Annotated in this window: 114 protein-coding genes, 1 tRNA gene, 1 pseudogene and 1 riboswitch (2 of these 117 cut by a window edge); of the genes and pseudogenes, 56 read left to right on the top strand and 60 right to left on the bottom strand. The window is 60.1% G+C overall.

The window, feature by feature from the left end; all coding sequences use genetic code 11:
- On the top strand, positions 1-226 hold the 3' portion of the coding sequence (rutR, locus tag GA0061103_RS13805; protein WP_092712032.1) for an HTH-type transcriptional regulator RutR. 419 nt of this gene lie to the left of the window's left edge; 226 of the gene's 645 nt are visible here — the last part of the coding sequence; its start codon lies beyond the left edge, outside the window; the stop codon is at positions 224-226.
- Between the two features lie 42 nt (positions 227-268).
- Here rutR and GA0061103_RS13800 read toward each other — a convergent pair whose 3' ends face one another.
- From GA0061103_RS13800 to GA0061103_RS13780, 5 genes are all read right to left on the bottom strand, one after another.
- Positions 269-1,705 (bottom strand): hypothetical protein, encoded by a 1,437-nt coding sequence (locus tag GA0061103_RS13800; RefSeq protein WP_092712030.1) that lies wholly within the window; start codon positions 1,703-1,705, stop codon positions 269-271.
- Between the two features lie 76 nt (positions 1,706-1,781).
- Complete coding sequence (preA, locus tag GA0061103_RS13795; RefSeq protein ID WP_092712028.1) at positions 1,782-3,095, bottom strand: NAD-dependent dihydropyrimidine dehydrogenase subunit PreA; 1,314 nt, start codon at positions 3,093-3,095, stop codon at positions 1,782-1,784.
- 13 nt (positions 3,096-3,108) lie between these two features.
- Entirely contained in the window at positions 3,109-4,467 is a 1,359-nt protein-coding gene (locus tag GA0061103_RS13790) for an NAD(P)-dependent oxidoreductase (RefSeq protein WP_092712026.1), read from the bottom strand.
- Between the two features lie 480 nt (positions 4,468-4,947).
- Positions 4,948-5,979, bottom strand: coding sequence for a sensor histidine kinase (locus tag GA0061103_RS13785; protein WP_092712024.1), 1,032 nt, complete (start codon positions 5,977-5,979; stop codon positions 4,948-4,950).
- 147 nt (positions 5,980-6,126) lie between these two features.
- Positions 6,127-6,921 carry a response regulator gene (locus GA0061103_RS13780; RefSeq protein WP_092712022.1) on the bottom strand — a complete coding sequence of 265 codons (795 nt, stop codon included), beginning with the start codon at positions 6,919-6,921 and terminating at the stop codon, positions 6,127-6,129.
- A gap of 262 nt (positions 6,922-7,183) precedes the next feature.
- On the opposite strand from GA0061103_RS13780, the gene GA0061103_RS13775 reads away from it, so the two are divergent.
- On the top strand, positions 7,184-7,390 hold the full coding sequence (locus GA0061103_RS13775) for a NepR family anti-sigma factor (protein ID WP_092712020.1): 207 nt from the start codon (positions 7,184-7,186) through the stop codon (positions 7,388-7,390).
- A gap of 12 nt (positions 7,391-7,402) precedes the next feature.
- Positions 7,403-7,954: an RNA polymerase sigma factor gene (locus GA0061103_RS13770; protein WP_092712018.1), complete on the top strand. Its 552-nt coding sequence runs from the start codon at positions 7,403-7,405 to the stop codon at positions 7,952-7,954.
- 89 nt (positions 7,955-8,043) lie between these two features.
- Here GA0061103_RS13770 and GA0061103_RS13765 read toward each other — a convergent pair whose 3' ends face one another.
- The 7 genes from GA0061103_RS13765 to hemP all read right to left on the bottom strand — a co-directional run bounded on the left by GA0061103_RS13765 (position 8,044) and on the right by hemP (position 13,070).
- Entirely contained in the window at positions 8,044-8,448 is a 405-nt protein-coding gene (locus tag GA0061103_RS13765) for a hypothetical protein (protein WP_092712016.1), read from the bottom strand.
- A gap of 9 nt (positions 8,449-8,457) precedes the next feature.
- Positions 8,458-8,808 (bottom strand): glycine zipper domain-containing protein, encoded by a 351-nt coding sequence (locus GA0061103_RS13760; protein WP_092712800.1) that lies wholly within the window; start codon positions 8,806-8,808, stop codon positions 8,458-8,460.
- 167 nt (positions 8,809-8,975) lie between these two features.
- On the bottom strand, positions 8,976-9,767 hold the full coding sequence (locus tag GA0061103_RS13755; RefSeq protein ID WP_092712014.1) for a heme ABC transporter ATP-binding protein: 792 nt from the start codon (positions 9,765-9,767) through the stop codon (positions 8,976-8,978).
- A gap of 7 nt (positions 9,768-9,774) precedes the next feature.
- On the bottom strand, positions 9,775-10,866 hold the full coding sequence (locus tag GA0061103_RS13750; protein WP_425349504.1) for a FecCD family ABC transporter permease: 1,092 nt from the start codon (positions 10,864-10,866) through the stop codon (positions 9,775-9,777).
- A gap of 19 nt (positions 10,867-10,885) precedes the next feature.
- A complete protein-coding gene (locus tag GA0061103_RS13745) occupies positions 10,886-11,821 on the bottom strand; it encodes a heme/hemin ABC transporter substrate-binding protein (protein WP_092712010.1) in 936 nt (311 codons plus the stop codon).
- Positions 11,822-11,831: 10 nt separating this feature from the next.
- Positions 11,832-12,887, bottom strand: coding sequence for a hemin-degrading factor (locus GA0061103_RS13740; protein ID WP_092712008.1), 1,056 nt, complete (start codon positions 12,885-12,887; stop codon positions 11,832-11,834).
- Between the two features lie 9 nt (positions 12,888-12,896).
- Entirely contained in the window at positions 12,897-13,070 is a 174-nt protein-coding gene (gene hemP, locus GA0061103_RS13735; RefSeq protein ID WP_047629363.1) for a hemin uptake protein HemP, read from the bottom strand.
- Positions 13,071-13,263: 193 nt separating this feature from the next.
- On the opposite strand from hemP, the gene GA0061103_RS13730 reads away from it, so the two are divergent.
- From GA0061103_RS13730 to hmuQ, 5 genes are all read left to right on the top strand, one after another.
- Positions 13,264-13,731: a hypothetical protein gene (locus GA0061103_RS13730; RefSeq protein ID WP_092712798.1), complete on the top strand. Its 468-nt coding sequence runs from the start codon at positions 13,264-13,266 to the stop codon at positions 13,729-13,731.
- 4 nt (positions 13,732-13,735) lie between these two features.
- Positions 13,736-14,986 (top strand): energy transducer TonB, encoded by a 1,251-nt coding sequence (locus tag GA0061103_RS13725; RefSeq protein WP_167376580.1) that lies wholly within the window; start codon positions 13,736-13,738, stop codon positions 14,984-14,986.
- Positions 14,987-15,207: 221 nt separating this feature from the next.
- Complete coding sequence (locus GA0061103_RS13720; protein WP_092712005.1) at positions 15,208-15,606, top strand: DUF2325 domain-containing protein; 399 nt, start codon at positions 15,208-15,210, stop codon at positions 15,604-15,606.
- On the top strand, positions 15,603-15,881 hold the full coding sequence (locus GA0061103_RS13715) for a hypothetical protein (RefSeq protein WP_092712003.1): 279 nt from the start codon (positions 15,603-15,605) through the stop codon (positions 15,879-15,881). Before GA0061103_RS13720 ends, GA0061103_RS13715 begins: the two co-directional genes overlap by 4 nt.
- An 18-nt stretch (positions 15,882-15,899) precedes the next feature.
- Entirely contained in the window at positions 15,900-16,214 is a 315-nt protein-coding gene (gene hmuQ, locus GA0061103_RS13710; protein ID WP_092712001.1) for a heme-degrading protein HmuQ, read from the top strand.
- Between the two features lie 39 nt (positions 16,215-16,253).
- On the opposite strand, the gene GA0061103_RS13705 is transcribed toward hmuQ, so the two are convergent.
- From GA0061103_RS13705 to GA0061103_RS13695, 3 genes are all read right to left on the bottom strand, one after another.
- Complete coding sequence (locus tag GA0061103_RS13705) at positions 16,254-16,631, bottom strand: DUF423 domain-containing protein (protein WP_092711999.1); 378 nt, start codon at positions 16,629-16,631, stop codon at positions 16,254-16,256.
- Between the two features lie 7 nt (positions 16,632-16,638).
- Positions 16,639-17,028 carry a group II truncated hemoglobin gene (locus tag GA0061103_RS13700; RefSeq protein WP_092711997.1) on the bottom strand — a complete coding sequence of 130 codons (390 nt, stop codon included), beginning with the start codon at positions 17,026-17,028 and terminating at the stop codon, positions 16,639-16,641.
- Between the two features lie 89 nt (positions 17,029-17,117).
- A complete protein-coding gene (locus GA0061103_RS13695) occupies positions 17,118-18,161 on the bottom strand; it encodes a substrate-binding domain-containing protein (protein WP_092711995.1) in 1,044 nt (347 codons plus the stop codon).
- 135 nt (positions 18,162-18,296) lie between these two features.
- On the opposite strand from GA0061103_RS13695, the gene GA0061103_RS13690 reads away from it, so the two are divergent.
- From GA0061103_RS13690 to olsC, 14 genes are all read left to right on the top strand, one after another.
- The gene (locus GA0061103_RS13690) at positions 18,297-19,340 is read left to right on the top strand and encodes a Gfo/Idh/MocA family protein (RefSeq protein ID WP_092711993.1); all 1,044 of its coding nucleotides are present in this window, start codon (positions 18,297-18,299) and stop codon (positions 19,338-19,340) included.
- A gap of 4 nt (positions 19,341-19,344) precedes the next feature.
- Entirely contained in the window at positions 19,345-20,238 is an 894-nt protein-coding gene (locus tag GA0061103_RS13685) for a sugar phosphate isomerase/epimerase family protein (protein ID WP_092711991.1), read from the top strand.
- 235 nt (positions 20,239-20,473) lie between these two features.
- The gene (locus GA0061103_RS13680; protein WP_092711989.1) at positions 20,474-21,742 is read left to right on the top strand and encodes an ABC transporter substrate-binding protein; all 1,269 of its coding nucleotides are present in this window, start codon (positions 20,474-20,476) and stop codon (positions 21,740-21,742) included.
- 71 nt (positions 21,743-21,813) lie between these two features.
- Entirely contained in the window at positions 21,814-22,719 is a 906-nt protein-coding gene (locus tag GA0061103_RS13675; RefSeq protein ID WP_092711987.1) for a carbohydrate ABC transporter permease, read from the top strand.
- A 1-nt stretch (position 22,720) separates the two neighbouring features.
- A complete protein-coding gene (locus GA0061103_RS13670; RefSeq protein ID WP_092711985.1) occupies positions 22,721-23,596 on the top strand; it encodes a carbohydrate ABC transporter permease in 876 nt (291 codons plus the stop codon).
- 92 nt (positions 23,597-23,688) lie between these two features.
- Positions 23,689-24,777: an ABC transporter ATP-binding protein gene (locus tag GA0061103_RS13665; protein WP_092711983.1), complete on the top strand. Its 1,089-nt coding sequence runs from the start codon at positions 23,689-23,691 to the stop codon at positions 24,775-24,777.
- A 95-nt stretch (positions 24,778-24,872) separates the two neighbouring features.
- A complete protein-coding gene (locus GA0061103_RS13660; RefSeq protein WP_092711981.1) occupies positions 24,873-25,436 on the top strand; it encodes a TetR/AcrR family transcriptional regulator in 564 nt (187 codons plus the stop codon).
- A gap of 19 nt (positions 25,437-25,455) precedes the next feature.
- Positions 25,456-25,797: an SMR family transporter gene (locus tag GA0061103_RS13655; protein ID WP_092711980.1), complete on the top strand. Its 342-nt coding sequence runs from the start codon at positions 25,456-25,458 to the stop codon at positions 25,795-25,797.
- A gap of 165 nt (positions 25,798-25,962) precedes the next feature.
- Entirely contained in the window at positions 25,963-26,748 is a 786-nt protein-coding gene (locus tag GA0061103_RS13650) for a ThuA domain-containing protein (RefSeq protein ID WP_069612821.1), read from the top strand.
- 8 nt (positions 26,749-26,756) lie between these two features.
- Positions 26,757-27,800, top strand: coding sequence for a Gfo/Idh/MocA family protein (locus GA0061103_RS13645; protein ID WP_092711978.1), 1,044 nt, complete (start codon positions 26,757-26,759; stop codon positions 27,798-27,800).
- Between the two features lie 144 nt (positions 27,801-27,944).
- Complete coding sequence (locus tag GA0061103_RS13640; protein WP_092711976.1) at positions 27,945-28,772, top strand: class I SAM-dependent methyltransferase; 828 nt, start codon at positions 27,945-27,947, stop codon at positions 28,770-28,772.
- A 63-nt stretch (positions 28,773-28,835) separates the two neighbouring features.
- A riboswitch (Fluoride riboswitch) is annotated at positions 28,836-28,924 on the top strand.
- 115 nt (positions 28,925-29,039) lie between these two features.
- On the top strand, positions 29,040-30,410 hold the full coding sequence (locus GA0061103_RS13635) for a voltage-gated chloride channel family protein (protein ID WP_092711974.1): 1,371 nt from the start codon (positions 29,040-29,042) through the stop codon (positions 30,408-30,410).
- Positions 30,410-30,823, top strand: coding sequence for a fluoride efflux transporter CrcB (gene crcB, locus GA0061103_RS13630; RefSeq protein WP_425349497.1), 414 nt, complete (start codon positions 30,410-30,412; stop codon positions 30,821-30,823). Before GA0061103_RS13635 ends, crcB begins: the two co-directional genes overlap by 1 nt.
- A gap of 298 nt (positions 30,824-31,121) precedes the next feature.
- Entirely contained in the window at positions 31,122-31,967 is an 846-nt protein-coding gene (gene olsC, locus GA0061103_RS13625) for an ornithine lipid ester-linked acyl 2-hydroxylase OlsC (protein WP_092711972.1), read from the top strand.
- 80 nt (positions 31,968-32,047) lie between these two features.
- Here the strand turns inward: olsC and GA0061103_RS13620 are convergent, their stop codons facing one another.
- The 5 genes from GA0061103_RS13620 to olsE all read right to left on the bottom strand — a co-directional run bounded on the left by GA0061103_RS13620 (position 32,048) and on the right by olsE (position 40,353).
- The gene (locus tag GA0061103_RS13620; protein ID WP_092711970.1) at positions 32,048-33,766 is read right to left on the bottom strand and encodes a flotillin family protein; all 1,719 of its coding nucleotides are present in this window, start codon (positions 33,764-33,766) and stop codon (positions 32,048-32,050) included.
- Positions 33,763-34,416, bottom strand: coding sequence for an OB-fold-containig protein (locus GA0061103_RS13615; protein ID WP_092711968.1), 654 nt, complete (start codon positions 34,414-34,416; stop codon positions 33,763-33,765). Before GA0061103_RS13615 ends, GA0061103_RS13620 begins: the two co-directional genes overlap by 4 nt.
- Before the next feature lie 3 nt (positions 34,417-34,419).
- A complete protein-coding gene (locus GA0061103_RS13610; protein WP_092711966.1) occupies positions 34,420-35,565 on the bottom strand; it encodes a PspA/IM30 family protein in 1,146 nt (381 codons plus the stop codon).
- 247 nt (positions 35,566-35,812) lie between these two features.
- Complete coding sequence (locus GA0061103_RS13605; RefSeq protein WP_092711964.1) at positions 35,813-39,136, bottom strand: thiamine pyrophosphate-dependent enzyme; 3,324 nt, start codon at positions 39,134-39,136, stop codon at positions 35,813-35,815.
- Between the two features lie 221 nt (positions 39,137-39,357).
- Complete coding sequence (gene olsE / locus GA0061103_RS13600; RefSeq protein WP_092711962.1) at positions 39,358-40,353, bottom strand: ornithine lipid hydroxylase OlsE; 996 nt, start codon at positions 40,351-40,353, stop codon at positions 39,358-39,360.
- 133 nt (positions 40,354-40,486) lie between these two features.
- Between olsE and aac(6') the strand changes: the two genes are divergently transcribed.
- Positions 40,487-40,927 (top strand): aminoglycoside 6'-N-acetyltransferase, encoded by a 441-nt coding sequence (gene aac(6') / locus GA0061103_RS13595; RefSeq protein WP_092711960.1) that lies wholly within the window; start codon positions 40,487-40,489, stop codon positions 40,925-40,927.
- A gap of 26 nt (positions 40,928-40,953) precedes the next feature.
- Here aac(6') and GA0061103_RS13590 read toward each other — a convergent pair whose 3' ends face one another.
- Both GA0061103_RS13590 and GA0061103_RS13585 read right to left on the bottom strand, forming a co-directional pair.
- Complete coding sequence (locus GA0061103_RS13590) at positions 40,954-41,616, bottom strand: GNAT family N-acetyltransferase (protein WP_092711958.1); 663 nt, start codon at positions 41,614-41,616, stop codon at positions 40,954-40,956.
- 91 nt (positions 41,617-41,707) lie between these two features.
- The gene (locus GA0061103_RS13585; RefSeq protein WP_092711956.1) at positions 41,708-42,391 is read right to left on the bottom strand and encodes a pyridoxamine 5'-phosphate oxidase family protein; all 684 of its coding nucleotides are present in this window, start codon (positions 42,389-42,391) and stop codon (positions 41,708-41,710) included.
- Positions 42,392-42,485: 94 nt separating this feature from the next.
- Here GA0061103_RS13585 and pdxR point away from each other — a divergent pair, with 94 nt between their 5' ends.
- Positions 42,486-43,910, top strand: coding sequence for a MocR-like pyridoxine biosynthesis transcription factor PdxR (gene pdxR / locus GA0061103_RS13580; protein ID WP_092711954.1), 1,425 nt, complete (start codon positions 42,486-42,488; stop codon positions 43,908-43,910).
- Here the strand turns inward: pdxR and GA0061103_RS13575 are convergent.
- Positions 43,900-44,763, bottom strand: coding sequence for a helix-turn-helix domain-containing protein (locus tag GA0061103_RS13575; protein WP_092711952.1), 864 nt, complete (start codon positions 44,761-44,763; stop codon positions 43,900-43,902). The genes pdxR and GA0061103_RS13575 overlap by 11 nt on opposite strands.
- Before the next feature lie 133 nt (positions 44,764-44,896).
- Here GA0061103_RS13575 and GA0061103_RS13570 point away from each other — a divergent pair, with 133 nt between their 5' ends.
- A complete protein-coding gene (locus tag GA0061103_RS13570) occupies positions 44,897-45,832 on the top strand; it encodes a phytanoyl-CoA dioxygenase family protein (protein ID WP_092711950.1) in 936 nt (311 codons plus the stop codon).
- 88 nt (positions 45,833-45,920) lie between these two features.
- Here GA0061103_RS13570 and GA0061103_RS13565 read toward each other — a convergent pair whose 3' ends face one another.
- The 5 genes from GA0061103_RS13565 to GA0061103_RS13545 all read right to left on the bottom strand — a co-directional run bounded on the left by GA0061103_RS13565 (position 45,921) and on the right by GA0061103_RS13545 (position 49,791).
- On the bottom strand, positions 45,921-46,502 hold the full coding sequence (locus GA0061103_RS13565; protein ID WP_092711948.1) for a histidine phosphatase family protein: 582 nt from the start codon (positions 46,500-46,502) through the stop codon (positions 45,921-45,923).
- A 131-nt stretch (positions 46,503-46,633) separates the two neighbouring features.
- Entirely contained in the window at positions 46,634-46,840 is a 207-nt protein-coding gene (locus GA0061103_RS13560; RefSeq protein WP_092711946.1) for a hypothetical protein, read from the bottom strand.
- Positions 46,837-47,583, bottom strand: a complete 747-nt coding sequence (locus GA0061103_RS13555) for a COG4280 domain-containing protein (RefSeq protein ID WP_092711944.1) — start codon at positions 47,581-47,583, stop codon at positions 46,837-46,839. Before GA0061103_RS13555 ends, GA0061103_RS13560 begins: the two co-directional genes overlap by 4 nt.
- Before the next feature lie 121 nt (positions 47,584-47,704).
- Positions 47,705-48,604 carry a MurR/RpiR family transcriptional regulator gene (locus GA0061103_RS13550; RefSeq protein ID WP_092711942.1) on the bottom strand — a complete coding sequence of 300 codons (900 nt, stop codon included), beginning with the start codon at positions 48,602-48,604 and terminating at the stop codon, positions 47,705-47,707.
- A gap of 149 nt (positions 48,605-48,753) precedes the next feature.
- Complete coding sequence (locus GA0061103_RS13545) at positions 48,754-49,791, bottom strand: LLM class flavin-dependent oxidoreductase (protein ID WP_092711940.1); 1,038 nt, start codon at positions 49,789-49,791, stop codon at positions 48,754-48,756.
- A gap of 214 nt (positions 49,792-50,005) precedes the next feature.
- Here GA0061103_RS13545 and GA0061103_RS13540 point away from each other — a divergent pair, with 214 nt between their 5' ends.
- A complete protein-coding gene (locus GA0061103_RS13540; protein ID WP_092711938.1) occupies positions 50,006-50,383 on the top strand; it encodes a cupin domain-containing protein in 378 nt (125 codons plus the stop codon).
- Between the two features lie 57 nt (positions 50,384-50,440).
- Here the strand turns inward: GA0061103_RS13540 and GA0061103_RS13535 are convergent, their stop codons facing one another.
- Complete coding sequence (locus tag GA0061103_RS13535) at positions 50,441-52,120, bottom strand: phosphoethanolamine transferase (protein ID WP_092711936.1); 1,680 nt, start codon at positions 52,118-52,120, stop codon at positions 50,441-50,443.
- Positions 52,121-52,348: 228 nt separating this feature from the next.
- On the opposite strand from GA0061103_RS13535, the gene GA0061103_RS13530 reads away from it, so the two are divergent.
- Positions 52,349-52,735, top strand: a complete 387-nt coding sequence (locus tag GA0061103_RS13530; RefSeq protein ID WP_092712795.1) for a response regulator — start codon at positions 52,349-52,351, stop codon at positions 52,733-52,735.
- Positions 52,736-52,746: 11 nt separating this feature from the next.
- Here GA0061103_RS13530 and GA0061103_RS13525 read toward each other — a convergent pair whose 3' ends face one another.
- Both GA0061103_RS13525 and GA0061103_RS13520 read right to left on the bottom strand, forming a co-directional pair.
- Entirely contained in the window at positions 52,747-53,454 is a 708-nt protein-coding gene (locus tag GA0061103_RS13525; protein ID WP_245304748.1) for a phosphatase PAP2 family protein, read from the bottom strand.
- Between the two features lie 279 nt (positions 53,455-53,733).
- Positions 53,734-54,111: a VOC family protein gene (locus tag GA0061103_RS13520; RefSeq protein ID WP_092711932.1), complete on the bottom strand. Its 378-nt coding sequence runs from the start codon at positions 54,109-54,111 to the stop codon at positions 53,734-53,736.
- Positions 54,112-54,468: 357 nt separating this feature from the next.
- Here GA0061103_RS13520 and GA0061103_RS13515 point away from each other — a divergent pair, with 357 nt between their 5' ends.
- Both GA0061103_RS13515 and GA0061103_RS13510 read left to right on the top strand, forming a co-directional pair.
- Positions 54,469-54,861: a YciI family protein gene (locus GA0061103_RS13515; RefSeq protein ID WP_069612795.1), complete on the top strand. Its 393-nt coding sequence runs from the start codon at positions 54,469-54,471 to the stop codon at positions 54,859-54,861.
- A 31-nt stretch (positions 54,862-54,892) separates the two neighbouring features.
- Positions 54,893-56,164, top strand: a complete 1,272-nt coding sequence (locus GA0061103_RS13510) for an RNA polymerase sigma factor (protein WP_092711930.1) — start codon at positions 54,893-54,895, stop codon at positions 56,162-56,164.
- A 32-nt stretch (positions 56,165-56,196) separates the two neighbouring features.
- On the opposite strand, the gene GA0061103_RS13505 is transcribed toward GA0061103_RS13510, so the two are convergent.
- Positions 56,197-57,597: an MFS transporter gene (locus GA0061103_RS13505; RefSeq protein WP_092711928.1), complete on the bottom strand. Its 1,401-nt coding sequence runs from the start codon at positions 57,595-57,597 to the stop codon at positions 56,197-56,199.
- Between the two features lie 120 nt (positions 57,598-57,717).
- Here GA0061103_RS13505 and GA0061103_RS13500 point away from each other — a divergent pair, with 120 nt between their 5' ends.
- Together GA0061103_RS13500 and GA0061103_RS13495 are read left to right on the top strand one after the other, a co-directional pair.
- Entirely contained in the window at positions 57,718-58,713 is a 996-nt protein-coding gene (locus GA0061103_RS13500) for a LysR family transcriptional regulator (protein ID WP_092711926.1), read from the top strand.
- A 19-nt stretch (positions 58,714-58,732) separates the two neighbouring features.
- Positions 58,733-59,251, top strand: a complete 519-nt coding sequence (locus GA0061103_RS13495; RefSeq protein ID WP_092711924.1) for a GNAT family N-acetyltransferase — start codon at positions 58,733-58,735, stop codon at positions 59,249-59,251.
- On the opposite strand, the gene GA0061103_RS13490 is transcribed toward GA0061103_RS13495, so the two are convergent.
- The gene (locus tag GA0061103_RS13490; protein ID WP_092711922.1) at positions 59,248-59,709 is read right to left on the bottom strand and encodes a cupin domain-containing protein; all 462 of its coding nucleotides are present in this window, start codon (positions 59,707-59,709) and stop codon (positions 59,248-59,250) included. The genes GA0061103_RS13495 and GA0061103_RS13490 overlap by 4 nt on opposite strands.
- 380 nt (positions 59,710-60,089) lie before the next feature.
- On the opposite strand from GA0061103_RS13490, the gene GA0061103_RS13485 reads away from it, so the two are divergent.
- Together GA0061103_RS13485 and GA0061103_RS13480 are read left to right on the top strand one after the other, a co-directional pair.
- On the top strand, positions 60,090-61,190 hold the full coding sequence (locus GA0061103_RS13485; RefSeq protein ID WP_092711920.1) for a porin: 1,101 nt from the start codon (positions 60,090-60,092) through the stop codon (positions 61,188-61,190).
- 300 nt (positions 61,191-61,490) lie between these two features.
- Entirely contained in the window at positions 61,491-61,802 is a 312-nt protein-coding gene (locus tag GA0061103_RS13480) for a hypothetical protein (RefSeq protein WP_092711918.1), read from the top strand.
- A gap of 92 nt (positions 61,803-61,894) precedes the next feature.
- On the opposite strand, the gene GA0061103_RS34750 is transcribed toward GA0061103_RS13480, so the two are convergent.
- Positions 61,895-62,521, bottom strand: coding sequence for a hypothetical protein (locus tag GA0061103_RS34750; protein ID WP_141694431.1), 627 nt, complete (start codon positions 62,519-62,521; stop codon positions 61,895-61,897).
- A gap of 102 nt (positions 62,522-62,623) precedes the next feature.
- Between GA0061103_RS34750 and GA0061103_RS13475 the strand changes: the two genes are divergently transcribed.
- The gene (locus GA0061103_RS13475; protein ID WP_092711916.1) at positions 62,624-63,010 is read left to right on the top strand and encodes a hypothetical protein; all 387 of its coding nucleotides are present in this window, start codon (positions 62,624-62,626) and stop codon (positions 63,008-63,010) included.
- A 16-nt stretch (positions 63,011-63,026) separates the two neighbouring features.
- Here the strand turns inward: GA0061103_RS13475 and GA0061103_RS13470 are convergent, their stop codons facing one another.
- The 5 genes from GA0061103_RS13470 to xylF all read right to left on the bottom strand — a co-directional run bounded on the left by GA0061103_RS13470 (position 63,027) and on the right by xylF (position 67,269).
- Positions 63,027-63,485: a DUF6538 domain-containing protein gene (locus GA0061103_RS13470; protein ID WP_092711914.1), complete on the bottom strand. Its 459-nt coding sequence runs from the start codon at positions 63,483-63,485 to the stop codon at positions 63,027-63,029.
- A 106-nt stretch (positions 63,486-63,591) separates the two neighbouring features.
- Positions 63,592-63,665, bottom strand: a tRNA-Arg gene (locus tag GA0061103_RS13465).
- Between the two features lie 160 nt (positions 63,666-63,825).
- Positions 63,826-64,608 carry an ATP-binding cassette domain-containing protein gene (locus tag GA0061103_RS13460; RefSeq protein WP_069612788.1) on the bottom strand — a complete coding sequence of 261 codons (783 nt, stop codon included), beginning with the start codon at positions 64,606-64,608 and terminating at the stop codon, positions 63,826-63,828.
- A gap of 15 nt (positions 64,609-64,623) precedes the next feature.
- Positions 64,624-65,937, bottom strand: coding sequence for a sugar ABC transporter permease (locus tag GA0061103_RS13455; protein WP_092711912.1), 1,314 nt, complete (start codon positions 65,935-65,937; stop codon positions 64,624-64,626).
- A 291-nt stretch (positions 65,938-66,228) separates the two neighbouring features.
- Positions 66,229-67,269, bottom strand: a complete 1,041-nt coding sequence (gene xylF / locus GA0061103_RS13450) for a D-xylose ABC transporter substrate-binding protein (protein WP_092711910.1) — start codon at positions 67,267-67,269, stop codon at positions 66,229-66,231.
- A 221-nt stretch (positions 67,270-67,490) separates the two neighbouring features.
- Here xylF and GA0061103_RS13445 point away from each other — a divergent pair, with 221 nt between their 5' ends.
- Positions 67,491-68,732 carry an ROK family transcriptional regulator gene (locus tag GA0061103_RS13445; RefSeq protein ID WP_092711908.1) on the top strand — a complete coding sequence of 414 codons (1,242 nt, stop codon included), beginning with the start codon at positions 67,491-67,493 and terminating at the stop codon, positions 68,730-68,732.
- Between the two features lie 55 nt (positions 68,733-68,787).
- Here GA0061103_RS13445 and GA0061103_RS13440 read toward each other — a convergent pair whose 3' ends face one another.
- The 4 genes and pseudogenes from GA0061103_RS13440 to iolG all read right to left on the bottom strand — a co-directional run bounded on the left by GA0061103_RS13440 (position 68,788) and on the right by iolG (position 71,270).
- Positions 68,788-69,411: an ATP-dependent Clp protease proteolytic subunit gene (locus tag GA0061103_RS13440; protein WP_092711906.1), complete on the bottom strand. Its 624-nt coding sequence runs from the start codon at positions 69,409-69,411 to the stop codon at positions 68,788-68,790.
- 44 nt (positions 69,412-69,455) lie between these two features.
- A pseudogene (locus GA0061103_RS13435) lies at positions 69,456-69,814 on the bottom strand (SRPBCC family protein).
- On the bottom strand, positions 69,811-70,125 hold the full coding sequence (locus tag GA0061103_RS13430) for an ArsR/SmtB family transcription factor (protein ID WP_092711904.1): 315 nt from the start codon (positions 70,123-70,125) through the stop codon (positions 69,811-69,813). Before GA0061103_RS13430 ends, GA0061103_RS13435 begins: the two are co-directional and overlap by 4 nt.
- Before the next feature lie 152 nt (positions 70,126-70,277).
- Entirely contained in the window at positions 70,278-71,270 is a 993-nt protein-coding gene (gene iolG, locus GA0061103_RS13425; protein ID WP_092711902.1) for an inositol 2-dehydrogenase, read from the bottom strand.
- Between the two features lie 231 nt (positions 71,271-71,501).
- Here iolG and GA0061103_RS13420 point away from each other — a divergent pair, with 231 nt between their 5' ends.
- Positions 71,502-71,762 (top strand): hypothetical protein, encoded by a 261-nt coding sequence (locus GA0061103_RS13420; RefSeq protein ID WP_092711900.1) that lies wholly within the window; start codon positions 71,502-71,504, stop codon positions 71,760-71,762.
- Here the strand turns inward: GA0061103_RS13420 and GA0061103_RS13415 are convergent, their stop codons facing one another.
- On the bottom strand, positions 71,763-72,236 hold the full coding sequence (locus tag GA0061103_RS13415) for a hypothetical protein (RefSeq protein WP_092711898.1): 474 nt from the start codon (positions 72,234-72,236) through the stop codon (positions 71,763-71,765). It abuts the gene before it with no gap.
- Positions 72,237-72,297: 61 nt separating this feature from the next.
- Positions 72,298-73,305 carry a LysR family transcriptional regulator gene (locus GA0061103_RS13410; RefSeq protein WP_092711896.1) on the bottom strand — a complete coding sequence of 336 codons (1,008 nt, stop codon included), beginning with the start codon at positions 73,303-73,305 and terminating at the stop codon, positions 72,298-72,300.
- A gap of 273 nt (positions 73,306-73,578) precedes the next feature.
- Here GA0061103_RS13410 and chvE point away from each other — a divergent pair, with 273 nt between their 5' ends.
- The 6 genes from chvE (at position 73,579) to araD (ending at position 81,918) form a co-directional block, all read left to right on the top strand.
- Entirely contained in the window at positions 73,579-74,643 is a 1,065-nt protein-coding gene (gene chvE / locus GA0061103_RS13405) for a multiple monosaccharide ABC transporter substrate-binding protein (RefSeq protein ID WP_092711894.1), read from the top strand.
- A 105-nt stretch (positions 74,644-74,748) separates the two neighbouring features.
- A complete protein-coding gene (mmsA, locus tag GA0061103_RS13400; RefSeq protein ID WP_092711892.1) occupies positions 74,749-76,287 on the top strand; it encodes a multiple monosaccharide ABC transporter ATP-binding protein in 1,539 nt (512 codons plus the stop codon).
- Positions 76,284-77,492, top strand: a complete 1,209-nt coding sequence (mmsB, locus tag GA0061103_RS13395) for a multiple monosaccharide ABC transporter permease (RefSeq protein ID WP_092711890.1) — start codon at positions 76,284-76,286, stop codon at positions 77,490-77,492. The genes mmsA and mmsB overlap by 4 nt, the downstream gene beginning before the upstream one ends.
- A 118-nt stretch (positions 77,493-77,610) precedes the next feature.
- On the top strand, positions 77,611-78,609 hold the full coding sequence (gene araD1 / locus GA0061103_RS13390; RefSeq protein ID WP_092712793.1) for an AraD1 family protein: 999 nt from the start codon (positions 77,611-77,613) through the stop codon (positions 78,607-78,609).
- A 66-nt stretch (positions 78,610-78,675) separates the two neighbouring features.
- Positions 78,676-80,109: an aldehyde dehydrogenase family protein gene (locus GA0061103_RS13385; RefSeq protein ID WP_092711889.1), complete on the top strand. Its 1,434-nt coding sequence runs from the start codon at positions 78,676-78,678 to the stop codon at positions 80,107-80,109.
- 63 nt (positions 80,110-80,172) lie between these two features.
- Positions 80,173-81,918, top strand: a complete 1,746-nt coding sequence (gene araD / locus GA0061103_RS13380) for an L-arabinonate dehydratase (protein ID WP_092711887.1) — start codon at positions 80,173-80,175, stop codon at positions 81,916-81,918.
- Between the two features lie 58 nt (positions 81,919-81,976).
- Here araD and GA0061103_RS13375 read toward each other — a convergent pair whose 3' ends face one another.
- From GA0061103_RS13375 to GA0061103_RS13365, 3 genes are read right to left on the bottom strand one after another with little or no spacing between them, the layout of a single operon-like run.
- On the bottom strand, positions 81,977-82,801 hold the full coding sequence (locus GA0061103_RS13375) for a transglutaminase family protein (protein WP_092711885.1): 825 nt from the start codon (positions 82,799-82,801) through the stop codon (positions 81,977-81,979).
- A 12-nt stretch (positions 82,802-82,813) separates the two neighbouring features.
- Positions 82,814-83,755: an alpha-E domain-containing protein gene (locus tag GA0061103_RS13370; protein WP_092711883.1), complete on the bottom strand. Its 942-nt coding sequence runs from the start codon at positions 83,753-83,755 to the stop codon at positions 82,814-82,816.
- Positions 83,756-83,761: 6 nt separating this feature from the next.
- On the bottom strand, positions 83,762-85,171 hold the full coding sequence (locus GA0061103_RS13365; RefSeq protein WP_092711881.1) for a circularly permuted type 2 ATP-grasp protein: 1,410 nt from the start codon (positions 85,169-85,171) through the stop codon (positions 83,762-83,764).
- 397 nt (positions 85,172-85,568) lie between these two features.
- On the opposite strand from GA0061103_RS13365, the gene GA0061103_RS13360 reads away from it, so the two are divergent.
- A complete protein-coding gene (locus GA0061103_RS13360; protein ID WP_092711879.1) occupies positions 85,569-86,462 on the top strand; it encodes a DMT family transporter in 894 nt (297 codons plus the stop codon).
- A 3-nt stretch (positions 86,463-86,465) separates the two neighbouring features.
- On the opposite strand, the gene GA0061103_RS13355 is transcribed toward GA0061103_RS13360, so the two are convergent.
- Complete coding sequence (locus tag GA0061103_RS13355; RefSeq protein ID WP_092711877.1) at positions 86,466-87,374, bottom strand: DMT family transporter; 909 nt, start codon at positions 87,372-87,374, stop codon at positions 86,466-86,468.
- A 207-nt stretch (positions 87,375-87,581) separates the two neighbouring features.
- Between GA0061103_RS13355 and GA0061103_RS13350 the strand changes: the two genes are divergently transcribed.
- Complete coding sequence (locus tag GA0061103_RS13350; RefSeq protein ID WP_092711875.1) at positions 87,582-88,124, top strand: GNAT family N-acetyltransferase; 543 nt, start codon at positions 87,582-87,584, stop codon at positions 88,122-88,124.
- A 43-nt stretch (positions 88,125-88,167) separates the two neighbouring features.
- On the opposite strand, the gene GA0061103_RS13345 is transcribed toward GA0061103_RS13350, so the two are convergent.
- From GA0061103_RS13345 to GA0061103_RS13335, 3 genes are all read right to left on the bottom strand, one after another.
- The gene (locus GA0061103_RS13345; protein ID WP_092711873.1) at positions 88,168-89,886 is read right to left on the bottom strand and encodes a DEAD/DEAH box helicase; all 1,719 of its coding nucleotides are present in this window, start codon (positions 89,884-89,886) and stop codon (positions 88,168-88,170) included.
- Positions 89,887-90,209: 323 nt separating this feature from the next.
- The gene (locus GA0061103_RS13340; protein ID WP_092711871.1) at positions 90,210-90,524 is read right to left on the bottom strand and encodes a hypothetical protein; all 315 of its coding nucleotides are present in this window, start codon (positions 90,522-90,524) and stop codon (positions 90,210-90,212) included.
- 147 nt (positions 90,525-90,671) lie between these two features.
- Positions 90,672-92,258: a trimethylamine methyltransferase family protein gene (locus GA0061103_RS13335; protein ID WP_092711869.1), complete on the bottom strand. Its 1,587-nt coding sequence runs from the start codon at positions 92,256-92,258 to the stop codon at positions 90,672-90,674.
- Positions 92,259-92,473: 215 nt separating this feature from the next.
- Here GA0061103_RS13335 and GA0061103_RS13330 point away from each other — a divergent pair, with 215 nt between their 5' ends.
- Entirely contained in the window at positions 92,474-95,287 is a 2,814-nt protein-coding gene (locus tag GA0061103_RS13330; protein WP_092711867.1) for a response regulator, read from the top strand.
- Between the two features lie 66 nt (positions 95,288-95,353).
- On the opposite strand, the gene GA0061103_RS13325 is transcribed toward GA0061103_RS13330, so the two are convergent.
- Positions 95,354-96,181 carry an oxidoreductase gene (locus GA0061103_RS13325; protein WP_092711865.1) on the bottom strand — a complete coding sequence of 276 codons (828 nt, stop codon included), beginning with the start codon at positions 96,179-96,181 and terminating at the stop codon, positions 95,354-95,356.
- A gap of 83 nt (positions 96,182-96,264) precedes the next feature.
- Here GA0061103_RS13325 and GA0061103_RS13320 point away from each other — a divergent pair, with 83 nt between their 5' ends.
- Positions 96,265-97,194 carry an AraC family transcriptional regulator gene (locus tag GA0061103_RS13320; RefSeq protein WP_092712791.1) on the top strand — a complete coding sequence of 310 codons (930 nt, stop codon included), beginning with the start codon at positions 96,265-96,267 and terminating at the stop codon, positions 97,192-97,194.
- Between the two features lie 44 nt (positions 97,195-97,238).
- On the opposite strand, the gene mnmC2 is transcribed toward GA0061103_RS13320, so the two are convergent.
- A complete protein-coding gene (gene mnmC2 / locus GA0061103_RS13315; protein WP_092711863.1) occupies positions 97,239-97,973 on the bottom strand; it encodes a tRNA (5-methylaminomethyl-2-thiouridine)(34)-methyltransferase MnmC2 in 735 nt (244 codons plus the stop codon).
- Between mnmC2 and GA0061103_RS13310 the strand changes: the two genes are divergently transcribed.
- From GA0061103_RS13310 to GA0061103_RS13275, 8 genes are all read left to right on the top strand, one after another.
- Positions 97,972-99,156 carry an NAD(P)/FAD-dependent oxidoreductase gene (locus GA0061103_RS13310; protein ID WP_092711861.1) on the top strand — a complete coding sequence of 395 codons (1,185 nt, stop codon included), beginning with the start codon at positions 97,972-97,974 and terminating at the stop codon, positions 99,154-99,156. The two genes, mnmC2 and GA0061103_RS13310, sit on opposite strands and share 2 nt — an antisense overlap.
- 103 nt (positions 99,157-99,259) lie before the next feature.
- Entirely contained in the window at positions 99,260-99,967 is a 708-nt protein-coding gene (locus GA0061103_RS13305; RefSeq protein ID WP_092711859.1) for a DUF1045 domain-containing protein, read from the top strand.
- Positions 99,968-100,083: 116 nt separating this feature from the next.
- Positions 100,084-101,007 (top strand): allantoinase PuuE, encoded by a 924-nt coding sequence (gene puuE, locus GA0061103_RS13300; protein WP_092711857.1) that lies wholly within the window; start codon positions 100,084-100,086, stop codon positions 101,005-101,007.
- 1 nt (position 101,008) lies between these two features.
- Positions 101,009-101,506: a 2-oxo-4-hydroxy-4-carboxy-5-ureidoimidazoline decarboxylase gene (uraD, locus tag GA0061103_RS13295; RefSeq protein WP_092711855.1), complete on the top strand. Its 498-nt coding sequence runs from the start codon at positions 101,009-101,011 to the stop codon at positions 101,504-101,506.
- Between the two features lie 228 nt (positions 101,507-101,734).
- Positions 101,735-102,097, top strand: a complete 363-nt coding sequence (locus GA0061103_RS13290; protein WP_092711853.1) for a HepT-like ribonuclease domain-containing protein — start codon at positions 101,735-101,737, stop codon at positions 102,095-102,097.
- Between the two features lie 7 nt (positions 102,098-102,104).
- Positions 102,105-102,605: an ureidoglycolate lyase gene (locus tag GA0061103_RS13285; protein ID WP_092711851.1), complete on the top strand. Its 501-nt coding sequence runs from the start codon at positions 102,105-102,107 to the stop codon at positions 102,603-102,605.
- A complete protein-coding gene (gene uraH, locus GA0061103_RS13280) occupies positions 102,602-102,958 on the top strand; it encodes a hydroxyisourate hydrolase (RefSeq protein WP_092711849.1) in 357 nt (118 codons plus the stop codon). The genes GA0061103_RS13285 and uraH overlap by 4 nt, the downstream gene beginning before the upstream one ends.
- 3 nt (positions 102,959-102,961) lie before the next feature.
- Entirely contained in the window at positions 102,962-103,702 is a 741-nt protein-coding gene (locus tag GA0061103_RS13275) for a metallophosphoesterase family protein (protein ID WP_092711847.1), read from the top strand.
- A gap of 49 nt (positions 103,703-103,751) precedes the next feature.
- On the opposite strand, the gene GA0061103_RS13270 is transcribed toward GA0061103_RS13275, so the two are convergent.
- The 3 genes from GA0061103_RS13270 to GA0061103_RS13260 are packed head-to-tail and all read right to left on the bottom strand — an operon-like array spanning position 103,752 to position 107,481.
- Positions 103,752-104,891, bottom strand: coding sequence for an alpha-hydroxy acid oxidase (locus tag GA0061103_RS13270; RefSeq protein WP_092711846.1), 1,140 nt, complete (start codon positions 104,889-104,891; stop codon positions 103,752-103,754).
- A gap of 47 nt (positions 104,892-104,938) precedes the next feature.
- On the bottom strand, positions 104,939-106,246 hold the full coding sequence (gene guaD / locus GA0061103_RS13265) for a guanine deaminase (protein WP_092711844.1): 1,308 nt from the start codon (positions 106,244-106,246) through the stop codon (positions 104,939-104,941).
- Positions 106,243-107,481 (bottom strand): urate hydroxylase PuuD, encoded by a 1,239-nt coding sequence (locus GA0061103_RS13260; protein ID WP_092711842.1) that lies wholly within the window; start codon positions 107,479-107,481, stop codon positions 106,243-106,245. Before GA0061103_RS13260 ends, guaD begins: the two co-directional genes overlap by 4 nt.
- 215 nt (positions 107,482-107,696) lie before the next feature.
- Here GA0061103_RS13260 and GA0061103_RS13255 point away from each other — a divergent pair, with 215 nt between their 5' ends.
- A complete protein-coding gene (locus GA0061103_RS13255; protein WP_092711840.1) occupies positions 107,697-108,032 on the top strand; it encodes a hypothetical protein in 336 nt (111 codons plus the stop codon).
- 3 nt (positions 108,033-108,035) lie between these two features.
- Here the strand turns inward: GA0061103_RS13255 and GA0061103_RS13250 are convergent, their stop codons facing one another.
- Complete coding sequence (locus GA0061103_RS13250) at positions 108,036-108,932, bottom strand: LysR substrate-binding domain-containing protein (RefSeq protein ID WP_092711838.1); 897 nt, start codon at positions 108,930-108,932, stop codon at positions 108,036-108,038.
- 102 nt (positions 108,933-109,034) lie between these two features.
- Between GA0061103_RS13250 and GA0061103_RS13245 the strand changes: the two genes are divergently transcribed.
- Positions 109,035-109,238 (top strand): hypothetical protein, encoded by a 204-nt coding sequence (locus GA0061103_RS13245; RefSeq protein WP_092711836.1) that lies wholly within the window; start codon positions 109,035-109,037, stop codon positions 109,236-109,238.
- Between the two features lie 342 nt (positions 109,239-109,580).
- Here GA0061103_RS13245 and xdhB read toward each other — a convergent pair whose 3' ends face one another.
- Positions 109,581-111,920 (bottom strand): xanthine dehydrogenase molybdopterin binding subunit, encoded by a 2,340-nt coding sequence (gene xdhB, locus GA0061103_RS13240; RefSeq protein WP_092711834.1) that lies wholly within the window; start codon positions 111,918-111,920, stop codon positions 109,581-109,583.
- 3 nt (positions 111,921-111,923) lie between these two features.
- Positions 111,924-112,003: the final stretch of a xanthine dehydrogenase small subunit gene (gene xdhA / locus GA0061103_RS13235; RefSeq protein ID WP_092711832.1), read on the bottom strand. It continues 1,390 nt past the right edge of the window; the window shows 80 of its 1,470 coding nt (coding positions 1,391-1,470); its start codon lies beyond the right edge, outside the window; it ends in the stop codon at positions 111,924-111,926.

Here is a 112,003-nt window from a genome sequence, read left to right as displayed (position 1 = left end):
AAAGGTAGAGGTCATCCGCGCCTGGGCTCAGGCCGGCAAGATCGCCAAATGCGATCCTTATCACCTGATCTTCTCGATCTGGTCGACCACGCAGCATTATGCGGATTTCGACGTTCAGGTGCGTGCCGTGCTTGGCGACGAGCATTCGGGCGAGGGGCGTTTCGAAGATGCTGCCCGCTATCTGGAACAGCTTTTCGTCGACGGGCTTCGGATTCGGCGCGTTTAACTTGAGTGCCCGTTTCGCGATAGCCGGGACGGCAAGCCGGAGCTATTTTTCTTTTTTTTCAGCATCTTGCTGCAGCACAGCTAGATCCTGCTGCGCGCCAGCCAAAACATTGCGAATGATATTGAGATAGACTTTCGTACCGGCCGTTTGCATGAACGGGATGATCTCGTTGGCGGTGGCAATGGTTTCTTTCGCCATTGCGATCCGCTCCTCGCGTGTCAGGGAGACGCCTTCTGCCTGTTCATAGTGAAGCAACGTGCGAGCGAGTTTCATTTTCGCATAGTTCACATCCTGCTGCTCGCCCGTCTCATTCGCAATTGCGAGCGCCTCGCGATGATGCCGCAGCGCTTGCTTAAATCCTTGTTCGTCCCGATCGATCTCCGCCTTGAGAAGGGTGGAATCTCCGAGATTGCAAAGCGCTGTCCATTGCGCGGATCTCGTGTATTTCTGCCTGATACGGTACGCCCAGCTATCGTATTCCACGGCCTTGTTCGCATCATCCTTGTTCCGCGTTCGGTCGGCGAGGCGTCCATATTGAGCACCAAGATCGGTGACCGCATTTGATAAGGTGTAGTCATCCGTGGTCTGCCCATATGTGTCGAGCCACCGTGAAAGCGGTCCGATGGCGCGACGGAGAAGCACAATGGACTGATCGCCGGAGGCGATTTCGGCGGCGTATCCCAGTGTTCCGGCGAAGTCTTGCGCATAACGCAACTCCTGTTGCTTCGCTGGTTTGGGAAGGGTGCTGTATCTTTTTTCCAGCAGATCGGCCGCCTCGACCAGATCGACATACTGCGATCGCCAACGCCCGACCTCGGTCAGAGCGTCGATCATTCCGGATGGGATGAAACTATCGCAGTCACTTCGCCCAGAGATGGGGCAGAGCTCGATCTGTGCCTTGCCTGTCTCGACGTTGAGAGCTGAAGCAAACAGAAAGGGCGGATCGTGTCGCGGGAAATTCTGGCTGGCGAAACTGGCGACCCATGTATGTTCCAGCACCGTCATCGCCATGGCAGGCCTGTCCGGAGGAAGGATATCGAGTGCTTCCCTCAGCAGGGACAAGGCAAGGGCGACATCCTGATCCTGTTCGTCCGCCGATAGTTCGGAATTGGCTCGGCTGAGACTTGGTATTTTCTCGGCAAGGTCCGCCAGCCGCGCACTTCTGTCGAAAGTAGCGAGATTGGAGAGGTTGCCGCAATCGCCGACATCGAGCAGATCGTCCGTGTCGTATACTTTTTTCAGAACAACTATGCGATCGCACACAGCCGTGTCGCCGGGATAGGAGAAGCTGTCGAGCAATGGCGTGCTAACGCCGGCGCTATGTCCCTGCGGATTGATGAATGTCCTGAGTTTCGGGAGGTTTGCTGGAGGTGGCGCGCTGGGGGCGCCAACCGGCGAACTCCATTGGCTGTTGATCCAGAAAAACAAAAAACCGACGGCTGAGATCAGTAGGATCAGAACCGTCGGCCTGTTTCTCATTGATGCACCTGAAAAGCTCCCGCGACGGGTCTTCCTATCACGTGTGCGGGAGCCAATCTATCGGCAAAGCCCTGCTTTATTCCGCCGCCTGACGCGCCATCGGGTTGTTCGGATGGGTCGTCCAGTTGGCGTAGTTCGGGTCGACGACCTTGCCGGTGCGCTTGTCGAGGCTGCCTGCCGGCAGTTCTTCCATGGTGATGCAGTTCTCGACGGGACAGACGCTGACGCAGAGATTGCAGCCGACGCATTCCTCGTCCATCACCTCGAAGCGCCTGACGCCATCGACCATGTTGGTGATCGCCTGGTGCGAGGTGTCCTCGCAGGCGATGTAGCAACGGCCGCACTTGATGCAGGCGTCCTGGTCGATCTTCGCTTTGGCGATGTAGTTGAGGTTGAGATACTGCCAGTCGGAGACGTTCGGCACGGCGCGGCCGGTGATGTCGTCCAGGCTGCGATGGCCTTTTTCATCCATCCAGTCGGAGAGGCCCGTGATCATCTCCTCGACGATCTTGAAGCCGTACGTCATCGCAGCCGTGCAGACCTGCACGTTGCCGGCGCCGAGCGCCAGGAATTCCGCCGCATCGCGCCAGGTCGTCACGCCGCCGATGCCTGATATCGGCAGACCATAGGTTTCTGGATCGCGGGCGATTTCGGCCACCATGTTGAGCGCGATCGGCTTGACGGCCGGGCCGCAATAGCCGCCATGGCTGCCCTTGCCGCCGACGGTCGGGTTCGGGGCAAAATTATCGAGGTCGACCGAGACGATCGAGTTGATCGTGTTGATCAGCGACACCGCGTCGGTGCCGCCGGCTTTGGCGGCGCGGGCCGGCTTGCGGATATCGGTGATGTTGGGCGTCAGCTTGGTGATGACCGGCATGCGCGTGTACTGCTTGCACCAGCGCACCACCATCTCGATATACTCAGGCACCTGTCCGACCGCGGAGCCCATGCCGCGTTCGGACATGCCGTGGGGACAGCCGAAGTTGAGCTCGATGCCGTCGGCTTCCGTTTCCTCGACCAGCGGCAGGATCGCCTTCCAGGCATCCTCGACGCAGGGGACCATGATCGAGGCAATGAGCGCGCGATCCGGCCAGTTCTTCTTCACCTGCTTCATTTCGCGCAGGTTAGTGTAGAGGTCGCGGTCGGTGATCAGCTCTATGTTGTTGAGGCCGAGCAGGCGACGATCGGCGCCCCAGATCGCGCCGTAGCGCGGGCCGTTGACGTTGACGACCGGTGGGCCTTCCTCGCCGAGCGTCTTCCAGACCACGCCGCCCCAGCCCGCCTTGAAGGCGCGCTCGACGTTATAGGCCTTGTCGGTCGGTGGCGCGGAGGCCAGCCAGAACGGGTTCGGGGATTTGATGCCAACGAAATTATTGCGGAGATCAGCCATATCGATTCTCCTTTCAAGCGACTGCAGCGGCCGACTTGGCGGCAGCGAGCGCACGGTTGATGGATTCGGCCGCGTCGCGACCCTGTGCCACGGCGGAGACCGTCAGGTCATCGCCGCCAAGCACGCAGTCGCCGCCGGCCCATACGCCTTCGATCGAGGTCCGGCCTTCGCCGTCGATGGCGATGCGGCCGGATTCCATGCGCAGTGCGCCGAGGCCCGAGGCTTCGAACGTCTGGCCGATCGCCTTGAAGATCTGGTCGGCAGCAATGACGCCGACATCGCCGGTGGCGGTGAGTTTGCCGTCGCGCAGTTCGGTATATTCGACCTCGATGCCGGCAACCTTGCCGTCCTTGTCTAGGATGCGCTTCGGGGCCAGCCAGTGGCGGATGATGACGCCCTTGGAGGTGGCCAGATCCTGCTCGAATTCCGAGGCGTTCATGTGTTCCTTGCCGCGGCGATAGCAGATCGTCACCTCTTCGGCGCCAAGCAGCTTGGCCTGCACAGCTGCGTCGATCGCGGTCATGCCGCCGCCGAGAACGACGACGCGCCGGCCGATGGCGATATCGGCCTTGCTGCCGGCCTGGCGAAGCTCGGCGATATAGGCGACGGCATCGGCGACGCCATCGAGGTCTTCGCCTTCGGCGCGCAGCGCATTGACGCCGGCAAGACCGAGGCCGAGGAAGACGGCATCATATTGCTGCGAGAGGTCCGAGAGGCTGAAATCCCGGCCGAGCGCCTGGCCGTTCTTCACCTCGATGCCGCCGATGGCAAGCACGTAATCGACTTCCTTCTGGGCGAAATCGTCGACCGCCTTGTAGGTGGCGATACCGTATTCGTTCAGGCCGCCGGCCTTTTCGCGGGCGTCGAAGATGGTGACGTCATGGCCGTTGACCGCGAGGCGGTGGGCGCATGCAAGACCGGCCGGGCCGGCGCCGATGACGGCGATCTTCTTGCCGGTGGATTCAGCTCGCGAGTAGAACTGCTTGTTCTCCGCCATCGCCACGTCGGTGGCGTAGCGCTGCAGCCGGCCGATCTCGACCGGGCGCTCTTCGGCAGTGTTGCGCACGCAAGCCTGCTCGCAGAGCTGTTCGGTGGGACAGACGCGGGCGCACATGCCGCCGAGGATGTTCTGATCGAAGATCGTCTTGGCCGAGCCGATGGGATTACCCGTCGAGATCTGGCGGATAAACATCGGAATGTCGATGGAGGTGGGACAGGCCGTCATGCACGGCGCGTCGTAACAGAAATAACAGCGGTCGGATGCGACCAGCGCCTCATGCTTGTTCAGGCGCGGGTGAAGATCGGAAAAGTTTGCATCATATTCGGCGGGCGTGAGCCTGCCTTTATGAATCCCAGTTTCCAGTCGTCCCATTGAAGTTCCCTCTTATAGTAAACGGCTAGTACAGGAACGGTAACTCAGCTTAAAAAATTTATCAAACGGTAAAATTTTTATCGCAAAGCGTGCCTCGATACGCCCTCCTGCTAGGGAATAAGAACATTTTCGATCACTGGCGTTTGTATTTTAAACCTATGATTTAAATGGATTTTCTTCTTTTCTGGGGAAGGCTCGCAGGAGCTTTAGGTCTCGCAGAGACTGCGAGCGCCGGTCTGCGATCGGAGAACCGACATGTCTGCGGTTGTGTTGAAATGTGAAAAGCTGATGAATTTTTTTGGGTCTAGGTGGAACCAAGGCTTTGCAGCATCGTTATGTCGATGTCCTGATGATGATCGCATCTCCTGATGCACGCCCAATACGTCTCAGGACTTTACTCACGGTCCCCTCCCGATGAGTGCAAAGCAGCCAGTGCGCCGCCCTCGCACTGGCTGTTTTATTTTGTTCCCGCCGCCCGCTTCAGCGGCGTCTCAGGATTTCATATTCAGTTTCGGGAATGGTGAGCCGATAGCCGATGCTGCCGTCGTCAATGGCGAAGTCGGCGCGGCCGTTCATGGAAGTCGGCACGACGCGCTCGAGCACCGTGCGGCTGAAGCTATTGTCCTCGAATTCATGATCAGTGGGCGCGTAGAAACGCTCAGACCAGGCGACCTCAATCGCCTTCTTGCCGTCGAGCTCGGCTTCCTTGCAATTCAGCGTGATGCTGGTGGCACCTGTCGAGATGGCGCCATGCGAGGCGGAGTTGACGATGAGCTCATGCAGAGCAAGCCCCAGATGCACGGCAGCATTGGGCGTCAGATGCGCGTTAATGCCATAGATCGGCATGGGCACGCCTGCATCGGGCCAATAGGGGGCGAACTGCTTTTCCGCCAGTTCGAACAAATATGCACCGCGCCAGCTGGAATCGGTGATGAGATCCTGCGAATTCGACAGGGATTGCAGGCGGCCGCGGAATTTGATGAGGAAATTGTCGACGGAAAGCGTATGCCGTGCGGTCTGCGTGGCGATGCCCTGAATGATGGCGAGCAGGTTCTTGGAGCGATGCGACAGTTCGCGCAGCAGCGACTTCAGAACCTTTTCGCGATGGCGGCTCTCGGTGATCTCGGAGATGACGGACAGCACGCCCTGCGGCTTGCGCCCACCGATGCGTTCCATTTTCAGCTCGTAGACGCGAGCGCCGTCGCCACTGGCGATCTCAACCTCGGCGGTCGCTGGCTTGCCGCTTTCGAGCACGCCCCGCTTCAAACGCAAAAGGTGCTCGCCATCCTTTTCTCCAAAGAGATGCGAGTCATTACCGCCTATGACGACAGACGACTGCAGATGGTCCGGCAGATTGTCGGCATAACGGATCGAAAGATTTACATCCTGGAACAGGATGGACACACTGGCGCTCGCAAGCGCCCGCTCCATCAGAGCGGCTTTGCCTTCCAAACTCAAAGGCGCGCCGGGTAATGGTTCAGACGTATTCACCGGCTTGCCTTTCACACGCATTTCGAGAACCCCGCCGATAGGGCATTCTCACTCGTAACAACTTGAACCGACCTATAGAATCGCCCCGGATAACAGTCGGTAAACCGGCCGTTTCGAACACAAACGCCCGGTTATGGTCTTTGTTCCGCCATAGGGTTTTCACTTGGATCAGGCGGCCACCTTTGTGGTTTCGTTAAAGAAGAGCGCCTGGCTGATGAGGGCCTTCACCATGTCTGGATTGAAAGGCTTGGTCACGAGGAAGGTCGGTTCCGGCCGCTCGCCGGTCAACAGCCGCTCCGGGAAGGCGGTGATGAAGATCACCGGGATGCTGGCGGTCTTGAGGATGTCGTTGACGGCATCGATGCCCGAGCTGCCGTCGGCAAGCTGAATGTCGGCAAGCACCATGCTCGGCTTGGTCGCATTATAGAGCGCGACCGCTTCGGCGTGAGTGCGGGCAATGCCGGTGACGCGATGGCCGAGGCTTTCCACCATCTGTTCGATATCCATCGCGATCAGCGGCTCATCCTCGATGATCATGATATCGGTTGCCACCTGGCGCGAGATTTCCTGGGAGGCGGTATCGAGCAGGTGCATGGCTTCGCTTTCAGAGATATCGAGGATATCGGCGATCTCGCCGAGGCGGAAACTTTCGACGGATGCGAGGAGGAAAGCCTGGCGCGCAAGTGGCGAGACCTTGGAAAGGTTTACGGATGCACGCTGTTCCCAGGCGAAGGGAGAGGCCGGCTCGGGAATCTGAAGTGTCACGGAACCGAACAGCTTGGTGAACAGTTTATAGAGGGCGACACGGTCGCTGTCCGTGTCCGGAAAGATGGAGATGTCAGCGATGATGGCTTCCAAAACCGCAGCAACATAGGCGTCCCCCGACGTCTGCGTTCCGGTCAAAGCACGTGAATAACGCCGCAAATACGGAAGATGCGGCGCAATGCGTGTGGAAAGTGTCATCAATGGCTCCCGCCTTTATCAAATTCTAATTAAATACAGCCCAGGGGCCGCAATGACTAACAAACGTCAGTTGAGTAAAAAAGTTCCTCTTTATCGGAACTTTTTTTAGGCAGTCGCATTACAATGCTTACAATCGGTGGACCTCAACCTTTACGATTCGTTAGGCAACTGTTTTGAGTGAGGTCAACCGCTCTCCCGGACGGGGGAGGCAAGGGCGCGCCTTATCCATGAATGCGAGACAATTGAGAAGCGAGCAGGCCAAATGACTATCCAGAATCACGAGGATGCAGACAAGAAGACTTCTGATCTGCGCGCGATGGATATCCTCGACCCCAACAATCAGATCGGCAACCGATTGCGCTCGTTCTATGCCGCCGTGCAGGACGAGGCCATTCCCGATCGCTTTCTCGATCTTTTAGAGAAGCTCGATCAGGCTGAGAGTCTGGCCTCGGCAAAGGTCTCCGAATAGGAGGTGCGCGCCATGGAAACGCAAACGAGCTTCAAGCGCGAACTTCTCGCCGCACTGCCGAGCCTCCGTGCTTTCGCCATTTCGCTGACCGGCCGTCACGATCGAGCCGACGATCTCGTCCAGGACACGATCATGAAGGCCTGGGCCAAGCAGGACCATTTCGAGATGGGCACCAATATGAAAGCCTGGCTCTTCACCATCCTGCGCAACGAACTTTACAGCCAGATGCGCAAGAGCGGCCGCGAGGTGCAGGATAGCGACGGCGTGTTCACCGAATCGATGGCAACGCACCCTTCGCAATATGGTGCGGTCGACCTGCAGGATTTCCGCAAGGCACTGGACCAGCTACCGCCGGATCAACGCGAAGCGATCATCCTGGTGGGCGCTTCCGGCTTTTCCTATGAGGAAGCTGCCGAGATTTGCGGCTGCGCGGTCGGCACTATCAAGAGCCGTGTCAATCGTGCGCGCCAGCGGCTGCAGGAAATCCTGGATATTTCCGGCGAGGCCGATTTCGGCCCTGATGCCACTTCGGCACCACTGACATCAAAGGCATTCGCCTTCTGACAAAAAGCCCGGTCTTTCGACCGGGCTTTTTCGTTTAACAATCCTTGCGGCTTCTCTTCTTTCATTTGCGGCTTCACCAGCGAGCCTGCTCAATCCTCGTCGTCGCTCGATCCGAACAAGTTGCCGAAGAGAAGGGCGGCGGCAACGGCGGCGGTCATCAGCGGCTGCTTGCGCACGAGGCCCAGGACAGCGGCGGCCATCGATTCCATTGCCAGCCGACGCTCGCGGGCTCGGCGCTGTTCCTGCTTGTCGATGATTGCCATGATGACGAGCACGATCAGGCCGAGCAGCAAGGCGCCAGCCGCTATCAGCAACGTCGCGACCGCAGCGCCGTAGATCGTGGCAAGCCAGATGGCGGCGGCGACCAGTGCGAAGGCATAGGCCGTCAACAGCAGGAGAACGGCAATGGCAATGAAAATACCGTTGCGCTTGGTTCGCGCAACGGTACGGTTGAATGTGCCCGACAGAAGCAGGCCGAGGATCGGAGCGATCATCCCGCCACCCTAGCGGCGAGACAGAAGCAGGGCGACCGCAAGGCCGAAGGCGGCAGCCGCGCCGATGGTGGCAACGGGGTGCTGGCGTACGGTTCTGCGCACTTCACGCGAACCCCTTGCATAACCGCGTTGCAGATCGTGCAGCAATTCTTCGCCGCGGACCGCGAGATCGTCAAATCCCGACTCGGCACTTGAGCGCCATTTCTTGCTTTGCTTTGCGCCATTCTCGCCGATCAGCTTGGCGAAGGCTGCAACTTCTTCGCGCAGCGACTCGATCTGTTCTTCGATGGTTGCTTCGACATCGTGCAGGCTGCCGCCATTGCGCTTGCCGCGCGTCGAATGGAGGAAGGATGTGGCCATGTTCAGCTCCCTTTCGCTTTGCTTGGGCGCCCTTGAGGCACCTGCTTTCGTGATGATCGGAAATTCTCCGACCCACCAAAACACTTACCGCCCGGAACATCGATTCCGACCGCGTCATCTCAACGCGCGGATGCAACAAAAAGTTCCGGATGTGCGCAGGTGCGGCGTCAGTCGATCAGTGCGCTATGCGCGAGAACGAAGGGGGCGCCATCGGCGGGAACGCGGTTGACGCGCAGGTTGCAGCCGAAGACATGTTGCAGATGCTGGTCCGTCAGCACGTCCTTGACCGAACCTGCAGCCTGTAGCTTACCGTTCTTGAGCAGGACCATCCGGTCGGCGAAAAGCGCGGTCAGGTTGAGATCGTGCATGACGGCGATGACGCCGCCGCCACGCCGGCAGAATTGCCGGGCAAGCGTCATGATGGTCAGCTGGTGGCTGATATCGAGGCTCGAGACGGGTTCGTCGAGCAGCAGCCAGCAAGGCTTGCCGTCAATGACGGGTTCGGAGATCTGGCAGAGCACGCGCGCGAGCTGGACGCGCTGCTGTTCGCCGCCGGAAAGCTCCTGATAGAAGCGGCCTTCGAAGCCGCCAAGATCGACGGCGGCAAGCGCCTCTGTCGCGATACGATCGGCTTGTTCGGGATGACGGTTACGTCCGCTTATCAGGCCCATGCGCACGATCTCGCGCACGGTGAAGGGGAAGGATATCGAGCTTGCCTGCGGTAGGACACCGCGCATTTCGGCAAGCTGCCATGGTTCCAGGGCCTTGATGTCAACGCCGTTCATATGGACGCTGCCGCTATGGGCGAGCTCGCCTGAGATGGCTTTCATCGTGGTGGTCTTGCCGGAGCCGTTCGGCCCGCAGATCGCCGTCAGCGTTCCGGCCTCGGCCGTAAAGGAGACCTCGTGCACGACGGGCTTGCCGGCGAGCCGGACGCTCAGATTGGAGACATCGATCATTCCATGCTCACAGGCTGAGGCGCGAGCGCTGCCTGAGCAGCATCCACAGGAAGAAGGGACCGCCAACACCGGCCGTCAGAATGCCGATCGGCAGCTCCGCCGGGGAAACGATGGTGCGGGCGACCACATCGGCGACGACCAGCAAGGAGCCGCCGAACAGTGCCGAAGCTGGCAGCAGGAAGCGATGGTCGGGGCCGATCACCATGCGCAGGATATGTGGCACGACGATGCCGACGAAGCCTATACCGCCGCTGACGGCGACCGAAGCACCGACCGCGGCGGCCACGCTGACGACGGCGATATTCTTCAGGCGTTGCACCCCTATCCCCATGTGGAAAGCGGTCGCCTCGCCGAGCGTCAAGGCGTTCAGTCCGCGCGCCATGAAGGGCAGGGGCAGGAGCGAAAGGATGATGATCGGGCCGGCGCCGGCAACCTTGCTCCAGGTCGAGCCTGCCAGCGAGCCCATGCTCCAGAAGGTGAGATCGCGCAATTGCCGGTCATCGGCCATATAGATGAGGATGCCCGTCATCGCCAGCGCCAGCGCACCGAGCGCGATGCCGGCGAGCAGCATGGTGGCGATGGATGTCTGTCCGTAGCGGGTGGCGACCTTGTAAAGCAGTATCGTCGTTGCCAGGCCACCGATGAAGGCTGCGATCGGCAGGGAAAAGATGCCGAAGAAGTGCGCCACAGGCGCGAGAACGCCTCCGCCGAGGACGATCATGGCGACCGCGCCGAGGCTGGAACCGGCAGACACACCGATCAGGCCGGGATCGGCGAGCGGATTGCGGAACAGACCCTGCATGACAGCGCCCGAAACCGCCAGCCCGCCGCCAATCAGGAAACCAAGGACGGCGCGGGGGAGGCGGATGTCGAAAATCACAATGTGGTCGCGGATGCTAAGCGTGCTTTCGGCGCCTCCGCTCACCATGCCGGTGATGACATCGATGATGGACGCATTGGAAGCGCCGGTGGTGATGGAGAAGAGAAAGGCAGTGGCGGAAATCACGAGGAGGCCGGCGATGACGAGGATCGCAAGTGCGGTACGATCCCCTTGACGACGGCGTGCCGTGGTTTGCGACATCTGCTTCAGCCCAGCCATGGCATCATTGAATGCCACGTCAGCCTCCGTAGATCGCCGCGTTCAGCTCGCGAATGGCGCTGGCCGTGCGCGGTCCGAAGCCGAGCAGATGCAGGCCGTCCATGCGCACGATCGCCTTGTGGCTCGCGGCCGGGGTCAGCGAAATGGCCGGCTGCTTCAAGAGGTCCTCGTTCGACATCGACAGCGGACCCTCGCGATCCATGATCAGGATGACATCGGGCTTGGCCTCGATGATGGCCTCGTCTGTCACCGACTTGTAGCCGGAGAAGCCGCTGATGGCGTTGATAGCGCCGGTGAGCTTGATGATGCCGTCGGCGGCTGTATCGCTGCCCGAAGCCATGATCTTGCCGTTCTGGTTGCTCAGTACGAAGAGCACGCGCTTGCGCTCGGCTTCCGGGCGCCTGGCGGAATCATTGATGGCCGCGTCGAGATCGGCGGCGACCTTGTCTTCCAGGGCCTTTGCCTTGTCCGGCACGCCGAGCAACGCACCGACGACTTCGATCTTCTTCAGAATGCCGTCGCGATCGTAATGCTGCGGCACGGTCTCGAAGGGTAGGCTGGCATTGTGCAGCACGGCAAGCGCTTCCGGCGGGCCAGACCCTTCGACCGCGATGATGGCGGTCGGATTGACGGCCAGGATGCCTTCCGGCGAGAGCGCGCGCATATAGCCGACATCGGGAAGCTTGGTTGCTTCCTTGGGGTAAAGACTGGTGGAGTCGCGGGCGATGAGCCGCTTCTCCTCGCCGAGCGCATAGACGATCTCGGTGACATCGCCGCCGATGGAGACAAGGCGTGAGGTATCCGGCGTCTTGGCCGTCTCAGCGGCGTGCGCGTGACGCACGAAGCTGCCAAGGCCTGCGATCGGATTGGCCGGCACGAGCGGCAGAGCCATCACCGCCATGGTCAGGGCGATTTCCCAGGGCCTGATGCGCTTCAAGTTCTTAAACATCGTCATGGACCATCTCTCACGCGGCAACGCTGGCGCCTGATCTCGTCAGGCTTTCCATGATGGCGCGCCAATCGGGACGCTCATCGAAGCCTTCCTTCCGCTTGCCGAAGAACTGGATGATCATCTCGCCCCTGGCGTTGTAGGCTTCGAGCGAGGTGACGTGGCCATCCTTGGTCGGCTTGCGCACGGCCCATGTCTCGGCAATCTGGTCCTGGCGCAGATGCAGGTGGAAGGTCGGATCCATGACGTTGATCCAGGGACCCATGGTCTGCACGTTGTGGATCGGACCGGAATGGATCTGCACGGTGCCTTCGTTGGCAACGAAGCACATGATCGGCAGGCCCTCGCGCACGGAGGCGTACATCATCTCTGCCACGGCGCCGGAATCCAGCTTCCACGCATAATCGTCGCCGACAGTGCGGATCGCTTCCTGGCGGCCGATCTTCAGCTTCTTCAGCATGCCGAAGAATTCGTGCGTGTCGGTCATGCGGCTCCAGTGGTCGCGCAGCTCGTCGCGGCTGACATCGCCGTCCGTGGCGCCGTTGTCATATCCGGAGCGATCCTCGGCGAATTCCTGCGCCTGGTCTTCGATGCGCAGCTCGGCGACCATGGCGTGATAGGCCTCGACATTCGAATCGGGGCGCAGATGCACCTTGTGGACGGCATCGCCGGCCTTATCGAAGAATTGCAGGCTGAGCCTCTTCTGATCGCCATCGGTCTTGGTGACGGCGAAACCGTGCACCCAGCGCTTCGGGAAGATGCGCAGGTCGATATTCTCGCCAAGCACGATCGCTGCCTGCGCGCCGAACTTCATGTTCTCATAGACGCCGATCTTTTCGTGCACGGCGCTTTCGTTGCGCGACAGGGCCATGATCTCGCCGAGCGAGGCGATCCGCTCCAGAAAGCGATCGACGCTGGCATCGATGCGGATGGCCGAAATGCCGACTTCGGCCGCGACGAGGGCAGCTTCGGAAATCTCGAGGCGGGCAGCGATGTCGCGTTCGCGCATTTTCGGGTTCTCGGCGCGAAAAGCGCGGATTTCGGCGGGGGTCGGGCGAGTGGTCTTATTCATCTGTCATGCCTATTTGTTGAGTATCAGCTTGCCTTGGCGCGTAATCTTCATGCGGTAGATGACGCCCTCATGCTTGATCATGATTTCGGTCTGGCCCCGGAAAATATCCGTGCTCTCGACAATTCTTACCTGCGGTGCGGCCGTGCACTGCACCGGCGGCGTAGGGGTCTTCTCAGCAATCATCCTGTTTAGTTTTGCCTGAAAATTCATCGGGGACCGAACCGTCGTGCGGCCAAATTTATCTTGACTCTCATACTCATGGTTTCATAAAGACGCAATAGGAGACTGATAAAGTCAAGTTTAAAAATTTCGACGGTACACGCCATGGCCGTTGGCTGGGCAAGCTCACGTCAAAACATATTCAGGAGAGATGTCGATGCTGACGAAAACCATCTTGGCGCTCGCTGCTGCGGGTGTATTCGCCGCGGCATCTTCCGTCCCCACCTTCGCTCAGGATGCGAATGCTGCGGCCGCCCCTGCAGTGGCAGTGCCTGCGGCATCCCATAAGCTGAATGTCGAGCTCAATGCGCTTGCGCCGTCCCAGAAGGGATGCATGATGACCTTCGTTGCCGAAAACGACATGGCAACGCCGATCAACAAGATCTCCTTCGAACTCGCTTTCTTCAACGACAAGAATGCCGTCGATCGTGTCACCGTGCTTGATTTCCGCGACCTGCCGCTCGGCAAGAAGCGGGTGCGGCAATTCGACATGCCGGGCGTGAAATGCGAAACGGTCTCCCGCATCATCATCAACGACACGCCGGTCTGCGATGGACCGGCGGCCGGCGAGTGCAAGGCCGCATTGACGACCCGCTCGCAGACCTCAGTTCCCTTCGAGGGCTGAAGCGATGGCAATACGCTCGGCGAAAGTTTCCATGGAGCGCCGCGCAGATGGCGGCTTGAATGACAACTATCCGAGCGTACTGCCCGGCCACGAACTGACCGGACTTGAGGGCGTGCCGCGACCGCCGGCTGCCGAAGCCGTGGCGCATTACAGCCGTTTCACACAGATCAGCTCCTATCCGGATCATCCGAGCGAGGCTGCGCCGGCTGAGACGGCGGAACATCAGCCGATGGACGCGCTACCCGAAAGGTCGCGCGAGGCTGTTGCCGGACGCAAAACGTCACTGCTTTTCTCCGGCGTCGGATCCTGCCTGTTTCATGCCGCTATCGTTGCCGTGTTGCTGTTTACCTTCGTTGCGACGCCTGAGGAAGCGCAGGAAGAGGCGGGCGATACGGTCAGCGTCATCATGATCGGCAATTCCGATACTGACCAGATGGCTGCCGGCGAGGAGAACCCGCAGACCGAACCGGAACAGGTAACGGCGGAGGCCGTGCAGCCGCAAACTGTTCAGCCGACCGTGGTGACGGCTGAAGAGGCTCAGCCGCCGCAGCCCGATGTCGTCCAGCCGCAGCAAGTCGAGACACAGCAGGCGCAGACCGCAGAACCAGTTGAACCTGTCGAGCAGACGCAACCCACGGCGGTCGTACCCGAGCAGCCCCAGATCTTGGCGACGCAGGCGCCGGCTGAGACGACGGTTATCCAGCCGACCGAACCGGTGCAGCCTGCGGAGACCCAGGTTGTCGAGGCGCAGCCGGTCGAACCGCCCGCGGCGGTCGTAACGCCGGTCGAAAAGCCGAAGCTTGTGGAGAAGCCGAAGGAAGTCAAGAGGCCGGTCGCAAAGGTCGCGAAGGTGAAGTCGGGATCACGAGGCGAGAACGAGCAGGATTCCAAACGGGGATCGGTCGATGGCACCGAGGCAGCTCAATCCGATAACAATTCCGTGGCAAATGCCCGCCGTACCGGAGCGGGTAGCGCTGCTGTTGCCAACTATCCAGGCAAGGTGCAGTCGCGCATTCGTCGTGCTGTGAGGCTCTCGTCGAAATACGAACCTGGCATAACCGTGCGTGTCCGACTTACGATTGGTTCGAGCGGCGATCTGACATCTCTTTCGATCGCACGGAGCTCAGGCTTTCCAGAATTGGACGACGCGGTTACCAGCGGTATTCGTCGAGCCGCACCTTTCCCACCGCTTCCGCCGGAATGGGGTAAGCCAAGTTGGTCCTTTACGCAGGAGGTTCAGGTGACAGGGCGCTAAGCTCCGTCCCTGTCTCGCAGGCGTGTCTCAAGCGTGGAATACGGCTTGTCGGGCTCAAACATGATCCCGAATGAGACTATGCCATGCATTCGGCAAACTGCAGCTTTAAAATATGATAAAAATTCTCAACTTTATACTTTACTATAAAACTCATGTTTACTAAGGTCGCCTCGCGCTCGGTGGAATCGAGCGTGCAAGAGCAACCAGCAAACGGGTGATGTATGGCGCGTAAGGGGAAGAAGGATTTTGGCCGCGAGAGCCGTGAAGCGCAGGCGACGGCTGAGGTTTCCGGAAAATCCACTCTCGATGGGCGCAGCTTCCTCTATGTGGGCGGCCGTGATTGCCAGGTGGCGCATCTGCGCCAGATCGCCAGCAATTTCGGCGCCGAGCTGATCCACCATGATGGCGGTCTTCGCGAGGCGGTCTCGCGCATCGACACCGTGCTGCCGTCGGTCGACTGTGTGTTCTGCCCGATCGACTGCATCAGCCACGATGCCTGCCTGCGGGTGAAGACGGGCTGTAAGAAGTTTGGCAAGGCCTTCATTCCCTTGCGCAATGGCAGCAAGTCCAGTCTTGAGCGGGCGCTGCAGACCATGAACGAACGAGACGCTTCCCGATGATCGATAATGGCCCTGACGGGTTTATGCTGATCGGCCTGCACAAGCTGGCCGCACAGAACGGCGATGGGCTGGTGCCTGAACTCTATGAATTGCTGATGCGCCGTGCCGAGGAACAACGGCGGGCCGCGAATGTCGCGACATTTCCCGCCTGGAAGACGCGGCAGCCGGGCGAGGCGCCGGAGCAGCCGCTTGATGAAGCGAGCCGCAATGGCGCAAATGTCGTTGCCTTTGCGCCTGACGTGGATAAGACTGTCGCCCGTCGCAAGAAGGTCTGATCGTCGAACGAGGTTGCCATGTACATCGCCATGAACCGCTTCAAGGTCGTCATCGGTTTGGAGGGCGAATTCGAGGAGGTCTGGAGAGGGCGCGATTCGCGGCTAGCGGAGGTACCTGGTTTTCTCGAGTTCCGCCTGTTGCGCGGCAAGGCGAGCGTGGAGGAGGGCTATACGCTGTTTTCCTCGCATACGACCTGGCACAGCGAAGAAGCTTTCATTAACTGGACGAAATCCGAGCATTTTCGCATGGCGCACCGCAATGCGGCCGACAATAAGCGGCTCTATTGGGGGCCGCCGCAGTTTGAAGGTTTTGCGGTCGTTCCCGGCATTTGAGCCGGGATTATCAATGATATAAGTGCCCTGAGGCCGGCATCACGCCTTTGTGGGGCCCGCCCTAAAGAAGGCGCCGATTGCTATCGCCGCCCAGCCCGCGATCATGCCCATTCCGCCCGCCGGAGCGGCCATCGGAAATAGCGAGCCGCCGCCGTAATGCCTGTTGATCAGGTCGCCGGCGAAAATCAGCGTTCCCAATCCCAGCAGGACAGCCGCGATCGGCGCGGTGCGGATTCGGTCATAGCCGGCATAGAGCGCCAGGAGGGCAGGGGCGTGGGCGAGGCTCATGGTGGAGGCTGCGCCGAGGAAATGCGTGTCGCCGCCATGGGTTGCGGCCGCGGCAAGCGCCACGCCGCCGCCGCCGAGAATGCCGGCGATAAACAGGGTAGCCGGACGGATTGCGGCGCCGATAGTCATGTTTTCCTCATTCCCTGTTCTGCATATGGAAGGCCAGGCGCTCGACCGGCTCCCAGATGATGGCCCGCAGTTTTTCGTTCTCGATGGTTTCGTCCATGGCGCGGCGGAAGCACAGTAGCCATTCGTCGCGCTCCTTCGGGCCGATGGCGGCGACGAAATGTCGGCTGCGCAGACGCGGATGGCCGCGCTTCTCGATATAGAGCTGCGGTCCGCCGAGATAGCCGGTCAGATACTCGTAGAATTTCTCTTGCGAGCCTTCGAGGCTTGGCGGGTGCACCGCACGGCAGTTGGCAGCCTCCGGCAGCGTGTCCATCAGCTCGTAGAAACGCGCAGTCAGCGCCCGCACCGTTCGGTCGCCGCCGATCGCTTCGTAAAGTGTGATAGTTTCTTCGCTCAAGCCTCGGCCCCTGTCTGCGATGTCCTACATGGCAACTCATGGGCGATGCTGCAACCGTCGAAACGGCCGGTGCGGCGTTTCGGCGCTGGTTATTTCGTGGTCGTCAGCCGGAAGGCATCGCTTTCCCCGGGGATGAGATCGAGCGGCCACACCGTCTGGCGTGATTTCCTGGGATATTCCTGGCTGTAGGCGGGCATGCTGGAGAGCAGGATTTCGGCCAGTTCGACGCCGAGATCGTGCAGCGAGGTACGGAAGCAGGTCAGCGCCGGCTGCAGGAATTTGGCGCGCGGCGCCTCGCGAAAGCTGACGACGGCAATGTCTCGCCCCGGAATGATGCCGGATTCCATGACGCGCCGGTAAAGGCCGATCGCCATCAACTCGTAGATCAGGATTACAGCGGTTGGCCTGTCTTGGAGACGCAGCAATTCGTCGCCGACCTGATAACCACCCTGTTCGCTCGATTTTGCCCGGATGACCAAGGCTGGGTCGTAGGCTATTCCATGCCGCTCCAGCGCGCGGCGATAGCCATCCACGAAGACGAAGCCGAGATTGATCTCGCTCGCGGGCGCGCTGATGGCGATGCGGCGATGCCCCTGCGCCACGAGCCGGTCGACCGCGCAATTGACGACGCCATCGAAATCGAGGTCGGCCCAGGGATGCTGTGCGCCCGAGAGGCTGCGGCCGAGCGCTGCAAACGGGATCTTCGCCTTGGCGAGCAGATCGAAGCGTTTGTCGACCCGCTGCGTCTCCGAAATGATCATCGCATCCGCAATACGCCGCGCCACCATGCGCTTCAGATATTCATAAGGGTCTTCGTCATGCGGGCAGGGGAGCATGATCAAATCGAGATTGTGGCGTGAGAACACACTCTGCAGCCCGCCCGTCACGGTCAGGAAGAAATTGTCGCTGTTCTCGACCGTTTCCTTGCTGGACTGGATCATCAGGCCGATAACATTCGTTGTGCCTTGCCGCAGGCTACGCCCGGATTGGTTGGCCACATAACCCAGTTGCTCAGCGGCGGCGAGCACGCGCTTGCGGGTCTCCTCGTTGACGTCAGGCTTGCCGTTCAACGCGCGTGATACTGTGCCGATCGAGATATCGAGATGCTCGGCAAGCTGACGAATACCCTTCATCGGCCGTGGTTTTCCTCCATGCGCCATTTTCCGTAGTCCTCCTCTATTGACACAGGAAAATCTTTTCGCATAGTATCGTAAACGTTTACGGAGCGCGTGTCATGAGGGGTTAGACACCGCCCGCTGGAGGACATCGTGAAATTTAATGCCATTTTGTGCGGGTGCGGAGCTATGTCCAAAGGCTGGCTCAGGGCCATCGCCTCGACGCCGGCGCTTGCCGAATCCATTCAGATTGTCGGCCTGGTCGATCTCAATCGGGCGACCGCCGAAAGCCTTGCGAAAGAATTCTCTCTCGATGGTGCCGTCATCGGCTCCGATCTCGCCGAGGTCATTGCTGCGACCAAGGCGGATCTGGTCTTCGATATCGTCATTCCGGCCGCGCGCTTCGGCGTGGTGTCGACGGCGTTGAAGGCCGGCTGCCATGTCTTAAGCGAAAAGCCGATGGCGACGTCGCTCGCAGAGGGCGCAGCCCTGATCGACCTGGCAGCCAAGGCTGGCAAGGTCCATGCCATCATCCAGAACCGCCGCTTCATCTCCGGCATCCGTCGCCTGCGGCGCTTCGTGGAGGAGGGGGCGATCGGCGAGCTCACAGGCGTCCACTGCGATTTCTTCCTCGGTCCGCATTTCGGCGGTTTCCGCGAGGAAATGGACAATGTGCTGCTGCTCGACATGGCGATCCATACGTTCGATGCCGCCCGTTTCGTCTCCGGCAAGGTGCCGCTTTCGGTCTATTGCGTCGAAAAGAACCCCGCGGGGTCCTGGTACAAACATGGCGCCTCGGCGCATGCGCTCTTCGATTTTTCCGATGACGTCGTCTTCAGCTATCGCGGCTCCTGGTGTGCTGAGGGCCGGCGCACGAGCTGGGAAAGCCAATGGCGGCTGACCGGCAGCAAGGGCATGCTGACCTGGGACGGAGAAGAAGGTTTTGAAGCCAGCGTCGCCGGCAACGAGGCTGGCCTGTTGCATGGTTTCACGCCGATCGAAGTTCCCGGGCCGAAGCATGAGGAAGAGACGCACGGCCATGCCAGCGTCATCGCCTCCTTCATCGAAGCGATCAAGACCGGCAAGCCGCCTGAGACCGCAAGCCAAGACAACATACGCAGCCTCGCCATGGTTTTGGGCGCCATCGAGAGCGCCAAGACCGGCCGGCGCGTCGACATTTCAGCACAAGGACAATGACATCATGACAAATCCGGCAAAAGCCATCCGTATCGGCACGATGATCAGGGCGACGAACGAGGATGCCGCCCAGAACATCGCCAAGATCGCCGATCTTGGCTTCGAAAGCTTCGAGCCCTTCTTCTGGCAGACCACCAACGGCCAGAACCTTGCGGATCTCGGCAAGCGCTGCCGCGATGCCATCGGCGATCGCGACATCACCATCTCGACCATCGGCATGTTCGGCAATCCGCTCGAGGAGCGCGAGATGGACCTGCAGACGCTGCAGGGCTGGAAGGATTGCATCGACAACGCCCATCATTTCGGCGCCACCTGCATTGCCGGCTTCACCGGACGTATCCGCAATAAGCCGCTCACCGACAGCCTGCCTCGCTATAAGCAGATCTGGAGCGAGCTTGCCAAGCGCGCCGCCGACAAGGGCATCAAGATCGCCTTCGAAAATTGCGCCATGGATGGCAACTGGGCAACCGGCGACTGGAACATCGCGCATAATCCGGATGCCTGGGAGCTGATGTTCAACGAAACCCCGGACGACAATCTCGGCCTTGAGTGGGAGCCGTGCCATCAGATGGTCTATCTGATCGAGCCGCTGCCGCAGATCCGCAAATGGGCAAGCAAGATTTTCCACGTCCACGGCAAGGACGCGACGATCCGCTGGGACGTCATCAAGGAGCATGGCATCTTCGGCAAGGAGAAGTTCGTCTTCATGCGCACGCCGGGCTTTGGCGACAGCAACTGGACCGACATTATCTCCGAGCTGCGCCTCGCCGGCTGGTCCGGTTCGATCGATATCGAAGGCTGGCATGATCCGGTTTATCGCGATGCGCTCGAAATGACTGGCCAGGTTCACGGCCTGAACTATCTCAAGAGAAGCCGGGGTGGTGAATTCGTCGAGTAAAGCGCGCATTTGCGAATCTGCATCGATTTAGGAGGCGAGTTGTGCGTTAATGAAGTGCCCGGAGCGTCTGATGTTTCGGGCAGGACGGGTACCCAAACGGAGGAACTGCCGAGCGTCCGCTCCTTGTCCCATGTGACAGGCGGGCGCTTGGTGCAGATAAGAGGAAACGCCGATGGCAGCGCGGGCCATGTCATCGGATAGATACCGTCACGGTTCGCATGGTGGAGGAGAATATATGAATATTTTTTCGAAGCTGGCGATCACAGCCGGCATGTCGCTTCTGTTGGCTGCCGGTGTGGCGCAAGCCCAGAGCAAGACATTTAATGTCTGGTGGTTCGAACTCCCGGACACTTCGCAGGCCAAGGCTTGGACCAAGGCGCTCGAAGAGCTGAAAGCCAAGCATCCCGACGTCACGATCAATTTCGAACAGAAGACATTCGAGCAATTGCAGAAGGCTGGCAGCCTCATCCTCAATTCGGATCAGGCGCCGGATGTGCTTGAATACAACAAGGGCAATGCCACTGCAGGTCTCGTCGCCTCGCAGGGCTTGCTGACGCCGCTCGACGATCAATTCAAATCGCGCGGCTGGGACAAGATCCTCAACGAAACCAATAGCCAGCTCAGCAAATACGATGGGAACGGCATCTACGGTTCCGGTCCGATTATCGGCATTCCCGTCTATGGCGAATTCGTTTCGGTTTTCTACAATATCGACATGTTCCAGGCGAACGGCGTGAAAGTGCCGACCACGCTGGACGAGTTCGAAGCTGCGCTGGACACTTTCAAGAAGAAGGGCATTACGCCGCTTGCCTACGGTACGGTGGATTCCAACGCACAGCACCTGGTCTATACACTGGCCCTGACGCAGGCTGACGACACCTGGGTCAAGAACTATCAGGGCCTCAAGGCGCCGCTTGATACCAAACCCTTCCTGTTCGCCGCGCAGAAGATCGCCGACTGGGTGAGCAAGGGCTACATTTCGAAGGACTCGACCGGGCTGAAGGGCACTGGCGGCGCTGACAACCTCTTTTCGTCGGGCAAGGCTCCGATGTTCGTCAGCGGCACCTGGAACAACGGCAACTTCGCGAGTTCAATCAAGAACTTCAAGTGGAGCCAGTTCATCTTCCCGACCTCGAAGTACAGCGTGGGTTCAACCGGCAACCTGTTCATGGTGCCCAAGAGCGCCAAGAACAAGGATCTCTCCTACGAGTTCATCGATCTTGTCTTGAGCAAGGAAAACCAGAACCTGCAGGCCAATCTCGGTGGCGTTGCCATTGCCGCCGATCCGGCCACGGTTACCGACGAAGTCGGCAAGCGCAATGTCGAACTCTTCAACCAGATCTCCAGCAAGGGCGGTCTCGGCTTCTACCCGGATTGGCCGGTGCCTGGCTACTACGAACTGCTGATCCAGGCCACCACCGGCCTGGTCAACGGTTCGACCACGCCTGATCAGTTCGTGGCGCGCCTGAAGAAGGCCTATGACGACGTGCAGGCAGCGCAATAACACCATCGGCGACAATCACAACGGCAAGACGGCTTTCATGCCGCCTTGCCGTATCGGACTGGAGGATTTCGATGGATAAGTCGAAGAGCGCCGGCAGGGCGGGGTACTATCTCTACATGATTCCCGGCGTGCTGGGGTTTGTTCTTATCGTGCTTGTTCCGCTGATTGCCAATTTCGCGATCAGCTTCACCACGTGGAAGGGCGGCGTCATCCCGCCGCGTTACGTCGGTCTGGAAAACTATGCCAGGCTGCTTCAGGATACCGCTTTCTGGGGCTCCATTCAGCATACGCTTCTGTTCATCATCTCGATGACGATCGTGCCCATCCTTTTGGGGCTGGTGCTGGCGGCAGTGCTGTTCGACTATATCAGTGCGCAATTCGGCGAGACATGGTCGAGCTTCTTTCGCGCAGGCTTTTACCTGCCGCAGATTCTGCCGCTGACCGCCGCCGGCGTGTTGTGGGCATGGATTCTCAATCCCATCGGCATCATCAATGCCGTGCTGAAGGCGATCGGCCTCGATTTCATGGCGAAGAACTGGCTGGGGGATGCAAGCTATGCGCTCTGGGCGGTTTCGGCCGTCATCGTCTGGGTCCAGGTCGGCTATTGCCTTGTTGTCTTCATGTCCGGATTGGCGCGCGTCGATCCTTCGCTCTACGAAGCTGCCGAACTCGACAATGCGAGCTGGTTCGGCCGTTTTCGCTCCATTACTATCCCGATGCTGATGCCCGAAATCTTTGTCGTTGCACTCACGACGCTGATCGCGGCACTCAAGGTCTTTGCGCCGATCTACGTCTTGACCTCGGGTGGGCCGGACAACGCGACGACGGTGCCGTCCTATCTGTCCTACTATCACTTCTTTACGACGAACCGCGTCGGCTATGCCGCGGCGATCGCAACCCTGCAGACGGTCATGACGATCATACTCGGTGTCGTTTTCCTGCGCATGCAATCGAAGCAAACCGAGGGAGGGCACTGACATGACGGTTACGTCTTCGATCTCTGCCTCGGTCGCTTCGACCGATCATCGTCGGAAGACGGGTTTCGGCCGCTGGATCGTTCTGGCCATCCTGCTGGTTTTCCTCGCAGGCACGCTCTTTCCGTTCTTCCTGGCGGCCTTCAATGCCATCAAGACGCCTTCCGACTATGCCGCCAACGGTCCGCTCGCGTTTCCACAGAGCTTTGATCTGACGGCGCTCAAGAACTTCTGGGCGACTGTCGATTTCCCGCGCAAGCTGTTCAACAGCATTCTCATCAGCGGATGCACGGCGATTCTGGCCGTTGTTCTCAGCCTGCTCAATGCCTATGCCATCGGCATCGGCCGGGTGCGCGGCGGCCAGGCATTGCTGGTAATCCTGCTGATTGCGATCATGGCGCCGCAGGAAGCGCTGGTCTATCCGCTCTATTACATGGCCAAGCAGGTCGGCCTGTTCGATTCGATGCTGTCGGTGATCCTGATCATCGGCGTCCTGCACACGGCTTTCGGCACCTACCTGCTCTCGTCCGTCATGTCGACATTTCCGCGCGAGATCATCGAGGCGGCGCAGATCGACAATGCCAGCCGCTGGCAGATCCTCTGGATGGTGATCGTGCCGGTGCTCAGGCCGACGCTTGCAGTGCTTGCGACCTTCTTCTTCATCTGGACCTGGAACGAGTTTCTGATCCCGCTGGTATTCCTCGTTTCCAACAACAACCAGACGGTCTCCGTCGCCATGGGCGTGCTGTCGGGCGCCAATACCCAGGACCCGACGGCAATTGCCGCGGCCTCGCTGCTCGGCATAACACCTACGATCATCTTCTTCCTGATTTTCCAGCGGACCCTGACGCGCGGTGTCGCGGTAGGTGCCGTCAAATAACCAATGCGGAAGCTCCGTTCGGCGACAGCTGCCGGGCGGGGCGCGATGAATGGCAAGTTCGATGAATTCGATTTTTCCGCAGGAGGCGTAAAGTGGCAGGTATCAATATCAAATCTCTCACCAAGCATTTTGGTGCCGTGCAGGTTCTGAACGACATCGATCTGACGATCGAGCGCGGCGAATTCGTCGTCTTCCTCGGCGGCTCTGGCTGTGGCAAGTCGACATTGCTGCGCATGATCGCTGGCCTGGAGTCGATCACCAGCGGCGAGATCTGGATCGGCGGAAAGCGCGTCGACCAGCTGCCGCCTGGCGAGCGCGGCGTGTCGATGGTCTTCCAATCCTACGCGCTCTATCCGCACATGACCGTTCGAGACAACATGTCTTTCGGTCTGCGCAACATCAAGACGCCGAAGGCCGAGATCGACAGACGCATCGAAGAGGCTGCGAAGATCCTCGAAATGCCGCATCTGCTGGATCGCAAGCCCTCGGCACTCTCGGGCGGCCAGCGCCAGCGCGTCGCGATCGGCCGCGCCATCGTGCGCGAGCCCGATGTCTTCCTCTTCGACGAGCCGCTTTCCAACCTAGATGCCGGCCTGCGCACGCGCACACGCGTCGAGCTTGCGCAACTGCATGAGCGGCTGGGCGCGACGATGGTGTTCGTGACGCACGACCAGGTGGAAGCGATGACGCTCGCCGACCGTATCGTGCTGCTCAACAACAAGAAGATCGAGCAGGTGGCGACCCCCGTCGAGATCTACACGCGTCCGGCGACGCGCTATGTCGCCCAGTTCGTCGGCTCACCCGGCATGAACTTTATCAACATAGCGGGCCTGAATGAAGCGGGCGGACTGGCGACGGCGACCTTGCCGGATGGCTCGATCATCAAAACGGCTGTCGCGCTCAACGGCCTTGCGAATTCCGGGCTGACGCTCGGTATCCGCCCGGAGCATCTGGTCGTGACGACAGCCGAGAAAGGCGATATTGGCGGCCAGGTCGAGACGGTTGAGCGCCTCGGTGACCGCTCGCTCGTTCACGTCCGGCTCAAGGATGGTTCGAAGATCATCGGCACCGATCCCGGCATGACGACGATTACGACCGGCTCGCCGATCGCCTTCGCCGTCGAGGCAACCAAGGTCAGCATCTTCGACGAGAAGGATGCGGCTCATCATTCCGTAAACTGAGGAGGAAACGACACGAGATCATCCACAAACAATTAGACCTAGACATCACCGATTAGAGCGTTGACGAAACCGTCCAACTGGTATGTTATGTCACCATGTCCACTGCGCACCATAGGAAGAAGCAGCCCTTGTTCGTCCGCCAGCAATTGCTGGAGGTCGCGGCGCGTCTTGCTTCCGAAAAGGGAATGACGGCGGTGACGCTGGATGCCGTTTCCGGCGCATCCGGTGTCAGCAAGGGTGGTTTGCTGCATCATTTCCCCAGCAAGAACATGCTTCTGGAAGCACTGTTCGATAGCCTGCTGGAGCGGCTGGACGCTGCAATCGAGGAAGCGATGCGCGCCGATCCGCTGCCGCATGGCCGCTTTACCCGCGCTTACCTGCATGCCTGCCTGGCCCTGCGCGATCAGCCGCAGGGTACGAAGGATTGGGCACAGGTGACGATGGTGCTGCTCACCGAGCCACAATTGCGGCAGCGGTGGCACGAGTGGGTACGCGAACGCAGCGAAGAATATGTCGGCACGGATTCCTCGGTGGATGCGGCAATCGTCAGACTGGCGGCCGATGGGATCTGGCTTGCCGACCTGCTCGGCAGCCAGGACATGGACGAGAGCGCCCGTCAAAGGCTGATCGACCGGCTGATCGAGCTCACACAGCTCTAACCCTATCGGAGATAATGGAATGGCGAACGCATCGGTCTATGCAATGCTGCTGGTCGCGATCGTGCTCGAAGTGATCGGCACGACGGCATTGCAGATGTCACAGCAGTTCACCCGCCTCGGCCCGACGGTCGTTCTGGTGGTCTGCTATGCGGCGGCGTTCTATTGCCTTTCGGTAACGTTGCGGGTCATTCCGGTAGGCATCGCCTATGCCATCTGGAGCGCGCTCGGCATCGTGCTGATTTCGATGGTGGGCGTGGTGCTTTTCCGCCAGAAACTCGATCTCGCCGCCATCATCGGCCTTGGGCTGATTATTGCCGGCGTGCTCGTCGTCAACCTCTTTTCAAAGTCCGTGTCGCACTGAAAACAGAGGTGTTGTTCATGGTTGTTTTTGGCTTTGTCAAATCGCTTTGAACGCATTATGTCTTGCGCTGGATAGGCTTGATGGAGGCTTGAAATACGGCGCTTTTCCAAAGCGCTTTGGATCGCATAACCTATTCAATCCCAATGGTATCAGAGGAGTGCCGTAATGACTATTCGTGCCGTCGTTTGGGGCGAGAACATTCATGAGCAGACAAACAAGGTCGTCGCCGAGATCTATCCGGAGGGCATGCACAACACCATCGCCAAGGCGCTGAATGCCGATGCAGGCATCGAGGCAACCACTGCAACGTTGCAGGAGCCGGAGCACGGCCTCAGCGAAGCCCGTCTGAAAGATACCGACGTGCTTCTGTGGTGGGGTCACAAGGATCACGGCGCCGTCAAGGACGAGATCGTCGAGCGTGTCGCCAAGCGCGTGTGGGAAGGCATGGGCCTCATCGTCCTGCATTCCGGCCATTTCTCCAAGGTGTTCAAGCGACTGATGGGCACGCCCTGCGCGCTGAAGTGGCGCGAAGCCGGCGAGCGTGAGCGTCTCTGGGTCATCAATCCCCGTCACCCGATCGCAGCCGGTCTCGGCGAGCATTTCGAGCTCGAGAATGAGGAAATGTACGGCGAGCAGTTCTCCGTTCCGGAACCGCTGGAAACCGTATTCATCTCCTGGTTCCAGGGCGGCGAGGTCTTCCGCTCGGGCATGACCTGGCGCCGCGGTGCCGGCAATATCTTCTATTTCCGCCCCGGTCACGAGACCTATCCGACCTATCACAACGGTACGGTTCAGAAGGTTCTGATCAATTCCGTGAAGTGGGCCTATAACCCGCTCGGCACCCAGGCCAGCATCCATGATGCACCGAATGTGCCGGTCGAAAAGGCACTGGAGCCGATCGTCGAACGCGGCCCGAAACTGCACCAAGCCGGCGAAGCCGGTTATCGCTGAGGTATCAGATGCGTCTCATAGTAGTTGGCACGGGCGGCATGGCGAAGAACCATGTGGAGCATTTCGCCCGCATTCCTGGCGTCGAAATCGTCGGCGCCGTCGATACGGATGCGACGAGGCTCACCGCCTTCTGCGATACGTTCGATATCAAGAAGCGTTTCTCGTCGCTCGACGAGGCATTGGCCTGGGGTGAGTTCGATGCGGCGACTAACGTCACGCCGGACAAGGCACACCATCCAACGACCCTACCGCTGCTTGCCGCCGGCAAGCATGTTCTCTGCGAGAAGCCTCTCGCGGAGAACTATGAAAAGGCACTGGAGATGACGGAAGCTGCCGAAAGGGCAGGGGTCGTCAACATGGTCAACCTGACCTATCGCAATGTCGCGCAGCTGCAGAAGGCGCGCGAGATGGTGATTTCGGGCGAGATTGGCACGGTCAAGCATGTGGAGGCGTCCTACCTGCAGAGCTGGCTCGTCTCCAAGGCCTGGGGCGATTGGCGCAGCGAGTCCAAGTGGCTTTGGCGTCTGTCGACCGGGCACGGCTCGAACGGCGTTCTCGGCGATATCGGCATCCATATCCTCGACTTCGCCGCTTATGGCGCAGCGACCGATATCGATCACGTCTTCGCCCGCTTGAAGACTTTCGCCAAGGCGCCGGGCGAGCGCATCGGCGAATATACGCTCGATGCGAATGACAGTTTCTCGATGTCGGTCGACTTCGCCAACGGCGCGCTTGGCGTCGTGCATGCGAGCCGCTGGGCGACTGGGCATCTCAACGAGCTGAAGCTTCGCATCTATGGCGAGCGCGGCGGCCTGGAAGTCTCCCACAGCCCGAACGGCTCGGAACTGCGGGGTTGCCTTGGCGATGACACGGAAACGGCGACGTGGAGGGTGCTGGAAGTACCGCCGGTCCCGACCAACTATCAGCGCTTTGCCGAGGCTGTCATGACCGGCAGCAGCCAGGACCCGAGCTTCAGACACGCTGCCAACTTGCAGCGCGTGCTGGATCTTGCCATGGTGACTGAAGTTGAACGGCGCGAACTGAAGGTCTGATGGCTGCAGCGCCACGCGTCACATGTGACGCGCAAAGGTCGCTGCAGCATTTTAAATCTCCTGCATAATTTAATCCTCAAATCGATTTCGATTTAAGGAGTTATGCAGGAGATCATCTTCAGGCAAAGCCTTGGGAGTGTACGCATGTCTACCGAGGAAAAAGTTGCCAGCCACTACACGCATGGATCGCTGGAAACGGCGATCCTGCAAAACCTTGTTGCTGATGGCACGGATATCGACAACCTGCGTATCCGCGACCTGGCAGGCGTGGATGAATTTCACCTGGGGCGGCATGCAGCCACGGTGGATTTCGCGAGGGATCTCGATCTTTCCGCCGGCCTGCGTCTTGCCGATATCGGCTCCGGGCTCGGTGGGCCTGCCCGCCATTTTGCCGACTCCTACGGATGCATCGTATCGGGCATCGATCTCACCGAGGAATTCGTTCAGGTCGCCAATTCGCTGACGGTTCGCTGTGGGCTGGCGGAGCAGGTCTCCTTCCGACAGGGGAGTGCTTTAGCACTGCCCTTCGAGAGCGGCGGCTTCGATCGCGCGACGCTCATTCATGTCGGCATGAACATCGAGGACAAGGCGAGACTGTTTTCCGAGGTCCGGCGCATTCTCAAGCCGGGCGGCCGTTTCGGCCTCTATGAAATCATGCAGATGCGTGACGGCACGCTTCCCTTTCCCATGCCCTGGGCGATGGAGCTGGAAACCAGCTTCGTCCGTAGCCCGGACATCTATCGTCAGCTGCTGGAGGAAGCCGGCTTTGCGGTGGAGCTGGAGCAGGATCGCAGCGCTCTCGCGATCCGGCTGGCGCATGAGGCGCGCGCAAAGGCAGCCGCGGGCGAACCGCGAGATCAAGGGTTCCGTACGCTGATGGGACCGCGGGCAGGGGAGCGAAGCGCCAACGTCAACATGTCGGTCGAAGCTGGCCTGCTTGCGCCGATCGAGATGATTGCGCGGGCGGTGTGACAGAAAGCACCCGGTGTGTCCTGTGGTGGCGCATTGACAGTGGGGTGGCTGTTTCTATATTGAAAATCCAACGGTAATGGATTTCTGCCGGGCTATTGTGGCCGAACCGCTGCTCTGAGTTTCCCAGGGAAGCTGATGACTCCTACTCAACACGCCTGAAGGGCGAAGGAGTAGAGTCGTGTCTTTTTTCTTGCCGTTATTCCACTCGCATTTCCTATCCACTGTCCCCGCAGGAGCGTTTGTCAGCGTTGCGGGAGGGGCAAACTGATGTTCGCATCCGCATATTTTCATCATCGCTTTCAACAATTTCGCAGCCTGTCCAAATGGATTCTCCTGGTGGTGCCGATGGCAATGGTTGTCGGCTCGCTGTGCGCGCTGTTCCTTTGGAGCCTCGACAGGGCGACGGCCGCGCGCTTCGATCATCCCTGGTTGATCTTCCTGATGCCCGTTGCCGGTTTCCTCATGGTGCTGGTCTATCAGCGCTTTGGCCGCGGCTCGGAAGGCGGCAACAATCTGATCGTCGACCAGATCCATGAGCCCGGCGGCGGCGTGCCGCTGCGCATGGCTCCCTTTATCCTGGTCTCGACGGTTCTGACGCATCTCGTCGGTGGTTCGGCGGGGCGCGAGGGGACAGCGGTGCAGCTTGGCGGCAGCATTGCCAGCGCCTTTGCCAGGATTTTCCGGCTCAGCCATGCCGAGATCCGCATTCTCCTCATGGCGGGCATCGCCGCAGGCTTCGGTGCAGTGTTCGGCACGCCGATCGCCGGGGCGGTCTTCGCGCTTGAAGTGCTGACGATCGGGCGGATGCAATATGAGGCGCTGATCCCGAGCCTCGCGGCAGCGATTGCCGCCGACTGGACGTGCCATGCCTGGGGCATCGAGCATATCCAGTATCACATCGGCTATCTCTCAGGCACTGCGGCCAGCACGTTCCATCTCGACGCCTTGCTGCTCATCAAGGTCGGCATTGCCGGCGTGATCTTCGGCTTGGCCGCGCGTTGCTTCAGCGAGGTCTCGCACAAGGCATCCGCGGTCTTCAAGCGCTTCTGCGCCTATGCGCCGCTCAGGCCTGTCATCGCCAGTGCGATCCTGATCGGCCTCGTCTACCTGCTCGGCACCCGGCAATATCTCGGGCTTGGCGTCTGGTCTCCCAACCCAGGCGATGCGACGATCCTCGGCTTCTTCGATCCAGCTCGTGTCGATTACTGGAGCTGGTTCTGGAAAGCACTCTTCACGATCGTGACGCTCAGCTCCGGCTTCAAGGGCGGTGAAGTGACGCCTCTGTTCTTCATCGGAGCTGCACTCGGCAATGCGCTTGCTGCTGTTCTCGGAGCGCCGGTCGACCTCTTTGCTGCGTTGGGCTTCGTCGCCGTCTTTGCGGGCGCAACCAACACGCCGCTTGCCTGCATGATCATGGGTATCGAGCTTTTCGGCGCGACACATACCGTCTACCTCGCTGTCGCCTGCTTCCTTGCCTATATCTGCAGCGGCCATACGAGCATCTATCTGTCGCAGCGGCTGGGCATCGCCAAGAGCGCGGCTTCAGGGCAGATCCCTGCCGATACGCCACTTCGCCATATTCGCGAGCGCGGCGTGGAGACGCGGCGGGGAAATATCCATAAGATCGAAAAGGTTTGATGCAAGGACGGCTGGAGGTTGTCGTGCTCTATCTTGTCGTGTTTCTCGGTGCCGGATTGGGCGGCGCATTCCGTCTCGGTATCAACGAGCTCGCCGCCCGCCTGCTCGGGATCGAGTTTCCGTTCGGCACACTCATCATCAATGTGCTTGGGGCGTTCATCATGGGGTTGCTGACGGAGTATTTCGCCTTTCGCGGCGGTATGTCGCAGGAGATGCGATTGTTTCTGACGACCGGCCTTCTCGGCGGGTTCACGACATTCTCGACCTTTGCGCTGGAAAGCGTCGCGCTCTGGGAGCGCGGCCAATGGATGCCGGCTATTGCCTATGTCGCCCTATCCGTTTTCCTGTCGATAGGGGCTTTGATAGCAGGACTTGCAATTGTCCGGCTAATAATTCAGGCTCAAACGGCATAGTGATAAAGGGTCGGCAAATTTCGCCGCATTTTTGCCGATTCTGAGGTGAATGCCTCTCGAGAATCGTCGGAGTTTCTGTCCACGACAAACCACCGCTCGTTGCGAACGGACTCTCTTGCGAAATTCGACTAATCAACTCATATAATCGCCTATTACGATCACCGTATAACAGAGGAGTCGGGCGTCAATCAGGAAGTGCCGGGCGAATATCCCAAGTTTTCAGCCTGTTGCCACTTCGGGATTTGCATGCAGCTTCCCAAGCAAAAGACTTCCCCCTGAACGGCCCTTAAAGATAGACATGACGGAGAGTCCCTTGAGCGCACCTGCTCCCACTTCCAACCAATCTCCTAGTCCGGAACAGACTTTCGGCACGGCTGGCATCGCGCCGATGGATCGCCCGAGCGCCATGACGCGCTTCTTCATGGGCATCGTCGCCTGGGCGGAAGGCCTCAATCTGAAATACGCCAAGCTCGGCAATCCGCCAGTCTATGACACCAAGACTTTCCCTTGGGCCGCGGAGATCGAGAAGGATTATCCGGCGATCCGCGCCGAGCTTGAAAAGGTGCTGCTGCGCCAGAGCGAGCTGCCGACCTTCCAGGACATCTCCACCGACGTGAAGACCATTTCGACCGACACGCGCTGGAAGACCTTCTTCCTTCTCGGCTTCGGTGTGAAGTCGGAGCAGAACATCAAAGCGTGCCCGAATACCTGGAAGGCTGTGCAGAAGATCCCCGGCCTGACGACGGCGATGTTCTCGATCTTCGAACCGGGCAAACATCTCCCCGCCCACCGCGGCCCCTATAACGGCGTGCTGCGTCTGCATCTCGGCCTTATCGTTCCCGAGCCGAACGAGAAGCTCGCCATCCGCGTCGACCAGCAGGTTTGCCATTGGCAGGAAGGCAAGGCGCTGATCTTCGACGATGCCTATGAGCATGAAGCCTGGAACCATTCCGACAAGACCCGCGTCGTGCTCTTCGTCGATTTCGTCAAGCCGCTGAAATTCCCGGCCCGTTTCGTCAACTGGGCCTTGATGAACCTGGCGATCTTCACGCCCTTCATCAAGGAAGGCCTCGACAACCACAAGGAATGGGAAAAGAAGTTCTACGCGGAAGCCGAGGCGTTCAGAAATCGCCCGAAGGCCTGATCCCATCAGCCGGTAAATTGAACAAAACCCCGGAATTCGTGAGAATTCCGGGGTTTTCTTTTTAGCGGTCAGGCTAGCCCTCAGGCAGGCTTATCCGTCTCTTCCGTATCGTCGTAGTATTCTTCTTCCGCAGGCTGTGCGGCATTGGTCTTGCTATCCAGATTGCCAAGCAGTGCGGAGATGGCATTGTCGCCGTCGAAGCCGGCTTCCTTCAGCAGGCGGTCGAGGATCGGCTTGTTGGCCTGGTAGGAGAGTAGCTGGCCGGCAAGACCTTCGCCAAGGCCGACGCCACTGCCGCCTGCCGTGCCATTTCCGTTACGGCCGAGCATGCCGCCGGTGTCGAAGATGCGGATATCGGAGATCTTCTCGATCGGCTTGACCGCTTCGGCAAGGGCGGCGGGCACGATGCGGATGCGTTCGCGGGTGATCTCGAATTCGATGATCGCGGGGCTGAGCTTGTTGCGCGCTTCGTTGAGCAGCGCTTCGCTTTCGGCCGTTGCCTTACCGGTTTCAAGAATACCTTTGGCCTTGATGATCGCAGCGTCGGCTTCTGCCGTTGCCAGCGTCTTGATGGCGTCGGCCTGGTCGGTCGCGGCCTGCTTTTCAGCTTCTGCCGCGATGGTGACGGCCGTTGCCTGGGTTTGGGCACGCTTCTGCGCGTCGATCACCGCAATTTGCTTTTCACGTTCGGCGATCTCGACCGCCTTGGCGGTGCCGACTTTTTCCTCGGCCGCGATAGCAAGGGCGCGGGCGGCCTCTGCCTTTGCCTTGGCTTCAGACTCCTCGCGGCTCTTGTTGGCCACCGCGATGGCGCTTTCCTGCGCGACGATCTGGTTGTCTCGGCGAGCTTCCGTTTCACGCTGTTGCACGGCACGGGTCGAATCGATGTTGGCGGTTTCTCGTGCCTGCTTTGCGGCTGCTTCACGTTCGGCGATTGCCTGCTCCGAAGCGATACGCGCCTCTTCCTCGGCACGCTTGGCGGCCTGTTCCTGCTGTGCGGTCTCGGCGCGGGTCGCGGCAGACTTGTTGGCGATATCGCGCTGCTGGTTCAATTCCGCCTCGCGCTTCGTCCGCTCGATGGTGAGGGACTGCTGGCGAGCTTCGAGGTCCTTTTGAGCGATCGCGACTTCGGTGTCACGAACGACTTCGTTGCGCTCCTTCTTGCGCGCCTCGGTGACGCGGGTCAGCGCGGCAAGACCATGCGCATCGAAGAAGTTGTTGGCGTTGAAGTGCTTGATATCGGTCTGGTCGAGGCGCGTCAGCGACACGGATTCCAGTTCGAGACCGTTCGACTGCAGGTCGGAACCGACCGCATCCTGCACCGCCTTGACGAAATCCATGCGCTGCTCCTGCAGGGCATCGAGGCTCATCGTGGCTGCAACCGAGCGCAAGCTGTCCACGAACTTTGCCTCGATCAGTTGGCGCAGCTGCTCGCTGTCGTTGGTGCGGTTGCCGAGCGTTTGGGCGGCAAGCGCGATCGAGGAACTGTCCGGCTTGACGCGGACATAGAACTCGGCACCGATATCGACGCGCATACGGTCCTTGGTGATCAGCGCATCATTCTCGCCGCGCTGAACTTCCAGGCGCAACGTCTTGAGGTTGACGCGGGCGATCGAGTGGAAGATCGGCAGCACGACGGAACCGCCGTCGAGCACGACTTTCTGGCCGCCGAGACCGGTGCGCACATAGGCCTCATCGCGGCTCGAGCGGACATAGAGCGAGGCAAGGACGAAGCCGATCCCGAGGATCAGGACGAGACCTATGCCTGCGGGAAGAATAAGGTCGTAAAGGCCGTTCATGAAGGTTGCTCCGTAGAGGATTTGTCATCGGACCTCACCAGATCCGAGGGGGCGGAAACTGCGATGAAGATGTCGGCCTTGCGGTCGACAAGCAGAACTTGGGCGCCGATCGGCAAGGGGCTTTCACCCTTGGCGGCGCTGGCACGCAGCTGATGCCAGTTGCCATGCGCATCTTTGACGCTGACGCGGCCGGGCAAGCCTTGATCCAGAGGACCGATGGAAACCGTGCCGGTGCGGCCGACAAAGTCATCGGCCTCGACGGCGTAGGTCTCGTCGCGCGGCACGATCCTGGCGATCGTTCGCGTCGAGCCCCGGACGAGAGGGATCGTGATGGCGAGGGCCGGCACTGAGGCAACGATCGCCGGCAGCGGCGCCCAGGTCATGTCGGCCACGCTCTGGATGGCAAAACCCGTCACGGCGAAGATGCCGAGAGCCAGCATGATCAGGATCGGCAGCGGTACGCCGCCGATATTGATCCAGGACAACAGGCCGGCGAGCACTCCGTCATGACCTTCGAAATGCGGCTTGCCGATGAGTTCGCTCAGCGAAAAGCCGAGCAGCATCGAAAGGATTTCGATTGCCGTCAGTCCAATCAGGATCATTGCCGCGATGGCAAAGGGCGCACATTCGGGTGCGAGAAACAGGTGCATCGGTTACTGGCCGTTGGCCTTGAAGCGGGCAAGGCGTGCTTCGATGGCCTGCTCCCGGTGCAGGCGGTCCAGCTCATCGAGCTCGGCGCTGGTTGCGGGTTCGCCCGATGGGACGCCGGTCAGACGGGAAACGGCGGCTGCCGCGCGGGCTGCACCGGCGGCCGGTGTTGGTTTTGGATTTCCGCCCGTTGCTTCCTCGGGAGCGTGGCGGGCGATGCTGCGCTTGAAATCGACAAGCCGTGCTTCCGCCTCGCGGCGCGTAGCAAGAACAGCCTGAAGCGCCTTCTGGCCCTCGTCGATCTGTGCGTTCGCATCCGCAAGCGCCTTGTCGAGCGCCGCAGTCTGAGCTTCGAGATCGATCTGGCGCGCGACGCCGGCCTTGGCGAGATCTTCGCGGTCAGCAGAGATCGCAAGCCGGATCTTGGCGTCGAGCGCGTCGAGATCGGCGACGATCTCGCTACGGCGGCTCTGGATGCGGTATTCCTCGGCGCGCGCCTTGCCGAGATCGGCGCGCGCTTCATCGGCGGCGGCATCGATCTCGCGTAGCGCCTGCTCGATGACGGCGACCTTGTTGGCGCCTTCTACGGTGTCGACTGCGGCATTGGCGAGGCCTGCGATCAGTCGTCCCATTCGGGAAAGAATGCCTTCATGCATCGTCATGTTATCCTCCGTTCGGGGAGCGTTTGGCGTTACCCCGATGTGAATCGCGTAGTGGCCGCCATCGGCGATCAGATAGGCGGGGATATTGCTGTCCCAGCCTTTGAAATAGCCGGCCACGTCGAAGGGCACGGCAACACGGCCGCGCACCGTCGAGATTGTCAGGTCTGACGGACCCTTGATGGCAAAGAGCTTTTCGTCGAGCGGCAGCCGGTTCCAATCGGCAAGTCCGCCTCGATTGGCCGCAAAATCACGCAAGCCGAGCGTCACGAGGCGCGCGGGCAAAGCGGTGCGTTCGCGGATGGTCTCATAGGCAAGATCATGGAGCGTGACGAGATTTGCCCCGGCTTTGTCCGGAACGATTTCGCCCAAGAGTTTCATCATCTGCCCGTATGCGGCAAAGGTCTCGTCCAGAGCCTGCCGCGCTTCGTCATCGGGAGCGAGGTCATATCGCAGACGAGAGCGGTGCGTTTGTGCGTGCGTCTTTGCCATGGCCTTCAAGTAAAGCACCGCTACGGTGCTTTTCAAGGGAGCGTGGCGTCAAATTCGAATGAATTGTAATGAATGATGGGCCGCATAGGTTGCAGAAATTTGATGCTTCTCTCTGCCTATGGGCGATCAAGCATTTTGCGAGCTCGCGTATATGTAGTGACTGGGCGCGAAAAAACCATATGCAAAGCGCGGCCAATCGGCCGCGCTGCATAGAATTTTGAGTGGAGCGTTAGGGGAGGAACCGTGATTACTTCACGGTCCGCACGATTGCAGCACCTGCCGTCATGCCACCGCCGAAGGCCACGAGACCGAGGTTGAGCGGTTCGGAACGCTCATTGGCGACATGCAGCATGGCGAGCGGAATGCTCGACGAGCTGGTGTTGCCATAGGTCTCGATGACGCTGAGGGCCGGGCGGCCGCTGCGCTTGGCAATCGTGTCGATGATGCGCTGATTTGCCTGGTGCGGCACGAGCAGATCGAGATTGGCAAGCTCGATGCCGGCATCGACGCAGGCATTCTCGATCGATCGGGTCATAGAATGCACGGCTTCGGTGAAGACCGAGCGGCCGTTCATCGCGATCACGCCATCATCCGGCAGCGGCACGTAGAGCAGGTCGCCCGGCTCCGGCCGGCCGCTGACGATCGGACGGCTTGCCGTAAAGAGCGGGTTGCGCGCCATGTCGCGACTGGTGACGAGGCTGGCCGTTGCGGCATCGCCGAAGAGTATCGCGGTCGAGAAATCATTCATGTCGAGCAGCGGCGACAGGACTTCCGAGGTGATGATGAGTACCTTGGCGTCGTTCTGCTGCGCAATGAAATCATAGGCTTGCTGCAGGGCGTAGAGATAGCCGGAGCAGGCCGCACCCATGTCATATGCGGCTAGTGACGGCCGCACGCCATCTTCGGCGACGGCAACCGCGACGCGGCTTGCGAGCGACGGCGTGGCGATATCGGGCGTGCCGGTGGCGGCAATCACCAGATCGACATCGTGGATCGACATCTGGTTCTGCTTGAGGAGATCGCGGGCAGCCTTCGTCGCGAGGCTCAGCGTGCCTTCATCAGGGCCGACCCAGAAGCGGCTCTTGATGCCCGTCAACGCCAGGATCTCGTCGGCACGGCGGTTCGGCCAATTGTGGATGATCTCTTCGTTGGTGACGCGGCGGGCGCCGGTGGCGAAGCCGATGCCGTTGATGGCAATCTCGGAGAAGCTGCCGGTATGACGGCGCAGCGTCGGGATCACATGCGATTTCAGCCGCCGCAGCACGAACTTGTTCTGGATTTCGGAGGCGAGCGCGAAGTTCTGCTCGCTCAGATCGCGATTGGCATCGACGGTCAGAAGCGGACTGTCCGTGGCGATCTGATCGCCGATCTTGGCGAAGACCTCCTGCACGACACCGCCGATATTGGCGCAGATTTCGACGGAGGCCTTCGTCGCTTCGACGACGGCAACGAGCTGGCCGACTTCGATCGTGTCGCCGGGCTTGACGAGCATGTCGGTCACCAGCACGTTTTCGTCGGCAGGGCCGGAGCCGATCGCCTTGATCGCTGCCGTCGGGCCGCTGTCATCCTCTTCGTGCCAGGTCACCTCGCATTCGAGGACTTCGGCCATCAGGTCGACCAGCTTGCGATAGGAGGGCAGGGTCTCTAGCTGATTGCGGAAATTGAAGGGAATGTGAGCGTCCGAGCGGGCGAGCCTGCGCACCACAACGGGTACATCAGTCTTCTCGGTGACGGTGGCGATGATTTCCGCACCCATGCCGACGGTGCGGTTATCTTCATGGACGACGATCAGGCGGCGCGTGCGCCGTGCACTCGCCAAAACTTCCTTCTCATCCCATGGCGAGATCGAACGGAGATCGATCACCTCGACGGAGAAGCCCTGGGCCTCGAAGGCGCTTGCGGCATTGGCGCAGAGCGAAACGGTGTTGCCGTAGCTGACGAGCGTGATGTCGCGGCCGCGGGCGACATGGCGCGACAGGCCGGGATGGACGAAATGCTTGTCCAAATCCTCGGAGGTACGGCCGTCGGAATTGTTGAGCACGGCCTTCGGATAAAGGAAGACGGTCGGACGCCGGGATTCGAAGGCGGCATTCAGCAGGCCGGCAGCGTCGCCAGCGCTGGAGGGCATGACGACGTCGATGCCCGGCGTGTGCGCCAGCATCCCCTCGAAACTCTGGGCATGGAACGGGCCGAGGCCGGGCTTGTAGCCGCCGCAGCTCACCATGAGGATAACAGGTGCTTCCCAGGCGCCGTTGCTGCGCCAGAACATGCTGCCCATTTCCGAGACGATCTGATTATAGGCGAGCGGCAGGAAATCGGCGAATTGCAGGAAAGCGACGGGACGCTGTCCCGCCAGCGCGCGGCCGACGGCGGTGCCGACGATCGTCGACTCGGTGAGAGCGGCGTTGTGAACGCGGTCGGGATATTTCGTGCTGAGGCCGCGGGTGACGCCGAAAACATCGCCTTTCGGATCTTCGATATCTTGACCGAACAGAACGACTTCCGGATTGGCGGCAAGCTGCTTGTCGAGAACCACATTAAGAGCCTCGCGCATCGTCAGCGTCGATGCCGCGTCGTTGCCGCGATATTCCGTCTTGCCGTCGAATGACGCCGGATAGGGAGCCTTTGCATCCGGCTCGACCTTGGGGGCGTCCTCCTTGCGCGCAAGGCCGGCTTCGGCCTGCACTTCCGCAACCAGTTCCCGTTCGATCTTTTGCAGGGCGTCGGCATCGACACCGGCCTTCTGCAGCATCGCCCGCAGATTTGGCAGCGGATCGCGCGAGGAGCCTGCCTCGATTTCGAGCAGGGTGCGATAGGTCTTCTGATCGTCGGCGTTGGTGTGGTCGGAAAGGCGCTCGACATTCAAAAGCACGATGCTCGGCGTGCGGTTGTTGCGGCTGTGACGGACGGCCTTGCGGAAGGCGTCGCGCGATGCGGTGAGATCGTCGCCATCCGTGCGGATGATATCGATGCCGTAGAAAGAGGAGGCCGGGCCGGCGGGCAGATCGAAGAAGGTCTGCTTGCTTGTGCGCGTCGAGATGGAGAAGCTGTTGTCCTCAATGACGAAGACGACGGGATACTGGCTGCGTACAGCTTCGGCGACCGCTTCGAGGAATTCGCCCTGCTGCGTGGTGCCATCGCCGACGCAACAGATGGCGATCGGCATGCCGGGCTTGTGCTTCAACGATGCCGCGACGCCGACGGCGTGCAGGGCATTGTTGCCGACGGGGCCGACGATCGATGTGATGTTGAGAGCGCGGGAGGACAGATGCGCGCTCATCTGCCGGCCGGCGGAATGAGAATTGGCTGTTGCAAGCAGGCTGGAAAAGAACTCACGAATGGGCATGCCGCGCGCCAGCATCAGGGCCTTGTCGCGATAATGCAGATGCAGCCAGTCGTCGTCCTGAAGGAATTCGTTGAGAAGCGCCGTGGACTCATGACCGGCGCCGGAAACATGGAAATGTGCTATGCCCTGCTTGATGAATTCTCGCTCAAGGCGATCTATTTCTCTGGAAATGAAAAATATTCTGTGAAGTTGCTTAAGGTATTCTGTTGCAAATCTCCCTTCCATCTCAATGATTTTCCTGATCTTTCGTCTGAATTAAATGCTGGGAGTTAGGTAAACCCCCAGCCTGCCTTTTTCAATACACGTTAAATGACAAGATCTTCTCGGTTTGAAACCGAAATACGCATATTGCGGGGCTGCAATTTTTCACGATGTTTCTGTCCACAAGGCATACGCGACAATGCACCCGCTCAAACGCGAAACGGGTGCGCCTTTCGCGCATTTCCTCAGCCCGATTTTCGCATAGAGGCAGCGGCGCGTTGCCTTTCGGCGGCGGCCTTTGCGGCTTGTTCCTCTTTGAGAATCAGTTCCTTGGGCTTCTTGCCGATAATCTCCTTGCGGCCTTTCCGGGAGAAGGGTTGGGCGAGCTGGGCGAGGAAACCCTTGGCCACCTTGCCCGTGATGCCGATATCGGTCGAGGATGGACGCGGCGGGTTGTAGAAAGTGCCGAGAAGCTGATCCCAGATCACGAGGTTTTCCCCATAATTCGTATTTCCCTCGGCAAGAATCTTGGAATGATGCCAGCGATGGAGGCGCGGCGTCGAAAAAATGAGGTCGAGCGGGCCGGTGCGTATGTCGACGTTACAATGCGTGAGCAGGCCGATGAAAGCCGTGACCGCACCGATCCAGAGGAAGACCGGCAACGGCGCGCCGAGCAGATAGAGCGGGATCTGGCCGAGCGCGATCTTGAACAGCGTATCGATGACGTGGAAGCGGCCTGTGTTTATGACCCATAGCCGTTCGACGCTGTGATGCAGCGCGTGGAAGCGCCAAAGCGACAGATGCTCGTGCGCGAGACGATGGGCCATATAGAGGCCGAACTCGGCGATGACGAGGCCGAGTACCACTTGGAGCGCCATAGGCCATTGATCCGGCCAGAAATGCGAATGGTAGCTCAGCGCCGGCTGCGCGACGGTCGCGACGGCCATCGGGAAGGAGGTGCCGATCGCGGCGGCAATCTGCACGCCGCCCTTGTTCAGCAGTGTGTGGGCAATATCGTTGAACGTTTCGCCATCACGCTTCTGCCAGGTCTTTTCGTAGGGCATCAACCGCTCGAAAAGGGCAATCATCGCCACCGTCGACAGATAGACGACGTTGAACCAGAGCAGATGCATATTCGACTCGAAGGCAAAATATGCACCGGTCAATCCGGCACAGAAGATGGCGGGCCACAGCAGGGAGGAAACAGCAGCGTAAAGACGCGAACTGCTTTGAAATATCATTCCATCATCCTCAGATTCTGATCAGCGAAAAATTTACGCGTGAGTATGTGGGATATGTAGCGCGATGATTGTGGAGTCGAAAGCGAAATTTTTCCGTTCGCCGGCGATCGGCAGTTGGATAGGAGATCGAAACATGCGGATAGAGCAGGCAGCAGACGAATATTTGGAGGGCTGGGCGCGCTTGCGCGTGGAGCTTTGGCCCCATGGTTCGTTCGAACATCATCGCGCGGAACTGGCGCAATTTCGCGCCAATGAAAATGCTGTTGCGTTTCTTGCGATCGATTCTGCCGGTCATGTCGTCGGTTTTGCTGAAGCGACATTGCGGCACGATTACGTCAATGGCTGCAAGACGTCGCCAGTTCTCTTTCTCGAAGGCATCTATGTGCGCCCTGAACATCGGCGCGGAGGGATGGCGCGGGGGTTATGCCAGGCGGTCGCCACCTGGGATCGGGCCGCCGGCTGCACGGAGTTTGCCTCGGATGCGCTGATCGACAATCTTGCGAGCCATGCCTTCCATGCCGCGATCGGCTTTATCGAAACCAGGCGCGTGGTTTATTTTCGCAAGCTCCTATAGGCCGGGGTCGGTATGGAAGGGGCACCCTATCCGAAGGTCAGCTTGGTCTTCTGGTGTCCGGTCTCATCGAAATTCTCCGGGGCCAGCCAGCGTTCGTAGCCAGCCTTCAGCCGCGGCCAGTCGGCATCGATCACGGCAAACCAGGCGGTGTCGCGGTTCTGGCCCTTCGCAACCATATGCTGGCGGAAGATCCCTTCGAAAACGAAGCCAAAGCGTTCGGCTGCCCGCTTCGATGGTTCGTTGAGGTTGTTGCATTTCCATTCGAAGCGGCGATAGCCGAGCGTGTCGAAGACGTAGGATGCGAACAGATAGAGCGTTTCGGTCGTCACGCGGCTGCGGGCGATCGCTGGTCCCCAGAGGATGCTGCCGATCTCGATAACGCCATGTGTGCTGTCGATGCGCATCAGCGCCTGCCGGCCTTCGGCGCGGCCCGTGCGCTTGTCGATCGTCGCGAAGAAGAGCGGATCGGCGCTGGATGCGGCTTTCTCAAGCCAGGGCGAGAAAGCAGCCTGGTCGGCGGGTGCGTCTTCAAAGAGATAGCGGAAGCGATCGTCCGCTCCAGGCGCTTGCGCCGAGGCCAGCAGGTCCCGGCCATGGCGTGCCACGTCAAGCGGCTCGATCTTTGTATAGCGACCTTCAAGGGTAATGCGCTCGGGGCGGGACACGCCCTTCCAGTTCGTGAGATCCATGTCAAAGTCCTTTGGTCATCAAATGCAGCCTAGAGCAAGTCCAGCAAAAGTGCGAAGCGGTTTGTGCCTGGAATTGCGTAAAAACAATGCTCTAACGGAGCCGTCCGGATTGTATCAGCTCCGCCAGGGATTGTGGCAGTTCCATCTCGTCGGGCAAGCCGGGCGCCGGCTGCGGCGGTACCAGACGGCTTTCGATCGGCAGGACGCCGGCCCAGACCGGATGATTTGCCTCGTCGATATCGCCGGGCGGCCCATTGCGGACCTTGGCCGAAGCCTCGTCGATTTTCATCCACATCACGGAGGTTGCCTTGACCTCCTGCTTGGTCATCGGCCGCAAGCTGTCCCAGCGGCCGGGAAACAGGTCTTCGACGAAACGGCGTAGCGCATCCGTCTTCTCCTCGACATCATCGATCAGGCGAGCCGTGCCGAAGACCATGGCAGAGCGATAATTGACGGAGTGATTGAAGGCGGAACGGGCCATCACATAGCCGTCCATGATGCTGCAGGTCAGGCAGACAGGCATGTCTTCCGCGGCACGCAGAAAGCGACTGGCGGACGAGCCGTGCCAATAGACATAGTCACCCTCGCGCCAATGCAGGGTTGGCGTCACATAGGGCGCGCCATTGATAACGTAGCCGACGTGACAGAGCGGGGCGGCGTCCAGAATGGCGTGAACGTCGGCATGGGCGTGGCTGCCACGCTTCGGGCTGCGCCGCACACGGGTGCGTTCGGTGGCCGGATAGATATTGCTGTCGGGCGGATAGTGATCGGCCATGTCATCCTCGTCGATTGAGCGTTGATCTCTGCCAGCAAAGAGGTAGGCTATAAACGGCCAGTTTTTTGATTTTTAGCAGACCAGTCGAGGTTTCATGGTAGCGGTGGCGCAATGGCCGGCACTCGATCGGAGTTCGGGTGATCTGGAGGGGCAAGTCTATCGCCTGATGCGCGAGCGTATCCTGCAGGGGCAGCTACCGGCGGGGCAGCGCGTGCCGTCGACGCGGTCGATGGCTGTTTCGTTCGGCGTTGCGCGCTCGACCGTGGTCAACGCTTATGATCGCCTGAAGGCGGAGGGCTATCTGCACTCGACATCAGGTGCGGCGACCCGTGTTGCCGCCTTCCAGACGCCGCCATTATCGGGTCAGGCCGCTCCGCCGCCGCCAAAGCTTCCTCGCGTTACGGAATTCAAAAAGGGAGGTTTGTTCGAGCCGGGGGTGCCCGATGTCTCGACCTTTCCCCATGCCGCCTGGGCACGTTGTCTCGGCGCTCGCGGCCGGTCGTTGCGAGTGCATGATCTCGGCTACAGCGATCTTGGCGGCGTTCGCGAACTGCGCGAGGCTATCCTCGACCATATTTCGTCAACGCGCGGTGTGGTCGCTCGTCCCGAGCAGATCGTGATCGTGCCGTCGACGGGTGCTGCAATCGGGCTGCTTGCGAGCGTGTTGCTTCAGCCCGATCATCCCGGCGACATCGTCTGGATGGAAGACCCGGGCTATGCTAGCGCGCAGGCCATCCTGCGGATGGCGGGAGCCAGCTTGGTGCCGGTGCCCTGCGATGCCGAGGGCATCGACATTGCGCGAGGAACCGGGCCATCGCCGCGGCTGATCTATGTTACGCCCTCGCATCAATATCCGACCGGCGTCACGATGAGCCTGCCGCGCCGTCTCGCCTTGCTGGAATTTGCCCGCGCCAACGGCGCGATCGTGCTGGAAGACGATTACGACAGCGAGTTCCAGTATGCCTCGCGCCCGATCGCCGCCCTGCAGGGCATCGATCACGGCGAGGTAGTCGCCTATATCGGCACCTTCTCGAAGACGCTCGCGCCCGGCCTGCGGGTCGCCTATGCCGTCATTCCCTCGCGGCTTCTGCTGGCGACCGAGGCGGCGCAGCGGCTCAGGGGCGCCGTCGTGTCCGTTCATATCCAGGCCGCACTTGCCGATTTCATGCGTGAGGGGCGGTTTCGTGCGCATCTGAGGCACATGAACGCTATCTATGCGGAGCGCATGGCGGCCACCGTCTCGGCGCTCGATCGCCATTGCGGCAATCGCCTGAAAATCGGAGTGGGTGGTGGCGGGCTGCAGCTGGCAAGCTGGTTCTGGAACATCGCGACCGATGATCTTGCCGCGGCGCGTGTGATCAATTCAAATGGCTTCGCGGTGCGGCCGATCTCGGCGCTGTATCTGGGGCCTGCGCGGCCGGGATTGCTGCTCGGCATTGCCCGCATGGAGGTGCAGGCGGCCGATGCGGCGGCCGCGAGGATTGCCAGACTGCTAGAGGCAACGCTCGTCAGCGCCTGAGGAACATCGCCCGATAGTCTCGCGGTGTCATGCCTTTCAGCGCCCTGAACTGCCTGTTGAAATTGGCAAGGGAGGCATAGCCGACGGCGTCGCTGATGTGATGGACGGCCTGATCTGTGGAGGAGAGGCGGGCGCAGGCATCTCCGATGCGCATGCGCATGAGGTAGTCCGATATCGTCCCGCCGGTATGGCGGCGAAACATGCGGTGTAGGCCGGAGACGCTGAGGGCCGCGATATCGGCCAGCTCATCGAGGCTGATCGCGCGAGCATAGTGAAGATGCATATGCGTCAGCACGCGGTCGATGCGCTCGCGGCTTTCCTTGAGATCCGGTGCCTGCGCCGGTGCGCTGGCGAGCGGTGTTGTCTGCCGATCTTCCGCGACCCTCACCAGAATGCCGAGCAAAGCCAGGAGGCGCTCGACGGGCGGCTTTTCGAAAATGGTTTCGAAGGCGGAGCGAACCTCAGCGGAGGTCGCCTGCGAGAAGCGCAGGCCATTGTCTCCACGCTGCAGCATCGCCTCGATCGAACGGAATTCGACGGCACCGCCCGTTATCTGCAGCAGCCAGTCGCGATTGAACCAGAGCACCAGGGCGATATGCGGCTTTTCTTCCTCGATCTTGGCTCGAGAAACCCAGCTATGCGGCAGATTGGGGCCAACCAGCACGAGGTCACCGTCTTCATAGTCGCCACTGTGATCGCCGATGAAGCGCTGGCCGATGGAGTTCAGTGTCAGCGTCAGTTCGAATTCCGGATGGTGATGCCACTGGAAGGGAATGCAGTCGTCGAGCCTACGGTTCAGCATGCTCCAGGATGCTTCCGGCGAACGGGGCAAAACTTCGAGATAAGGCCTCATGGGGCGTCCATAGTACTAGGGAGGCCAGAATAATATCAGAACTGGCCAGAGCCGGGCAACATCGTTGCGCCGATTAGAGCTACATTTTTCCTGTCACCCGAAACCAAAGGGGTAGCCAAGATGGAGGAAACCGATGCAGCCTGCCTTGAAACGAGACGCGCACCCGACCGCATCCTCGGTCACCACGCAATTGAAGGATATCCAGAAGACATTGCCGCTCAGGGTGCTGTCGAAGGACGATTGGCAGCATTGGATCACGAAGGGCTATGTGATCGTGCGCCAGGCCGTGCCGGCTGCCAATGTCGAGCGGCTTGCCGACGTTTTGTGGCGTTTTGACGAGAAGGACCCGAACGATCCTTCCACCTGGTATGCGCCGCAGCGGCGCGAGCACAAGATGAAGGAACTCAACAATACAGGCATGCTGGAGATCTACAATCACCAGTATCTCTGGGACAATCGCATGGAAAAGCGGATCTACGATGTCTTCGTCGACATCTGGGATCGAGAAGATCTCTGGGTCACCATCGATCGTGCCAATCTCAATCCGCCGAAGAAGGTGAAGGGCAATCCGAACGGCTTCATCCACTGGGACGTCGACACCTCGATCCGTCCGCTGCCGATCGGCGTCCAGGGCGTTCTGAGCCTCAAGAAGCAGGATGGCGATGTCGGCGGATTTCAGTGCGTGCCGGAGCTCTTCGAGCATTTCTATGAGTGGGAGAAGACGCAGCCGGACGATCGCGATCCGATGCATCCCGACATGACGGGTCTTTCGGTCGTCAACATCAACATGGAACCGGGCGATCTGATGATCTTCAACTCGCTGCTGGCTCATGGCGTCCGCCCCAACCATTCGGACAACCGCGTCCGCATGGCGCAATACATCTCCATGCACCCGGCGGAATACGACAATGTCGTCGAGCGCGAGGAACGTATCCGCCTGTGGCGGGAGCTGGACTCCCCGAAGCGCGACGCCTTTCCCGGGGACCCCCGCGACTGGGAAAAGCACAATGCGACGACGGCGGAACTGACGCCGCTGGGCGAAAAGTTGCTCGGCCTCAAGGCCTGGTAACCGGCTGAAAGACGACTTCCTGAAACACATCGAGCGGCCTATGGCCGCTCGAACCATTTGTGGAGATATGGCGCGGTGCCAAGCTTCGTTAGGTCTCATTCCAGCGGCGGATGACCGGCTCGGTCAGATCGTGTTCGTAGCCAAGTACGCTGATGCTCGTGGTATCGAGGATGAAATGCTCACCACCTTCCGGCGGCAGGCCAATCCAGCGGGCGGCGAAGACGCGCAGGAAATGCGCGCTGGAAAAGATGAGGACTGAGCCGTTGATACCGCGGAGTTCGCCGATGATGCGGTCGGCGCGGGCGCCGACATCGGCGGCAGACTCGCCATTCGGGCAGCCGTCGCGAAAGACCTGCCAGCCGGGGCGTTCGGCAAGGATTGCCTTGGTCGTGATTCCTTCGTAGGCGCCGTAATCCCATTCCGCCAGATCGTCCTTGACGATACGGCGGTCGCCGAAGCCGGCTAAAGCACAGGTATTTTGCGCCCGCTGCGACGGGCTCGACCAGACGGCAGCGAAATCGATCGCGGGCAGGCGGCCGGCAACCGTTCGGGCGGCCTCTTCGCCGGCAGCGGTCAGGGGAATATCGGTTCGGCCGGTATGCCTGCCGGAAAGGCTCCACTCGGTCTGTCCGTGCCGTACCAGATAGACTTCGGGATAGGCGCTGCTCATGCCGTTTCTCCTTTTCGCGTCACGTGCCGGATTCTTCGCATCTGCGAAGGATTCTGTCGAGAGTTAAGGCTGTTCGGTAAGTGTCGTGACAATCCTCTGCAAATCCAAGCTCTTGCCGAGGGTTGTGAATCTCATCGTTTCACGGCGCGACGGACGCTATAGAGCAGGATGGCGAGGCAGCCGAGCAAGAGAAGAAGCCCGCCCGCCAGCGGCGGCATGGCGAGAAACTCTACCGCGCCGGCAATGACGAGGATGAGGACGAGGCAGAGCGTGGCAAGGCTGCCGTCATCGATGAACATGCCGATAAGCTCGGAGAGCGCGATGCGAAGGACGGTCATTGGGCTGCCTTTGCTGTTGCGTTGCCGCGCATGGAGCGGATGATGGCGTAGGAGGCGAGCGAGACGATCGCGAAGATGGCGACCAAGGCGAGATCCTCTCCTGGCCAGTGCGCACCGATGCCTTCGCCGGTCCAGAAGATGCCGAAGCTCGTCAGCATCAAACCGACGACGAATTTGAGGGTGTTTTCGGGCACGGTAGCGAGCGGGCGATGGACCAGCAGACCGATCAGCATGACCAGCACGAAGGCGGCAAGCGCACCGAGGCCGGCGTAGAGTGTCAGGCCATGCGCGCCGCCGACGGCAATGACGATGAACACCACTTCGACCCCTTCCAGCAGTACCGCCTTGAAGGCGGCGAGGCCGGCAAGGTAGTCGGCGCGGCGATCGGTGGACTGCGCCTGCAGGGCTGCCGTTTCTTTCGAGAAGGCTACTTCTTCGTCATGCAAGGCTATGACCCCGAGCGAACGGAGGATGGCTTTGCGCAGCCAGCGCATACCGAACAGGATGAGGAGAACGCCGACGACGAACTGCAGGATTTCGATCGGTATCAGCGCCAGCAGCGGTCCGAAGATGAGAACGAGGGCGGCGAGCACCGCAAGGGCAAGGGCTGCACCGGTTAGCGCAGGACGCCAGCTTCGCGTGACGCCGACGGCAAGGACGATGGTGAAGGCTTCCACGACCTCGACGAAGGAGCCGAGAAAGGATGCCGTCACCGTAGAGAGAATGGGTGTGAGGCTGTTCATGAGTTGATTCCCGAAATTCGGTTAGGGCTTTGAATGCGTATGGTATTTTCTGGATCGTTCTTCTTCATGTGCCGGATGAGCTCATGCATAAGGCACTGCGGCTTGGCGATCTGGTTGCCATTCACTTGCGTTTCCTCGTGCCGCGTTTGCTCCAGGATTTGTCTATTGCGCCACGTAGCTGGCTGAGCTGATCGAGGCTGTCGATGGCCGCATCCTTGCCTTTTGCGGCCAGCGCGACGATCAAGGATTCGATCAGGACCAGCGTGCCGCCATGCAGGGCGAGATGGCCTGCGTTGCCGCGCGGGACGGGCAGGACTTCGGCCACCTTGTCGGCCGTGAGCAGGCCGAGATCGTCGCTGATGAGAATGACCGGGACGCCATGCTTGCCGGCATGGTCGAGCAGCACCTCGACTTCGCGATAGAGCGGCGCATAGGCCATGACCAGCACTGCGTCGCCTGCTCCGATCCAGAGCATGCGATCGGCAAGCGCGACCCCTGAAGCGGAGAGCGCATTGGTCGGCAGGCCAATGCGGTTGAACTGAAGGCTGGCATAATCCGCCATGGCGCCCGAGGGGCCGATGCCGAAGATGTGGCGCCGGGCGGCGCCCGCGAGAATATCGACGCAATGTTCGAAGCTTGCGACGAATTCCGCGCGTTGCAGGATATCCAATGCCTGTGCATGGATGGCAACGACATGGCGAAGCGCGTCGCCGGACTGACTGCCCGTTTCGGCCAGCGTACGCCGCATCCGCGTGCTTGGTGAGGGTGTTCCGGTCAGCTCCTCAAGCAGGGCGGCCCGCAATGTCGACAGGCTTTCGAAGCCGAGGTTGCGCGCCGTGCGGACGACCGTGGCGTCGCTGGTGCCGGCGAGCTGCGCGATCTGGGCGGCCGAATTCAACAGCGCGGCTTGCTTCTGCTCGATGAAGAAGCGGGCAATGCGTTGCTCGGCCGGCGCCAGCGTCTCGATCACGGCAAAAACGCGGTCTTCAAAAGTGTGAGGTTTCTGCGTCGTTTCTGCCATTGGATATCTTTTGTAGTGAATGCTACCAATTATATTATCTGTAGCATTTGCTGCAAAAGAATGACAGCGCAAAACAAAGGGCGCTTTGCTGTGTTGCAAAGCGCCCTTTTTGATCGCGTTGAAAGGCAAGCGCGGGGAGCTAGCCGCGACTATTCCGCCAAAGCAGCTCGCACGGCCGGGATCACCTTCTGGCCGTAGAGCTCGATGCAGCGCAGCATCTTGTCGTGGCCGAGTGCGCCGGCGCTGTATTTCAGCTGGAAGCGGCTGATGCCGAGCGTTTTGACCACCGGCGCAAGCTTGGCGGCGACCGTTTCGGGCGAGCCGACATAGAGCGAGCCCTTTTCGATTTCGTTGTCGAACTCGGCCCGCGTCATCGGCGGCCAGCCGCGTTCGCGGCCGATGCGGTCGCGCATTGCCTTGAAGCAGGGCCACAGCTCTTCGCGAGCCTGTTCATCGGTTTCGGCGATGTAGCCCGGCGAATGGATGCCGATCGGCCGCACGGGCTTGCCGAGCTGCTCGAAGGCGCGGTGATAAAGGTCGACGTAGGGCTGGAAGCGATAGGGGCTGCCACCAATGATCGCCAGCATCAGCGGCAGATCGTAGTGAGCCGCACGCACCACCGATTCCGGGCTGCCGCCGACACCGATCCAGGTCTTCAGCTGACCACTTTCGATGGTCGGGAAGACCTTCTGATTGCGCAGCGGCGGGCGGATGCTGCCCTGCCAGTTCACCGGCTCATTCTTGAGCAGGGCCGCGAACAGATCGAGCTTTTCCTCGAAGAGCTGCTCGTACTGCGACAGCTCGAAGCCGAACAGCGGGAAGGACTCCGTAAACGAGCCGCGGCCGAGAATGACCTCGGCGCGGCCGTTCGAGACCGCGTTCAGGCTGGAAAAGCGCTGGAAGACGCGGATCGGGTCATCCGAGCTCAGCACGGTGACGGCCGATCCGAGATGGATTTTCGATGTGCGGCTGGCGATGGCTGCGAGGATCGTCTCGGGCGAGGAGACCGCGAAATCTTCGCGGTGATGTTCGCCGATGCCGAAGAAATCTATGCCGAGCTGATCGGCAAGGACGCCTTCCTCGACGACGTTGCGAAGGACCTGCGCATGCGGCAACGGGGTGCCCTTGTCGTCAAAGGTCACGTCGCCGAAAGTATCGAGTCCGAATTCGACATTGTTTGTCGTCATGATTTTTCCTGTCATGTGTCGAAATGATGATGTTGAGACAGCATGTAGTGTCGCTCCCGGCCATCCACTACCCGGAAAGTTTCGGCTGAAATCTTCGAAGAATTCGATATGCCGATGGCAACCGGCGATATTCGGCAACGCCGACGTTGCGATCAGTGACACTCGCGCCAATATTAGCTTCGACCTGAGCGCAGTTGGATCAAGGAGGAAACATATGGTCGCACTGAAAAAGGTTAATCTTACCAAAGCCTTTGCAGCCTTCGATGAGACATGGAGCCCGCGCATCGGCGGCGATATCAACGATTTCCAGGTCAAGCTCACGAAGCTGGAGGGTGCCTTCCATTGGCACCATCACGAAGAGGAGGACGAGCTGTTCCTCGTTGTCAAGGGAACGCTGCGCATGAAGCTGCGCGAGGAAAACGGCGGCGACCTCGTGCTTGGACCTGGCGAATACCTCATCGTTCCGCATGGGGTTGAGCATTGTCCGGTCGCCGAACCAACCTGCGAAGTCGTGCTGTTCGAGCGCAATACGACGCTCAATACCGGCAATGTCGAAAACGAGCGGACGATCCGCGCGCCCAAGCGTCTTTAAACGATCCCGATGGTCCGGCGGCCCGTCAAAAAGGGCTGCCGGACATTGTCCAGTCCATCAGTTCAGCGCCAGCTTGTTCGATGGCGTGCGGCAGGCGGCGAAGACATCCAGGCTTGGATCGTAGATCTTTGTCGACACGTCCATCATGCCAAGAACGCTGTGGAAGATGTTGTCGTGAGAGTAGGTGCCCTCGGCGGCGCGCTTGGCGAGGCAGGCCATATCGAAACCGGCGGCCTTGGCGAGATCGTCGGCCATCCATACCAGCATTGGTACATGCGTCTGCTGTGAGGGCGCGATGATATAGGGCGTGCCGTGCAGATAGATGCCGTTCTCGCCGAGCGACTCGCCGTGGTCGGAGAAGTAGAGCACGGAGCCGGATACCGTGTTCGAGCGTTGCTTCAGCTTGTCGATGACCATGGAGACGATGTGATCCGTGTAGAGGATCGTATTGTCATAGGCATTGGTGATTTCCTCCTGGGAGCAGGAGCTGAAGTCGTTGGAGCGGCAATCCGGCTGGAACCGACGGAATTCTTCCGGGTAGCGCTGATAATAGGCCGGGCCATGGCTGCCGAGCTGGTGCAGCACCAGCACGCTGTCGCCCTTCACCTTGTCCAGCCAGCCGTCAACCTTGTCGACGAGGATCTCGTCCTTGCATTCGCCGTCCTGGCAGAAGCGCGGATCGGCAGAGTGCGGCAGAAAGGTATATGAAACGCGATTGGTGACGTCGTAGCTGCCGGTGTCGTTGTCCAGCCACGTCACATCGACCTTGGCATGGGTCAGCACATCGAGCAGGTTTTCCGTCTCAAGTCCCTTGCGATGGCTGTATTGTTGGCGCGTGTAGACCGAGAACAGGCAGGGTATGGAGGTGGCCGTCGCGGTACCGCAGCTACTCGTATTCGGGAAATAGACGACGTTGCGTTTTGCCAGTTCCGGATTGGTCATCTTGGCGTAGCCGCCGAGCGAAAAGTTCTGTGCGCGGGCCGTCTCGCCGGCGACGATGATCGTCACACGCGGCTTGCCGTGGTCGACGGCGCCGACCCTGCGGGCATCCGTGCCCAGTGGCTGTGCTACGACGTTTGCATTCCTTTGCGCATCGATGACGTATCGCACTGCGCTTGTGATCGGCATCACAGGATTAAGCGTATCCATCATGTCTCGGTGAGCGCGGCCGATGCCAGCGTAGGTCTTATAGAAAGTCGTTCCAGCAGCGATGAAGATCGCCGAGCAGGCGAGGATGACGGCGGTATTGTAGGCGAGTTTCTTGAAGATCGGGCGATGGACGATCCGGACCCATGCGACGACAAGCGACGGCAAGATGCCTGTCAGCAAAACATAGGTGATGAAGCGCGTCGTGATCAGATGGCCGCTCTCCGCGCCCGTCGAAACGGCCGCATTGCGGATCATTTCCTTGTCGATGATGACGCCGAACTGGTCGTTGAACCAGGAAGATACCGATGCCACCAGAATGAAGAAGATCAGGACCGGCTTCGTGACGTATTTGGCCGAGAAGAGCGTGAAGAGCGCCATGATGGCTGCGGAAATACCCATGACGAAGGCAGCAAAAGCGGCTGGCTCAGCGATAAAATAGCCATAGGACTTCGCCCAGAACATCCTGTTTGTCACAAGAAGTACATAAAGCGTGGCTATAAGGCACAATGTGACACTGCCAATTGCTGGCCTGAATATCTGTCGGCCAGATGATGCTTTTTCGCTGGTCAATGGTTGTCTCCGAGGCATGGGCTATCGGCTGGGCGCCTGTAAACCCATCACTGCAGGTGCGCTTGGCTGTTGAAGCCGGCCACCATGGTCACCAATCCTGACATTTACCTGAATGACAAGCTTTTGTGCAGGGCTATTTCGGGCCTGTTTCCGGTTGTCGTCTTTTTTGCCGGCTTCATATCCGGAGTTCAGGTCGCCGTCAGAAATAGGCATCATAGCTGCTTGATTGCAACTGGGGATGCAATCGTGCGGCTTCTATTGGTCGAAGACAATATACTCATAGGCAATGCAGTACAGGATCATCTGCGCGCGGACGGATGGTCAGTCGACTGGTCCATGGATTTGGAATCCGCCAGGGTCGCCGTCGCGGCCGAAGCCCATGACGTGATGCTCCTTGATCTTCGCTTACCCGATGGCAGCGGCCTCGATCTGCTCAAGCTCATGGAAGCGCGCGGGGAAACGACCCCGGTCATTGTCATGTCGGCCTATGACCAGCTGTCGGACCAGATGAGGGCCATGAATATCGGCGCCGTCGACTATCTCGTGAAGCCCTTTGCGCTAAGCGAGATGGCGGTTCGCGTGCGCAAGGCCGCAAGACGCAGCCGCTTGATCCGCATGCGCAATGCGGGCTGAGCCGACGGTTTTCAGGGCTTGGCTGTCGTTCCCGACCGCAGGAGATCGATGACAGCAATGGCTGCGGCAAAGACCACCAGGGACAAGAGCCAGCCTAGGACCGCGTCTGACAGATAGTGGGCTCCGGTCATCACGCGCATGATCGGCATCATGATCGAGACGACCGCAAGGGGAATGCCGAGCGGAAAACGCAGGCGCGGCGGCAGCAGCAAGACGAGGCAAAGCAGCCAGCCGCCGGACGACGCCTCGCCGGAGACGAAGGAACAGTTTCCAAGACACCGGCCGGCAAACGAGCCCGCCTGGACGAAATCCAGCGAGCCGCCGAAGAGATCCGTGCTGCGTGGTCTCGGCCTGCCGCCGTAGCTCTTCAGCAGCGTGTTGACGATGAGGCCGCAGCCGATGGCGAGCGATATCAGTGCAGCGATGTACCGATCCGTTTTCAGCGTCCGCCAGCCTGCGCCGAATTTGCGCCAGGACGAAATCAGCTTGGCAACCAGGACGACGATGGCGATATAGGGCAGGGCGAGCGTCACATCCCGCACGATCTCGAAGACACGGTTCTTAGCCAGAGCAAAGACGCCGCAGACTTGACCCGGAATGACGGCGGATGCGCAGGGCTTAGCAGTGAAGACACTCTTCGCGACGACGAGGTCGATATCGGGAAATCGATAGAAGACGAACAGCAGCACCCACCAGAGCGCAAAGAGCGCGAGAAACACAAAAAAGGATCTGCTGACAGGCGCGGTCCGTTTTGTGTAAGCAATGGAGTTGTCGTACATCGTAGACGCTGACCACTGTCCGAACAGGTTCAAAACGAGTGCCCGTCCGCGTTGTATCGACATCCGACGGCCACTATCAGGCGTCTTTTATGACAGAAGCCTGACGCCAGCCTGAAGACCAAGCGGTTACGAAAGCCCTGAGGCTCGATAGCGTCACTCGATTGATAAGGGTGGGTTGACGGTGCCTTTCTCTGTTATGTCTCTGTTATGCGCGGCGACCTATTCGCCGGTCTTGAAATAGGCTTCCAGCCGGTAGCCATCGGGATCGATGACGAAGGCGGCGTAGTAGAACTGGCTGTAGTCCGGCCTGATGCCCGGCTTGCCGTTGTCTTCGCCGCCATTGGCGATGCCGGCGGCATGGAAGGCGTCGACGGCTGTCTGGCTTGGTGCCACGAAACAGAAATGCAGGCCGGAACCGCGATCGGCGGGAACGGGACGTTCCACCTCACTGACCCAGAACTGAGCACGCTCCGCACCGTATCCGACCGTGCCGTCGAAGTTGGTGACGCGCTCGTAGCCAAGGGGAGAAAGGGCTGCGTCATAAAATTTTTGCGCCCGCGCCAGGTCTTTGACGCCGATCGAAATATGGTCGAACATGAAAACAAGCTCCTGCCGTGTTGTCTGTGGAGCTTTGCGGAAGGCACGCTCCTGGAGAAGCGCCAGCTTTCGAAAGTCCGCAGGTCGAGTTCGTCTCACCATCTTGCAACGGTCATGGGAAGTCAACAAAACGAAGCGATGGGCTGTCTGGTCGCTTGATCCGGATGCTTCGTCTATAAGTGGTCGAAGGGTGCGGCTCCCGGTGAGATAAGCGGATCGGAGAGATTTGTCGATGTTCGGCCGTGATCCGAATTTTTCAAAGCGACTGTCGATTTCCAAAGAGCTGCTTCGTCGTCAATATGAGCGAGTTTATTGGACGGCAATGGTGCCGGCGCCTCGCTTCCGGAGGACACTTCCATGCGTTTCATGTCTATCGTCACATCCACCGATTTCATGCATCCGACGCCGGAGCTTGCCGAGGCCATGCACAAGCTTGCCGATCGGGAAATCAAGGCCGGCCGCATGATCGATACGGCAGGGCTGATGCCGCTTGCGACGGGCGCCCGCGTCACGATCAAGGATCGCAAGCTGAGTGTTGTCGACGGCCCCTTCGTGGAGGCCAAAGAGGTCGTCGGCGGTTACGCCATCTTCGAACTGCAGAGCAAGGAAGAGGCCGTGGCGCTGGCGGTCGAGTTCATGCAGCTGCACAAGGATTTCATGCCCGGTTGGGAAGGCACGTGTGAGGTGCGCGCCTATTTCGAGCCAAATGCCGAAGGTGTATGCGACCCGCTCGCCGAAGCAAGGGCATGATGCTTTCGGTTCGTAGCCGGGGCGGGCGGCCTTGACAGCCGCCGGCACCCATCGAGCAATCCTGGCCGTCTGGCGGATCGAACAACCGCGGCTCATCACCAGCTTGGCGCGATTGCTGCGCGACGTGCCGCTGGCTGAGGATCTGACACAGGAAGCGCTAGTTGTCGCCTTGGAGCGGTGGCCGGAAACGGGCATCCCCGAGCGGCCCGGCGCTTGGCTGATGACCACTGCCAGGCGCCGGGCGCTGGACCATTTGCGTCGTCGGCGAATGCTCGACCAGAAGCACGAGATGATCGTTCGAGAGATGGAGGAGGAAGAGCAGATCATGCCCGACCTGGACACCCCTCTCGATGACGATATCGGCGATGAAATGCTGCGCTTGATCTTCACTGCATGCCATCCGCTGATCTCGCGCGAGGCACGGGTGGCGCTCGCTTTGCGGATGATCTGCGGTCTGACGACCGAGGAAATCGCCAGAGCGTTTCTGGTTTCGGAAGCGACGATCGCGCAGCGCATCGTTCGCGCCAAGAAGACATTGTCGGAATCGGGACTTTCCTATGAAACGCCATACGGGGAGGAGCTGTCTCAGCGCCTCGCCTCGGTGCTGGAGGTCGTCTATCTGATCTTCAATGAAGGATATACGGCGGCGCGGGGCGAAAACTGGCTTCGGCTGCAATTGTGCAACGAGGCGCTACGGCTCGGACGAATATTGACATCCGTGGCGCCGCAGGAGCCGGAGGCACATGCATTGCTGGCCCTGATGGAACTGAATGCGTCCCGCTCGGCGGCCAGGACGGATGCCGCCGGCAATCCGATCCTGCTGCTCGATCAAAATCGTGACCGCTGGGATCGACTGCAGATCCAGCGAGGTCTGCAGGCCTTGCGACGGGTACATGAGCTTGGTGGTGCGGGCGGGGCCTATGCCTTGCAAGCCGCGATCGTCGCGTGTCATGCGAGAGCGAGAACGGCCGATGAAACCGATTGGAGGCGGATTGCCGATCTCTATGCGGAACTTGCCGCGCTTGTTCCTTCCCCGATCGTCGAACTCAATCGCGCTGTTGCCGTCGGCATGGCCGAGGGTCCCGAGGTGGCATTGGAGATCATCGATGGTCTCCACGATGAGCCTGCGCTGAAGGATTATCATCTTCTGCCGAGCGTTCGCGGCGATCTTCTCTATAAGCTCGGCCGATATGACGAAGCGCGGCGAGCCTTTGAGACGGCGGCCGCGCTTGCTGAAAATCAGAGAGAGCGTGATTTCCTGATGCGCCGCGCTGCCGAAGCCGTGGGCGCCGGGAAGGATTGACCCGCCGGAGCGGCGGGTCATCCTGCTTCGAACTATTCTGCAGCCTGATAATTCGTGGCCCTTGCCGCGGATGAGCGCGGGCCGACGGCGGCGAGCAGCGTAATGGCGGCAGCAAGGATCGTCACGAAACCGATGCCGGCAATATAGGGATTCCAGCCGAAGCTCGGAGCCGCACTGAAGACGGCTGACGCCGCCGCCAGGATGATGCCGCCACCGATCTGGAAGGAGGCAAACAGCATGCCCGAAGCCAGGCCGGATTCATCGTCGCCAACGTCGGAGAGGGCTGCAACCTGGATCGACGGATAGGTCATGGCATAGCCGACGCCGAGCAGGAGCTGCGAAATGGCGACGAGCACCATCGTATCGATATGCCCGGCCGACAGCACCCAGAAGAGATAGCTAATGGCCTGCAATCCCACGCCGAAAGTCATCAGCAGGGTCGTACCGCGGTTCTGACCTATCGTTGCAAAGCGCGGTGCCAGGAACATGACGCAGGTGCCGCCGATGGCGAAAGCAAAGCCGGTGGCGAAGGCCGACCAGCCGACGACGGTCTGGTAGTAGAGCGTCGCAATGAACTGGAAGCCGACATAGGCACCCTGGTACAGCGCCGCGACGGCATTGGCATGGCTGAGCTTGGTGCGACGGAACATGGCAAGCGGCACCATCGGATCCTGATGGCGCGACTCCACGACCAGGAACAACAGGATCAGGATCAATGCGGCAAGGAGCGAGCCCCAAGTCGCGAAGGCCTGCCAGCCATCGGCGGCGGCATTGGTGACGCCGAAGACGAAGAGCAGCAGGCCGGGGGTGATCGTCAGGGCGCCGGCCCAATCGAAGCGGGCACTCGGGCCGCTGCGCTTATGGTCGGCGGGCAGGACGAGCGGGGCAACGATCAGCGCCAGGATGGCGACGGGAGCCCCCATGACGAGGGTTGCACGCCAGCTGATGAGGGTTGCCGCTCCACCCAGCACCATACCGAGCACGAAGCCGGCAGCACCGGTGGAGGAGAAGACGCCGAGCGCCTTGGCGCGCGCATTTCCTTCGCCGAAGACAGAGAGAAGAAGCGCAAGTGCTGCCGGTGCGGTGAAGGCCGCGGCAATGCCCTTGATGAGACGCGCGGCGATCAGGGTCGGAGCGCTGTCGACGAAGCCGCCGGCAATGCTGGCGGCGGCAAAGACACCGAGCGACCAGAGGAAGACGCGGCGGTGGCCGAAGAGATCGGCGACGCGGCCGCCAAGCAGCAGGAAGCCGCCATAGCCGAGCACATAGGCACTGACGGCCCATTGCAGCGAGGTTGCCTGCATGCCGAGTTCTTTCTGGATTGCGGGCAGGGCCACCCCAATGGTGGAGACGTCCATGGCGTCGAGGAAGTTGGCGGCGCATAGAAGCAGCAACGCCAATCCCGCCCCGCTTCGAGTTTGGGAAGAAGTCATCGGGTTCGTTCCTTTCTAGGCTGCCACCTCTTGGGAGGTTGAAAGCGGCAGGGAACGAGAAAATGTACATCTTCAAACCCTATTGCAAATTGATAGTAACCATGTCAGGTATTACTGGCGATGATGAATGACGCGACACTTCGAAAAATCGATCTCAATCTGCTGCTCGCCTTTTCCGTGCTGATGCAGGAGCGCAATGTGAGCCGCGCGGCGGAGCGTCTGCTGCTTGGCCAGCCGGGTCTTTCCGCGGCCCTTCGCCGGCTGCGCGAGACGCTGGATGATGAGTTGTTCGTGCGCGTCGGGCGCGGTCTGCAGCCGACGCCGCGGGCGCTGTCCATCGCGCCGGCGATCGAGGATGCGCTTTCCGGCATTGAGCGGGCCATTCGCCCGCCCGCCGCCTTCGATCCCGCGAACTGGCACGGCGAGTTCCGCGTCGGCATGTGCGACAATCTCGAATCGTCCTTTTTCGGGCCGCTGGTGGCAAGGCTGCGTCAGCAGGCGCCGAACGCGCGGCTGGTCAGCGTGGCCTTCGACAGGCGGGATGCCGCGCGCCTGCTCGACGAGGGCGCCTATGATTTCAGCATCTCCGTGCATGACGAGCCGGCTTCCTGGCATGTTCGGGCGCCGCTGTTCGAACAGGCGTCGCTCTGCATTTACGACAGCCGTCATCTGAAATGTGCCGCACCGCTCAGCCTGAAGCATTTTACCAGCGCGCCGCATGTGATCGTATCCATTGAAGGCACCATATCGACGAATGTGGATGCTGCCTTGGCGCGGCTTGGTCATAGCCGTCAGATCGTGGCGACTGCGCCGCGCTTTTCGGCCCTGCCGACAACATTGCAAGCGATTCCGGCGATTGCCACCGTTCCGGAATCCATTGCCCGCTGCATGGCGCAGCTGCACAATCTGACGATTTCGAAGCCGCCATTCGAATTGCCGGCCGATCCGGTGACGATGCTCTATCGGCGCGTCGATCAGGCCGACAGCCGCTCGGTATGGCTGCGTCGCCTTACGGTGGGAGTCGTGCAGGATGCGCTGGCGGCAAGCGGCTGCACTATAGGCGTGTCAAAGGATGCCTGCTGCTACGATCCGCCTGAACTTGCCGAGGCGGTATGATGTTTCGAGGGGAGGAACGATGATCCGGCATACGCCGCGCCTGTCCCTGCGCATGCCGGAGGAGCGGGATCTCGATTTCGTCACCGCGCTGTTTGCGCGGCCGGAACTGGTCGTCCATCGACCCGACCCGACGCCGGATTCGCCTGCGGAAAGCGCCCGGCGGCTCGCTCGGGATCAGGCCCACTGGCGCGTGAACGGCTTCGGGCGCTGGACGATCGAAACGGAAGGACGGCTGATCGGTTTTGGCGGCGTTACCGTCTCGACGGAATTCGAGGGGCTCAATCTCTCCTACCACCTGCACCCCGATTATTGGGGAAGCGGTTATGCAACGGAATTGGTGACGGAGGCATTGGCTTTTGCCTGCCATGATCTGCGGGCGAAACGCGTTATCGGGCTGGTACGGCCCGTCAATTTTGCCTCTCGTCGCGTTCTGGAGAAATGCGGTTTCGGTTTCGAGCGGGAAGTCATGCTGCATGGCGCTCCGACTCATCTTCTGTCCTGCAAGCTGCCGGTAGCGAGCGCCGGCGAACAGGACTAGCCGTCCGGATAGGGCATGCCATCCTTGTGCACGAAACGGCCGTCCGTGCTGGAGCTCATCATGTCGACGTCCGAGCAGGTGATGAGGTCCGTTGGCGAGCGCGTGCCGGCCTCGAGATAGATTGCCGTGCTATTCGACTTGTTGACCAAGTGATGGCCGTTGCCGGAGCCCTTTGGGAAGGCGGCGCAGTCGCCGGCGCGCAGCACTGTCTCGCCATCGTCCTCGATCAGCGTCAGTTCGCCTTCCAGCACGTAGACGAATTCATCCTCCTCCGAATGCCAATGCCGCTGGCTCGACCAGTTGCCCGGCGGCAGCCGCATCAGGTTGACGCCGAAATCCCTGAGGCCGCCGGCATCGCCTAGTCGCTGCCTGACGCGCTCGGTGGAGCGATCATTGAAAGGAGCGGGATAACGCGTGCCCTTGATTTCCGGCACGGCTGCAACATCGATCTTCGGCATGATGATCCTGCCTGCGATTTGCCAAGGGTGGATATGCTGTCTGCGCAGTTCAGATGCTACCAAGATTTATCCCGGTCAGTCCAGCATCCCATCCAGCATTATATCCTCGCAAAGTGCCTGGCAAACCACCTTTATTTGCCGCTTCTTGTCATGCATCTGTCATCGTCCGTACACATGTGCGTCGTTTAGGCAACACAGTATATGTACATGCTGTCACATATGTTGGGTCCCTCATTTCGATCCTTGTAAAAGCGAGATCGCAATCGCAACTTCCTGCTCGGAAGCGAAGCGTTGTGCTTCAGGCTAGCCACTGAAACTTGATGTCGGACGGCCCCCCAGGTTCGTATCTCGCGCAAGTTCGTTTGAAGAATGGAGTTACCATGAACATCAAGAGCTTGCTTATCGGCTCGGCTGCGGCCCTCTGCGTCGTATCCGGCGCTCACGCGGCCGACGCCATCGTCGCTGCCGAACCGGAGCCGCTGGAATACGTGCGTATCTGCGATGCGTTCGGCGCCGGCTATTTCTTCATACCCGGTACTGAGACCTGCTTGCGGGTCGGCGGCAAGGTTCGCACCGAAGGCCAGTGGAAAGATCCTTACAATCGCGACAGCAACTTCGGCACCAAGTGGCATACCCGCGCCGAACTGAACCTCAATACCGCGACCGACACCGAATATGGTCCGCTGAAGACCGAAACCATCGTTCGCTGGGACTGGAACGACGGCGGCGCGACCTCCACCAATCTGCTGTGGGCCTACATTACCCTTGGCGGCTTCACCGTCGGCAAGACGGATTCGCAGTACAACCAGTTCGTCGGCTATGCCGGCGATGTGATCCAGGACGACGTCATCTATGACGGTCCGTATGAATTGAACCAGCTCACCTATAATTACGACAGCGGCACGGGCTTCACGGGCGTCATCTCGCTCGAAGACAGCAATTCCGGCACGACCACCAGCGCCTATGGCGGCAGCTGGCAGCTTTCGAAGTCTGACCACTATGCTCCGAACGTTGTCGCCGGTCTCGGCTACAAGGCCGGCATGTTCGGCTTCAAGGTTGTCGGCGGCTACGACTCGATCGTCGAGGAAGGCGCCATCAAGGCTCGTGTCGACGCGGACTTCGGTTTCCTCACGGCCTTCCTGATGGGCGGCTGGAATACCGATGGCGACAAGCTCAACCAGTATGCCGGCTCGAACCAGAACGTCTCGGCCTGCACAACCTCCGACGGCGTCGTTCACGGTGCAAAGTGCGGCTGGGGTGACTGGGCAGTCTGGGGTGGTGTCGGCGTTCCGATCAACGACAAGCTGAAGTGGAACGTTCAGCTTGCCTATACCGACTCCAAGATCTTCGAGGCAACGACCAACGTCAAGTTCAACCCGGTCAAGAACCTGCTGGTCGAGCCGGAGTTCACCTACGTTCACTATGATCTGCCGAGCGATGATACCTTCTCGGGTATCCTGCGCTTCGAGCGGACCTTCTAAGGTCGGTCGACTTGGCTTGACCTTCATCCGAAATGGGGCCTGGTATTCGCATCAGGCCCTGCTTGCCTCACTCCGAGGTGATTGGAAAACCTAGTCGCCAGCATGCTGCCAATCGGCATGATGCAAGGCGAAGCGGCTTTCAGCTCGAGCGTATCTGAACCACGAGCTTGCCGAGCGATCGTTCACGATCGCGACCCATACAGCTGACAAAGGGAAGTCGGCTCACTGTCATAAATGTAAAGCTAATGAAGGGATATCTCATCCTTTCTAACGCTATTTGGTGCCACCAAAGGAAGCCCCATGAAGACGATTATCATACTTGCGGCAATCGGACTGATGTCCACCAACGCAATGGCCATGTCGGCCTATAATTCCAAGTCGATGACCTGTGCAGCCGTGCATGAGAAGATGGCACAGGAAGGCTCGATCGTGCTGAGGTACCCGTCTCATCATCCCGGCATGATGATGTACAACCGCACCGTCTCGAATTCGATGGCGTGCCTCGGACAGGGTTCAATGGCCAGCGCCAGCGTTCCAACGAGTGACGATCCCAGCTGCAAGATCAAGACCTGCAGCTTCACCACCGGCAAGGGCCCGAACAAGAACCACTAAGCCGGTGGTACAAGGCTAACCAGCTCGTAAAGGCAGAACATCGGCCCGGCGGGAGATCTCTCCTGCCGGCGCGTGATCCATGCTTCTCTATCTCAATTTATGAAAAACCTTGATGCGGCCGCGACTGCATCGAATAAAACGGGAGCAAGGCCTGTAGCTTTAGCCACTACAATAGGTGCCAACACTGTGAGGCTGGCGTCAGTAAATTTGGTTACACGTTCTCCGACCCAAAGTGCGACCTTTAGGCCAATTTTCATAAGACTATTTATATGCCGATTTACGGCTTCTGTGTTTGGCTCCTCTTTGCCAACTTCTTCTTCAATTGCTTGAATATCTTGCCGGACCTGTTCGAACTCGCTCCGGTGCAGCTCGCCGTTCGCTAAAAGTTCCGGAGGATTGTTATGTCCGACGCCAACGTTGCGCTCAGAACTGATGACCTCTCGTTCGAGTTCCGAAATGTAAATGCGGAGAGCATTCAATTTATTGACAAGGTCCGAACGGCTATTGGTGTTCGACGGCGTATTTTGTGGCCCTTTGGTCGCGGCTTTTAGAAGTGCTTGGAAGTCTCGATTTCCATTCAGAAGGGCACGTATCTTCGGTCTAACGTTTACCCCAATGCCTAGCCGGATAGCTAACCCAATAGCTACTTCACGGATGAGGAGATGGGGTCTAAGGCAATAGCCAAAGGGCTCACTTTCCGGGAGCACAAAGAATGCCATGGAGCACCTCTTGCGGAGAGGGCGACGAGCGCTCACATCTAGTGACATCAACCCAAAGGCGATCAACTAGAAAGCCAAGTCGCTCAACAGAATGTGCCAGCCATGAAGTTACCCAGTGATCCGACAGGCAAGGGTGCCGCCGCCTACCTCGGGGTCATCTACCTGATTGCCTATCTTCCAGTTGCGGGAATCGTTTGGATGGCTACCGGTCTGAACATTGGTGACAGGCAAGTCGAATGCTCTGCAAACCCATGGGCCTATACAGTTGTGTTGCTATCGATTACCGCCATTGCTCTGTTGCTGCATATGGTGGTCGGCTACTATTATTTCCAATCAATCGGGGAAGGCCCTTATGGTCCCCTTCAGAAGCCTAGAAGCCGGAAAAAGCCAAAGCGCACACGCCTCTTGCCATACATCTCGAATGCCGTGTTGTTCCCCATGATGCTGTTTCCCGGTGTGTTCTTCCTGCTGCTTTTTCGCTGTCCGTAGGAGGCTAGGGACCAGATCAGGTTATCCGAGCGTCATCCAGGTCGGGCCACTGCGAGCGTTCCGCTCTAGTCTGAAGATAGCGTCTAATGTCGCCCTCGTTGCGTTCCTTCTCGTCAGCTTCGAGCAGAGCATGAAGGAAGTGCGCTTCGATTTCCTCAGGGGAGGGCATCAGGTTTTCTGAGCGGGTGGTTGCGGCAGGGGGCTGCCCATTTTGCACAAGCTTGAGACCCCAATCGAAAAGATCAGTCACACGGCGGGCCTCGTCTAGGTCTCGGCGTTTGGCTAGCTTTTGGTCATTCGTACGGAGCGAGACAGAAAGGTACTGCTTGAAGTTTCCGGTGGCCGGATTGATCAACTCGGAGAGCTGTCTTTTGACGTGCTCCGGAGCCGGCTTGCCGGCAAGTGCCTGCGGAAGTCGTCTGCGAAACTCGTAGATACCGGATGGTCTGCACTGCATGAAACTCAGTCCTGCCATCGAATGTGTCCAACCCTTGTGCTCTAGCCATGCGAAGTAGCGGGCTATTGCTAAGGTCTTGGAAGCTTAGATGTTTTGAGCTTTCTATGCATTAGGAAAACGGAACCGCACCCGACAGGATTCGAACCTGTGACCTTTGGAATCGGAATCCAACACTCTATCCAGCTGAGCTACGGGTGCATGCCGTGACGACCTGAATCGCCTGTCCGATGGCTGGTTCTTAGCCTAGGAAGCGCTTGGCTTCAATCAGGAAAATTCAGGAAAGCGTGAGATCGGACGTTTTGGTGCGGTAAGGCCGCGGCTTTGGGCGCGCGGCCTTGTTGTCATGGGCGGTATCGGCTCATTCCTTCATCGCGCCGGGGCCGGGGGTGGCCTTTGGCGGCACCTTGCCGAGGATGATCATGCCCAGCACCTCGTCCTTGGTGACGTCTTCGGTGCGGGCGTGGCCGACGACCTGGCCGTTCTTCATGACCGAAACGCGGTCGGCGAGGTCGAAGACGTCGTGGATGTCGTGGCTGATCAGGAAGATGCCGATGCCTTCCTTCTTCAGCTGCTTGATGAGCTCGCCGACCTGCGCCGTCTCCTGCGGGCCGAGCGCCGCGGTCGGCTCGTCCATGATCAGGATGCGGGCATCGAAGAGAATGGCACGGGCGATCGCGACCGACTGGCGCTGGCCGCCGGAGAGCGCCTTCACCGGCTCCTTGAAGCGCTTGAAGTTGGGGTTGAGGCGCCCCATCACTTCGCGGGCCTTGGCTTCCATTGCGACGTCGTCGAGCGTGCCCCAGCGGGTCTGCAGCTCGCGGCCGAGATAGAGGTTGGCGGCCGCGTCGACATTGTCTGCGACGGCGAGCGTCTGGTAGATCGTCTCGATGCCGTATTTCTTGGCGTCGCGCGGGCTGCGGATATCGGCAGGCTCGCCGTTGATCAGGATATCGCCGCTGTCGCGCTTGTAGGCGCCGGAGAGGATCTTGATCAGCGTCGACTTGCCGGCGCCGTTATGGCCGAGGAGCGCTACGACTTCGCCGGGGTAGAGATCGACCGAGGCATTGTCGACCGCGTGGATGCCGCCGAAGGAGATGGAAATGTTCTTCATTTCCACAAGCGGAGTGGTTTGATCCGTCATGGTTCAGAATTCCTTTTACTTGGCGCGCGAGCGGTAGACGATGTCGAGCCAGACGGCGATGACGAGCACGACGCCGACGACGACGTTCTGGATCGGCGTGTCGACATTGGCGAGCCCCATGCCCGATTGCAGCGACTGCATGACCAGGGCGCCGAGCATGGCGCCGGCGATGGTGCCGCTGCCGCCGGCAAGCGACGTGCCGCCGATGACGGCCGCAGCGATGGTGAAGAGTTCGTAGGTCGTCCCTTGCGAATTGGCGGCGGCGTTCAGGCGGGCGGTGGAGATCGCCGCGGCGACCGCCGCAAGCAAGCCCATCAGCGCGAAGATACGCACCGTCACCCAGCGGGTCTTGATGCCGGCGAGTTCGGCGGCTTCCGGATTGCCGCCGATCGCGAAGACATAGCGGCCGAAGCGCAGGCGGGTGGCGATGAAGGTCATGATGATGCCGATGCCGACGGCGATCAGCACGGGAACGGCGATGCCGTAGGGGATATCGAGCCCGGTTTCCGGCCAGGGGATGTTGTGCTCGGTCGCGTATTTCTTCGCGATGCCGACAGGCCAGTAATAGATGTTGAAGACGTAGATCGTGATGAGCACGAGGGCGGAGCCGAGGATGGCGAGGAAATATTCCGCCCAGAGCGGCCGGCGCGGGAAGTTGAAGCGCTTGCGCTGATGACGTCCGCCGATGATGCCGAGCACGATGAAGACGCAGGCGAGCACGCCGAGGATCCAGCTCCATGTCGCGCCGATCGAGCCTTCGGCGCCGCCGCCCATGATGCGGAAGGTGGCGTCGAGCGGAGCGACCGTCTGGCCGCTGGTGACGTACCAGGCAAGGCCGCGCCAGGCGAGAAGGCCGCCGAGGGTGACGATGAAGGAGGGGACATTCAGGAAAGCGATGATGACGCCCTGAAAGGTACCGAGCAGCGTGCCGACGGCGAGGCCGCAGATCAGCGTGATGACCCAGGTCCAGGAACTGTCGAAGCCGAGATAGGCGGGCAGGTATTTCGCCTGGATGACACCCATGATCATGGCAACGAAGCCGAGGAGCGAGCCGACGGAAAGGTCGATGTTGCGCGTGACGATGACGAGCACCATGCCGGTTGCCAGCACGGCGATCTCGCAGGTCTGAACGGAAAGGTTCCAGAGGTTTCTGGGGGTCAGGAAGAGGCCGCCGGTATAGACGTCGAAGCCGATCCAGATGATCAGCAGCGCGCCGATCATGCCAAGCAGGCGCGTATCGATTTCGGTGGCGCGCAGGAAGCGCGTGAACGCCCCTTCTTCTGCCTTGCGCGGACCGCTCGATGTTGTGGAATGTGTCATGTCGGCCATCGCTTTGCCGTTCTCCCACTTGTTGGGCGCAGGCCCGCGAATGCTCTTTCTTGATCGCTGGGCAGTATCCGCGCTGGTCACAATAGACGTCATCGCTCGCCCATCCGGTTTCTCCCGGTTCCACGACCGCCATCCGGCAGGCCGATCGGATATGCGATGACGCAACACATGCGGGAAGCCTTCACCCCGTTCTGGGTGGAGTTGCGGGCCTCTTATCCGCATTCGACGCCGCAACGGAAAGCCCCTTGCGGCGTCGGCATTATCTTCGGGTCAACCCGTCAAGCCGGGTGCTTACTTGCAGGCAGCGACGCTGCCGGCCTTGACGCCCTGGCAGGCTTCAGCCTTGGTGATCCAGCCAGCGTCGATGACGACGTTGAGGTTGTCCTTGGTGATCGGGATCGGGGTCAGGAAGACCGACTTCATGGCGACGTGCTTCGGGCCGCCGTTGAAGGTCTGAACGCCCTCGATCTGGTCCTGGGTCTTGCCGCCGGCAAGAGCGAGGGCGATTTCGGCGGCGCGCTTGCCGAGTTCACGCGAGTCCTTCCAGACCGAAACGGTCTGCGTGCCGAGCGCGATGCGGTTCAGGGCAGCCTTGTCGGCATCCTGGCCGGAAACCGGGACGGAGCCTGCGAGGCCCTGGGCGTCGAGAGCAGCGACTGCACCGCCGGCGGTGCCGTCGTTGGAGGCGACGACCGCATCAACCTTGTTGTTGTTGGCGGTCAGGAACTGCTCCATGTTGCGCTGTGCGTTCTGCGGCAGCCAGCCGTCCGTGTAGGCTTCGCCAACGTTCTTGATCTTGCCGGCGTCGATCGCGGACTTCAGCACTTCGATCTGGCCGGAGAAGAGGAAGTCGGCGTTCGGGTCGGACGACGAGCCCTTGATGAAGACGTAGTTGCCTTGCGGCTTTGCCTTCAGCACTTCGCGAGCCTGCATGCGGCCCACTTCCTTGTTGTCGAAGGTGATGTAGAAGGCGGCCGGATTTTCGATCAAGCGGTCGTAGCCGACAACCGGAATGCCTTCGTCCGCAGCCTTTTCAACGGCCGGGCCGATGGCGTCGGAATCCTGTGCGAGAATGATGAGGGCATTGGCACCCTGCGAAATCAGCGACTCGACGTCGGTCAGCTGCTTGGAAGCGGACGACTGTGCGTCGGCGGAAATGTATTTGGCGCCGGCAGCTGCGAGCGCCTTCTTGATGGCTGCTTCATCCGTCTTCCAACGTTCTTCCTGGAAGTTCGACCAGGAAACGCCGACGACGAGATCCTTGGCGAAGGCAGCCGTCTGCATGGTCAAAACGATGGCCGCGCCCGCAGCCAGCTTGATGAAAGCTTTCATGTGATCCTCCCGATTGAATGCGACCGCACGTATCCTGAACTCCCGTCGGCCGCGGCGAAAATGCTGACAAGAAAAGCTTTGGACTTTTTTCTCGACAGTCGAGAAATTTAGTGTCAGAGATTTTTTCAGCTGTCAACACCCGCACTGCGAGGTTTCATCGGTCGTCCGAAAAAGCTATCAAGGCTGCGGAGGAGGAGGTTGAATGAGCAGGGAGTTTGCCGATGCTGGCCAAATCGAGCACCGAATTGGTCCGTCAAAAGAACAGCGCTTTGGTCTTGTCGGCGCTGCGTCGGCACGGCCCGCTTGCCCATACCGAGCTTTCTGATTTCACAAAGCTCTCCTCCGCGACCGTATCCGTCATCACGGCGGATCTGGAGCGGGCGCAGATCATCGAAAAGGCGGAACAGCAGGCTGCCAGCGGCCGCGGGAGGCCGCGTGTCCTGTTTTCGCAGCGGCGCGATTGCGGCTATCTGATCGTCGTCGTCATTTCGTCGGATGCCGTGCAATATTCGCTCGTCGATTATACCGGTCGGCTGATCGACCGCTTTACCGAAGACAGGCAGCAGAACGCCACGGGTGTCGAGCACTTCGTGGCCGGATTGCGCGATGCCCTGAACCGGATCGTCACCCGCTCGCAGTTGCCGCGCGACAAGGTGCTGATGATCTCGATCAGCAGCAAGGGGCTCGTCGATGCTTCGGAGCCGGTGCTGCGATGGTCGCCGATCTTCGGGCGTGAGGAAATCGATTTCGCCGCCGTACTTCGCGACGAATGGTCGGCGCAGGTCATTCTCGGCAACGAGACCCTTCTGGTGGCCGCGGCACTTGGGCGGCAGGAAGAAATCGATACGCGCGGCGATTTCCGCGCAATGGCGGCGCTGTCACTCGGCCACAGCATCGGGCTTGGCATCGTGCGCCGTGACCATGAAGGCAATCATCAGATATCGGCGCCGAATTTCGGGCATATGATGCATGTGCCGGGCGGGGGCCTTTGTCGCTGCGGCGCGCGCGGATGCATCGAGGCCTATGCCGGTTTCTACGCCATGCTGCGCACGGCCTTCGATGTGCCGCTCGACACGATCCCGGCGAAGTTCGTTCCGATCGCCGAGCTCGACAAGATCGCCGCGAGCGCGCGTCACGGCGGGCGCCGCAACGTGCTGGCCTTTCGCCAGGCCGGCCTGGCGCTCGGCAATGGCCTTTCGCGTGTCTTGAGCCTGCACGAGCGGATGCCGATCGTCATCACGGGGCCGGGCGTACGCTACTATGATCTGCTGATCGAGGGCATAATCGAAGGCTTGGCGGAATCGCATGTCGTGCGCATGGAGGGCATGCCGGAGCTGCGCGTTATCGTCGACGAGCCGACGCTCGTCTTCGAAGGACATCTGAACCGCGCATTCTCGATCATCGACAATGATATCGTGAAGAGGGGAGCTTCGGTTGTGGAGCTGCGCGATCAGGCGGGTTGAGAAGCGATAAAGGCAGGACGTGGGCATGTGCCTGACCGCTGCTTCGCCAGCTCGATCAATCCGTCAAGCCCAGAGGCTGATCATCCTCGCGGACGTGTAGGATGCGATCGATCAGGCCCCATTCCAAAGCCTCCTCCGCCGTCATGAAATGGTCGCGGTCCATGGCGCGTTCGAACTCCTCGTAGGCGCGGCCGCAATGCTCGGCATAGAGCCGCGTCATGCGATGCTTTGTTCGTCTCATTTCTTCAGCGTGGATAAAGATGTCGGATGCCTGCCCCTGGAAACCGCCCAATGGCTGGTGAATATGGATGCTGGCATTTGGAAGTGCGGTGCGTTCACCCGGCTGGCCCGACATCAAGAGGAACGAACCCATGGAACGGGCCGTGCCCATGCACAGCGTATACACCGGCGCACGAATGTAGCGCATGGTGTCGTACATCGCGAGACCACTGGTCACCACGCCACCAGGGGAGTTGATATAGAGATGGATCGGTCTCTTGGGATTTTCGGCCTCAAGAAACAGTAGTTGTGCGCAGACGAGGGCCGAGACGTCATCGTTCACCTCGCCATTCAGGAAGATGATTCTCTCGCGCAGCAGGCGGGAATAGATGTCGAAAGACCGCTCTCCTCTGCTGGATTGTTCCACGACCATAGGGACGAGTTGCATCGCTTCGCGCATCGGCGAACTCCAATGTTCTTGAAATTGTTGATCGATCTAGCGTGTCAGGCGGCGCGCATGACGGTCAGGCCGTTGTTATTTGCCGCAGCCCTTTCAGTCTCACGAAGCCGCGTATCGTCAAGCTCGTGAATGATCCGCAAGCTCGTGCCGCCGTTTGCATTCGGGGTGATCCTGAAGGTCACGTTGCTTTCGAGGAAGGGCGGCGCGTCGTCCCGCAGCCTGTAGCGGACCTCTTCGCCCGGCGTGACCGATATTGCCTCGGGTTCGGCCAAAGCTTCCTTTGGCAGCCAGTTTTCCCGAAGCTCGGGATGCTGATGGCGCGCCAGACTTTTTGCGGCGGTTCGCTGAGCTCGTATTCTAGTTCGACGGCCCTTTTCCGCGCAGGGATCTTCGGATCGTTCATTGGTCCATATCCTTCAGCAAGACCTTGAGAGCTTCGATGCGGGCAGGCCAGTAGGCGCGGTATTTCGCCAGCCATTGGGCGATGAGGGTGAGCCCCTCCGGATCGACCTCGTAATTCACGAAACGCCCCTGTCGTTCTTCCCTAACCAGTCCCGCGCTGCGCAGGACGCCCAGATGCTGGGACATCGCCGGCTGGCTGATCTCCATTCCTTCGCGCAGGGTGCTGGCATTCATGCTGCCCGCAGCCAGCTTCTCGAAGATGGCGCGGCGGGTCGGATCGGCCAAGGCCCGGAATATCTCATTCTCTATCATGGAGACAGATAAGCACGTACTTATGTGATTCGCAAGAGGTTTCCGCATCGGTCCGGTCAGGACTAAGGCGAAGCATGCCAAAGAAAAATCCGCCGCGAAGCGATTCGCGACGGATTTTGGGAAGACCAAGTTCTTTGCGGAAAGGAGGTTGCTTAGTCGACCTTGACCAGGCGACCTTCCCTGACCGACTGCAGCGCGGCATCCGCGAGCTTCAGCGCGGCAAGGCCATCGGCGCCCGACGGCGTGATGATGGCGCCCTTTTCGACCGCGGCGATGAAGCTCGCGATCTCGTTGGCATAGGCTTCGGTGTAGCGCGTCATGAAGAAATCATGCAGCGGCGGGCGGGTGTAGCCATCGCCGTTGGCGACTTCGATGGAGAAGGGGCGCTGGTTTTCTGCCGATACCAAGCCCTTCGAGCCGTGGATTTCGATGCGCTGGTCGTAGCCATAGGTGGCGCGGCGGGAGTTGGAGATAACAGCCTGCTTGCCCGATGCCGTCTGGAGGATCACGGAAACGCTGTCGTAATCGCCGGCTTCGCCGATCGCCTTGTCGACGAGGACTGCGGCCGTTGCGGTGACGGCGACCGGCTCTTCGCCAAGCAGGAAGCGCGCCATGTCGAAATCATGGATGGTCATGTCGCGGAAAATACCGCCGGAGCGCTTGATGTAATCAACGGGCGGGGCGCCCGGATCGCGCGAGGTGATCGTCACCATTTCAACAGTGCCGATGCGGCCTTCGTCGATGGCCTTCTTCACGGCCATGAAATGCGGGTCGAAGCGGCGATTGAAGCCGACCATCAGCTTGCCCTTGGTTTCCTCGACAACCTTGATGCAAGCCTTGACGCGGGCGACGTCGAGATCGATCGGCTTTTCGCAGAAGACGGCCTTGCCGGCGCGCGAGAAGCGCTCGATGAGATCGGCGTGGGTATCGGTCGGCGTGCAGATCACCACGGCGTCGATATCCTTTGCCGCTTCGATTGCCTCGATGGTACGCACTTCGCAGCCATACGCGGCGGAAATCGCGTCCGCAGCCGCGGGAAACGCATCCGCGACAGCGACGAGCTTGGCGTTGGCATCGCCGCTGACGGCTTTCGCATGCACCTTGCCAATGCGTCCGGCACCGAGCAGACCAAATCTGACAGTCATTTCTACCTCCCTGGATTCGGAATAAATGGACCGAATATAAATCTCTATGGAATTTTCATTCCATTTTCCGGTGGCGGCGTCAAGCCGCCTGGACTTCACAATTCTCAAAATCACCGTTCGATGCCGGCTTAGCCGAAATCCGCCCGGGAAACCTTATTTTATCCGGACGGCTTCACAATTTTCCCGATGATGCGCTAAAGACATGTCTTCTTGAACAGGCAAAAGAGACCCATGCAACTGATCGATCCCAGCCATCCCATCTACAAGCCGCTTTGGGTGCGCATCCTCATCGTGGCCGTCTGCTTTGGCTGGGCAGCCGTCGAAACGCTCGGCTCGCAGCCGTTCTGGGCGATGCTGTCGGGTGCGCTCGGCGCTTATTCCGCCTGGATGCTGCTTCTGAATTTCAAACCGCAGTCGCCCGAAGCGACCAATGCTGCGCCGGCGCAGGACGAACCCGCCGAGGATGACGAGCCGGCAGACGACAAGAAATAATCATCGCCTGAGGCGGCGTATGGCCTCGTCGATCAGCTGATTGGCAAGCGTCATGCGGGTCGTCGCCTGTTCGCGGAAGAGGGCGGCGACGCTGTCTGGATGATTGGCCTTGGCGAAGCTGCGGCGTTTTTCCTGCAGGGCTTCGCGTGTGAGGTCGGAGGTGATTGCCAGCTCGGCAGCCACTTCATCCCTTGTGGTTCGACCAAGATGTTCCGGCATGGCCGGCGGCTCCGGCTCTTGCGGCGCGGGTTCAGGCTTTGGCTCCAATTCAGGCAAGATGACGGGATCGCCAAGATTGTCGCGATAGGCTTCGTCGGGCCGTTGCGTGTCGGGCGTCTCGCCGCCCAGAACCGTTGCTGCAAAGCTGACATTCAGGCCGCGAATGCGATGCGCGGCCTCTTCCTTTTCTGCCTCGTCCTCTTCGCTGTCGAGACGGTCGAGCACGGATTGAAACAATGATTGCTTGAACAGCATGCGTGGTCTCCACGCCAAGCTTCATAGGAGTGGAAGTTGGCGCGGAGCTTATGGCTTGCATTCATGTCAGCGAGAGATGCCGGCTCTCTTCCAGGATCATGTCATGCAGCAGACGTGCACTTGGCGGCATGGCGCGTTCACGGGCCGTGATGAGGCTATAGGGCCTGACGTCGATATCGAAATCGATCGGCAGGATAGAGGATTCGCCGGCCTGTGACGTCTGCCCGCAAATGAATTGCGCCATGTCGAGCGCGATCGGCGCGATCGCATCTGTCTTGCAGACGACCGCAAGCGTCAGAAGCAGGGACGAGGTGTTGACGACATTTTCCGGCAGCGGCACGCCTGCAGCAAGAAAGATGTCCTCCACTTTGCGGCGAAGCAACGTGCCCGGAGGCTGGAATACCCAATCGTAACCGGCCAGATCATGCAGACCGGCAACGCCCTTCTCAAGCAGCGGATGTCCGTTGCGAACCACCAGGCAAGCTTTTTCGACGCCGATCTCATGGGCGGTGAACAGGCGCGGATCGAGGTCATCCGGGATGCGGCTGATAATGAAATCGTGGCGGGCGGCGAGCAGCTCGCGCGCGAGTACATTGCTGTTCTCGACTTCGATATTGATCTCTATGCCGGGATAGGTGCGCGTCACGCGCTGAATTGCCGGGACGACAAGGCTGATCGCCGGCGCGGTCACCGCCCCCAGAAAGACCGAGCCACCCTTGCCGGTCCGCAAGGCGCCGAGCTCCCGGCCAGCCTCGCGCAGCTCCAGCAGGATCTTGCGCGCTCGCTTGGCCAGGGCGAGGCCGAAAGGGGTCAACATGACGCCTCTGGCGACCCTCTCGTAAAGCGGGCTTTTGACAATCGACTCCATTTCTGAGAGCATGCGTGAAGCCGCAGGTTGTGACATGTTCATGGACTCAGCGGCGGCGGATATTTGCCCGTGATCCTCGATCGTGACGATCATGCGCAGGTGATTGAGCTTCAAACCGGCTTTCAGCAACGCATCGTCGCGAAAACTGTCGGAATGAATCTCAATGCCATCGCTCACATAATCGTTATATATTTTCTCCATAGCGGCCAAATTTCCCATTCGTCGGCAAAAAAGTACTATTTTTTAACATTATATCAAACTTGGTATATGTTTAGCCAGTTATTCTATTTGACAGTTATACGAAATCGTACGAGTTTGCCGATTGTGCGCTGGGTACAGCTCATAAACCGTGAGAGCGTGGAGGAGACCTACTTCGTTTCTCACAATTAGAAGTAAATCATTCCTTCTACGGAACCTGCCGCAGTTTCGGGCGGGCATTTTTTGTCCGCCACATTATCAACAAGGGAGAGAGTAATGAAATCCATTATCTCATTGATGGCCGGCGCAGCGCTCGGCGTCGCTACGCTCGTGGCACCTGCCTTCGCGGCAGATAAGGGTACTGTCGGTATCGCCATGCCGACCAAGGCCTCGGCTCGCTGGATCGATGACGGTAACAACATCGTCAAGCAGCTCCAGGCCGCCGGTTACGGCACCGACCTGCAGTATGGCGACGACGACATTCCGAACCAGCTCTCGCAGATCGAAAATATGGTCACGAAGGGCGACAAGGTTCTCGTTATCGCTTCGATCGACGGCACCACGCTGTCCGACGTCCTGCAGAAGGCTCACGATGCCGGCATCAAGGTCATCGCCTATGACCGCCTGATCCGCAACAGCGGCAACGTCGACTACTATGCGACCTTCGACAACTTCAAGGTCGGCGTTCTGCAGGCTGGCTCGATCGTCGACGCCCTAGGCCTCAAGGATGGCAAGGGTCCGTTCAACATCGAGCTGTTCGGCGGTTCTCCGGACGACAACAACGCGTTCTTCTTCTACGACGGCGCAATGTCGGTCCTGAAGCCCTACATCGACAGCGGCAAGCTGGTCGTGAAGTCCGGCCAGATGGGCATGGACAAGGTCGGTACGCTGCGTTGGGACCCGGCAACGGCCCAGGCTCGTATGGATAACCTGCTGTCGGCCTACTACACCGACGCTCACGTCGACGCCGTTCTGTCTCCGTATGACGGTCTGTCGATCGGTATCCTCTCCTCGCTCAAGGGCGTTGGTTACGGCACCGGCGGCGTGAAGCTCCCGATCGTTACCGGTCAGGACTCGGAAATCCCGTCGGTCAAGTCGATCATCGCTGGCGAACAGCATTCGACGATCTTCAAGGATACCCGTGACCTCGCCAAGGTCACCGTCAGCATGGTCAACGCTCTGATGGAAGGCAAGACGCCCGAAGTCAACGACACCAAGACCTACGACAACGGTGTCAAGGTTGTTCCGTCCTACCTGCTGACCCCGGTCGCAGTTGACAAGACCAACTACGAGAAGATCCTCGTCGAGGGTGGTTACTACAAGGCTGACCAGCTGAAGTAATCTTCCGATATACCGGTCAGGGCTCGCTTTAGCGCGAGCCCTGGCTTTGATATTTAAGACGATCGCGCGGTCTGCTATGTTCAGTCGCGGCGTTGGATTTGGACTATGGACGATACCATTCTCGAAATGCAGAACATCACCAAGTCGTTCCCCGGTGTGAACGCCCTGGAAAATGTCAATCTGAAGGTTCGTCAGGGCGAGATACATGCCTTGGTCGGCGAAAACGGGGCCGGCAAATCGACCCTGATGAAGGTGCTCTCAGGCGTCTATCCCGCTGGCACCTACGAAGGCGACATCCACTACGATGGCGCGGTTCGTCAGTTCAAGACGATCAGGGATTCCGAAGATATCGGCATCATTATTATCCATCAGGAGCTGGCGCTCGTTCCGCTTCTGTCGATCGCCGAGAATATTTTCCTGGGCAACGAGGTCGTTGCCAATGGCATGATCAACTGGCAGGAAACATTCACCCGCACCAAGCGGCTGCTTGCAAAAGTAGGCCTTAAGGAATCTCCGAATACGCTCGTGACGGACATCGGCGTCGGCAAGCAGCAACTTGTCGAGATTGCCAAGGCCCTGTCGAAGAGCGTCAAGCTGCTCATTCTCGACGAGCCGACGGCATCGCTCAACGAAAGCGATTCCGATGCGCTTCTCAACCTCCTCATGGAATTCCGCAATCAGGGCATCACGTCGATCATCATCACGCACAAGCTCAACGAAGTGCGCAAGGTGGCCGACCAGATCACCGTGCTGCGCGACGGAATGACCGTGAAGACACTGAACTGTCACGAAGAAGAGATCAGCGAAGACATCATCATCCGCAACATGGTCGGCCGTGAACTCGCCGACCGCTATCCGCCGCGCTCGGTTCCGATCGGCGAGACGATCTTCGAAGTGAAGAACTGGAACGCGTTCCACCAGCAGCATCGCGACCGTCAGGTTCTGCACGATATCAACGTCAATGTCCGCAAGGGCGAAGTCGTCGGCATCGCGGGCCTGATGGGTGCCGGCCGCACCGAATTCGCCATGAGCGTTTTCGGCAAGTCCTACGGCCACAAGATCAGCGGTGAAGTCTTCGTCGATGGCAAGCTTGTCGACACCACTACGGTGCGCAGGGCGATCGACGCGGGTCTTGCCTATGTTACCGAAGACCGCAAGCAGCTCGGTCTCGTTCTGTCGAACAGCATCCTGCACAATACGACGCTCGCCAACCTGCTCGGTGTTTCCAGGGCGACGGTCATCGATGACGTGCGTGAGCTGCAGGTGGCGACCAACTATCGCGCCAAGCTGCGTATCCGCTCGGCAGGCGTCTTCCAGGAGGCGGGCAACCTGTCCGGCGGCAACCAGCAGAAGGTGGTTCTGTCGAAGTGGTTGTTCTCCGACCCGGAGGTCCTGATCCTCGACGAGCCGACGCGCGGTATCGACGTCGGTGCCAAATACGAAATCTATTCCATCATCAACCAGCTTGCCGCCGACGGAAAGGGCGTTCTGATGATCTCATCGGAAATGCCTGAGCTTCTCGGCACTTGCGATCGCATCTATGTGATGAACGAAGGTCGCATCGTCGCCGAATTGCCAAAGGCAGAGGCGAGCCAGGAGAGTATCATGCGCGCTATCATGCGCTCAGGGGAGAAGCATCAATGAGCTCGGCCAACCCAGCCACGGAAAGCAGCCACGTCGTTTCCATCGGCGACCATATCCGCAACAATATTCGCGAATACGGCATGTTGATCGCGCTCGTCGTTATCATGCTGCTGTTCCAATATCTCACCAACGGCGTTCTGTTCAGGCCGCAAAACCTGACCAACATCGTGCTGCAGAACTCGTTCATCGTCATCATGGCGCTCGGCATGCTGCTGGTCATCGTGGCTGGCCATATCGATTTGTCCGTCGGCTCCGTCGTCGGTTTCGTCGGCGCGGTCGCGGGCGTGCTGGTTGTGCAGATGCACATGAATCTCGCGCTCGCGACGGTCATTTGTCTTCTGATGGGGGCCGCGGTCGGCGCCTGGCATGGATATTTCATCGCCTATCACCGCATACCGTCGTTCATCGTCACGCTGTCGGGCATGCTGGTTTTCCGTGGTTTGACCTATGCCATCATCAATACGACCGGCAACGGCAGCAGCATCGGTCCGTTCCCGCCGGCGTTTCAGATCGTCGCAACCGGCTTCATTCCCGATTTCATGGACATGGGCGGCATCCATTCGACGTCGATCTTCCTGACCATTGCCATCCCGATCGTGATGTTCCTCCTCGCATGGCGCGGCCGCAGCGTGAATGAGAAGCATGGCATCGATGTCGAGCCCTTCGGCTTCTTTATCGGTCAGAATCTGGTCATCGCCGCCGCGACCATCTTCATCGGCTACCAGATTTCCTCCTATCGAGGACTGCCGAACGTTCTGGTTCTCATGCTGCTGCTGATCGCTCTTTACGGTTTTGCCACGCAGCGCACGACGATCGGTCGTCGCATCTATGCCATGGGCGGCAATGAAAAGGCGACGAAGCTCTCGGGTATCGATACCCGCCGCCTGACCTTCTACACCTTCATCAACATGGGCATCCTGGCGAGCATCGCCGGCATCATCATCGCCACGCGCTTGAACTCGGCCACCGCCAAGGGCGGCGACGGTCTCGAGCTTGACGTGATTGCGGCCTGCTTCATCGGCGGCGCTTCGGCTTCCGGCGGCGTCGGCAAGGTGACGGGTGCCGTTATCGGCGCCTTGATCATGGGTGTCTTGAACCAGGGCATGTCGATCCTCGGCTACCAGACGGACTCCCAGAAGATGATCAAGGGTGCGGTCCTGCTCGCTGCCGTGTTCATCGACGTCTACAACAAGAACAAGGGTTGATCGCTTAAGCGATCGACCCAGGCTTTTAAAACCAAATCCATGACAGAGTCCGGCTCTCGCTGAGAGCCGGAACGGTAGAACGCATCCGATCTCTGTCTGTTAGGAAAGGATGAAAGATATGCTCATCTCGCAGATCAAGGGTTCGAACGGCGAGATCGTCGTTGCCGTCCGCAACGGTTCCGGTGAAACCGCCAAGGCCGTCGTCAATGGTGGCAGCGTTTACAAGCTTGCCATGGAAGCCGCCGATAGCGGCAAGTCGCTGGCATCGGTCATCGAGGCCCATGGTCTCGGCGAGGCGATCGATCTCGAAAAAGCCTATGCAGAGGGCCGTTTCCTACCGCCGATTACGCATCCGGACGCCGCACACTTGCATCTGACCGGCACCGGCCTGACGCATCTCGGCTCGGCTGCGACGCGCGATTCCATGCACAAGAAGACGACGGAAGCGGCCGAAGAGACGCTGACCGACTCCATGAAGATGTTCAAGATGGGCATCGAGGGCGGCAAGCCGAAAGCGGGCGAGAAGGGCGTGCAGCCCGAATGGTTCTATAAGGGCAATGGCTATGGCGCTGCGGCCCCGGGTGCAGCACTCGTATCTCCATCCTTCGCGCTCGACGGCGGCGAAGAGCCGGAAATGGCCGGCATCTATGTCATCGCCAAGGATGGTACGCCGTTCCGTATCGGCTTTGCGCTGTCGAACGAATTTTCCGATCACGTCACCGAGCGGATCAACTATCTTTATCTCGCCCATTCCAAGCTGCGTCCGGCAAGCTTCGGTCCGGAAATCCGCATCGGCGTTGCGCCAGAAGATATTCGCGGCACGTCCCGCATCAAGCGTGGCGACAAGGTGATCTTCGAAAAGCCGTTCCTGTCGGGCGAAGCGAACATGTCGCATACCTTCGCGAACCTTGAATATCATCACTTCAAGTACGGCATCTTCCGCGTTCCCGGCGATGTGCATGTGCACATGTTCGGCACGGCGACGCTTTCGTTTGCCGAAGGCATCAAGCCGGAAGTCGGCGACGTCTTCGAAATCGAGGTTGGCGAATTCGGTCTGCCGCTGCGCAATCCGCTGGCACTCGATGCCGAGGAAGAAGTGGCTGTTCGCCAGCTGTAATTTGTCGAGCCCGGCCGCCAGGGATCGGCCGGGTATTTTCAATACGATCCAGGAAGGCATGACGCCATGAGCATTCATCAGAACTTGATCGCCGGCGAGTGGACGGGGACGAACGGTACGGAAAACATCAACCCGTCGGATACGAACGAGGTGGTCGGCCTCTATGCGAGCGCAAGCGCGCAAGATGTCGCTGACGCGATCGCTGCCGCGAAGGCGGCCTTTCCGGCCTGGTCGCGTTCCGGCATCCTGGAGCGCCACACGATCCTGAAGAAGGCCGGCGAGGAGATCCTGGCGCGCAAGGACGAACTCGGCGCGCTGCTCGCCCGCGAAGAGGGCAAGACGCTGCCTGAGGCGATCGGCGAGACGATCCGCGCTGCGCAGATCTTCGAATTCTTCGCCGGTGAGGCGCTGCGCCTGGCAGGTGAAGTGCTCCCTTCCGTGCGCCCGAACATCGGCGTCGAAATCACCCGCGAGCCGCTCGGTGTCATCGGCATCATCACCCCCTGGAATTTTCCGATTGCCATTCCGGCCTGGAAGATCGCGCCTGCGCTCTGCTACGGCAACACCATCGTCTTCAAGCCGGCCGATCTCGTGCCCGGCTGCTCCTGGGCCATCGTCGATATCCTCAACCGGGCCGGCCTGCCGAAGGGCGTGTTGAACCTCGTCATGGGCAAGGGTTCGGTCGTTGGCCAGGCCATGCTCGACAGCCCGGTTCTTTCCGGCATCACCTTCACGGGCTCGGTCGGCACCGGCAAGCGCGTGGCGCTGTCCTCCGTCGAACATGGCCGCAAGTATCAGCTCGAAATGGGCGGTAAGAACCCGATGGTCGTGCTTGACGACGCCGATCTGACCGTCGCTGTCGAAGCGGCTGCCAATTCCGCCTTCTTCTCGACCGGCCAGCGCTGCACGGCTTCGTCACGCCTGATCGTCACCGAAGGTATTCACGACAAGTTCGTGGCGGCGCTGACGGAGAAACTGAAGACGCTGAATGTCGACAACGCTATCAAGGCCGGCACGCATATCGGCCCGGTCGTCGATGCCAAACAGCTGAAGACAGACACCGACTATATCGAGATCGGCAAGCAGGAGGGTGCAAAGCTCGCCTTTGGCGGCGAACTCGTCAGTCGCGACACCCCCGGCTTCTATCTGCAGCCGACGCTCTTCACCGAAGCGACGAACCAGATGCGCATCAGCCGCGAGGAGATCTTCGGGCCGGTTGCATCCGTCATCCGCGTCAAGGATTACGAAGAGGCGTTGGCGACGGCCAACGATACGCCGTTCGGCCTGTCCTCCGGCATTGCCACGACCAGCCTGAAGCATGCGACGCATTTCAAGCGCAATGCGGAAGCCGGCATGGTGATGGTCAACCTGCCGACGGCAGGTGTCGATTTCCATGTGCCGTTCGGTGGTCGCAAGGGCTCGTCCTTCGGTCCGCGCGAGCAGGGCAAATATGCCGCCGAATTCTTCACAACCGTCAAGACCGCATACACGCTGGCCTGACCATCGACTTCAAAGCCCGGGCGCGAACGAGGCGGCCCGGGCGACGCAAAAGGTACTGAGACAATGAAAAAGAAAGCTGAATGGCCGCGCAGACTGCGTTCCTACGACTGGTTTGGCGGCACCGGCAAGAATGCGATCATGCATCGCTCCTGGATGAAGAACCAGGGCCTGCCGGCCGATACGTTCGACGGTCGTCCGATCATCGGCATCTGTAATACCTGGTCGGAGCTGACGCCCTGCAACGCGCACCTGCGCGATCTTGCGGAGCGCGTAAAGCGTGGTGTCTACGAGGCGGGCGGCTTCCCTGTCGAATTCCCGGTCTTCTCCGTTGGGGAAAGCACGCTGCGCCCGACGGCGATGATGTTCCGCAACCTCGCTGCTATGGATGTCGAAGAAGCGATCCGCGGCAATCCGGTTGACGGCGTCGTGTTGCTTGGCGGCTGCGACAAGACCACGCCGAGCCTGCTGATGGGTGCCGCTTCGGTCGACATCCCGGTCATCCTCGTTTCCGGCGGCCCGATGCTGAACGGCAAGTGGCGCGGCAAGGATGTCGGTTCCGGCACGGCGATCTGGCAGTTTTCGGAAATGGTGAAGTCCGGCGAGATGTCGCTGGATGAATTCATGGATGCGGAGCAGGGCATGGCTCGCTCGGCCGGCAGCTGTATGACCATGGGTACGGCCTCGACCATGGCGTCGATGGCCGAAGCGCTCGGCATGACCTTGCCCGGCAATGCCGCCATCCCGGCTGTCGATGCACGCCGCCGCGTCATCTCGCAATTGTCCGGCCGCCGTATCGTCGACATGGTCAAGGAAGATCTGAAGCCTTCCGACATTCTGACCAAGGAAGCCTTCGAAAACGCGATCCGCGTCAATGGCGCCGTCGGCGGTTCGACCAATGCCGTTCTGCATCTGCTGGCGCTTGCCGGCCGTATCGGCGTCGACCTGTCGCTCGACGACTGGGATCGTCTCGGCCGCGAAGTGCCGACCATCGTCAACCTGCAGCCGTCCGGCAAGCACCTGATGGAAGAGTTCTACTATGCCGGCGGCCTGCCTGTCGTCATCAAGGCGGTCGGCGACATGGGCCTGCTGCACAAGGACGCCATCACCGTCACCGGGGATACGATCTGGGCCGGTGTCAAGGATGTCGTCAACTACAATGACGACGTCATCGTCCCGAAGGAAAAGGCACTGACTCAGTCGGGCGGTATCGCCGTTCTGCGCGGCAATCTGGCACCCAAGGGTGCCGTTCTCAAGCCATCCGCCGCTTCGCCGCATCTGATGCAGCATAAGGGCCGCGCCGTGGTCTTCGAAAGCATCGAGGACTACCATGCCCGCATCAATCGCGACGATCTCGACATCGACGAGAACTGCATCATGGTTCTCAAATATTGCGGTCCGAAGGGTTATCCGGGCATGGCCGAAGTCGGCAACATGGGCCTGCCGCCGAAAGTGCTCAAGAAGGGCATCACCGACATGATCCGCATCTCCGATGCGCGCATGTCTGGCACCGCCTACGGCACCGTCATCCTGCACACGGCTCCGGAAGCTGCCGATGGCGGCCCGCTGGCGCTGGTCCAGAACGGCGACATCATCGCCGTCGACGTTCCCGCCCGCACGATCCAGCTTGAGATCTCTGACGAGGAAATGGCCAAGCGCCGCGCCGCCTGGGTTTCTCCGGTGAAGCCGCTCAATGGCGGTTACGGCGGTCTCTATGTGAAGTCGGTCATGCAGGCCGACACCGGCGCCGACCTCGACTTCCTCGTCGGCCCACGCGGCTCGGAAATCCCGAACAACCGCGACAGCCACTAAGATTACTGCCTGAATTGAAAGGGGCGGGACGAAAGCTCCGCCCCTTTCGTATGGGATGTTAGCTCTGGCTTTGGCTCTGACTTTGCCCCTGGCTTGCCACCGTCACCTTTACCGTGAGGGTTTCGCCCGGCGTGCCGATCCGCATGCCGGAGACGGGTGCCGCATCCCGATAGCATAGGCCGGTCGCGATGCGGACGTAACGGGCATCAGGGCAGACGTTGTTGGCGGGATCGAAGCCGACCCAGCCGAGGCCGGGAACGTGTGCTTCGGCCCAGGCATGCGTCGCGGCCTGCTCGTTCTTACCTTCCATCATCAGATAGCCGGAGACGTAGCGGGCCGGGATGCGCAATGCGCGGGCGCCGGCGAGGAAGACATGGGCGTGGTCCTGGCAGACGCCGCTCTTGGCTTCCAGGGCCTGCTCAGCCGTCGTCTCGGTGTCGCTGGTGCCCGGCTTATACTCCACCACCTCGTGGATCGCAGCCATCAGCGCGTGCATCCTGCTGAGTTCATTGTCACCGGAAACGCCGCGCAACAGCTCTTTGGTCAACTTGCCTGCCTTGGTGCGTGGCGATTCCCGCAGGAAGAGCCAGAGCGGACTGAAGCCCACATGTGGGCCGATCACGCCGTTCAGATCCTGGGTCTCGACTTCGCCCGATGCAATGATCCTGGTCGATTCCTGCTGGCCGTCGAGGGAAACGAGGGTGGCGCGATTGCCGAACTGGTCGTCATATTCCACCTCGGGCTTGGCGCCCTCAACGGAAAGCTTCCAGTCGATGACCGTTTGCCCGACGCCGGTCAGCGGCGTCAGGTGCAGCCGCTGCAGGGAGAACTGCGCCGGCTCGTCGTAGCGATATTCCGTAATATGGCTGATCGTCAGTCTCATGATATCGCCCGCCTATTCGTAGAACCGATAGCCGTCGGAAATTTCGGCGCCCAGCTTGTTGTTGCGGGCGACGAAATCTTCGAGGAACTCATGCAAGCCCTGGTCCATGATGCGCTTGATCGTCAGCTTTTGCAGCGATTGGCGGATGGCTTCCGCCGTATCGTGCGCCGGCAGCCGTTTTTCATATTCGGCGCTGAGATAGCCGATATTGCTGACGATCTTGTCGTAGCAATAGGCAAGCGAGCGCGGCATCTGGCCATTGAGGATCAGGAAGTCGGCAATGTTCGCCGGCTTGTACTCGGGATCGTAAGCCCATTTATAGGCCCGGTGCGCCGAGACCGATCTGAGGATCGACTCCCATTGTGCATTGTCGAGCGACGAGCCGACATGCGAGACGGACGGCAGCAGCACGTAATATTTTACGTCGAGGATGCGCGCCGTATTGTCGGCGCGCTCGATGAAGGTGCCGATGCGAGCGAAGTTATAGAGCTCGTTGCGTAGCATCGAGCCGTGGAAGGCGCCGCGGATCAAGCCGGCGCGCTGCTTGATGACGTCTATCGTCTCGGGCAATTCCGCCGTCTTCAGCTTCTTGCCGAGCAGCGACTTCAGTTCGATCCAGCATTCGTTGGTCGCTTCCCAGGTGTCGCGGGTCAGCGCCGTGCGCACCATGCGGGCGTTGTTGCGGCCGTATTCGATGCAGGACATGACGCTCGACGGATTGGAGCGATCGCGCATCAGATAGTCGATTGCATCGGTGCCGGTCAGCTTGCCATGCACTTCGTCATAGGCCTCGCGCACGCCGGCGCTTTGCAGGACGCCATCCCAGTCGTCGTCGACGGCATCGCTGCGGGTCAGCGACATGCGCTGTCCGGCATCGACAAGGCGGGCTATGTTTTCGGCGCGCTCGATGTAACGGAACATCCAGTAGAGGCCATTCGCGGTTCTTCCCAGCATGTCCGATCAGTCCTCCAGAACCCAGGTGTCTTTGGTGCCGCCGCCCTGGCTGGAGTTGACCACCAGCGAGCCTTCCTTCAGCGCCACGCGGGTCAGCCCGCCGGGGATGATTCGCACCTTGTCGGAGACGAGGACATAGGGCCGCAGATCGACGTGCCTGGGTGCGATGCCCTTGTTGACGAGGATCGGCACGGTCGACAGCGAAAGGGTTGGCTGCGCGATGTAGTTGTTCGGCTTGCTCTTGAGTTTTTCCGCAAAAGCCGTCCGCTCCTTCTTCGTAGCCGTCGGTCCGACGAGCATGCCGTAGCCGCCGGAGCCGTGGACTTCCTTGACGACGAGATCGGCAAGGTTATCGAGCACATATTGCAAGCTGTCGGGCTCCGAACAGCGCCAGGTCGGTACGTTTTCGAGGATCGGCTTGCGGCCGGTATAGAATTCGACGATCTCCGGCATGTAGGAATAGATCGCCTTGTCGTCGGAAATGCCGGTGCCGGGCGCATTGGCTATGGTGATGTTGCCGGCGCGATAGACATCCATAATGCCGGGAATGCCGAGGGCAGAATCCGGGCGGAAGGTGAGAGGGTCGAGGAAATCGTCGTCGACGCGCCGATAGAGCACGTCGATCGCCTCGTAGCCGCGCGTGGTGCGCATCTTCACCTTGCCGTCGATGACGCGCAGATCCGAACCTTCCACCAGTTCCACGCCCATCATGTCGGCGAGGAAGGAATGCTCGTAATAGGCGGAGTTGTAGATGCCTGGTGTCAGCACTGCGACACGCGGCTTGCCCTTGCAGCCGGGAGGGGCGAGGGATGCCAGGCTCTGGCGCAGCAGCAGCGGATAGTCCTCGACGCGCTGCACCTTGTTCTGGTGAAACAGCTCCGGGAACATCTGCATCATGGTTTCGCGGTTTTCCAGCATGTAGCTGACACCGGACGGCGTGCGGGCATTATCCTCGAGCACATAAAACTGGTCTTCGCCGGTGCGGACGATATCGGTGCCGACGATGTGGGTGTAGACGCCGCCCGGCGGCCGGAAGCCGATCATCTCAGGAAGGAAGGCGTCGTTCCGCTCGATCAGCTCGCGTGGGATGCGGCCGGCGCGGATGATTTCCTGCTTGTGGTAGATGTCGTCGAGGAAAGCGTTGAGGGCGATGACCCGCTGCTCGATGCCCTGGGCGAGCTTGCGCCATTCGCGGCCTGAAATGATGCGGGGGATGATGTCGAAGGGGATGAGCTTTTCGGAGGAGTCTGCGTGTCCGTAGACCGCGAAAGTGATGCCCGTTTTTCGGAAGATGGTTTCCGCATCGCGGGATTTGGCAATGAGGTGGCCCCTGTCCTGGCCTGAGTACCACTCGAAGTATTTCTCGTAAGGCGCGCGCGGACTTTCATCCGCAGTAATCATTTCATCAAATGCCAAAGGTGCGGTCCCCGTGTTTTTACCCATTTGAATACAACGGTTTTTACAATGCAAGAACTATGCGCAGTTGCCATCGCGAATTTCGCAATATCGAAAAATGCCGGATTTACAGGCATTTAAGAGTAAAATGGCTGTTGCTTGCCAGGTCTTGTCGCAATGTTCGGATCAAAATTTGAGCATCTGCTTCTTTTGCGGACTGAACGCCTGGGTAGTGGCTGAGGTTTCTGAAACCAGGACGGTGGTTCGCCGGACGTGAAGAAAAATTGATTGCTGTTTTCAGCAGATCGATTTTGACCACGCAACCGCCATCGGCTATCAGCCGTCAACCCCTCCGCGCGACACCCTGAGTCGACTAGGATTCCGGATCCTAAGCGCCCAATATATCGGTCCGATTCCCATGTCCCTCGATAAACTTGCGCCGGCGATTTTCGTTCTTCTCTGGTCCACCGGCTGGATCGTCGCCAAATATGCTTCGCTGCATGCAGGCCCTTTCACCTTCCTGATGATCCGCTATAGCCTGTCGGCACTTGCTTTCGTGCTGCTCTGTTCGATCGCTCGGGCTAAGTGGCCACGCGACTGGTCGAGTGTGTTTCGGGCCGTTTATTCCGGGATTTTCCTGCATGGCATCTATCTGGCGAGCCTTTGGTGGGCGATTGCCGAGGGCGTGCCGGCCGGCATTTCCGGCATCATTGCGGCGCTGCAGCCGCTGATGACCGCCATGGCCGCGCCGCTTCTCGTCGGCGAGCGGCTGCGGCCGATGCAGAAGGTCGGCCTGCTGCTCGGCTTCCTCGGCATAGCCATCGCGATCTCGCCGAAACTCTTGGCGACAGATACGGCCAATCTCTGGCAATCGGCGGTGCCGCTCGTCGTCAATCTGCTGGGTATGGTCTCGGTGACTTACGGCACGCTCTACCAGAAGCGGCACCTGCAGACCGGCGACCTCAGAACCATCGCGACCTTGCAATATGTCGGCGCGCTGATCGTGACCGTCCCCTTGGCCTTCATCTTCGAAGGTTTGCGTTTCGACGGCACGCAGACGGCGATCCTGTCGATGCTCTGGTCGGTCTTCGGCCTGTCGATGGGTGCCGTTGGTCTGCTGCTCTATCTCATCCGCCGCGGGCAGGTGTCGCGTGCCGCATCGCTGATCTACCTGATGCCGCCCGCTGTCGCCATCGAGGCTGCGATCGCCTTCGGCGAGCCGCTGACGCTGCCGATCATCATCGGCACGGTGATTGTGGTGATCGGTGTTTACCTCACCAATCGGCGTGCGGCGGAAGTCGTGCCGGAATAGGTTCTATGACTTCTTGTGGGCATCGCTCCGTCGACGCCATCGCAGAAGCCTGCCATCGACAACTACCAGGCTGGAGACGATCAGGGCCAATCCGAGGAACTCGTAAGGTTCCAGACGCTCTCCAAGGAATGCGGTACTTAAGATGATCGCGCTCGCCGGCACGAGCAGCGTCACCAGCGACGCATTTGTCGCGCCTGCAGAGGCGATGAGATTGAAATAGAGGATGAAGGCGAAGGCAGTCGTCACGATTGCGAGAGTGCCAACAGCCAGCCAGATCGAGATATTCGCGCTTACAATGTCGCGCGGACTATAGAAAAGAAGGACGATCGGCATCACAACGATGGTGGAGGCGGTCAACTGGCCGGTCGCGACAACGACCGGCTTCATGTCCCGAAATCGTTTGGCGAAGACAGCTGCGAATGCATAGGAAACTGCCGCTCCGATCACAGCAAGTTTCGCCCATGTCGGTCCGCCGAAATTGGAGAAGAAGCCTGGGCCGATCATGGTGGCGGCGCCGCCAATCCCGAGAACTACGCCGGTAAGTTTGCTGGGGGAAAGCTTTTCGTCTGCCGTCAGCAGATTTGCGACCAGGGCTGTCCAGAGCGGCGTCGTCGCGTAGAGCACCGAGGCAAGGCCCGCTCCGATCTCCGTTTGGCCGCTGAATATCAGAGAAAACGGGATAACGTTGTTGAGCCGTGCGAGACCCAGGAACGAAGCTGATCTTGCAATGGCGGGCGCAAAGGAAATGCTACGCAGGCGCAACCAGACATGCAGGACAAGCGCGGCAATCGAAACCCGATAGAGGACCAGCGCCAGCGGCGGGATTTCCGCCACCGCTATACGGGCAAAGAAGAATGATCCGCCCCACAGCGCGCCGAGAAGCAGGAGCTGCCCCCAGTCGCTTGCAGACATTGACCGTGTTGCCATCGTTTGCAACGTTCGTCCCCAAACCTCCAAACATGCTCCAAGCTACGCCTGCAAAGGCTTATCTGGAGGAAACAGTCATCCAAACATTGTTCTCCAAGCGAAATGGGAATGCCAGGCAGCCTCGAAGTTTCGAATTTACTCTCATGACTGCATCCGTAGTCTTCATGCAGGCCGTCAACGGAGGAACTATCAGTGGCGATTGAGATTCGGCCCGCCGTTGACAGCGACTTGTCGGGCATTGCCCGAGTCGTGGTCGATACCTGGAGGGCGACTTTTGCTGGGCTGCTGCCGGAGGATTTCCTCAAGGGCATGTCCTATAGCCAACAGGAGCAGCGCCATCGCCGTTATCTGGGTCATGCCGACATCGCTTATTACGTGGCGGAAGACGAGAAAGGCGAGGTCGTCGGATTTGCGAGCGGAGGGCCCAGCCGGCATTCGGGCTTCCCGCAGGAAGCTGAAGTTTATGCGCTTTATCTTCTGCCTGGCTATCAGCGCCGCAAGATCGGTTCGGCTCTCTTTGCTGAAGTGGCGCGAGATCTCGGAGATATGGAGCACAAGGGATTGCTGGCGCTCGCATTGGAGAACAATCCAAACAGGGTTTTCTACGAGCGCCTGCGCGGCCGACCAGTGGCTACGGGGTCGCTTATACTCGACGAAACTGCAGTCGGTCAGGTCGCATATGTATGGGATGATCTTCCGGCTTTAATCGAAAGCCTTCAAGGCCAGGCGGAATAAGCAAAGAAAAAGGGGGCCAACCGGCCCCCCTCAATTCATTGCATCAGGCACGTTCGCGGCGCTGGCCGCCATTGCCGGGGCCACGGCGCTTCATGCGGCCGTTGCCGCCATTGCGCTGTTCGCCCTGAGCACCGCGCTCTTCGTTGTGGCGGCCGGCGGGGCGGCCATGGGCATGGCGCTGTCCGCGATGGGCACCGCCCTCATGCGAGGCGCCGTTGCTGTTGGCCTGGCCGTTGTGCTGTTGCTTGCGAGCGGGGCGGAAGTCCGACGTGGAGACGAGATCGTTGTCGGGTTCCGGACGCGGCGTCTGCTCGTTGCGGCGCTGACCACGGAAATCGGCGTTGCGATTGTTTTCGCGCTGCGGACGATCGTTGCGCGGACGGCGTTCTTGACGCTCGCCGTTCTGACCGCGGGCTTCACCGCCTTCGCTATCAAAGAACGGACGACGGGCCGGACGTTGCGGGCGGCCTTCGCCGCGCTCGCGTCCCTGGCCGTTCTGGCCCCGGCCTTGGCCACCATTGCCGTGATTACCATTACCTTGGCCGCCGCGGCCCTTGCCGCGAACGGGACGGCCGCGATCGGCCGGAGCCTCGCCGCTGGCAACGGCAATTTCGATGCCCATCAGGCGCTCGATGTCGCGCAGCAGCCGGATTTCATCCGGAGCGCAGAAGGCGATGGCGATGCCGTCGCGGCCGGCGCGCGCCGTGCGACCGATGCGGTGAACATAGGCGTCGGGAACTTCCGGCAGATCGAAGTTGTAGACATGCGAAACGCCGGGGATATCGATGCCGCGGGCGGCGACGTCGGTAGCGACGAGAACGCGGACGTCACCATCGCGGAAGCCCTTGAGCGCGCGTTCGCGCTGGCCCTGGCTCTTGTTGCCGTGAATGGAGGCAGCGGCAAAGCCGACGTGATCAAGGTGCTTCATCAGCTTCTCGGCGCCGTGCTTGGTGCGCAGGAAGACGATGGCGCGGCCATCCGGGTTGGCAGAGATGGTTTCCTTGAGGATCTCGGTCTTGTGGTTCTGGCCGGCAACGAAGTGGACATACTGCTCCACCTTGTCGGCTGCCTTGCCCGGAGGCGAGACTTCGACCTTGACCGGATTGGTCAGGTAATCGGAAGCGAGATCGGCGATGGCCTTCGGCATGGTGGCCGAAAACAGCAGCGTCTGGCGCTTGGCCGGTACGAGCTTGGCGATCTTGCGCAGGTCGTGGATGAAGCCGAGGTCGAGCATCTGGTCGGCTTCGTCGAGGACCAGATGAGTGACATGGCCGAGCGAGAGGGCGCGGCGATTGATGAGGTCGAGCAGGCGGCCGGGGGTGGCGACGAGAATATCGGTGCCGCGCTCGAGCTGAAGCTGTTGCTTGTTGATCGACGCGCCGCCGACCACGAGGTTGATCCGCAGCGGCGACTTGCGCACGAAGAGCTTGAGATTGTCGGCGATCTGGTTCACCAGTTCGCGGGTCGGAGCAAGGATCAGCGTGCGGACGGTACGGTTGTCGGGACGCTTGGCTTCCTTCAGCAGCATTTCGATGATCGGCAGGCCGAATGCAGCCGTCTTGCCAGTGCCGGTCTGGGCGAGGCCGATGAGATCGCGGCCCTGGAGAACGAGCGGAATCGCCTGAGCCTGGATTGGCGTCGGCGTGGCGAAGTTGTTCTGCGACAGCGTATCGACGATCTGCTTGGAGAGACCAAGCGAGTGAAAATCGGTCAATTCAATACCTTTCGGGGGCGCCAAAGCAAATAGGCCGGGTCGCACCATGCGGTCCGGTCTGTCTCTGGCGTCAAGAACCCCGCGTGAAGTGGGAACTTGTAAGTTGGAAATAGCTTTCCAGCGCATCCGGCCGCAGCGCTCGGCGCGGCCTCATTCATAAAAGCGCTTTTGTCCTTCTCTTGCGTACAGATTGTCCCGCAGGGCACGCTCACGCGGCGGCCGGAAGGTGAAAGCTGAGGCGCATTTGGTCTTAAACGCGGCCAATGTCAAGGGGTGTGGGCGAAAGCTTTTCAACACTCAGACGAAAATGCCGCCGGAAATCCGGCGGCATGAGAGATCGGAGACGACTGATGGGGAGCGTCGTTTAGGCTTCAGCGGCAGACCTCGACGCGATAGGGCCGGCCCCAGCCGTCGTGGCGCCATGCCCAGTAGCATCTGGGGTAGGGGCGCACATAGACCCGTTCATAGACCGGGCCGTCGTAATAGGCCGGATAGGCCGGATAATAAGCCGGGTAGGCGGGCCGCGCAGCCCCGGCAATCAAGGCACCGCCGAGGGCACCGGCGGCAAGACCGCCGAAAAAGGCGCCGCGGTCGGAGGCGCTGGCAGTGGTGGTGGTTACGGCCGCGGCGCTGCCAAGCGTCAGCGCGATCAAACCGGCCGTCGTTAATGTGCGAAGCACAGACATTGACATCCCTTTCCCAAAAAACACAGGGCTCCCAGCCGAAGCCGAGTTTGAAGGTGCGTGGGAAAGCGGGCGAAGTCGCGACCAAAAAGAGGTCCGTGACATTAAATTTCGTTCATGATTTGAGGCGTAAAATCCCTTTGTTTTCAACTAGAAATCGGTAGGAACACCACCCTCTGCCTTGCGCTTGGCGACGAAGGCGTCGAGCTCTTCTTCGATTGCCGGATCGAGCGGCGGGCGTTCATAACGCGCTAGCGTTTCCTTATAGACGCGGTTGGCATGATCATAAGTTGTGGGTCTCCCGGCCTCCGCCCAAGTTTCGTTGTTTCGCCAGTCCGAGAGGATCGGCGAATAGAAGGCGGTCTCATAGCGGGCGAGTGTGTGGGCCGTACCGAAATAATGGCCACCGGGGCCGACGTCGCGCACGGCATCCAGCGCCAAGGCATCGGCGCTGACATCGAGCGGCGTCAGGAATTCCGCGACCATCTGCAGCATATCGACATCGAGGATGAATTTTTCGAAGGAGGCGGTCAGCCCACCCTCGCTCCAGCCGGCGGCATGGAGCACGAAGTTGCCGCCGCCCTGGGTCAGCGCCCATAAGGAAAGCGCCGATTCGTAAGCTGCCTGCGCATCGAGCGTGTTGGAAGCATTGGTGTTGGAGGTGCGGTAGGGGATGCCGTAGCGGCGAGCGAGCTGGCCGCCTGCGATGACCGCCTTCATATATTCCGGCGTACCGAAGGCGGGTGCTCCGGTCTTCATGTCCACATTCGAGGTGAAGCCGCCATACATGACCGGCGCGCCCTTGCGCACCATCTGCGTGAAGGCGAGGCCGCAGAGTGCTTCGGCATTCTGCTGCACCAGTGCGCCGGCGATCGTCACCGGCGCCATGGCGCCCGCCAGCGTGAACGGCGTCACCACCACGACCTGACCGCGCGACGACATTTCGATGATGCCCTGCAGCATCGGCCCGTCGAGGCGCAGTGGCGAGGAAGAGTTGATGATGGTGAAGAGCGAGGGCTCGCGCTCCATCTGTTCCATGCTGATGCCGCGGCCGATACGGGCGATCTCGATCGCATCGAGATTGCGTTGTTTGCCCAGCGAATAGCAATGGAAGGCCTTGTCGGTGAGCTTCACGATATCGGAGAGGCAATCGAGATGGCGCACCGAGGCATGGATATCGATGGGTTCGACCGGATAGCCGCCGGTCATATGAATGACGTCGAAGGACTGGGCGAGCTTGATGAGCTTGCGGAAGTCTTCCTGATTGCCGGCTCTCCTGCCGCCGTCGCGGTCGGCGACGAAGGGGGCGGAGGCAACCTGTGCGAAGACGAGATTGCGGCCGCCGATCTCAACGTTTCTAAGGGGATTGCGGGCATGCAGCGTGAAGTTCGAGGGGATCGAAGCGATCAGCTCCATGATCATGTTGCGATCGAACCGGACGCGTTCCTTGCCCGGTGTGACGTCCGCGCCGGCAGCCTTCATGCGCTCGCGCGCCTCCGGCAGGATGATATCCATGCCGATCTCTTCGAGGATGGTCAGCGATGCCTCGTGAATATTGTCAAGCGCTTCGGGCGACAGGAGTTCTGTGCGAGCGAGATTGTTGACGAGGTTGAGGTATTTCGTGCCGCTCGGCTTGCGGCTGCGTTCAGCTCCGCGCCCTCCGGCCCGCCGCCGCCGTTCGCCCGTCGCCGTTGCGATCTGCGCTTCGTTCAAGGTCAGGCTTCCTTCGTCGCTCATGGCGCTCGCTCCCAATGATCCGTTGACGGATTCTTGGCAGAGTTTCCCCCGACGTGCCGCTGTCGTTTGCGACCCTGACATGACCGTTATAGGATAGCGCATAGCCTGAACGCGACGTCGGAGCGATGGTCAACATGGTTAACGCCTTGTTAAAGCCAATCATGCTAGAGCGTCGTTTCATGAACTATCATGCGCGGTGAAAAGAGAGGCTCCGTTTGACCTTGGACGGTGAACTGCTCGACATAGCGTGCCGTCGGATCGCCAGTCTGGACAGGCCCGCCTACATCAAGAACAGCGAGCTTCGTTACGTCGCCGTCAATGATGCCTATGCGCGGTTTTTCGGGCACGATATTTCCGACTTCATCGGCAATCGCAGCCATGATCTTCTCGATGCGGGCGAGAGCGCCGACAGAGAAGACAGAGAGCGCCGTGCGCTGGTCTTCGGCTCCGAAGAGGTGGCGCTGTGCTTCGACGGATCGGGCCGTCAACGCTCGCGCATCCAGATCGAGAGTTTTTCCCCTTCGGAAGACCGCGTTTATATTTTCGGTGTGTTTCTCGACGCGCCTGCCAAGACGCTGCATCAGGATCTCGACAATATTCTCCGCTCGATGCCGATCGGCGTCCTGATCCACGACAGCGACTACGTGGTGGAATATGTCAACGACGCCTTCTACGATATTTGGGAGTTCTCAAAGGAGGATCGTTTCGAAGGCCGCCCCTATCGGGATCTCATCGCCAAGCACTACGAACTGGCGCGTTTCGGTTTCGATGGCCGCAGCATCGACGATATCTATCAGGAACGTCTGGCGGCACTGCGCAAGGCGGGCGAGCATCTGCAGACGGAGATGAATTTTGCCGACGGCAAGTCGGTCATCATCGACGCTCGCCGCATTTCCAACGGCCGGACGCTGATGTCCTACACGGATATTTCCTCCGTCAAGCAGCAGTTCCAGGAGATCACCGAGACCCGGCTGGCGTTGGAGCATCTCGGCGAGCTCATGGCCGATGCCATGCAGGCTATGTCCCAGGGACTGCTGATCGTCCAGGACGGTACGATCATGCTCGTCAATGACCGGCTGAAGGACATGCTGAAGCTGCCGGCGGAGCTTCTGGAAGTCGGCAAAGGCTGGTCTGCGGCCTTCGACTATTGTGCGGAACGCGGCGACTTCGGCGATGATGCCGAGGCTGTGCGGGCATCGTGGGGGGAAAGCATTGCGGCCGGCAAGCCGATCTCCTGCGTGTTCCAGATCACCGGCGACCGCTGGATGCAGCTCGGCGCCGCGATCGGCGAGCATCGCCGCTGGACGGTGGTGCTGACCGATGTCACGGAGATGAAGGAACGCGAGGCGGATTTACAGCTGCTTCTGGCACGCAGCAATGCCGCGGACCGGGCGAAATCCGAGTTTCTGACCCATATGAGCCATGAAATCCGCACGCCGATGAACGGCGTTCTCGGCATGGCGGAACTGCTCGGCAAGACCGATCTCGATGCCCGGCAAAAGACCTTCGTCGATATCATCGTCAAGTCGGGCAATGCGCTGCTGACCATCATCAACGACATTCTCGATTTTTCCCGCATCGATACCGGCGAAATGCATCTGCGCAAGATGGCATTCGATCCCGCCGAGGCCGTCGAGGATATTGCGACCCTGCTCGCTGCGGCCGCATCGGAAAAGAATATCGAGCTGATGGTGCACATCGCTCCCGGCGTGCCGGCGGCGATACTGGGCGATGCCGGCCGTTTTCGGCAGATCGTGACCAATCTTGTCGGCAATGCGATCAAGTTCACCGAGCGCGGTCATGTGCTGGTGGAGCTGGACAGCCAGCCAGCGCCGGGTGACACCATATTGCTCGTCCTTCGTATCGAAGATACGGGCATCGGCATTCCCGACGAAAAGCTCGATACGATCTTCGACAAGTTCTCGCTGGCGGATTCTTCCTTTGCGCGCCGGCTTGAGGGATCGGGCCTGGGGCTCGCCATCACGGCCGGCCTCGTCGATCTTTTCGGCGGCTCGCTGTCGGTGGAGAGCGAATGGGGCAAGGGATCGGTCTTCACGGTTCATCTTCCGATGCCGCTGGTCGCCTCGCGTGGCAAAGTCGCGGAGCTGCCGGCCAATGTGAGGGATGCCCGCGTCCTGATCGTGGAAGACGATGCGATCCATCGGCGCATCTTGACCGAACAGTTGGCGCAATGGGGTTTTGACGGGCATGTCGCTGAGGATGGCAGGACTGCGCTCGCCATTCTGGATGCTGCCTTCGATATGGGCGTATCGGTCGATGCGATCATCGTCGACTACAGCATGCCGGGTATGAATGGCTATCAGGTCGCGAGCGCCGTGCGCGCCGATCCACGCTTCGATACGCTGCCGATCGTGTTCCTGACGTCGATGAGTGTTGCCGGTTGCGACAGGGAATTCGCCGACGTCAACGGCCAGGCGCATCTGATGAAGCCTGTGCGCGCCAATGTGCTGCGCGGCACGATCATCGATGTCGTGCGCGCATCGCGGCGGAAGAAACTGGGGGAGCGATCGGCTCCCATTGAACGTCGGCTTCCGATAGAAACGGAAGCTGCGGCCGCGATCGAGGCCACCGATCGGATGACGTCGGCCAAACCCGGCAATGCCATCGACGTCCTCGTTGCCGAGGACAATGAGGTGAACCAGATCGTCTTCACGCAGATCCTGCAGGCGACCGGCCTGAGGTTCCTCGTCGTAGAGAACGGCCAGGCTGCCGTGGACGCATGGCGCCAGTTGCGGCCGTCACTGATCCTCATGGATGTATCCATGCCAGTCATGAATGGCCATCAGGCGACCCGTATGATCCGGCAGTTCGAGACCCAGGCCGGGCAGGGGTGGCATGTGCCCATCGTCGGGGTCATGGCGCAGGCGCTGGATGTCGATCGTATCACATGCATGCAGTCGGGCATGGACGATTGCATGTCGAAGCCGATCAGCCCCGAGCTTCTCGAAACGAAGATCCAGCGCTATCTAGGCGATACCGCTTTCCAAGCCGATCGCTCCAAGAACTAGGTTCAGATCGATAGGCGGAGCGCAAGGCTGGATGGCGGTTTCCCGGCATTGTGAAGGTCGGCGCTCTCAGCCATCGGTCGAAACGGTAACGGATTTCCATGCTTCGACCTCCTGCTTGAGGCGCTCGATCCTGTCCGACACAAGTCCAAGAGCATCGCTGCCGAGCAGGAGCTGCGGCGGAGGGGCGTCGGATTCGATCAGGTCCAGGACGGCTATGGCGAGCTTGTCGGGATCGCCGAGCTGCTTGCCGCTTTTGGATTGCCGCGCCTGCCGGATCGGGTCGAACTGCGCATCATAATCCGCGATTGATCGCTCGCTCCGGACCATCGAGCGTCCGGCCCAGTCGGTCCGGAAGGAGCCGGGGCAAAGGGCGGTCACTCGAACGCCGAATGGCGCCATTTCCGCGCGCATGACTTCGGAAATGCCCTGAAGGGCGAACTTGCTTCCGCAGTAATAGGCGATGCCGGGCATGGTGATCATGCCGCCCATGGAGGTGACGTTGATGATGAAGCCGCTGCGTCTTTCGCGGAAGCGCGGCAGGAAGGCTTTGGCGACCGCAACGGCGCCAAAGACGTTCACGTCGAACTGGCGGCCCATCTCCTCGAGGGACGACTCTTCAAGAATTCCCTCGTGACCGTAGCCGGCATTGTTGATCAGCACGTCGACCGGTCCATGGTCCTCCTCCGCCTGTCGAATAACGTCTGCTATCCGGTCGAACTCCGTTACGTCGCACAGGGTGGACCGCACTGCTGGCAAGCGTTCCGCCAGAGCTGCCCGCGACTGTTCCGAGCGGACGGTGCCGATAACCTTATGGCCCTGGCTGCTCGCGGCGGCTGCGATCGCGAAGCCGAAGCCGGAATTCGCTCCGGTGATGAAGAAGGTCTTCCGTGACATGATAGATGTTCTCTTCTTGATTGATCGATGCTCATGACCGATAATCTTCCAAACTGTTGTCATCGATTGCGAAAACTATGAATATCTTGCCAAATCCTATGATTGCGAAGGACGAAGGGTCGAGGCGTCGGGAATTGGTGGAGCTGGCGGGCCTTCTTGCTCCCAGCCAGGGATACAATCCAACGGCGCTTGCCGGTGTCCGGATTCTCAGGACCGAGGCGGTCCTTCACGACGTCCCGGTGCTCTACAAGCCGGGCGCGGTATTCGTCCTGCAAGGCCGAAAGCAGGGTATGCTTGAAGGCGAGGTCTATCTTTATGATGAGGAGCATTATCTGGCCGTATCGGTGCCCGTTCCGTTTCGGATGGAATCTTCAGCCAGCGCAGAACGCCCTTTGCTTGCCGTTTATGTCGAGTTCGACATGCTTCTGGCTGCCGAGATCGCCTCGGACGTGGGGGCGAGACGGTCTGTGCCAACGGCCGGCAAAGCGAGAAGCCTGATATCGAGCAGGATGGAGCCGATGATCGAGGATGTCGTGCTGCGCCTATTGCGGGCGCTCAGCGATCCCGTCGAGATTGCGGTTATGGGAGCAGGCATCCTGCGCGAGCTGCACTACCGGGTCCTCGTCGGTCCACAAGGCGGGGCGATGATTTCAGCCCTTCAGCAGCAGGGTATTTCCGGGAAGATCGTGCGCAGCCTGGCCCGATTGCGTGAAACCTACAGTTCCGAGATTTCGGTTGTGGCGCTGGCGCGTGAGGCGGGGATGAGCGTTCCCTCCTATCACGTTCATTTCAAGGCTCTGACGGGCAGCAGTCCGATGCAATATGTGAAGGCAATGCGGCTCCACGAGGCGCGGTTGATGATCGCGCGTCAAAGCGGGACGATTGCGGAGGTGGCGGCATCGGTCGGCTATGTCAGCCCCGCCCAGTTCAGCCGGGATTTCAAACGGCACTTCAGGCGGACGGCCTCGGAAGAGGCCAAGTGGGTTCGCCAGCATCTTGGCGAGCTCATCTGAACCCTCGAGATGGTTGCCGCCTGGCCCGGCACATCAGCCAGGCCTCAGGCCTGCTTGATGCCGCAGAGCATTTCGCGCTTGCCGGCAAAGCCTTGGCGTCGCTCCACGATAAATCCCGCCGCCTGCAGGTTTCGCCGCACGAAGCCAGCCGCTGCATAGGTGGCGAAGGTGCCGTTCGGACCCGTTTTGCCATGGAGCGTCTGCATCAGTTCCGGCGACCACATGTCGGCATTGCGCGAGGGCGCGAAACCGTCGAGATACCAGGCGTCAAAGCCCGGTTCGGCGTGGCTGACGCCTTCGAGAGCAGGGCCGCAAACAACGCTGAGGCGCGTATGCGCGTCGAGCCCGAGCGACACGATGCCATCCGGATGTGCAGGCCAGGCCGCGGCAAGAGCCTGGCGCTCGCTGTCGATTTCAGGCCAGTGCGATAAGGCACGATCGATTTCTTCGGCGCGCATGGGATAGAGTTCGAAGGACATGAAGTGCAGATCCGCACCGGGGGCGGCTTGCTGCCGCCAGTGGCGCCAGGTCTCACAGAAGTTCAGGCCGGTGCCGAAGCCGAGTTCGCCGATGCGGAAATCCTGCCGCCCGTGCCAGCGATCGGGCAGGCCATTGCCGGCGAGGAAGACGTGGCCGCATTCCAGCCTGCCGTCGGTCTGGCAATAAAAATGGTCGCCAAATGCGGTCGAATAGGGCATATCGCCGTCGCGCCATTCGAGCTCCGGGCTTGCCGTATTGGTTTCGGATGCCTTGGTCCGATCGGAAACTGGATCTGTCATGGAAAGAGCCGATAATCCTCCAGGACCTGTGGGTCAATCGTCCGTCGATCTGCTGATCGTCGGTGGCGGGATCATGGGCCTGTGGGCAGCTGTTCATGCCGAGCGTCTTGGCATCCGGGCATTGCTTGTCGAAGCGGGCCCTTTCGGACAAGGGGCGAGTGGCGGCCTGCTCGGTGCGCTGATGCCGCATATGCCGGGCAAATGGTCCGAGAAGAAGCAGTTTCAGTTCGACGCGCTTGTCGCGCTGGAGGCGGAGATTGCGGTCCTGGAGGCGGAGACCGGGCTTTCGGCTGGCTATCGTCGCGCCGGCCGCCTGATCCCGATGCCGAAGCCGCATTTGAGGCAGATCGCGCTTGGCCATTCCCGAGATGCGGAGGCGCATTGGCGGCATGGGGAGCGCCGGTTTCACTGGCATGTGCTCGATGCGGCACCCATCGAGGGCTGGATCGAACCTTCAGCCGGCGAAAGCGGATTTGTCCACGATACACTGGCGGCCCGCGTCGCGCCGCGGGCGTTTCTGGAAGTCCTGCGGAGGTTTCTGGCAGCGGCACGACATGTCCGGCTTTGCGAAGGCGTTACCGTCGAGAACATCGATCCAGAGCGGTGCCTTGCGCGTTCAAGCGATGGCGACATTCGCTTCGGACGTTGCATCCTTTCTGCCGGCTACCGCTCGTTTCCAATCCTTGATGAATTGACGGAGGGACGCAAAGCCTCGCTCGGTCAACCGGTCAAAGGGCAAGCGGCGATGCTGAAGGCCGATGTCGACGGTGGCTTGCCCGTTATCTTCCGCGATGGTCTTTATATCGTCCCGCATGAGAATGGGTTGGTCGCAGTTGGCAGCACGAGCGAGAATCGGTTCGACGATCCGTTGTCGACGGATGGACAACTCGACGATCTGCTTGCAGCGGCACGCGCCATGGCGCCGGTGCTTGCCGGCGCGCAGGTGGTCGAGCGTTGGGCGGGCCTGCGCCCGAAGGCCGTGGATCGCGATCCGATGGTGGGCGCGCATCCAGATCATCCGTCGTTAATCGCATTGACGGGCGGTTTCAAAGTGAGCTTCGGACTTGCGCATCGGCTGGCAGAGGCGGCGGTGCGGGAGGCGGCGGGTATGCGCCATTGCTTCAAGTTGCCGCAGAGTTTCACTTTAGCAAGTCATATTTCAGTCATATCACATAAAACGTGAATTCACGCCGCTTCCGGGTCGTCAATCTGTCACGCAAATCACCTATCTCCTTGGCCATCGGTGCCGGTTCGGTCTGCCTGATGTTACGCCCTGGAGGAATTTTATGCGGTATGCCATTTGCTTCACACCGTCTGCGAGCGATCCGCTGACGCTTGTGGCGGCGAATTGGCTCGGCCGCAACGTCTATTCCGGCGAGATGGTCGATCCGCCTGCGATCCGCGGGCTCGGCATTCACGAGATCGCTTTCTACACTGCAGTGCCGCGCCGCTATGGCTTCATGGGTTTGCTCAAGGCGCCGTTCCGGCTGGCAGAGGATATGTCCGAGGCCGGGCTGTTACGCGACCTGATGCGCTTTTCCGGCACGGTCGCGCCCTTCGAAATCCCAAGGCTCGAGGTTGCGCGGCTCGGCGGCGCGCTGGGCCTCGTTCCTTCGGCGCCAAGCCAGCAGATGCATTTCCTGGCGGCATCGCTGGTGCAGACCTTCGATCAATACAGGGCTCCCTTGAGCGAAGCAGAAATCGAGCGCATCGATCCGGACGGCCTGTCGGCGACGCAATTTGCCAATCTGCATCGCTGGGGGCATCCGCATGTCATGGACGAGTTCCGCTTCCAGATGATGCTGACGGGCACGGTTAGCCCCGCCGACATGGCGCGTATCGAGCATGCTTTGCGCGAGTTTTTCGAGCCGGCTCTCGCCGCGCCCGTTCCCGTAGCCAACATCGCGCTTATGATGGAAGATGGGGCAGGCGGCCCCTTCCGCGTGCACTCGCTGCATCCGATGGGAAAAGTCAGCGCGCGCAAGATCGCCTAGATTAGCGACTGGCGCGCGCCAATACCTCGCTTTGAAGCGAAAGTGATTTTCCCAGTTTCCGTCTCGACTTTCCCGGCATGGATGTTACCGTTCCGCGATCAGAGAAGGTGCATCCAATGTCGGAAATCTACCCCCGTAATCTCGTCGGCTATGGCCGCAACACTCCGGACCCGAAATGGCCGGGTGACGCCCGCATCGCGGTGCAGTTCGTGATCAACTATGAAGAGGGTGGGGAAAGCTGCATTCTCGACGGTGACCCAGGGTCCGAAAACCTGCTCTCCGAGATCGTTGGCGCGGCCACCTGGCCGAATCAGCGCAATCTCAACATGGAATCGATCTACGAATATGGTTCACGTGCCGGCTTCTGGCGGTTGTGGCGCATGTTCACCGAGCTCAAGGTTCCGGCGACCGTCTATGGCGTGACACTTGCGATGGCGCGCAATCCGGAAGCGGTTGCCGCCATGAAGGAAGCGGGTTGGGAAATTGCCAGCCACGGCTATCGCTGGCTGGAATACAAGGACTTTTCCGAGGATCTGGAACGCAAGCACATCATCGAAGCCGTTCGGCTGCACACGGAACTGACCGGTGAGCGGCCGTACGGGATGTATCAGGGCAAGCCGTCCGACAACACGCTGCGGCTCGTCATGGAGGAGGGTGGCTTCCTCTATTCCTCCGACTCCTATGCCGACGATCTGCCTTTCTGGATCGATGGTTTGAACGGCAAGCCGTTCCTGATCATCCCCTATACGCTCGAAACCAACGACATGCGTTTTGCGACGCCGCAGGGTTTCAACTCCGGCGACCAGTTCTTCACCTATCTCAAGGATGCCTTCGACACGCTCTATGAAGAGGGCAAGCAGGGCAGCCCGAAGATGATGTCCGTGGGGTTGCATTGCCGCCTTGTCGGCCGTCCCGGCCGCGCCGCCGCCTTGCGGCGGTTCATCGAATATGTGCAGAAGCACGACAAGGTATGGATCCCAAAGCGGATCGAGATCGCCAACCACTGGTATGAGAATCATCTTCCCGGAGGCGCGCGCTGATATGATCTCGCGGGACGATTTTGTCGGCCGCTTCGGCGGCGTCTTCGAACATTCGCCTTTCGTTGCCGAGCGCGCTTATGATGCCGGCGCGATTGTGGAGCCATTGACCTCCGGCGGCGTGCATTCGACACTGGTGAAGGTCTTCCGTGCTGCCAGTGAAGCGGAGCGGCTCGGCGTGCTGCAGGCTCACCCGGATCTCGCCGGCCGGTTGGCGATTGCCGGCGAGCTGACCGAGGATAGCCGCAAGGAGCAGGCCGGTGCCGGGCTCGACCGGCTGAGCCCCGAGGAGCATGCTCGCTTTACCGAACTCAATGCGGCCTATGTGACGAAGTTCGGCTTTCCCTTCATCATTGCGGTGAAGGGGCTCGGCAAGGACGATATTCTTGCGGCCTTCGAAACCCGGATCGACAATGGCCGGGATGCGGAATTTGCGACGGCCGCCGCTCAGGTCGAGAAGATCGCTCTCCTGCGTCTGCAATCGATGCTGCCTGAAGCCTGATGTGCGGCCTGCGGGCCGCCATCCTTCCTTTGCATATCGCCGCATGGGCTTCCCAGGAATGTGCGTGCTATTTTTCGGTCCGTTCATGGCTTAGCATCCGCTTGATAAAACACCAAGTCATGGGGCCGCGGGAGCATTGAACAGAGATAGAAGCGGCCAGATGAGCCGCGACGCCGAAGGGCGTATCATCGAGAAGACAGCGGGCATCGCCGGCGAAAGGAAGCCGGCATGAGCCTGGATCGGTTGATCGCCTACCTTGAGCACATGCAACAGGCTGCATCCGAAACCGGTCAATTCCTCCGGGACGTCGATCAAGTCACCTTCTTCAAGAGTGTCGAGAAACAGCGTGCCGTCGGCATGAATCTCCTGCTGATCGGCGAGGTTGCCACACGCATTGCTGAAGAATATCCGGAGTTTGTCGTTGACCATCCGGAGCTGCCTTGGCATGTGATGCAGGACTTCCGGAATCGGATTGCGCAAGGGTATGTCGACATCGAGTTGGCGGCCCTGTGGGGCATCGTGCACAAATCCCTTCCGGAGTTGCTCCTGCAACTGGACTCCATTCGCCACTGGCGAGCGGAAGGCGAATAATCAGTCAATGACACAGCATCTAGATATCCATCCTTTGGCAAAGGCCTCGTTCGAGCCATTCGGCGATGTGATCGAGGCGGATCCCGCGACCATGCGGTACATCAACGGTGGCACGACCGAGCGTTTCCATGCGTTGTCGAATGCCGAAGCTCTCGGTGACGGGGCGCGGGTTATCCTGAACCTCTTTCGCGGCCAGCCGCGTGCCTTTCCCTTCTTGATCGACATGATGGAGCGCCATCCCTTCGGCAGCCAGTGTTTCGTGCCGCTGAACGGCCGGCCGTTCCTCATCGTTGTTGCAGAGGATGAGGGTGGCAAGCCGGGCCGGCCGCAAGTCTTCCTTGCGCGCGGCGACCAGGGCGTGAATTACCGGGTCAATGTCTGGCATTATCCCCTGATGGCACTCGACGAGCAGAGCGATTTCCTTATCGTGGATCGTGATGGGTCGGAGAACAACCTCGAGGAATATTTCTTCAACACGCCCTTCATCATCGGAGCACCGACGCTATGACCGGACTGACCACTCACGTGCTCGATACTGCTCTCGGCAAGCCGGCCGAAGGCCTGGTCATCGATCTCTTCAGGATCGAGGGTGACGCTCGCACGCATCTGAAGACGGTAACGACCAATGCCGACGGGCGCGTGGATGGCGGCCCCATTCTGATCGGCGACAGCTTCGTTGCCGGCACTTATGAGCTGCTGTTCCGCGCTGGAGACTATCTGCGTGCCAGCGGCACCAGGCTGCCGGAGCCGGCTTTCCTCGATCTGGTGCCGATCCGGTTCGGTATCGCTGATACCACGGCGCATTATCATGTGCCGCTGCTGATTTCGCCCTACGGCTATTCCACCTATCGCGGGAGCTGAGATTTGCGTTTTGCAGCCATAGCAGACATTCACGGCAATCATCTGGCGCTCGAGGCCGTGCTTGCGGATATCCGCAGGCAAGGCATCACCGAGATCGTCAATCTCGGCGATTGCTTCAGCGGGCCGCTGACGGCGGGAAAGACGGCCGACTTGCTGCTGGAACTGAATGCGCTGACGGTGCGTGGCAATCACGACCGGTATCTGATCGAACAGGCGCCTGAAACGATGCATGTTTCAGATAGGGTCGCGCATTCTGAACTGACGGAGCGCCATCTCGAATGGCTGCGCGCCTTGCCCGTCAGTGCGGTTCATCTGCATGAGGCCTATCTCTGCCATGCGACGCCGGCTAATGATAGTGTCTATTGGCTCGAATCCGTCTCACAGGACGGTCATGTCTATTTGAAGCCGCTGGAAGAGATCGAGGCGCTTGCCGCCGGTATCGATTTCCCGCTGATCCTGTGCGGTCATAGCCATATTCCACGCGCCGTTCGCCTTTCAGACGGCCGCCTGATCGTCAATCCCGGCAGCGTCGGTTGCCCGGCCTATGATGATGATCTGCCCTACCATCACCAGGTGGAGGCCGGTCATCCCTTCGCTTCCTATGCCATTCTGGAAAAGGCTGGTGATCATTGGCTGCCGGCCTTCCGACAGGTCGCCTATGATCACATGGCAATGGCGGAACTTGCGGCGCAGAATGGCCGCGAGGAGTGGGCGAGCGGTCTGGCGACGGGCTGGCTGCGCTAGAATATGCCGCGTAAAATTGTGTAGCGGTTTTGCGGCAACGACTGCGCTTTTAAAGGTCAGCCAGAATCGACCGGTCCACCGCCTTGATATCCCGCTTGCCGCAGAGCGCCATGGAGATATCCAGCTCCTTGCGGATGATTTCGAGCGCCAGCGAGACGCCTTCCTTGCCCATGGCGCCGAGACCATAAAGGAAGGGGCGACCGATAAAGGTGCCCTTGGCGCCGAGGGCTAGGGCCTTCAGCACGTCCTGGCCGGAGCGGATGCCGCCGTCCATATGCACCTCGATCCTGTCGCCAACGGCATCGACGATCCTCGGTAGCATGCTGATGGAGGAATGCGCGCCGTCGAGCTGCCGTCCGCCATGGTTGGAGACGATGATGGCGTCGGCGCCGGTATCGACGGCCGCCTTTGCATCCTCAGGGTCAAGAATACCCTTGATGACCAGCGGGCCGCCCCATTGCTCCTTGATCCAGGCGACATCGCTCCAGGAGAGCTTGGGGTCGAACTGCGAATGCGTCCAGTGCGACAGGGTCGTCATGTCGGAAATATCCTTGGCATGGCCGATGATATTGCCGAAGGAACGACGCTTGGTTTTCAGCATCTCCATGCACCAGCCTGGTCTTATCGCCATCTGCCAGAGGTTTTTCACCGTCATTTTCGGCGGCGCCGAAAGCCCGTTGCGGATATCGTTATGGCGCTGCCCGAGGATCTGCAGGTCGGCCGTCAGCACCAGCGCCGAGCATTTTGCCGCCTTGGCACGCTGGATCAGGTTCAGGACGAAATCGCGGTCCTTCATGACGTAGAGCTGAAACCAGAAAGGCTGCTTCGTGACCGAGGCGATGTCCTCGATCGAGCAGATGCTCATCGTCGAGAGCGTGAAGGGAATGCCGAATTCTTCCGCAGCGCGTGCTGCCAGCATCTCGCCATCGGCGTGCTGCATGCCTGTAAGACCGGTCGGCGCCAGCGCCACGGGCATGGATGCCTTCTGGCCGACCATCGTGGTTGCCAGCGACCGGTCGGACATGTCGACGAGGACGCGCTGACGCAGCTTGATCTTGGCGAAATCCGCCTCGTTCGCGTGATAGGTCGACTCTGTCCACGATCCGGAATCGGCATACTGGAAGAACATTTTCGGCACGCGCCGCTGTGCAAGCGTTTTCAGTTCGGCGATGGTCAGCGGCGCGGTCATGGCTCTTTGCCTTCTGGATGGTTACATGGAGGTGGGTTGGGATTGCCTCATTGCAGGATCGATTTCATCGGATTTCCAGCAACATAGGTTTCGACGATCGCCCGGTCGTCGCCCATGGTCTGAAGCAGGAACAGCTCTTCGGTGAGGCTCTTCGTCACCTCCATCTTCAGCGCCATGGCCGATGTTGCGGCGGCGTTGAGGACGATGAGGTCGGCTTCGGTGCCGGCGTCGAGCGTGCCGATCTTGTCGACGAGCGAGAGCGCCTCGGCATTGCCGCGCGTCATGTAATAGTAGCTTTCGAGCGGGTTCAGGCGCTCGCCGAGCAACTGCTGGATCTTGTAGGCCTCATCCATGGTGCGCAGCATCGAATAGCTGGAGCCGCCGCCGATATCGGTGGCAACACCGATGCGTATGGGCTTTTCGCGACGTGCCAGCGCCTTCAGCGGGAAGAGGCCGGAGCCGAGAAACAGGTTCGAGGTCGGGCAATGCACCGCAACCGCGCCGGCCTCGCTCATGGCGTCGGCTTCGCGCTCCGAGAGGTGGATCGCATGGCCGAACAGGCTCTTGGGGCCTAGCAGCCCGTAGCGCGCATAGATATCGGTATAGTCGATGGCTTCCGGATAGAGCTCGCAGGTAAAGGCGATCTCCTCGTGGTTTTCGGAGAGATGTGTCTGGATATGCAGATCCGGGAATTCGCGGGCAAGCGCGGCCGTCGCCTCCATCTGCGCCGGCGTCGAGGTGATGGCGAAGCGCGGCGTGATGGCGACATGGTTGCGGCCTTTGCCGTGCCAATCAGCGATCACCTGACGGGTCTCGTCATAGCCCATCTCCGGCGTGTCGAGCAGGCCCTGCGGCGCATGGCGATCCATCATCACCTTGCCGCCGACCATGCGCATGTTGCGGCGCATGGCTTCGGCAAAATAGGCATCGGCGGAGGTCTTGTGCACCGAGCAGTAGGCAACTGCCGTGGTAGTGCCGTGGCGGATCATCTCGTCATAGAAATGCTTGGCGATCCGCTCGGCATGGGCGCTTTCGACGAAGCGGCATTCCTCGGGGAACGTATAGGTATTCAGCCATTCCAGGAGGTTGGCGGCATAGGAGGCGATCACCTGCATCTGCGGGAAATGCAGGTGCATATCGATGAACCCCGGCAGGATCAGATGCGGGCGGTGGTCGATTTCGATGACGCCTTCCGGCGCCTGCGCCTTTATATCAACGTAGGGGCCGGTCGCGACGATCATGCCGTTCTCGATCAGCAGGCCGCCGTCGCTTTCGTAAGCGTAGCTGCCCGTATCATCGAGGCTTTGCGGCAGGCGCTTGAAGGAAAGCAGTCGGCCGCGCAGAAGGGTGGTCATTGGCTTTTTTCTCCGATGGAGCTTTCGAACCAGGCGACCAGCAATTTGCGTTCCTCGGGCGTCACCTCGGTGACATTGCCCGGAGGCATGGCATGGCTGCGGCCGGCCTGAATATAGATCTCCCGGGCATGCATAGCGATTTGCTCGTCATTTTCCAGCATTACGCCCTTTGGCGGCCGAACAATCCCCTCATAGACGGGTTCGGCCGAATGGCACATGGTGCAACGCGTCGAAACTATCTCTTTGACGGACGAGAAATGTATATCCGAGGCATACTGCTGGAAGGCGGGAGGAATTGCATTGGCCTCCTTCTCGTCGGTCAGCACCTTCGGAACGGTCGAAAGCCACATGATGATAATGAAGAGGACGACGGTAACGATCCAGGTCCAGGTTGGATGACCCTTGCGGGCATGTGTCGTGTTGAACCAGTGACGGATGGTGACCCCCATGAGGAAAACCAGCGCCGCGATCACCCAATTATAGGCTGTGCCGAAAGCCAACGGATAGTGGTTCGACAGCATGAAGAAGATGACAGGCAGCGTCAGATAGTTGTTGTGCAGCGAGCGCTGCTTGGCGATACGGCCATATTTAGGGTCGGGCGTGCGGCCGGCAATGAGGTCTGCGACAACGATCTTCTGATTGGGAATGATGATCATGAAGACGTTCGCCGACATGATCGTCGCGGTGAAGGCGCCGAGATGCAGGAAGGCGGCGCGGCCGGTGAAGAGATGCGTGTAGCCCCAGGCCATGAAGACCAGGACGGCGTAAAGCACGATCATCAGGCCCCAGGTGTTGTTGCCGAGCGGGGACTTGCAAAGCAGGTCGTAGACGATCCAGCCGCCGGCAAGCGAAGCGAGCGAAATCAGGATTGCGACGGGAACGCTGACATCGAGCACATGCCGGTCGATGAGGAAGAGATTGGCACCGCCGTAATAGACGATGCACAGCATCAGGAAGCCGGAAATCCAGGTGAAATAGCTTTCATATTTGAACCAGGTCAGGTGCTCTGGCATCTGCGCGGGAGCCACGAGATATTTCTGGATATGATAAAAGCCGCCACCGTGGACTTGCCATTCTTCGCCATAGGCGCCGGGTGGAAGATGTGGGCGCTTCACCAGCCCGAGATCGAGCGCGATGAAGTAGAAAGACGAACCGATCCAGGCAATGGCGGTTATGACGTGGAACCAGCGGGCGGCAAAAGCCAGCCATTCCCACGCTATGGCGTATTCATACATTCAGTTCCCCTTTTCTTCCTCCGACTCCGCACCTTGCAAAATGTTGGCGACGGAGGGAAGGGGGAGAGTTTGCTGCGCCCGCAAAAAGCCACGCTCTTGTCTGGCGCCCCGGCCGCATTAGATCAGATTATGGCAGTTTTTTAATAAAACGCCCTCGGCTGCTTGGAGCGGGCCGTGTCCGCGGCAGCCGTCTATCTTTCGACGGAGAATTGCCCATGCGTGGTATTCTGACGTTCGTATTTTTTCTTCTCTCAGCAGCCTTCGCCCTGGCGCATGAGGCGCCCTCCGGCTGGTCCTACGACCCATATTGCTGCAATGGTGACAGCAAGACGGGGGATTGCGAGATGATCCCCTCGCGCACCGTCACCATTGTACCCGGCGGCTATCGAGTGACGCTCAATCCCGGCGATCATCGCTATATAACGCATGCGCATATCTTCAACCTACCGCAGAATAAGGCCATGCGTTCGCCTGACGGGGCTTATCATCTCTGTCTGTTTCCGGACGAGAACACGCCGCGATGCTTCTATGCGCCTGACATGTCTGATTGAGCGTTATTCCAGCGGCATGCCGAATTCGCCGAGAAGCCAATCCCTGAAGGCGCGGATCCGCGGCGTATGACGCCTGTTTTCCGGATAAGCGATCCAATAGTCCGTATTGTCGGACGAAAGAATATCGAAGGGCTGGATCAACCGGCCGGAGGCCAGATCATCCGCATAGAACTCCGGGGTCAGGATGGCGACACCCTGACCGGCCAACGCCGCGCTCGCCTCGAAGCTCTGGGCGCCGAGCCTGCTTCGCGGCCGGCCCTGGAGGCCGGGGTCGGGGACGCCAGCCTCCTTAAACCATTGGACCCACCATGGGTCGCCCGCATCGATGATGCGGAGCTTCAGGAGGTCGGCCGGTTCGTGTATGCCGCCGACCGTTTCCGCAAGCGCCGGGCTCAGCATCGGCGTGAAATAGACCTTCATCAAAAGATGGGCGCGCAGTCCCGGCCACTGGCCACGTCCGGCGCGGATGGCGATATCGGAGGGCTCCCGGGCGAAGTCGATGATCGAGCCCGAGGTGTCCAGCCGAACGGCGATATTGGGATGCTTCAGCTGAAACGAACCGATATGGCGGGCCAGCCACTGTGAGGCGAAGGTGGGGGTCGAATGGATGCGCAACGTCGTTTCGGCGTCGCCGCTGATCGAGGCCATGGCCTCCTGCAGCAGGGCGAAGGCTTCAGCGATTTTCGGTGCAAGCTGCTCCCCGGCCTCGGTCAACAGGATCTGCCGCGGACGACGCAGGAATAGCGGCTCCCCCACAGTCTCCTCCAGCAGCTTGATCTGATAGCTGACCGCCGTCTGCGTCATGCCAAGCTCTTCGCCGGCCCGCGTGAAACTGCCGTGCCGGGCAGCGGCCTCGAAGACGCGTAGCGCATTCAGCGGGAAGCGCTTGGACTGCTTCATGGATAAGTTCTCTTTATGTATGCAGACGATAGTTCGATTGGAATTCCAGCATTTTTTGCATGAAACTGCAAATCATATCGTTGATTTGACTGAGGTGTTGTCATGGATTGCTATGTTGTAGAACCGGTGCGGGCAGCGCGGCCTTCGGTTCTGTCGCGTCTTCGGGAATCGCTATCGCAGGTGTTCCTTGCGCATCGAGAACCATCGCCGCATCTCGATCTCGACGAGATGCCGGATCGGCTGAAGCGTGACCTTGGATTTCTCGATGGACGCGAGCCGCATTATGACGACAGGCGGCTGCTGTAGATGGTGAGGACTGGCGAGGGGTAAGGAAAGGTCACTGATTTTGAATATTGTGATGAACGGAGAGTATGTACCCCCTCTGTCACTGTCGTGACATCTCCCCCACAAAGGGGAGATCGTTGGGAGTCTGCCGCGCCGACTGGCAGAACATCACAACATCGTTTGCATGGATGTTAGGTTCGTTTGATACGCGCGGAAGAGGCCACGGTTTACCAACCTCCCCCCTTGTGGGGGAGATGTCACGACAGTGACAGAGGGGGTATGCTGCGGCATATTCAAGCCTGAAGTTCGACCTCAGACCCCCTGCTTGTCGCCATCACGGCAACCTTCCCATCCTGGGAGGACTCACATGCCCTTCAGGCGCTCCACCGCCATCAGCACGCGTTCCGGCGTGGCAGGGGCGTCGAGACGCGGGCAGACGCGGTAATCCGCGACGCTGGCGACCGCCATCGATAGTGCCTCCAGCACTGAGATCGGCAGCATGAAGGGCGGCTCGCCGACCGCTTTCGAGCGGCCGATGGTGGCTTCCGTATTTTCCGACCATTCCGCCAGGCGCACGTTGAAGATCTTCGGGCGGTCGGAGGCGAGCGGGATCTTGTAGGTGGAGGGTGCGTGTGTCCGCAGCCGGCCCTTGGCGTCCCACCAGAGCTCTTCCGTCGTCAGCCAGCCCATGCCTTGGACGAAGGCACCTTCGACCTGGCCGATATCGATAGCCGGATTAAGCGAACGGCCGACGTCGTGGAGGATATCGGCGCGGTCGATCAAATATTCGCCGGTGAGCGTATCGATCGACACTTCCGAGCAGGCGGCGCCATAGGAGAAATAGTAGAAGGGCGTGCCGCGGCCGGCCTTGCGATCCCAATGGATCTTCGGGGTCTTGTAGAAGCCGGCGGCCGAGAGCTGGACACGGGCGAAATAAGCCTGCTTGACGAAATCGGGGAAGGAGATTTCCGTTTCTCCGATCCGCACACGGTTCGGCAGGAACTGAACCTCCTCGGCGCCGACGCCCCATTTTTCGGCCGCGAAGGCGACCAGCCTTTCTTTGATTTGGCGAGCGGCATCATAAGCCGCCATGCCGTTCAGGTCGGAGCCGGAGGAGGCAGCCGTTGCCGAGGTATTCGGCACCTTGCCCGTCGTCGTCGCGGTGATCTTCACCCGCTCGATATCGACCTGGAAGCTGTCGGCCAGAACCTGCGCAACCTTCGTATAAAGACCCTGGCCCATTTCTGTGCCGCCGTGGTTCAGGTGAATGGAGCCATCCTGATAGATATGCACCAGCGCGCCGGCCTGATTGAAGGCGGTCATGGTGAAGGAAATGCCGAACTTCACCGGTGTCAGCGCAATGCCCTTGCGGATGAAACGGCTGGAGCGGTTGAATTCGATGATCGCCTTGCGCCGCGCCTGATAGTCGGAACTCTGTTCCAGCTCATCGACGATGCGGTTGATGATATTGTCGGTGACCTCCTGATGATAGGGGGTCAGCGTCCGGCCCGAGCCCGGCTGGCCGTAGAAATTGGCGCGTCGGACCTCCAGTGGGTCCTTGCCGAGCGCATAGGCAATCTCCTCGATCATGCGTTCGCCGCCGACCATGCCTTGCGGGCCGCCGAAACCGCGGAAGGCGGTGTTGGAGACGGTATGCGTCTTCAGCGGCTTCGAGACCAGGTGCACATGCGGATAGAAATAGCTCGAATCCGCGTGGAACAGCGCGCGGTCGGTCACCGGACCGGAAAGATCGGAGGAGAAGCCGCAGCGAGCGGCATAGGTGGCGTCGACAGCGTGGATGCGGCCTTCATCGTCGAAGCCGACTTCGTAGTCCACCAGGAAGTCGTGACGCTTGCCCGTGGCGCTCATGTCCTCGTCGCGGTCGGGACGGAATTTCACGGCACGGCCGAGCTTCTTGGCGGCGACGGCGGCGAGTGCTGCGAACTGATTGCCCTGCGTTTCCTTGCCGCCAAAGCCGCCGCCCATGCGGCGCACATTGACGGTCACGGCATTGGACGGAATGCCGAGGACATGGCCGACGATATGCTGGATTTCGCTTGGATGCTGCGTTGACGACCAGACCGCGACCTCATCGTCCTCGCCGGGGATCGCCATGGCGATATGGCTTTCGAGATAGAAATGCTCCTGACCGCCGATGCGCATCTGCGCCTTGATACGATTGATGGCGTTGGCCATCTCGGTTTCAGGCTCGCCGCGCTTCAGTGTCATCGGTTCGTAGACGAGCGGCGCGCCATTGGCGAGCGCGCCGTCGATATCGCTCCAATGCGAGAGGTCGCGATAGTCGATCTTGGCAAGGCGGGCGGCGCGGCGGGCGGCGTCGCGCGTTTCGGCGATGACTGCGAAGATCGGTTGGCCGTGGAACTCGACCTTGGTTTCGGCAAGCAGTGGCTCGTCGTGCATGCCGTTGGAGCTGGTGTCGTTGACGCCAGGTATATCCGCGCCGGTGAAGACCCAGACGACACCCGGATAGGCTTTAACGGCCGAGAGATCGATGCCGGCAATCTCCGCATGGGCACGGTCGGAAAGGCCGAGTGCTCCGTGCAGCAGCCCGGCAGGCTCGGGAATATCGTCGATATAATCGGCGGCTCCGGTGACGTGCTTGTGTGCGGAATCATGTTTCAGCGACCCATGCATGGAGCCGTTGATGACGACCTTGCGTTCATCGAAAGAGGATTTGTCCATGGCTCAGACCTCCGCCGCCGCAAAGCGCTTCAATTCCTGCGGTGCACCTGATGTCTCGAGATAGAAGCGGATGAGCAGGTTCT

It is taken from the genome of Martinezella multihospitum (assembly GCF_900094585.1).
GTDB classification, from domain to species: domain Bacteria; phylum Pseudomonadota; class Alphaproteobacteria; order Rhizobiales; family Rhizobiaceae; genus Rhizobium; species Rhizobium multihospitium.
This window is presented reverse-complemented; position numbering and strand designations above follow the sequence as displayed.

Bases quoted from the DNA above. Each gene is read 5' to 3' on its own strand.
- GA0061103_RS13800 (WP_092712030.1), bottom strand. From the start codon at position 1,705: ATGAGAAACAGGCCGACGGTTCTGATCCTACTGATCTCAGCCGTCGGT.
- preA (WP_092712028.1), bottom strand. From the start codon at position 3,095: ATGGCTGATCTCCGCAATAATTTCGTTGGCATCAAATCCCCGAACCCG.
- GA0061103_RS13790 (WP_092712026.1), bottom strand. From the start codon at position 4,467: ATGGGACGACTGGAAACTGGGATTCATAAAGGCAGGCTCACGCCCGCC.
- GA0061103_RS13785 (WP_092712024.1), bottom strand. From the start codon at position 5,979: ATGCGTGTGAAAGGCAAGCCGGTGAATACGTCTGAACCATTACCCGGC.
- GA0061103_RS13780 (WP_092712022.1), bottom strand. From the start codon at position 6,921: ATGACACTTTCCACACGCATTGCGCCGCATCTTCCGTATTTGCGGCGT.
- GA0061103_RS13775 (WP_092712020.1), top strand. From the start codon at position 7,184: ATGACTATCCAGAATCACGAGGATGCAGACAAGAAGACTTCTGATCTG.
- GA0061103_RS13770 (WP_092712018.1), top strand. From the start codon at position 7,403: ATGGAAACGCAAACGAGCTTCAAGCGCGAACTTCTCGCCGCACTGCCG.
- GA0061103_RS13765 (WP_092712016.1), bottom strand. From the start codon at position 8,448: ATGATCGCTCCGATCCTCGGCCTGCTTCTGTCGGGCACATTCAACCGT.
- GA0061103_RS13760 (WP_092712800.1), bottom strand. From the start codon at position 8,808: ATGGCCACATCCTTCCTCCATTCGACGCGCGGCAAGCGCAATGGCGGC.
- GA0061103_RS13755 (WP_092712014.1), bottom strand. From the start codon at position 9,767: ATGATCGATGTCTCCAATCTGAGCGTCCGGCTCGCCGGCAAGCCCGTC.
- GA0061103_RS13750 (WP_425349504.1), bottom strand. From the start codon at position 10,866: ATGGCTGGGCTGAAGCAGATGTCGCAAACCACGGCACGCCGTCGTCAA.
- GA0061103_RS13745 (WP_092712010.1), bottom strand. From the start codon at position 11,821: ATGACGATGTTTAAGAACTTGAAGCGCATCAGGCCCTGGGAAATCGCC.
- GA0061103_RS13740 (WP_092712008.1), bottom strand. From the start codon at position 12,887: ATGAATAAGACCACTCGCCCGACCCCCGCCGAAATCCGCGCTTTTCGC.
- hemP (WP_047629363.1), bottom strand. From the start codon at position 13,070: ATGATTGCTGAGAAGACCCCTACGCCGCCGGTGCAGTGCACGGCCGCA.
- GA0061103_RS13730 (WP_092712798.1), top strand. From the start codon at position 13,264: ATGCTGACGAAAACCATCTTGGCGCTCGCTGCTGCGGGTGTATTCGCC.
- GA0061103_RS13725 (WP_167376580.1), top strand. From the start codon at position 13,736: ATGGCAATACGCTCGGCGAAAGTTTCCATGGAGCGCCGCGCAGATGGC.
- GA0061103_RS13720 (WP_092712005.1), top strand. From the start codon at position 15,208: ATGGCGCGTAAGGGGAAGAAGGATTTTGGCCGCGAGAGCCGTGAAGCG.
- GA0061103_RS13715 (WP_092712003.1), top strand. From the start codon at position 15,603: ATGATCGATAATGGCCCTGACGGGTTTATGCTGATCGGCCTGCACAAG.
- hmuQ (WP_092712001.1), top strand. From the start codon at position 15,900: ATGTACATCGCCATGAACCGCTTCAAGGTCGTCATCGGTTTGGAGGGC.
- GA0061103_RS13705 (WP_092711999.1), bottom strand. From the start codon at position 16,631: ATGACTATCGGCGCCGCAATCCGTCCGGCTACCCTGTTTATCGCCGGC.
- GA0061103_RS13695 (WP_092711995.1), bottom strand. From the start codon at position 18,161: ATGAAGGGTATTCGTCAGCTTGCCGAGCATCTCGATATCTCGATCGGC.
- GA0061103_RS13685 (WP_092711991.1), top strand. From the start codon at position 19,345: ATGACAAATCCGGCAAAAGCCATCCGTATCGGCACGATGATCAGGGCG.
- GA0061103_RS13680 (WP_092711989.1), top strand. From the start codon at position 20,474: ATGAATATTTTTTCGAAGCTGGCGATCACAGCCGGCATGTCGCTTCTG.
- GA0061103_RS13675 (WP_092711987.1), top strand. From the start codon at position 21,814: ATGGATAAGTCGAAGAGCGCCGGCAGGGCGGGGTACTATCTCTACATG.
- GA0061103_RS13670 (WP_092711985.1), top strand. From the start codon at position 22,721: ATGACGGTTACGTCTTCGATCTCTGCCTCGGTCGCTTCGACCGATCAT.
- GA0061103_RS13660 (WP_092711981.1), top strand. From the start codon at position 24,873: ATGTCCACTGCGCACCATAGGAAGAAGCAGCCCTTGTTCGTCCGCCAG.
- GA0061103_RS13655 (WP_092711980.1), top strand. From the start codon at position 25,456: ATGGCGAACGCATCGGTCTATGCAATGCTGCTGGTCGCGATCGTGCTC.
- GA0061103_RS13650 (WP_069612821.1), top strand. From the start codon at position 25,963: ATGACTATTCGTGCCGTCGTTTGGGGCGAGAACATTCATGAGCAGACA.
- GA0061103_RS13645 (WP_092711978.1), top strand. From the start codon at position 26,757: ATGCGTCTCATAGTAGTTGGCACGGGCGGCATGGCGAAGAACCATGTG.
- GA0061103_RS13640 (WP_092711976.1), top strand. From the start codon at position 27,945: ATGTCTACCGAGGAAAAAGTTGCCAGCCACTACACGCATGGATCGCTG.
- GA0061103_RS13635 (WP_092711974.1), top strand. From the start codon at position 29,040: ATGTTCGCATCCGCATATTTTCATCATCGCTTTCAACAATTTCGCAGC.
- crcB (WP_425349497.1), top strand. From the start codon at position 30,410: ATGCAAGGACGGCTGGAGGTTGTCGTGCTCTATCTTGTCGTGTTTCTC.
- olsC (WP_092711972.1), top strand. From the start codon at position 31,122: ATGACGGAGAGTCCCTTGAGCGCACCTGCTCCCACTTCCAACCAATCT.
- GA0061103_RS13620 (WP_092711970.1), bottom strand. From the start codon at position 33,766: ATGAACGGCCTTTACGACCTTATTCTTCCCGCAGGCATAGGTCTCGTC.
- GA0061103_RS13615 (WP_092711968.1), bottom strand. From the start codon at position 34,416: ATGCACCTGTTTCTCGCACCCGAATGTGCGCCCTTTGCCATCGCGGCA.
- GA0061103_RS13610 (WP_092711966.1), bottom strand. From the start codon at position 35,565: ATGGCAAAGACGCACGCACAAACGCACCGCTCTCGTCTGCGATATGAC.
- GA0061103_RS13605 (WP_092711964.1), bottom strand. From the start codon at position 39,136: ATGGAAGGGAGATTTGCAACAGAATACCTTAAGCAACTTCACAGAATA.
- olsE (WP_092711962.1), bottom strand. From the start codon at position 40,353: ATGATATTTCAAAGCAGTTCGCGTCTTTACGCTGCTGTTTCCTCCCTG.
- GA0061103_RS13590 (WP_092711958.1), bottom strand. From the start codon at position 41,616: ATGGATCTCACGAACTGGAAGGGCGTGTCCCGCCCCGAGCGCATTACC.
- GA0061103_RS13585 (WP_092711956.1), bottom strand. From the start codon at position 42,391: ATGGCCGATCACTATCCGCCCGACAGCAATATCTATCCGGCCACCGAA.
- pdxR (WP_092711954.1), top strand. From the start codon at position 42,486: ATGGTAGCGGTGGCGCAATGGCCGGCACTCGATCGGAGTTCGGGTGAT.
- GA0061103_RS13575 (WP_092711952.1), bottom strand. From the start codon at position 44,763: ATGAGGCCTTATCTCGAAGTTTTGCCCCGTTCGCCGGAAGCATCCTGG.
- GA0061103_RS13570 (WP_092711950.1), top strand. From the start codon at position 44,897: ATGCAGCCTGCCTTGAAACGAGACGCGCACCCGACCGCATCCTCGGTC.
- GA0061103_RS13565 (WP_092711948.1), bottom strand. From the start codon at position 46,502: ATGAGCAGCGCCTATCCCGAAGTCTATCTGGTACGGCACGGACAGACC.
- GA0061103_RS13560 (WP_092711946.1), bottom strand. From the start codon at position 46,840: ATGACCGTCCTTCGCATCGCGCTCTCCGAGCTTATCGGCATGTTCATC.
- GA0061103_RS13555 (WP_092711944.1), bottom strand. From the start codon at position 47,583: ATGAACAGCCTCACACCCATTCTCTCTACGGTGACGGCATCCTTTCTC.
- GA0061103_RS13550 (WP_092711942.1), bottom strand. From the start codon at position 48,604: ATGGCAGAAACGACGCAGAAACCTCACACTTTTGAAGACCGCGTTTTT.
- GA0061103_RS13545 (WP_092711940.1), bottom strand. From the start codon at position 49,791: ATGACGACAAACAATGTCGAATTCGGACTCGATACTTTCGGCGACGTG.
- GA0061103_RS13540 (WP_092711938.1), top strand. From the start codon at position 50,006: ATGGTCGCACTGAAAAAGGTTAATCTTACCAAAGCCTTTGCAGCCTTC.
- GA0061103_RS13535 (WP_092711936.1), bottom strand. From the start codon at position 52,120: ATGCCTCGGAGACAACCATTGACCAGCGAAAAAGCATCATCTGGCCGA.
- GA0061103_RS13520 (WP_092711932.1), bottom strand. From the start codon at position 54,111: ATGTTCGACCATATTTCGATCGGCGTCAAAGACCTGGCGCGGGCGCAA.
- GA0061103_RS13515 (WP_069612795.1), top strand. From the start codon at position 54,469: ATGCGTTTCATGTCTATCGTCACATCCACCGATTTCATGCATCCGACG.
- GA0061103_RS13505 (WP_092711928.1), bottom strand. From the start codon at position 57,597: ATGACTTCTTCCCAAACTCGAAGCGGGGCGGGATTGGCGTTGCTGCTT.
- GA0061103_RS13500 (WP_092711926.1), top strand. From the start codon at position 57,718: ATGATGAATGACGCGACACTTCGAAAAATCGATCTCAATCTGCTGCTC.
- GA0061103_RS13495 (WP_092711924.1), top strand. From the start codon at position 58,733: ATGATCCGGCATACGCCGCGCCTGTCCCTGCGCATGCCGGAGGAGCGG.
- GA0061103_RS13490 (WP_092711922.1), bottom strand. From the start codon at position 59,709: ATGCCGAAGATCGATGTTGCAGCCGTGCCGGAAATCAAGGGCACGCGT.
- GA0061103_RS13485 (WP_092711920.1), top strand. From the start codon at position 60,090: ATGAACATCAAGAGCTTGCTTATCGGCTCGGCTGCGGCCCTCTGCGTC.
- GA0061103_RS13480 (WP_092711918.1), top strand. From the start codon at position 61,491: ATGAAGACGATTATCATACTTGCGGCAATCGGACTGATGTCCACCAAC.
- GA0061103_RS34750 (WP_141694431.1), bottom strand. From the start codon at position 62,521: ATGGCATTCTTTGTGCTCCCGGAAAGTGAGCCCTTTGGCTATTGCCTT.
- GA0061103_RS13475 (WP_092711916.1), top strand. From the start codon at position 62,624: ATGAAGTTACCCAGTGATCCGACAGGCAAGGGTGCCGCCGCCTACCTC.
- GA0061103_RS13470 (WP_092711914.1), bottom strand. From the start codon at position 63,485: ATGGCAGGACTGAGTTTCATGCAGTGCAGACCATCCGGTATCTACGAG.
- GA0061103_RS13460 (WP_069612788.1), bottom strand. From the start codon at position 64,608: ATGACGGATCAAACCACTCCGCTTGTGGAAATGAAGAACATTTCCATC.
- GA0061103_RS13455 (WP_092711912.1), bottom strand. From the start codon at position 65,937: ATGGCCGACATGACACATTCCACAACATCGAGCGGTCCGCGCAAGGCA.
- xylF (WP_092711910.1), bottom strand. From the start codon at position 67,269: ATGAAAGCTTTCATCAAGCTGGCTGCGGGCGCGGCCATCGTTTTGACC.
- GA0061103_RS13445 (WP_092711908.1), top strand. From the start codon at position 67,491: ATGCTGGCCAAATCGAGCACCGAATTGGTCCGTCAAAAGAACAGCGCT.
- GA0061103_RS13440 (WP_092711906.1), bottom strand. From the start codon at position 69,411: ATGCGCGAAGCGATGCAACTCGTCCCTATGGTCGTGGAACAATCCAGC.
- GA0061103_RS13430 (WP_092711904.1), bottom strand. From the start codon at position 70,125: ATGATAGAGAATGAGATATTCCGGGCCTTGGCCGATCCGACCCGCCGC.
- iolG (WP_092711902.1), bottom strand. From the start codon at position 71,270: ATGACTGTCAGATTTGGTCTGCTCGGTGCCGGACGCATTGGCAAGGTG.
- GA0061103_RS13420 (WP_092711900.1), top strand. From the start codon at position 71,502: ATGCAACTGATCGATCCCAGCCATCCCATCTACAAGCCGCTTTGGGTG.
- GA0061103_RS13415 (WP_092711898.1), bottom strand. From the start codon at position 72,236: ATGCTGTTCAAGCAATCATTGTTTCAATCCGTGCTCGACCGTCTCGAC.
- GA0061103_RS13410 (WP_092711896.1), bottom strand. From the start codon at position 73,305: ATGGAGAAAATATATAACGATTATGTGAGCGATGGCATTGAGATTCAT.
- chvE (WP_092711894.1), top strand. From the start codon at position 73,579: ATGAAATCCATTATCTCATTGATGGCCGGCGCAGCGCTCGGCGTCGCT.
- mmsA (WP_092711892.1), top strand. From the start codon at position 74,749: ATGGACGATACCATTCTCGAAATGCAGAACATCACCAAGTCGTTCCCC.
- mmsB (WP_092711890.1), top strand. From the start codon at position 76,284: ATGAGCTCGGCCAACCCAGCCACGGAAAGCAGCCACGTCGTTTCCATC.
- araD1 (WP_092712793.1), top strand. From the start codon at position 77,611: ATGCTCATCTCGCAGATCAAGGGTTCGAACGGCGAGATCGTCGTTGCC.
- GA0061103_RS13385 (WP_092711889.1), top strand. From the start codon at position 78,676: ATGAGCATTCATCAGAACTTGATCGCCGGCGAGTGGACGGGGACGAAC.
- araD (WP_092711887.1), top strand. From the start codon at position 80,173: ATGAAAAAGAAAGCTGAATGGCCGCGCAGACTGCGTTCCTACGACTGG.
- GA0061103_RS13375 (WP_092711885.1), bottom strand. From the start codon at position 82,801: ATGAGACTGACGATCAGCCATATTACGGAATATCGCTACGACGAGCCG.
- GA0061103_RS13370 (WP_092711883.1), bottom strand. From the start codon at position 83,755: ATGCTGGGAAGAACCGCGAATGGCCTCTACTGGATGTTCCGTTACATC.
- GA0061103_RS13360 (WP_092711879.1), top strand. From the start codon at position 85,569: ATGTCCCTCGATAAACTTGCGCCGGCGATTTTCGTTCTTCTCTGGTCC.
- GA0061103_RS13355 (WP_092711877.1), bottom strand. From the start codon at position 87,374: ATGTCTGCAAGCGACTGGGGGCAGCTCCTGCTTCTCGGCGCGCTGTGG.
- GA0061103_RS13345 (WP_092711873.1), bottom strand. From the start codon at position 89,886: ATGGTGCGACCCGGCCTATTTGCTTTGGCGCCCCCGAAAGGTATTGAA.
- GA0061103_RS13340 (WP_092711871.1), bottom strand. From the start codon at position 90,524: ATGTCTGTGCTTCGCACATTAACGACGGCCGGTTTGATCGCGCTGACG.
- GA0061103_RS13335 (WP_092711869.1), bottom strand. From the start codon at position 92,258: ATGAGCGACGAAGGAAGCCTGACCTTGAACGAAGCGCAGATCGCAACG.
- GA0061103_RS13325 (WP_092711865.1), bottom strand. From the start codon at position 96,181: ATGTCACGGAAGACCTTCTTCATCACCGGAGCGAATTCCGGCTTCGGC.
- GA0061103_RS13310 (WP_092711861.1), top strand. From the start codon at position 97,972: ATGGAAAGAGCCGATAATCCTCCAGGACCTGTGGGTCAATCGTCCGTC.
- mnmC2 (WP_092711863.1), bottom strand. From the start codon at position 97,973: ATGACAGATCCAGTTTCCGATCGGACCAAGGCATCCGAAACCAATACG.
- GA0061103_RS13305 (WP_092711859.1), top strand. From the start codon at position 99,260: ATGCGGTATGCCATTTGCTTCACACCGTCTGCGAGCGATCCGCTGACG.
- puuE (WP_092711857.1), top strand. From the start codon at position 100,084: ATGTCGGAAATCTACCCCCGTAATCTCGTCGGCTATGGCCGCAACACT.
- uraD (WP_092711855.1), top strand. From the start codon at position 101,009: ATGATCTCGCGGGACGATTTTGTCGGCCGCTTCGGCGGCGTCTTCGAA.
- GA0061103_RS13290 (WP_092711853.1), top strand. From the start codon at position 101,735: ATGAGCCTGGATCGGTTGATCGCCTACCTTGAGCACATGCAACAGGCT.
- GA0061103_RS13285 (WP_092711851.1), top strand. From the start codon at position 102,105: ATGACACAGCATCTAGATATCCATCCTTTGGCAAAGGCCTCGTTCGAG.
- uraH (WP_092711849.1), top strand. From the start codon at position 102,602: ATGACCGGACTGACCACTCACGTGCTCGATACTGCTCTCGGCAAGCCG.
- GA0061103_RS13270 (WP_092711846.1), bottom strand. From the start codon at position 104,891: ATGACCGCGCCGCTGACCATCGCCGAACTGAAAACGCTTGCACAGCGG.
- guaD (WP_092711844.1), bottom strand. From the start codon at position 106,246: ATGACCACCCTTCTGCGCGGCCGACTGCTTTCCTTCAAGCGCCTGCCG.
- GA0061103_RS13260 (WP_092711842.1), bottom strand. From the start codon at position 107,481: ATGTATGAATACGCCATAGCGTGGGAATGGCTGGCTTTTGCCGCCCGC.
- GA0061103_RS13255 (WP_092711840.1), top strand. From the start codon at position 107,697: ATGCGTGGTATTCTGACGTTCGTATTTTTTCTTCTCTCAGCAGCCTTC.
- GA0061103_RS13250 (WP_092711838.1), bottom strand. From the start codon at position 108,932: ATGAAGCAGTCCAAGCGCTTCCCGCTGAATGCGCTACGCGTCTTCGAG.
- GA0061103_RS13245 (WP_092711836.1), top strand. From the start codon at position 109,035: ATGGATTGCTATGTTGTAGAACCGGTGCGGGCAGCGCGGCCTTCGGTT.
- xdhB (WP_092711834.1), bottom strand. From the start codon at position 111,920: ATGGACAAATCCTCTTTCGATGAACGCAAGGTCGTCATCAACGGCTCC.